At 48.1% G+C, this 115343-nt stretch carries 90 protein-coding genes (2 of these 90 running past the window's edge); 56 read left to right on the forward strand and 34 right to left on the reverse strand.

The features are described 5' to 3' along the window. Both ACR9Y8_RS18930 and ACR9Y8_RS18935 read right to left on the reverse strand, forming a co-directional pair. Positions 1 to 842, reverse strand: the 5' portion of a protein-coding gene (locus ACR9Y8_RS18930; protein ID WP_481214813.1) for a glycosyltransferase family 4 protein. The gene continues 208 nt to the left of window position 1, outside the view; only the first 842 of its 1050 coding nucleotides appear in the window; its start codon is at positions 840 to 842; its stop codon lies beyond the left edge, outside the window. Between the two features lie 36 nt (positions 843 to 878). Next, on the reverse strand, positions 879 to 1679 hold the full coding sequence (locus ACR9Y8_RS18935; protein WP_481214814.1) for an FkbM family methyltransferase: 801 nt from the start codon (positions 1677 to 1679) through the stop codon (positions 879 to 881). Positions 1680 to 1763: 84 nt separating this feature from the next. On the opposite strand from ACR9Y8_RS18935, the gene ACR9Y8_RS18940 reads away from it, so the two are divergent. The 4 genes from ACR9Y8_RS18940 to ACR9Y8_RS18955 all read left to right on the forward strand — a co-directional run bounded on the left by ACR9Y8_RS18940 (position 1764) and on the right by ACR9Y8_RS18955 (position 5709). Next, positions 1764 to 2399: an LON peptidase substrate-binding domain-containing protein gene (locus ACR9Y8_RS18940; RefSeq protein ID WP_481214815.1), complete on the forward strand. Its 636-nt coding sequence runs from the start codon at positions 1764 to 1766 to the stop codon at positions 2397 to 2399. 218 nt (positions 2400 to 2617) lie between these two features. Continuing rightward, positions 2618 to 3862 carry a BamG family beta-barrel-assembly machinery protein gene (gene bamG, locus ACR9Y8_RS18945; protein WP_481214816.1) on the forward strand — a complete coding sequence of 415 codons (1245 nt, stop codon included), beginning with the start codon at positions 2618 to 2620 and terminating at the stop codon, positions 3860 to 3862. 27 nt (positions 3863 to 3889) lie between these two features. Then, entirely contained in the window at positions 3890 to 4441 is a 552-nt protein-coding gene (lptC, locus tag ACR9Y8_RS18950) for an LPS export ABC transporter periplasmic protein LptC (RefSeq protein WP_481214817.1), read from the forward strand. Positions 4442 to 4719: 278 nt separating this feature from the next. Then, complete coding sequence (locus ACR9Y8_RS18955) at positions 4720 to 5709, forward strand: potassium channel beta subunit family protein (protein WP_481214818.1); 990 nt, start codon at positions 4720 to 4722, stop codon at positions 5707 to 5709. 889 nt (positions 5710 to 6598) lie between these two features. Here ACR9Y8_RS18955 and lysS read toward each other — a convergent pair. Continuing rightward, positions 6599 to 8110: a lysine--tRNA ligase gene (lysS, locus tag ACR9Y8_RS18960; protein WP_481214819.1), complete on the reverse strand. Its 1512-nt coding sequence runs from the start codon at positions 8108 to 8110 to the stop codon at positions 6599 to 6601. 235 nt (positions 8111 to 8345) lie between these two features. Between lysS and ACR9Y8_RS18965 the strand changes: the two genes are divergently transcribed. Beyond that, positions 8346 to 9179, forward strand: a complete 834-nt coding sequence (locus ACR9Y8_RS18965; RefSeq protein ID WP_481214820.1) for a universal stress protein — start codon at positions 8346 to 8348, stop codon at positions 9177 to 9179. A 34-nt stretch (positions 9180 to 9213) separates the two neighbouring features. Further along, positions 9214 to 9981, forward strand: coding sequence for a DUF4197 domain-containing protein (locus ACR9Y8_RS18970; protein ID WP_481214821.1), 768 nt, complete (start codon positions 9214 to 9216; stop codon positions 9979 to 9981). Positions 9982 to 10036: 55 nt separating this feature from the next. Here ACR9Y8_RS18970 and ACR9Y8_RS18975 read toward each other — a convergent pair whose 3' ends face one another. Next, positions 10037 to 10927 (reverse strand): flavin reductase family protein, encoded by an 891-nt coding sequence (locus ACR9Y8_RS18975; RefSeq protein ID WP_481214822.1) that lies wholly within the window; start codon positions 10925 to 10927, stop codon positions 10037 to 10039. A 15-nt stretch (positions 10928 to 10942) separates the two neighbouring features. After that, positions 10943 to 11962, reverse strand: coding sequence for a fumarylacetoacetate hydrolase family protein (locus tag ACR9Y8_RS18980; protein WP_481214823.1), 1020 nt, complete (start codon positions 11960 to 11962; stop codon positions 10943 to 10945). Positions 11963 to 12024: 62 nt separating this feature from the next. On the opposite strand from ACR9Y8_RS18980, the gene ACR9Y8_RS18985 reads away from it, so the two are divergent. The 3 genes from ACR9Y8_RS18985 (at position 12025) to ACR9Y8_RS18995 (ending at position 16538) form a co-directional block, all read left to right on the forward strand. Beyond that, entirely contained in the window at positions 12025 to 13266 is a 1242-nt protein-coding gene (locus tag ACR9Y8_RS18985) for a serine hydrolase (RefSeq protein WP_481214824.1), read from the forward strand. Positions 13267 to 13285: 19 nt separating this feature from the next. After that, entirely contained in the window at positions 13286 to 15769 is a 2484-nt protein-coding gene (locus tag ACR9Y8_RS18990; protein ID WP_481214825.1) for a bifunctional glycoside hydrolase family 9 protein/polysaccharide deacetylase, read from the forward strand. Between the two features lie 103 nt (positions 15770 to 15872). Beyond that, the gene (locus ACR9Y8_RS18995; RefSeq protein WP_481214826.1) at positions 15873 to 16538 is read left to right on the forward strand and encodes a sterol desaturase family protein; all 666 of its coding nucleotides are present in this window, start codon (positions 15873 to 15875) and stop codon (positions 16536 to 16538) included. Positions 16539 to 16540: 2 nt separating this feature from the next. Here ACR9Y8_RS18995 and ACR9Y8_RS19000 read toward each other — a convergent pair whose 3' ends face one another. The 6 genes from ACR9Y8_RS19000 to ACR9Y8_RS19025 form a co-directional block, all read right to left on the reverse strand. After that, positions 16541 to 16879 (reverse strand): hypothetical protein, encoded by a 339-nt coding sequence (locus ACR9Y8_RS19000; protein ID WP_481214827.1) that lies wholly within the window; start codon positions 16877 to 16879, stop codon positions 16541 to 16543. A gap of 5 nt (positions 16880 to 16884) precedes the next feature. Continuing rightward, positions 16885 to 17823, reverse strand: coding sequence for a DUF6263 family protein (locus ACR9Y8_RS19005; protein WP_481214828.1), 939 nt, complete (start codon positions 17821 to 17823; stop codon positions 16885 to 16887). Positions 17824 to 17923: 100 nt separating this feature from the next. Then, positions 17924 to 18697 (reverse strand): TIGR02757 family protein, encoded by a 774-nt coding sequence (locus tag ACR9Y8_RS19010; protein WP_481214829.1) that lies wholly within the window; start codon positions 18695 to 18697, stop codon positions 17924 to 17926. A gap of 18 nt (positions 18698 to 18715) precedes the next feature. Further along, positions 18716 to 19855, reverse strand: coding sequence for a cystathionine gamma-synthase (locus tag ACR9Y8_RS19015; protein ID WP_481214830.1), 1140 nt, complete (start codon positions 19853 to 19855; stop codon positions 18716 to 18718). A gap of 355 nt (positions 19856 to 20210) precedes the next feature. Next, positions 20211 to 20810: a DUF2911 domain-containing protein gene (locus ACR9Y8_RS19020; RefSeq protein WP_481214831.1), complete on the reverse strand. Its 600-nt coding sequence runs from the start codon at positions 20808 to 20810 to the stop codon at positions 20211 to 20213. 107 nt (positions 20811 to 20917) lie between these two features. Continuing rightward, entirely contained in the window at positions 20918 to 21580 is a 663-nt protein-coding gene (locus ACR9Y8_RS19025) for an acyl carrier protein phosphodiesterase (RefSeq protein ID WP_481214832.1), read from the reverse strand. Between the two features lie 396 nt (positions 21581 to 21976). Here ACR9Y8_RS19025 and ACR9Y8_RS19030 point away from each other — a divergent pair, with 396 nt between their 5' ends. Both ACR9Y8_RS19030 and ACR9Y8_RS19035 read left to right on the forward strand, forming a co-directional pair. Beyond that, positions 21977 to 22432 (forward strand): hypothetical protein, encoded by a 456-nt coding sequence (locus ACR9Y8_RS19030; protein WP_481214833.1) that lies wholly within the window; start codon positions 21977 to 21979, stop codon positions 22430 to 22432. Between the two features lie 103 nt (positions 22433 to 22535). Then, complete coding sequence (locus ACR9Y8_RS19035) at positions 22536 to 23510, forward strand: deoxyhypusine synthase family protein (protein WP_481214834.1); 975 nt, start codon at positions 22536 to 22538, stop codon at positions 23508 to 23510. A 141-nt stretch (positions 23511 to 23651) separates the two neighbouring features. Here ACR9Y8_RS19035 and ACR9Y8_RS19040 read toward each other — a convergent pair whose 3' ends face one another. Continuing rightward, on the reverse strand, positions 23652 to 24668 hold the full coding sequence (locus ACR9Y8_RS19040; protein WP_481214835.1) for a LacI family DNA-binding transcriptional regulator: 1017 nt from the start codon (positions 24666 to 24668) through the stop codon (positions 23652 to 23654). A gap of 434 nt (positions 24669 to 25102) precedes the next feature. On the opposite strand from ACR9Y8_RS19040, the gene ACR9Y8_RS19045 reads away from it, so the two are divergent. Both ACR9Y8_RS19045 and ACR9Y8_RS19050 read left to right on the forward strand, forming a co-directional pair. Further along, positions 25103 to 26290, forward strand: coding sequence for an aldose epimerase family protein (locus ACR9Y8_RS19045; protein WP_481214836.1), 1188 nt, complete (start codon positions 25103 to 25105; stop codon positions 26288 to 26290). Between the two features lie 103 nt (positions 26291 to 26393). Then, on the forward strand, positions 26394 to 27542 hold the full coding sequence (locus tag ACR9Y8_RS19050; RefSeq protein WP_481214837.1) for a glycoside hydrolase family 172 protein: 1149 nt from the start codon (positions 26394 to 26396) through the stop codon (positions 27540 to 27542). Positions 27543 to 27598: 56 nt separating this feature from the next. Here the strand turns inward: ACR9Y8_RS19050 and ACR9Y8_RS19055 are convergent, their stop codons facing one another. Then, complete coding sequence (locus ACR9Y8_RS19055; protein ID WP_481214838.1) at positions 27599 to 28111, reverse strand: DUF4136 domain-containing protein; 513 nt, start codon at positions 28109 to 28111, stop codon at positions 27599 to 27601. 985 nt (positions 28112 to 29096) lie between these two features. Here ACR9Y8_RS19055 and ACR9Y8_RS19060 point away from each other — a divergent pair. Further along, positions 29097 to 31463 (forward strand): ABC transporter permease, encoded by a 2367-nt coding sequence (locus ACR9Y8_RS19060; RefSeq protein WP_481214839.1) that lies wholly within the window; start codon positions 29097 to 29099, stop codon positions 31461 to 31463. A gap of 59 nt (positions 31464 to 31522) precedes the next feature. Then, entirely contained in the window at positions 31523 to 33877 is a 2355-nt protein-coding gene (locus ACR9Y8_RS19065; RefSeq protein ID WP_481214840.1) for an ABC transporter permease, read from the forward strand. Between the two features lie 12 nt (positions 33878 to 33889). On the opposite strand, the gene hemW is transcribed toward ACR9Y8_RS19065, so the two are convergent. Further along, a complete protein-coding gene (gene hemW, locus ACR9Y8_RS19070) occupies positions 33890 to 35038 on the reverse strand; it encodes a radical SAM family heme chaperone HemW (RefSeq protein ID WP_481214841.1) in 1149 nt (382 codons plus the stop codon). Positions 35039 to 35091: 53 nt separating this feature from the next. Here hemW and ACR9Y8_RS19075 point away from each other — a divergent pair, with 53 nt between their 5' ends. The 8 genes from ACR9Y8_RS19075 (at position 35092) to ACR9Y8_RS19110 (ending at position 45013) form a co-directional block, all read left to right on the forward strand. Then, complete coding sequence (locus ACR9Y8_RS19075; protein WP_481214842.1) at positions 35092 to 36159, forward strand: DUF4271 domain-containing protein; 1068 nt, start codon at positions 35092 to 35094, stop codon at positions 36157 to 36159. Between the two features lie 63 nt (positions 36160 to 36222). Next, the gene (locus ACR9Y8_RS19080; protein ID WP_481214843.1) at positions 36223 to 36987 is read left to right on the forward strand and encodes a uroporphyrinogen-III synthase; all 765 of its coding nucleotides are present in this window, start codon (positions 36223 to 36225) and stop codon (positions 36985 to 36987) included. Positions 36988 to 37137: 150 nt separating this feature from the next. After that, complete coding sequence (locus ACR9Y8_RS19085) at positions 37138 to 39186, forward strand: thioredoxin domain-containing protein (protein WP_481214844.1); 2049 nt, start codon at positions 37138 to 37140, stop codon at positions 39184 to 39186. Positions 39187 to 39481: 295 nt separating this feature from the next. Next, a complete protein-coding gene (porK, locus tag ACR9Y8_RS19090) occupies positions 39482 to 40765 on the forward strand; it encodes a T9SS ring complex lipoprotein PorK/GldK (RefSeq protein ID WP_481214845.1) in 1284 nt (427 codons plus the stop codon). Between the two features lie 133 nt (positions 40766 to 40898). After that, positions 40899 to 41633 carry a type IX secretion system motor protein PorL/GldL gene (porL, locus tag ACR9Y8_RS19095; protein ID WP_481214846.1) on the forward strand — a complete coding sequence of 245 codons (735 nt, stop codon included), beginning with the start codon at positions 40899 to 40901 and terminating at the stop codon, positions 41631 to 41633. Between the two features lie 56 nt (positions 41634 to 41689). After that, the gene (gene porM, locus ACR9Y8_RS19100; protein WP_481214847.1) at positions 41690 to 43231 is read left to right on the forward strand and encodes a type IX secretion system motor protein PorM/GldM; all 1542 of its coding nucleotides are present in this window, start codon (positions 41690 to 41692) and stop codon (positions 43229 to 43231) included. A gap of 22 nt (positions 43232 to 43253) precedes the next feature. Further along, a complete protein-coding gene (gene porN, locus ACR9Y8_RS19105) occupies positions 43254 to 44312 on the forward strand; it encodes a type IX secretion system ring subunit PorN/GldN (protein ID WP_481214848.1) in 1059 nt (352 codons plus the stop codon). Between the two features lie 116 nt (positions 44313 to 44428). Then, positions 44429 to 45013, forward strand: coding sequence for a DinB family protein (locus ACR9Y8_RS19110; protein ID WP_481214849.1), 585 nt, complete (start codon positions 44429 to 44431; stop codon positions 45011 to 45013). Between the two features lie 14 nt (positions 45014 to 45027). Here the strand turns inward: ACR9Y8_RS19110 and uvrC are convergent, their stop codons facing one another. From uvrC to gpmI, 5 genes are all read right to left on the reverse strand, one after another. Further along, positions 45028 to 46842, reverse strand: coding sequence for an excinuclease ABC subunit UvrC (gene uvrC, locus ACR9Y8_RS19115; RefSeq protein WP_481214850.1), 1815 nt, complete (start codon positions 46840 to 46842; stop codon positions 45028 to 45030). Between the two features lie 8 nt (positions 46843 to 46850). Then, positions 46851 to 47429, reverse strand: a complete 579-nt coding sequence (locus ACR9Y8_RS19120; protein ID WP_481214851.1) for a hypothetical protein — start codon at positions 47427 to 47429, stop codon at positions 46851 to 46853. Positions 47430 to 47578: 149 nt separating this feature from the next. Continuing rightward, a complete protein-coding gene (locus ACR9Y8_RS19125; protein WP_481214852.1) occupies positions 47579 to 48319 on the reverse strand; it encodes a hypothetical protein in 741 nt (246 codons plus the stop codon). A gap of 10 nt (positions 48320 to 48329) precedes the next feature. Continuing rightward, complete coding sequence (locus tag ACR9Y8_RS19130; RefSeq protein ID WP_481214853.1) at positions 48330 to 49610, reverse strand: LVIVD repeat-containing protein; 1281 nt, start codon at positions 49608 to 49610, stop codon at positions 48330 to 48332. Between the two features lie 153 nt (positions 49611 to 49763). Beyond that, positions 49764 to 51287, reverse strand: coding sequence for a 2,3-bisphosphoglycerate-independent phosphoglycerate mutase (gene gpmI, locus ACR9Y8_RS19135; protein WP_481214854.1), 1524 nt, complete (start codon positions 51285 to 51287; stop codon positions 49764 to 49766). A 353-nt stretch (positions 51288 to 51640) separates the two neighbouring features. Between gpmI and ACR9Y8_RS19140 the strand changes: the two genes are divergently transcribed. The 4 genes from ACR9Y8_RS19140 to ACR9Y8_RS19155 all read left to right on the forward strand — a co-directional run bounded on the left by ACR9Y8_RS19140 (position 51641) and on the right by ACR9Y8_RS19155 (position 54401). Further along, positions 51641 to 52171 carry a DUF4783 domain-containing protein gene (locus ACR9Y8_RS19140; protein ID WP_481214855.1) on the forward strand — a complete coding sequence of 177 codons (531 nt, stop codon included), beginning with the start codon at positions 51641 to 51643 and terminating at the stop codon, positions 52169 to 52171. 109 nt (positions 52172 to 52280) lie between these two features. Continuing rightward, positions 52281 to 53129: a carboxylating nicotinate-nucleotide diphosphorylase gene (nadC, locus tag ACR9Y8_RS19145; RefSeq protein ID WP_481214856.1), complete on the forward strand. Its 849-nt coding sequence runs from the start codon at positions 52281 to 52283 to the stop codon at positions 53127 to 53129. Positions 53130 to 53171: 42 nt separating this feature from the next. Then, entirely contained in the window at positions 53172 to 54056 is an 885-nt protein-coding gene (locus ACR9Y8_RS19150) for a diacylglycerol/lipid kinase family protein (protein ID WP_481214857.1), read from the forward strand. Between the two features lie 12 nt (positions 54057 to 54068). After that, on the forward strand, positions 54069 to 54401 hold the full coding sequence (locus ACR9Y8_RS19155; RefSeq protein WP_481214858.1) for a translation initiation factor: 333 nt from the start codon (positions 54069 to 54071) through the stop codon (positions 54399 to 54401). A gap of 104 nt (positions 54402 to 54505) precedes the next feature. Here ACR9Y8_RS19155 and ACR9Y8_RS19160 read toward each other — a convergent pair whose 3' ends face one another. Next, entirely contained in the window at positions 54506 to 55498 is a 993-nt protein-coding gene (locus ACR9Y8_RS19160) for an aldo/keto reductase (RefSeq protein ID WP_481214859.1), read from the reverse strand. 258 nt (positions 55499 to 55756) lie between these two features. Between ACR9Y8_RS19160 and ACR9Y8_RS19165 the strand changes: the two genes are divergently transcribed. Continuing rightward, positions 55757 to 57319, forward strand: coding sequence for an ArnT family glycosyltransferase (locus tag ACR9Y8_RS19165; RefSeq protein WP_481214860.1), 1563 nt, complete (start codon positions 55757 to 55759; stop codon positions 57317 to 57319). A gap of 116 nt (positions 57320 to 57435) precedes the next feature. Here the strand turns inward: ACR9Y8_RS19165 and ACR9Y8_RS19170 are convergent, their stop codons facing one another. Continuing rightward, positions 57436 to 58179: a biotin--[acetyl-CoA-carboxylase] ligase gene (locus ACR9Y8_RS19170; RefSeq protein ID WP_481214861.1), complete on the reverse strand. Its 744-nt coding sequence runs from the start codon at positions 58177 to 58179 to the stop codon at positions 57436 to 57438. Between the two features lie 181 nt (positions 58180 to 58360). On the opposite strand from ACR9Y8_RS19170, the gene rsfS reads away from it, so the two are divergent. The 5 genes from rsfS (at position 58361) to ACR9Y8_RS19195 (ending at position 62981) form a co-directional block, all read left to right on the forward strand. Further along, a complete protein-coding gene (rsfS, locus tag ACR9Y8_RS19175) occupies positions 58361 to 58762 on the forward strand; it encodes a ribosome silencing factor (RefSeq protein ID WP_481214862.1) in 402 nt (133 codons plus the stop codon). Between the two features lie 159 nt (positions 58763 to 58921). Continuing rightward, a complete protein-coding gene (ftsH, locus tag ACR9Y8_RS19180) occupies positions 58922 to 60946 on the forward strand; it encodes an ATP-dependent zinc metalloprotease FtsH (RefSeq protein WP_481214863.1) in 2025 nt (674 codons plus the stop codon). A gap of 9 nt (positions 60947 to 60955) precedes the next feature. Next, positions 60956 to 61591 (forward strand): LutC/YkgG family protein, encoded by a 636-nt coding sequence (locus tag ACR9Y8_RS19185; protein ID WP_481214864.1) that lies wholly within the window; start codon positions 60956 to 60958, stop codon positions 61589 to 61591. An 81-nt stretch (positions 61592 to 61672) separates the two neighbouring features. Next, positions 61673 to 62101 (forward strand): hypothetical protein, encoded by a 429-nt coding sequence (locus ACR9Y8_RS19190; protein WP_481214865.1) that lies wholly within the window; start codon positions 61673 to 61675, stop codon positions 62099 to 62101. Positions 62102 to 62210: 109 nt separating this feature from the next. Then, positions 62211 to 62981 (forward strand): UDP-2,3-diacylglucosamine diphosphatase, encoded by a 771-nt coding sequence (locus tag ACR9Y8_RS19195; protein WP_481214866.1) that lies wholly within the window; start codon positions 62211 to 62213, stop codon positions 62979 to 62981. 5 nt (positions 62982 to 62986) lie between these two features. Here ACR9Y8_RS19195 and recO read toward each other — a convergent pair whose 3' ends face one another. After that, entirely contained in the window at positions 62987 to 63724 is a 738-nt protein-coding gene (recO, locus tag ACR9Y8_RS19200; protein WP_481214867.1) for a DNA repair protein RecO, read from the reverse strand. Between the two features lie 12 nt (positions 63725 to 63736). Further along, complete coding sequence (porZ, locus tag ACR9Y8_RS19205) at positions 63737 to 66019, reverse strand: type IX secretion system anionic LPS delivery protein PorZ (RefSeq protein ID WP_481214868.1); 2283 nt, start codon at positions 66017 to 66019, stop codon at positions 63737 to 63739. A gap of 97 nt (positions 66020 to 66116) precedes the next feature. On the opposite strand from porZ, the gene ACR9Y8_RS19210 reads away from it, so the two are divergent. The 15 genes from ACR9Y8_RS19210 to ACR9Y8_RS19280 all read left to right on the forward strand — a co-directional run bounded on the left by ACR9Y8_RS19210 (position 66117) and on the right by ACR9Y8_RS19280 (position 95963). Beyond that, positions 66117 to 67475, forward strand: coding sequence for an efflux RND transporter permease subunit (locus tag ACR9Y8_RS19210; protein WP_481214869.1), 1359 nt, complete (start codon positions 66117 to 66119; stop codon positions 67473 to 67475). Further along, positions 67475 to 68521: an efflux RND transporter permease subunit gene (locus ACR9Y8_RS19215; RefSeq protein ID WP_481214870.1), complete on the forward strand. Its 1047-nt coding sequence runs from the start codon at positions 67475 to 67477 to the stop codon at positions 68519 to 68521. The genes ACR9Y8_RS19210 and ACR9Y8_RS19215 overlap by 1 nt, the downstream gene beginning before the upstream one ends. 240 nt (positions 68522 to 68761) lie before the next feature. Then, the gene (locus ACR9Y8_RS19220; protein ID WP_481214871.1) at positions 68762 to 69472 is read left to right on the forward strand and encodes an IS1595 family transposase; all 711 of its coding nucleotides are present in this window, start codon (positions 68762 to 68764) and stop codon (positions 69470 to 69472) included. Between the two features lie 633 nt (positions 69473 to 70105). Beyond that, complete coding sequence (locus tag ACR9Y8_RS19225) at positions 70106 to 73318, forward strand: SusC/RagA family TonB-linked outer membrane protein (protein ID WP_481214872.1); 3213 nt, start codon at positions 70106 to 70108, stop codon at positions 73316 to 73318. Between the two features lie 26 nt (positions 73319 to 73344). Next, positions 73345 to 74799, forward strand: coding sequence for a SusD/RagB family nutrient-binding outer membrane lipoprotein (locus ACR9Y8_RS19230; protein WP_481214873.1), 1455 nt, complete (start codon positions 73345 to 73347; stop codon positions 74797 to 74799). Between the two features lie 148 nt (positions 74800 to 74947). Next, positions 74948 to 78187: a SusC/RagA family TonB-linked outer membrane protein gene (locus ACR9Y8_RS19235; protein WP_481214874.1), complete on the forward strand. Its 3240-nt coding sequence runs from the start codon at positions 74948 to 74950 to the stop codon at positions 78185 to 78187. A gap of 17 nt (positions 78188 to 78204) precedes the next feature. After that, positions 78205 to 79545, forward strand: coding sequence for a SusD/RagB family nutrient-binding outer membrane lipoprotein (locus ACR9Y8_RS19240; protein ID WP_481214875.1), 1341 nt, complete (start codon positions 78205 to 78207; stop codon positions 79543 to 79545). 350 nt (positions 79546 to 79895) lie between these two features. Then, a complete protein-coding gene (locus ACR9Y8_RS19245) occupies positions 79896 to 83054 on the forward strand; it encodes a SusC/RagA family TonB-linked outer membrane protein (RefSeq protein ID WP_481216236.1) in 3159 nt (1052 codons plus the stop codon). 21 nt (positions 83055 to 83075) lie between these two features. Further along, a complete protein-coding gene (locus ACR9Y8_RS19250) occupies positions 83076 to 84608 on the forward strand; it encodes a SusD/RagB family nutrient-binding outer membrane lipoprotein (RefSeq protein WP_481214876.1) in 1533 nt (510 codons plus the stop codon). 17 nt (positions 84609 to 84625) lie between these two features. Beyond that, complete coding sequence (locus tag ACR9Y8_RS19255) at positions 84626 to 85288, forward strand: DUF5011 domain-containing protein (RefSeq protein ID WP_481214877.1); 663 nt, start codon at positions 84626 to 84628, stop codon at positions 85286 to 85288. A 33-nt stretch (positions 85289 to 85321) separates the two neighbouring features. Further along, the gene (locus ACR9Y8_RS19260; RefSeq protein ID WP_481214878.1) at positions 85322 to 85801 is read left to right on the forward strand and encodes a lipid-binding protein; all 480 of its coding nucleotides are present in this window, start codon (positions 85322 to 85324) and stop codon (positions 85799 to 85801) included. Positions 85802 to 86257: 456 nt separating this feature from the next. Next, entirely contained in the window at positions 86258 to 89398 is a 3141-nt protein-coding gene (locus ACR9Y8_RS19265) for a SusC/RagA family TonB-linked outer membrane protein (protein ID WP_481214879.1), read from the forward strand. Between the two features lie 18 nt (positions 89399 to 89416). Then, positions 89417 to 91036, forward strand: coding sequence for a RagB/SusD family nutrient uptake outer membrane protein (locus ACR9Y8_RS19270; RefSeq protein ID WP_481214880.1), 1620 nt, complete (start codon positions 89417 to 89419; stop codon positions 91034 to 91036). A 433-nt stretch (positions 91037 to 91469) separates the two neighbouring features. Further along, a complete protein-coding gene (locus tag ACR9Y8_RS19275; RefSeq protein ID WP_481214881.1) occupies positions 91470 to 94517 on the forward strand; it encodes a SusC/RagA family TonB-linked outer membrane protein in 3048 nt (1015 codons plus the stop codon). Positions 94518 to 94529: 12 nt separating this feature from the next. Next, positions 94530 to 95963 (forward strand): RagB/SusD family nutrient uptake outer membrane protein, encoded by a 1434-nt coding sequence (locus ACR9Y8_RS19280; RefSeq protein ID WP_481214882.1) that lies wholly within the window; start codon positions 94530 to 94532, stop codon positions 95961 to 95963. Between the two features lie 81 nt (positions 95964 to 96044). Here the strand turns inward: ACR9Y8_RS19280 and ACR9Y8_RS19285 are convergent, their stop codons facing one another. Continuing rightward, entirely contained in the window at positions 96045 to 97196 is a 1152-nt protein-coding gene (locus ACR9Y8_RS19285; RefSeq protein WP_481214883.1) for a redoxin domain-containing protein, read from the reverse strand. 83 nt (positions 97197 to 97279) lie between these two features. Beyond that, positions 97280 to 98725 (reverse strand): Asp-tRNA(Asn)/Glu-tRNA(Gln) amidotransferase subunit GatB, encoded by a 1446-nt coding sequence (gene gatB, locus ACR9Y8_RS19290; protein WP_481214884.1) that lies wholly within the window; start codon positions 98723 to 98725, stop codon positions 97280 to 97282. 92 nt (positions 98726 to 98817) lie between these two features. On the opposite strand from gatB, the gene ACR9Y8_RS19295 reads away from it, so the two are divergent. Continuing rightward, positions 98818 to 100200, forward strand: coding sequence for an aldehyde dehydrogenase (locus ACR9Y8_RS19295; protein WP_481214885.1), 1383 nt, complete (start codon positions 98818 to 98820; stop codon positions 100198 to 100200). Positions 100201 to 100318: 118 nt separating this feature from the next. Here the strand turns inward: ACR9Y8_RS19295 and ACR9Y8_RS19300 are convergent, their stop codons facing one another. Together ACR9Y8_RS19300 and alaS are read right to left on the reverse strand one after the other, a co-directional pair. Beyond that, positions 100319 to 101338, reverse strand: a complete 1020-nt coding sequence (locus tag ACR9Y8_RS19300) for a PDZ domain-containing protein (protein WP_481214886.1) — start codon at positions 101336 to 101338, stop codon at positions 100319 to 100321. A 175-nt stretch (positions 101339 to 101513) separates the two neighbouring features. Further along, positions 101514 to 104135, reverse strand: a complete 2622-nt coding sequence (gene alaS / locus ACR9Y8_RS19305) for an alanine--tRNA ligase (RefSeq protein ID WP_481214887.1) — start codon at positions 104133 to 104135, stop codon at positions 101514 to 101516. Positions 104136 to 104391: 256 nt separating this feature from the next. On the opposite strand from alaS, the gene ACR9Y8_RS19310 reads away from it, so the two are divergent. From ACR9Y8_RS19310 to ACR9Y8_RS19320, 3 genes are all read left to right on the forward strand, one after another. Beyond that, positions 104392 to 105363: a M23 family metallopeptidase gene (locus ACR9Y8_RS19310; protein WP_481214888.1), complete on the forward strand. Its 972-nt coding sequence runs from the start codon at positions 104392 to 104394 to the stop codon at positions 105361 to 105363. Between the two features lie 104 nt (positions 105364 to 105467). Next, positions 105468 to 106016, forward strand: a complete 549-nt coding sequence (locus ACR9Y8_RS19315) for a MerR family transcriptional regulator (protein ID WP_481214889.1) — start codon at positions 105468 to 105470, stop codon at positions 106014 to 106016. Between the two features lie 10 nt (positions 106017 to 106026). Further along, entirely contained in the window at positions 106027 to 106542 is a 516-nt protein-coding gene (locus tag ACR9Y8_RS19320; RefSeq protein WP_481214890.1) for a thioredoxin domain-containing protein, read from the forward strand. A 65-nt stretch (positions 106543 to 106607) separates the two neighbouring features. Here the strand turns inward: ACR9Y8_RS19320 and ACR9Y8_RS19325 are convergent, their stop codons facing one another. Next, entirely contained in the window at positions 106608 to 107699 is a 1092-nt protein-coding gene (locus ACR9Y8_RS19325; protein ID WP_481214891.1) for a mechanosensitive ion channel family protein, read from the reverse strand. 84 nt (positions 107700 to 107783) lie between these two features. Next, the gene (locus ACR9Y8_RS19330; protein WP_481214892.1) at positions 107784 to 108941 is read right to left on the reverse strand and encodes an amidohydrolase family protein; all 1158 of its coding nucleotides are present in this window, start codon (positions 108939 to 108941) and stop codon (positions 107784 to 107786) included. Positions 108942 to 109044: 103 nt separating this feature from the next. On the opposite strand from ACR9Y8_RS19330, the gene prfA reads away from it, so the two are divergent. The 3 genes from prfA (at position 109045) to ACR9Y8_RS19345 (ending at position 111708) form a co-directional block, all read left to right on the forward strand. Beyond that, a complete protein-coding gene (prfA, locus tag ACR9Y8_RS19335) occupies positions 109045 to 110109 on the forward strand; it encodes a peptide chain release factor 1 (RefSeq protein ID WP_481214893.1) in 1065 nt (354 codons plus the stop codon). 133 nt (positions 110110 to 110242) lie between these two features. After that, the gene (locus ACR9Y8_RS19340) at positions 110243 to 110839 is read left to right on the forward strand and encodes a hypothetical protein (protein ID WP_481214894.1); all 597 of its coding nucleotides are present in this window, start codon (positions 110243 to 110245) and stop codon (positions 110837 to 110839) included. A 185-nt stretch (positions 110840 to 111024) separates the two neighbouring features. Then, complete coding sequence (locus ACR9Y8_RS19345) at positions 111025 to 111708, forward strand: YiaD family glycine zipper/OmpA-like lipoprotein (RefSeq protein WP_481214895.1); 684 nt, start codon at positions 111025 to 111027, stop codon at positions 111706 to 111708. A 76-nt stretch (positions 111709 to 111784) separates the two neighbouring features. Here the strand turns inward: ACR9Y8_RS19345 and ACR9Y8_RS19350 are convergent, their stop codons facing one another. From ACR9Y8_RS19350 to ACR9Y8_RS19370, 5 genes are all read right to left on the reverse strand, one after another. Further along, positions 111785 to 112186 (reverse strand): VanZ family protein, encoded by a 402-nt coding sequence (locus ACR9Y8_RS19350; protein ID WP_481214896.1) that lies wholly within the window; start codon positions 112184 to 112186, stop codon positions 111785 to 111787. A gap of 107 nt (positions 112187 to 112293) precedes the next feature. Further along, a complete protein-coding gene (gene gcvH / locus ACR9Y8_RS19355; RefSeq protein WP_481214897.1) occupies positions 112294 to 112674 on the reverse strand; it encodes a glycine cleavage system protein GcvH in 381 nt (126 codons plus the stop codon). A gap of 83 nt (positions 112675 to 112757) precedes the next feature. Then, positions 112758 to 113417 (reverse strand): peptidylprolyl isomerase, encoded by a 660-nt coding sequence (locus ACR9Y8_RS19360; protein ID WP_481214898.1) that lies wholly within the window; start codon positions 113415 to 113417, stop codon positions 112758 to 112760. 61 nt (positions 113418 to 113478) lie between these two features. Beyond that, the gene (locus ACR9Y8_RS19365; RefSeq protein WP_481214899.1) at positions 113479 to 114018 is read right to left on the reverse strand and encodes a GNAT family N-acetyltransferase; all 540 of its coding nucleotides are present in this window, start codon (positions 114016 to 114018) and stop codon (positions 113479 to 113481) included. Between the two features lie 9 nt (positions 114019 to 114027). Further along, complete coding sequence (locus tag ACR9Y8_RS19370) at positions 114028 to 114363, reverse strand: hypothetical protein (RefSeq protein WP_481214900.1); 336 nt, start codon at positions 114361 to 114363, stop codon at positions 114028 to 114030. Positions 114364 to 114716: 353 nt separating this feature from the next. Here ACR9Y8_RS19370 and ACR9Y8_RS19375 point away from each other — a divergent pair, with 353 nt between their 5' ends. Continuing rightward, on the forward strand, positions 114717 to 115343 hold the 5' portion of the coding sequence (locus ACR9Y8_RS19375) for an AAA family ATPase (protein WP_481214901.1). 375 nt of this gene lie beyond the right edge of the window; only the first 627 of its 1002 coding nucleotides appear in the window; its start codon is at positions 114717 to 114719; its stop codon lies beyond the right edge, outside the window.

Below are 115343 nucleotides of genomic sequence, written 5' to 3' on the forward strand. Positions count from 1 at the left end.
GACAGGAATACCGGTTTGCCGAAGTGCATGGCCTCTATAGCGGGAATACCGAAGCCTTCTGCAATGGAAGGGAATACAAATGCCATACAGTTTTTCATGTACCAGTATTTGTCTTCTTCGCTGATGGGACCTAAGAGTTTTACCCTGTCGGCGGCGCCATAACGTTTGGCTTCGTCGAGTATGCGTTGCCTGTAGGCGTCATTGTAAACGGTGCCTGCAATGATCAGTTCTGCATCGCAATGTTTCAGCAGGCAGGGAATGGTATGAAAATTCTTTTTAGCGCTTACTACCCCCAGTGTAAATAAGAAGGGATGCTGCGGTCTGTAGCGCGGATGGTCAAAGCCAGGGAACTCCTGCACGGCAGCTCCGTTATACACCACCTTGTGTGGTTTGTTGCCGAGATCAAGGTAACGCATTACATCGTCTCCCACGAACTTTGAGATGAAGGTGATATAGTCTGCACGGTTCACATTACGTTGCGCGTGCGCCAGGTATATTTTTCTTTTGGAAGCGCTTTTGGCTTCATGCATGAAGTTAAGGTCATGGATTGTCAATACCCTCCTGGTGCCGGTTTTAGGGCTGCGGTAGTCAGACAGTTGATAGGTGGTATGCCAAACGTCGTACGCCTTTCTGTGAGGAAGGTAGAGTTTATGCAGCGAGTGCTGCCACAGGTAATCTGCGTCGTTCCCGAAATATTTTCCCAGTTTAGGCGGCAGGTAAAAGCATAGCTGTTCATCAGGGGCGGCCTGCTGTAACAGTGATCTGCCAAGTTCATTGCAATAGGTGAAAAGGCCGGTATTGGCGTTTTTCATTTTCTCGCAATCTATCAATAGTTGCTTCATCCACTTCTGCTTTATGGGACGGAACAAGTGTGCATGTTATCCGCGTTTGGCAAACAGCATATAGCATCCGTTGTCAAGTTCATAATTTTTCAATGTATAGCCCAGTGAGGCCAGGTATCCTTCCAGGCTGGACATATTGCGCTTTTCCTTGTCCAGGTTATGTACCTCAATGGCCATACGGTCAATCTTTTCCCATATATGTGGCGGTGTCTCGTAAATGATAGGATACTCGCTGCCCTCACAATCCACTTTTACCAGGTCTACTTTTGAGAGCTGGTTAGCGGCGAGTATTTCTGCAAGGGAAATACAGGGCACTTGTGCTATGTATGTATTGTCCTTCGTGAAATCATCATAAACAGAGGCGGTAACAGCGTTGCCTTCCGCGGTTTCCAGGTGCAGTGTAATGGTAGCGGCCGGAGTGCCGGTAACAGCTTTATGGTATACCTGAACCTTTTCTTTCAGCTGCGGGTTCATATCAAGGTGCTGCTGAAACAGCCTGCAGTTGGCAGGAACAGCCTCATAGGCATATACTTGCGCCTCAGTTTTTTTAGCCAGCAGGAAGAGTGTGAAATAACCTGCATTGCCGCCTATATCTATCACTACGGGTTTCCCGGGCAATGAGTCAGCCAGCTGATCCATGCTGTAAACATCATTAATAAAGATCTCCTTGAATACGAGGTAGAGCGACTTTGCAGGTGTGGTAAAAGATATGCCTTTAGCCCTTGTGCGAAACAGCAGTTTCTCATATGGTACTTTAAACTTCCTGCTGAAATACAAGTGCCAGTTGGAGATATTGCGTACCAGATTGGCATATTTAGCTAAAGCGCTATTTACCATTGGCCCAATTTAACTGTTTTCTTTCAAAGATAACTTTCCGTTTTTAGTAATTTTAGGGTTGACGCGTGAAAGAACAAGACACTTATGACTAATTTTATTCCAATATTTCCTTTAGGCATAGTTGTTTACCCGCAGGAACAGCTGAACCTCCATGTTTTTGAACCTCGTTATAAGCAGCTCATCAGTGAATGTATAGCAGACAATAAGCCGTTTGGTATTCCTGCCGTAATTAATAAAAAGATAGTTGAATACGGTACCCTGGTAGAAGTAGTAAGGGTAGAAAAGCAATATGACAATGGGGAGATGGATATTGTGACCCGGGGTGTGAGTGTGTTCCGTGTACTGGAGGTGATCCGCTCTATTCCCGACAAGCTGTATGACGGCGCCATTGTAAATTATCCTGAAAACAGTACAAAAACCAACGCCCGCCTGCGGCAGCAGGTATTGCACGCCATACGCGAACTACATCACATTCTGCAGGTGAACAAAAGCTTCGGTAAAAAAGACGAAGAGCTCAGCGCCTATGATCTGGCCCATCATGCGGGGCTTTCGCTGGAAGAGGAATATGAGCTGCTCCACCTGTTCCAGGAAATGCAGCGACTGGAGTACCTGAAACGTCATCTTCTCAAAGTAATTCCCCTCATGGCCGAAATGGAAAAGTTGAAAGAAAGAGTGAAACTCAACGGACATTTCCGGAATTTATCGGCAGAAGGCCTATAAAAATGGCTGAGCCGGCACTTTTAACGCCCTTTTAACAGGCGGATATTTGGTTTTTTTTGCTTCCAACCCTAAAAATTAGATATTTGCAGACTTATTTGGCGGGTTAGTCGATTATTTTCATGCTAATTCGCCTGTTAAACCAGTAAACTACTAATCAGATCAACTCAATGCATAGGACTACAGCTGGCATTTTTTGCTTACTGGCTTTTCTGCTTCTTTTGGCAAACAGCGTTGCTGCACAGGACAATTCTCCTTACTCCCGATATGGACTTGGCGACCAGGCTATCAACCAGAATGTGATCAACCGCGGCATGGGTGGTGTTTCCCAGGCATATAACGATCCACAGTCAATCAACTTCGTGAACCCCGCCAGTTATTCCAACCTGGTGCTGACCACCTTTGATATTGCCGTGGAGGCAGGCGCCCGGGTGATTGCCGATAAGGACCAGCGGTTCCGTTCCGGCATTGGTTCTCTTTCTTACCTGCAGTTGGGTATTCCCATTCGTAAAAGGCTGGGCATGGTGCTGGGACTTCGTCCTGTAACCAAGGTATCTTACAATGTGTTGCAGAATGCTGAAACAACTTTCTTTGATACCCTTAAAATTCCGGTGGCTTACCAGTATGAGGGCAATGGCGGGTTGTACCAGGTGTACACCGGCGCCGGTGTTGGATTCGGTAATTTCAGCATTGGATTCAACTTTGGTTACCTCTTCGGAAATATTGAGAACAGTACCAAGGCGATCTATCCAACCAGCCAGTTCATATTCCCTTCCCGCCATTCCACCCGGGTAAGCTATGGCAATATTTTCTACAATGTTGGCCTGCAGTACCGGATCAAGCTGTCGGAAGAGACAGATCTTACCCTGGGCGCAACAGGAGCCCTGAAGCAGCACCTCTCGGCCCGCCGGGAGCTGATGCGGGAGACCCTGGCGTTTGACGCCTCTTCAAATGACTATGTCACCCAGGATACCGTATTGTATGCAAAAGGCGAAAGAGGTAAGATCACCTATCCCCAGCAATATGGCGGCGGCATTATGCTGCGCAAGGCGGATAAGTTTTCGGTAGGACTGGATTTCAGTACCGAACAATGGGACGAGTTCCGCAATTATGGCGAAAAAGATTCTGTGCGCAATTCCTGGAAAGTGAACCTGGGCGGCCAGTTTGTGCCCAATGCCAGGGCCATGAACGGTTACTGGAACAAAGTAACTTACCGCGCAGGTGTTTACTACGGTACCGACTATCTTAAACTGAATGGCCAGGATATGACCATATACGGGTTTTCTGTGGGAGCCGGGCTGCCTATCCGCAGGCAGAACTATTCCAACCAGTACACCGTGCTGAATATTGCTTTCGAGATCGGGCACCGCGGCAATAATGAGACCATATTAAAGGAAAACTGGTACCGTGCAGTATTAGGCTTTACCCTGAATGACCGCTGGTTTATTAAACGGAAATATGATTAATTTGCGGCGTTGAAAAGCGTTTCAAATATGACTGTTTTCTGGAAGATGGCCTGCATTTCCTTATGCCTCGTTTCCCTGTTTGCCTGTGAGAATGATATGCAGGCGATCATGAGACTGGACCAGAAAGCTGCTGTTACTGAAGAAGGCAGCAAAATAGAAAGCTACTACAGCCAGATGGGCAGGGTAAGAGCCAAACTTACCGCCCCTACTATGAAACGATACCTGGAACGTCCCTCCTACGTTGAGTTCAATCATGGTTTAAAAGTATTGTCCTATAATGACAGCCTTACCGTAGAAAGTACTGTGACTGCCCGTTATGGCAAATACTTTGAGAATGACGACAATGTGTTCCTGCGGGATAGCGTGGTAGTGATCAACCGGGAAGGCAAACGGCTTGACTGTAATGAGCTGAACTGGGATTCCAAACGCGGGAAATTCTACTCCAACAAACATGTGCGCATCAGCACACCTACAGATACGATCTATGGTACAGGGCTTGAGTCCAACCAGGATTTCTCCAACTATAATATTATCAATCCCCAGGGCCAGGTAATGGTGCAGGATAGCACCCTGCAATAACAGTGGCCGGATTTAGTAAGAACATAAACGAAAAAAGCCCATCCGTCTCAGACGAATAGGCCTTTTTCGCTTTAACCTATTTTTTAACCTAAAATTTGTTCTTATATGTCAAGAACTGTGCCAAGCTGGGCTATGTACACTTTGGTATAGCGGAAATTTTTGGTCAAATTTGTAATCCTTCCCAAGATCATATAACGTCCAACGCTAAACGTATTTGTTTCTCAGTATTTTATGTTTCGCGCAGGGGCATCATCCGAAACAAAATAAAATTATAATTTATGGAATACAGGAAACTAGGAAAAACGGGTTTGCAGTTAAGCGTACTATCTTTTGGCAGCTGGGTCACTTTTCACAAGCAGATAGATGATAAGCTGTCAGACAGGCTGATGGGCATTGCCTATGATAACGGCATCAACTTTTTCGACAATGCAGAGGTGTACGCGCTGGGAGAATCAGAGAAAATGATGGGCCGTGTATTGAAGCAAAAGAACTGGGACCGCAGTTCTTACACCGTATCAAGCAAGGCTTATTTCGGTTCAAGAGGCAAAAACAACAAGCCTAACCAGACAGGGCTGAGCCGCAAACATTTGGTAGAAGCCTGCCACGAAGCGCTGCAACGCCTCCAGGTAGAATACCTCGACCTGTATTTTTGTCACCGGCCGGATAAAAATACGCCCATTGAGGAAGTGGTATGGACCATGAACCACCTCATTCAGCAGGGCAAGATCTTTTACTGGGGCACTTCTGAATGGAGCGCGCAGGAGATTATGGAAGCGAATATGATAGCGCGGCAGCACCACCTGATAGGGCCGGCTATGGAACAGCCGGAATACAACCTGTTTAACCGGACAAAGATGGAAAGGGAATACCTGCAGATATTTCGCAACGTAGGGTTAGGAACTACTATCTGGAGCCCGCTGGCTTCCGGTTTGCTGACCGGCAAATATAATAAAGGGATCCCTGCTGATTCCAGGCTGGGGATGCCCGGCTTTGAGTGGCTGAAGGACCGGCAATTTGTACAGGATAAGCTGGACCGGGTGGCAAAGCTGGAAAGGATCGCCAGGGACCTGAATACTTCGCTGGCCATATTTTCAATTGCCTGGTGTATCCGCAATCCAAATGTTACTACTGCTATATTGGGGGCTACCCGGGAAGAACAGTTGTCAGAGAACCTCGAGGCTCTCGATGTATACCCTCTATTGACACTGGACATTATGGAAGCCGTTGACCAAATAATGGCTACAAGACCTGAACAACCGGAGTACTGAAGAGGCTGTATCGTTCTCCTTAGTTTACAAGGGACTTAATATTAACAAATTATGAAATTAATAATGGAATTAATATAATGATTTTTATAATGCATCAGTATAATAGCGAATCTTACATTTTTACGAACTATTTTCTAGCGTTCACGGAAATCGAGGAAAAACCTATATATGCTGGTCTATCTTTGACTTAGGTTTTTCATAGGATATGGTTAAAATTATTACAAGGGCGGTATTCTTACCACCCTTTTTCTTTTTATAAAGGGGCTGAAAAGCTCCTTTTGCGTTTAATTGCTATTCCCCGTTGTTTACCGGAACATTCTCTTCATAGTATCCGGAAGTTCACGGGTTCCTATTTTATATAAATTATTGAATATCAATACATATTAATTTAAATGGTTGAATGCTTATCTAGTGGGCTCATCCAGTGAAACTGCGTTTATCTGCATATTTGATACGTTCCCCAAGTAAAATATAGCATTCACTAGAATGGGGGTGGTGATAATTAAATAAATATGATCTTTGTTACAGGTTTTTCAATAAAGATATGGTTAAAATTTTTCGGGGCTGTAGTCTTGCAGCCCTGTTTCTTTTTTAGGACTTTCAACATTTGTTCTCATATACTAAAAGGTCCCGTACGTCGACGATGTACGGGACCTTTTGTTTGTCGTTAAAAAAAGGCAGGAAAACCGGATTTATATCGGAGCCGTTTACCAGCTATGGGCAAAATGCTACCACCTGTTAAGAGAATAGCATCGATTAATAATTGTGATAAATGTACTTGCCGTGGAGTATTAAATTTGAAGTGGTTTTCATAGGATATGGTCAAAAAAAGTAAAAGGGGGTGTATTCTTACACCCCCTTTTGTATTCCGGTTATTTTCAGTTGCCTGTTATAATTTCTCCGGTTTCATTTGCGGAAAGAACAGCACGTCCTGGATGGATGGCTGGTTGGTCATCAGCATGGTAAGGCGGTCTATACCGATACCGATGCCTGAGGTAGGCGGCATGCCATATTCCAGGGCCCGGAGGAAGTCGTAATCGATGTACATTGCTTCATCGTCACCGCGTTCCATCAGTTTTACCTGCTCTTCAAAGCGCTGGCGCTGATCAATAGGATCATTCAGCTCGCTGTAGGCGTTAGCAATTTCCTTACCGTTTACCATCAGTTCAAAGCGTTCTACGAGGCCGGGCTTGCTGCGATGCTTTTTGGTAAGCGGGCTCATTTCTACCGGGTAGTCGATGATAAAGGTGGGCTGCACATAGTGCGCTTCACATTTCTCGCCGAAGATCTCATCCACCAGTTTACCCTTGCCCAGTTTGGGATCTACGTGAATACCCAGTTGTTTGCACACTTCGCGCAGCTGGTCTTCCTCCATGCCGCTGATGTCTACGCCGGTATGCTCTTTAATGGCATCGTACATGGTAACGCGGCGGAAAGGCGCTTTAAAATCAATGGTCCGGTCGCCAACGGTCACCTGGGTAGTGCCATGCAGGGCAATGGCGATCTTTTCCAGCAGGGTTTCAGTAGTGCGCATCATCCACTCGTAGTCTTTGTAGGCTACGTACATTTCCATTACGGTAAATTCCGGGTTATGGGTGCGGTCCATACCTTCGTTACGGAAGTCTTTGGCAAACTCGTATACCCCTTCAAAGCCGCCTACTATCAGGCGTTTGAGGTATAGCTCGTTAGCAATACGCAGGTATAAGGGCATATCCAGCGTATTGTGGTGCGTAACAAAGGGGCGGGCGGTGGCGCCGCCGGGAATGGGCTGCAGAATGGGAGTTTCCACTTCCAGGAAGCCCATATTATTATAGAAATCGCGGATGGTCTGTAATATCCGGGTGCGTTTTACGAAGACCTCTTTTACCTGCGGGTTGATCACCAGGTCAACATAACGCTGGCGGTACCTGAATTCAGGGTCGGTAACGGCGTCGAAGGTGGCGCCTTCCATTTCCTTCACCACCGGCAGCGGCCGAAGGGCCTTGGAAAGGATGTCCAGCTGCTGCACATGGACCGAGGTTTCGCCGGTTTTAGTAATAAAGGCATAGCCCTTTACCCCGATGATGTCACCTATATCTACCAGCTTTTTCCAAACGGTATCGTACAATGTTTTATCTTCTCCGGGGCAGATGTCGTCCCGGCGAATGTAGGCCTGTATGCGGCCCACGCTGTCCTGTATCACGGCAAAACAGGCCTTGCCCATATCGCGGATGCTCATGATACGGCCTGCCAGGCATACCTCCTGGAACTGATCTTTGGTGGCTTCCGAGTAATGCTCTTTGATATTAACGGAAGTGTTGTTAACGGGGTATTCTGCTGCCGGATAGGCGTCGATGCCCAGCTTTTGCAGCTCCTGCAGCTTATCCCGGCGTATGATCTCCTGCTCAGATAATTGTGTCATGTATTATTCAAATGGAGTGCAAAAATAAGGGTAATAAGCGAGAGTCCATAGCCGCCCTTTCCCGGAAAGCAGGCAACACTTGACTTTCTGGCATTAAATTTTCTTTACTGGCAGAAAGGGGGCTGTTATACCGTGGGAGAGGCCTAACTTTACAGTGAGAGTGATATAGGTATTTAAAAAATGACCATATGAAAGCAGCAGCAATTCTTTCATTCTTTGATAAATAACCTCCATTATGAAGACGATCATCGTTCCTACGGATTTCTCTGAGACGTCGTATAACGCCGCGCGTTATGCGCTGGGCCTGGCCCGCCAGATGAACACAGCGCGCATTGTGCTGTACCATGCCTATGAGCTGATTGTGCCCATCCCCGATGTGCCTTCCTCTGTGCCTATGGTGAACCCGGATGAATTACGGAGCGCCAGCATGGAAGGACTGGATAAAATGAAGCGTGAGCTGCTCCCGCTGCTGCCCGAAAATACCATACTGGCATCCCGGGCAGAAAACCACCTGCTGCCGGCCAATATAGACCAGGTGGCCAGGCAAGAGGAGGCAGACCTGATCGTAATGGGGATCACCGGTGGCAGTCAGCTGGAAGAGATCCTGGTAGGTTCTAATACGATCGATGTGGTGAAGCACACTACCTGTCCGGTGATCATTGTGCCTGGTAGCGCCCGGTTCAGGCCCATCCGCAAGATCGTTTTTGCCTGTGATTTCAGGAAAGTGGTGGAGACTACACCCGTGCAACCGCTGAAAAAGCTGCTGAATGTATTCAAGCCGGAGCTGCATGTGCTGAACATTGACCATGAAAGCAAACACTTCACGTCTGATACACCCTATGAAACGCTTATGCTGGATACCTTGCTGGAAGGGTACGACCCGCAGTTCCATTTCATAGATCATACCAATGTGGTGCAGGGAATTATGGATTTTGCGGAAAAACAGGAAGCTGACCTGATACTGATCATCCCTAAAAAGCATGGCCTGTTTGACCATATTTTTAAACGCAGCCGTACCACGCAGCTGGCCTTTCATACGCATGTACCACTGCTGGCCATACACGAATAATTATAAAGCGAATAAATTTGACTATTTTTAATATATGAACTGCAACATTATGAAGAAAGGGATGTTATTCCTGCTGCCGGCCATGCTTACCTTACAGGTGAGCCAGGCGCAACTACTGAAAAAACTGAAAGAGAAAGCGCTGAGTGGTACCAGCACCAGCAACAGCAACAGCAACAGCACAACCAACAGCAATGTTACCGAATCTGAAGCAGGCGCCGGTATAAAAGAGGCACTGTCAAAAGGCGTGAATGCGGGTATTGCCGCCCTTAGCAAAAAGGATGGCTTCTTTGGCAATGAGGCTTACAAGATGTTTCTGCCGGAAGACGCTGTGAAGATCGAAAGGACATTACGCAGCATAGGCCTGGGCAGCCAGGTGGATAAAGCTATCCTCCAGATAAACCGTGCGGCTGAAGGCGCCGTGAGCCATGCAGCGCCGATCTTTGTGGACGCGATCAAGCAGATGTCCATTACCGATGCACTGAAGCTGATCAGCGGCGGTAATAACTCCGTTACAAATTACTTCAAAGGGAAGACATCCGACCAGCTGAAAGCGGCTTTCTCGCCCTCCATCAAAGGTGCACTGGACAGCACCAGCGCAACCAAATATTACGGCGATATTGTAAATACCTACAATAAGCTGCCTACTACTATGAACAAAGTGAATCCCGATCTGCAGGATTATGTGACCACCAAAGCGGTGGCTGCCCTGTTTGACCAGATCAGCAAGGAAGAGACAAATATCCGCCAGAACCCTGCGGCACGTACAACGGACCTGTTGAAGAAAGTATTCGGAGGGAAATAAAAATAAGCAGTTAGTCGCTGGCTGTTAGCTTTTAGCATTTGCTAAAGGCTAACAGCTAGTCGCTGATCGCAGTTAACAATACCTGCCACGCTTCACTCACCTTTCCTGCTTCCAGCAGCTGCTGCGCATAACGGTGCAGCTCTTTTTCCATCTCATCAGGCGTAATACTATAATACTGGATAATATTTTTCAGCTGTTCATCCTCAAAAGACGGATCAATGACGGGCAGCTCATGTATGTTAGCGAGCATGCCCAGGCTGTTGCCCGTGAGTATACGGCTGTTGCGGATAGATAGCGGTAAGGTATCTACGCCAATGCCCAGCCGGGTATTGGGTTTAGGCACTTCGAACACGGCAGCGCCGGAGGCCCGGCAATAGTAGTCGGCGCCCATGCGGGCCACCAAATCTATTTTATGCGGGTTGATACGGTTGTGCTCATCCAGGATCTCTTCGTTAATATGGATCAGGACCGGTTCGCAGATAACAAGATTACCGGCGCCACCCTCCTGGCCGGTTGCAATCACCTGTTTTACTACACATTCCATTTGAACAGGGCTTTCCTTTACCCGCCAGGGTTTTACCTTTTCGGAAGGGAGGGGTGTAAAGCCTGCTTTTTCAAACTCATTCACACCATGCGGGTATTCGCAGCTGCTAAGGGAGGCCTGCTGTACCATGTGGTAAGTGACCACGTTGATCACTACTTCTTTGGTGGCGTATATATTATCCAGCGTATGTTTGGTAGTATTATCCCGCACCCGGCGTGAAGGCGAAAAGATGAGGGTAGCCGGGTTGCTGCCAAATACGTTAAAAAAACTGAAGGGCGAAAGGTTGGGACGGCCATCGGTATCAATAGTGCTGGCAAAGCAGATAGGCCTTGGCGCTACTGCCCCCAGCAAGTAAGCATGGAGCTCTCCTGTCTTAACCTGCCCCGGAACGATCTGCAACATTGGATCTGATTGGTTTTATTGTACGCTCATTTTCTTACGGCGAAGGATAGAGAAGTCGGTTTCTTCCTGTTCGATCGTGTTCCTGAGGGTACCCAGTCCTTCGATCTCCAGCTCTACTACATCGCCTGGCTGCAGCCATTGTTCCTGGTAATTGGGGTCCTGCAGTTTGCCGGTGCCGTTCAGCTCCAGGAAACAGCCTGTGCCAACGGTGCCGCTGCCAATCACATCGCCTGGCATCAGGGTTACGCCGTAGGCGCACCGCTCAATGATCTCGGCAAAGGTCCAGTCCATGTCTCCCATATTACCTTCACTCACCTGTATGCCATTGATCCTGCAGGTCATTTTAAGATTGTAATTATTGCCGGTATGCCCTGGCTTGGCCGGCGCCAGGAATTCTTCCAGCTCATCCGGTGTTACGAGCATAGGGCCTATCACGGTGCTGAAATCTTTTCCTTTGGCAGGGCCGAGGTTGAGCTTCATTTCTTCCATCTGCAGGGTGCGTGCGCTCAGGTCGTTCATGATCATGAAACCGCCGATGTATTCATCCGCCTCTTCGGCGGGAATGTTGCGGCCCTGTTTACAGATCACGATGGCTGCTTCCAGCTCAAAGTCCAGCTTATCAAAATGATCCGGCATGCAGTATACTTTGCCGGGGCCCTGTATGGCGTTGTGATTGGTAAAGTAAAAGATGGGATACTGATCAAATTCGGGGATCATTTCAATCTTACGGTTACGGCGGGCAGCTGCTACGTGCTGGCGGAAGGCATAGCCATCGCGGCAGGAGGTAGGGAAAGGCACAGGCGCCAGCACCTGTACGTTATCGTAAGGAATGCCGATGGCGCCGCCTACATGTTGCCCGCTTTTCAGCTGCTCATCTACATGACGGGCGATATCGATCACCTCTTCCCACATCAGCAGGAACATCTGCATGTTACCGGGAAGGTCGGGATGCAACTCCTGCGTGTTATACAGTAAGCCGTTCACTAAAATGGCCAGCTGATCGGCCTCATCTCTCAGGTAAGTTACAAGCTTCATTACAAGATAAATTTTTGCCTTAGGTGTATGATAGCCAAATATATATTTTTATTTTTGAAGATATGCCACGAATTCCACTCACGTTAATCGCCACATTCTTATATCTGTGGGCAGGAGGGCAAACACGTACGGATACCCTTCTGGAGAAACTGATCAGGCAGCATGCTTCAGCTGCTTTGCAGCATACCTTGCAATATCCTGACTCTTTCCGATACCAGCTGATGTACACTCAGATTGACCGGGATAAACACAACCGTCCGCATTTCCGGCATTATTATTTTAATGTGGACCGCAATACCTATTTCAACCCCGCCTCAATGGTAAAGATGCCGATAGCGGCGCTGGCGCTTGAAAAGCTGCGCGAGCTGCATAAGCGGGGCCTGGATATGAATACGCCTATGCTGACAGATAGCGCCTACCCGGGGCAGGTAAAAGTGTATAGCGACAGTACGGCACAGAACGGATTGCCTTCCGTAGCGCATTATGTCAAGAAGATCTTCCTGGTGAGTGACAATAACGCTTATAACCGCCTGTATGAATTTGTGGGCATGCGGTCCATCCATGAAAAGTTATGGGCACGTGGCTATAAGGATATACGTATTGTAAGACGTTTTATGCCGCTGGATGAAGATGGCAACCGTCATACCAACCCGGTGCGGTTTGTGAAGAACGGGAAGCAGGTGTTTGCTCAACCGGCAGACTATTGCAACCTGTCATTTGATTTCAGTAAACAGATACTGATCGGAAAGGCACACATGAACCGCCAGGATTCGCTGGTTAATACTCCGCTGGATTTTACCAAGCATAATAATTTTCCGATTGAAGATATACAGCATATGCTGCAGACGATATTATTCCCTGAATCAGTGCCCAAAGAACAGCGCTTCAGGCTGACCAGGGAGGACTACCGTTTCCTGTATCATTACATGTCTGCCAGGCCCAGGGAATCTGATTACCCGAAGTATGACACCATTCAATACTTTGACAGTTTTACCAAGTTCTTTATGTTTAAAGCGGGCCAGGGTAAGATACCGCCTTACATACGTGTATTCAATAAAACAGGCTGGGCTTTCGGGTTTTTAACTGATGCGGCTTATATTGTGGACTTTAAGAACAATGTAGAGTTCATGCTCACGGGCACTGTTTATGTGAACCGGGACGGCATATTGAATGATGACCGGTACGAATATGAAACGGAAGGTTATCCTTTCTTTAAAGAGATCGGGAACATCATCTATCAATACGAACTGGAACGTAAACGGTCGTATACCCCAGACCTTGAAAAGTTTGCGGCTGTGAGATAGCTCTCCCATCATTATTATCATGCGATTACTGTCTGTACTGCTCTTCCTGCTGCCATTTACCGCTGCCGGTAATGACAGCGCCACTGCATGGATAAGAATTAACCAGTTGGGATATACGCCTGCCGGTGTTAAAACGGCGGTGTGGTGCGCCAGGGCTAACCTGCCTGCGGCCGCTTTTACGCTGCACGATGCGGCCAGTGGGCGCGTAATGTGGAAGGGTAACAGCAGTCCTGATTTTGGCGCTTATGGGCCTTTTACCCATACCAGGCGCCTGGACTTCACCGCATACCGGCAGCCGGGCAATTATTATCTTGCCTGTGGTGACAGCCGCTCACCGGTGTTCCGGATAGGTGCGGATGTTTACAAAGGCGCTGCAGATTTCTGCCTGCAGTACATGCGGCAGCAGCGCAGCGGGTTTAACCCTTATCTCAAAGATTCCTGTCATACACACGATGGGTTCACCGTATACGGGCCTATGCCCGACGGTACACACATAGATGTAGCAGGCGGCTGGCACGACGCCAGTGATTACCTGCAATACGTTACTACCTCCGCTAATGCCGCCTATCACCTGCTGGCCGCCTGGCGGGATTTTGGGCCGGTATTCAGTGACCGCCATGCCGCCAATGGCCTGGATGGCAGTAACCAGGTAGCTGATGTACTGGATGAGGCCCGCTGGGGACTGGACTGGCTCCTGAAGATGCACCCCGCAGCCGACCAGTTATTCAACCAGATAGCAGACGACCGTGATCACCGGGGCATGCGCCTGCCCACAGCCGATACTGCCAGTTACGGCAAAGGCCTGGAGCGTCCGGTGTATTTTTGTACCGGTCTTCCGCAGGGACTAAAACAGTACAAGAACCGGAGCACCGGGCTTGCTTCTACTGCCGGCAAATTTGCCAGCGCCTTTGCGCTGGGCGCCTCCTTATACAAACATAGCGACAGCGCCTACAGTGCCCTGCTGGCCGGTAAGGCGGCATCTGCGTTTGCCTTGGGCGTGGCGCATCCGGGTGTATGCCAGACCGCGCCATGCGGTGCACCATACTTTTATGAAGAAGATAACTGGATGGATGATATGGAGCTGGGCGCCGTTATGCTGGGGCAGCTATCCGGCAAAAAGGAGCTGTTGCAGCAAGCGTTTAGCTGGGCCCGTACAGCGCCGCTTACTCCCTGGATGGGTGCGGATACCGCCCGCCATTACCAGTGGTATCCGTTCCATAATTTCGGTCATTATGAGCTGGCTAAAGCAGGCGCGGGGATGAAAGACAGCACCATGCGGTACTATCGTCAAGGAATCAACGCAGTCTGGGAGAAAGCCAGGCATAATGCTTTTTACAGGGGCATCCCTTTTATCTGGTGTTCCAATAACCTGACCGTTTCTTTTGCTATCCAGTGTAACCGTTACCGTCATATTACGAAAGACAAACGCTACCAGTCGCTGGAACAGGCCAATGTCGACTGGCTGTTTGGCTGCAATCCCTGGGGCACCACCATGGTGGCGGGCTTGCCGGCAGGCGGAGATTTTCCCGAAGACCCGCATAGTTCCTTTAGTCACCTGTACCAGTACCCTGTAAGCGGCGGACTGGTAGACGGACCGGTGTACACCAGCATCTACAAAAACCTTATTGGTATCACCCTGCATAACGGTGATGAATATGCGGCTTTTCAGTCAGACCTGGCCGTATACCATGATGATTTCGGTGATTACTCCACCAATGAGCCTACCATGGATGGCACCGCCAGCCTGGTATACCTGCTGGCTGCACAGGAATATGAGGCGCGGCCACAGCGCCCTGCTGCCTCAACGTATAGCCATGGCGCTATTATCCGGGGCGACAGTACACAACGTAAGCTGGCCCTGGTATTTACTGCTGATGAATTCAGGGATGGCGGCGCAGCTATTGCCAGGATATTGGAACAGCACAAGGTACCTGCTTCTTTTTTCTTTACCGGCAGGTTTTACCGCAATGCTGCCAACAAGGCGCTGATACAAGCGTTGCGGCGCAGGGGCCATTACCTGGGCCCGCATTCAGACCAGCACCTGTTATATAACGACTGGACAAAAAGGGACAGCCTGCTGGTAACACAGCAGCAGTTTACTGCAGACCTGCAGCAATGTTATCGCGCTATGGAACAACAGGGCATCAGTAAAGCGCATGCATCCTATTTTCTGCCGCCATATGAGTGGTATAATGATACCATCGCAGCCTGGACCAGTAAACTTGGCCTGCAGCTGGTGAACTTTACGCCCGGCACCCTGAGCAACGCAGATTATACCTGGCCGCAGCTGCGCCAGTATCGTAGCTGTGATGTTATTATGCAATCCATCCGCGGTTATGAAGAACAATATCCTGCAGGGCTAAACGGTTTTATGCTGCTCATGCACGCAGGTGTAGATCCGAGGCGTACCGACAAGTGCTGGGATGATCTCGATAAATTGCTGAACTTCCTCCACGAAAAAAAATACACTATGGTAACAGTGCCTGTATTACTGCGGGATTAGTGCTTAACATGCTGATAATCTGTACCTGAAATACTATAGGGGTACAAGGCTCCTGGTTCGTTTATTTAATTAATGACGTAATTTTGCTTAAAACCAGGGGTCTATGAAGTTTGACAAGATTAAGAATAAAGGACAGGCCAGATTGTTTGAGAGTAAATACCTGGAGATGCTCACCAAAACGCATCCATTGATCATTTGGGGCTTATATCTGCCCATCATCGGCTACATGCTGTATCATAGTTACCAGGTATTGAATTTTAGTATCGGTACTATTGCGCTTATCTTCTTTGGCGCCATTTTTTTCTGGTCTTTTTTTGAGTATGTGATGCACCGTTTTATGTTCCACTTTGCCAGTGACAACCCTAAAGTAAGGCGGGTGGTATATGTAATGCATGGTAACCATCACGAATATCCGCGGGATAGGCAGCGGCTGTTCATGCCGCCCGTACCCAGTCTTATACTGGCATCCATCATCTTTGCCGGCCAGTATCTTTTTTTAAGGGAATATGCTTTTTCTTTCTTTCCCGGTTTTATGCTTGGATATCTTATCTATGGCAGTATGCATTATGCTATACATGCCTGGAACCCTCCCTTCAGGTTCATGAAACCCGTATGGCGCAATCACCATCTGCATCATTACAAAAGTGATGACAAAGGGTTTGGCGTTAGTTCTTCCTTATGGGATGCCGTGTTCGGAACGGGGTTTGACCTGAAGCAGGAACGGGAAGATAAGACCAAGGTAAAAGAGCTGATGTTTGAGCGTTCTTAGGCTCACCATCTGTCTTCCTCATTTTCGGGGGGACTTGTTTTATACGTTTCGCGGGACTTTATTTTCTGTAGTTGTCTTTCTATGAGCAGCGCTGCTATTTTGCGGTAGGCGCCTGCACCGGCATCTTTTTCCAGTATGTCTCTTATCTGGTTTTCCGGCACATCTATACGGTACAATAAAAAAACGAATTGCTGGAAGTGGTGGCTGATCAATATTTCCAGCCGTTCTGCCAGCAATTCTTCCAGGCGTTCGTAGCTAATGGTATCCGGCAAACGCAGCTCCATGGTTTCGCCCAGTTCACGGGCGGTTGTTTCCAGGTATTTTTCCGGTACCCCGCTCATATGGTTTACTTCATTTGTTTGATCTTGTAAGAGGCATTGGTGATCACCTTTACCGGTACTTTCAGGTCATGTTTCAGGCGTTTTGCCTTATTGGCCTTGTAGGTATAATTACCGTTCATTTCCAGGTTCTGGATGCAGATGCCGGGGAGGCCACTGCTGCGCAGGATGAGGTAGTTGCTTTGCATGGTGCCTTCTATTTCGGCGGTAGCCTGGATACCTTCTTCCAGGGTAAGCAGTGTGAGCTTATCTGTCTTAACCTTGCCGGTGGCCCCTATTTTGGCGGTTTGGCTATCCCAGGTTTGCAGGTTCCAGTACAGGTCCATCCGTCCTACCAGGCCGGTGCGCAGGGGGACGCTTTCTTCCCATTGCGTGCCTGTTTTTACGCCGTGAGCAGGGTAGATCACCAGCAGCTGTTCCAGCCAGGCGCGGAAGGCCTCTGTACCAAACTGGTCTTTCATCAGCTTTTTATAGGCTTCCTGTTCATCTTTTTTGAGTGTTGTAAAGGCAGTGGCTGCGCTATCCAGCAGGTTATCCAGCCCGTTTATTTTGTTAATGGTGCCGGTGCCTTGCAGGTCTACCGTAAAAGGATGGTCCAGGATATTTTTAAGAGCGGCCTGGAAGGGCTCTTTATCATTGGGTGTGTTGGCGTCAACGTAAATATTCTGGTTCTTGCTGTTGAAGTTAAATTTCAGTTCTTTATAGCGGAAAGTAAGCAGGGTGCGGCCTGGGTTCACTTCAGTAACATCTATGGCGATGGTGTTGTTAAAATCCCTGGTAACGCGTTGCACTACTTCGTCTACAGTGGTATAGGTTTCGCTGCGGCTTTCCTGTTTCAGTTCAAATTGTTCGCCTGCCTTGAAATTATAGCCCAGTTCAACATACTCTTGTGCGGCAGCCGTCAGAGAAAGCGAAACACCGATGATCAGACTTGAAATAAACTTCATAAAATTTAAACGTTTGAATGTTTTGACGGTTTGAACGTTTGAAAGGGCCTGTAAATTAAGGAGCTCCTTCAAACTTTCAAACCCCTGAACTTTCAAACCTTTAAACGTATTTCTCTATCACTCCTAATCCAAACAATGCAAAATCATATTTGGCAGGGTCTTCCGGATCCATTTTGCGCAGCCGGGCGGTTAATTCCAGGGCAGTCTTCCAGTTGGATTTATCCTCGCTGATCAGGCCAAGGCGGGTGGCCACCCTGGCAACGTGAACATCTACCGGGCACACCAGTTGGGACGGAGAGATGTGATGCCATAGACCAAAATCCACGCCATTTTTATCTTTTCTGACCATCCAGCGTAAATACATATTGAGGCGTTTGCAGGCGGAGTTCTTTTCCGGGGTGGATACGTGTTTGCGGGTACGTTCGGGATGTTCCATCGCAAAAAAGATGCGGTGAAAGCCGATCAGGCCTTTTTCCACGGTTTCGTCTTCGGGGGAGAGGTGGCCGCTGAAGGCAAATTCCAGGGAAGTTACGTTGGTATAGTAATGCTGCAGGAATTCGACGAAATAGAGCAGATCTATCCCGTTAAAGGTACGATGGCAGAACTGCAGCAATTGCAGGCGTTCTTTGGGCTGGTGATGGCGGATATAGTCATAGGGAGCGTTATCCATCATCGCCATCAGCTCTTTACATTTGTTGATAATGGTGGTGCGGTTGCCCCACGCCAGCGTAGCGGCGAAAAGCCCTGCAATTTCAATATCCTGTAATCGCGTGAACCGGTGTGGAATGCAAACCGGGTCTCCTGCGATAAAGTCAGGATGGTCGTAGTGCGCCGCCTTTTGGTCGAGGTAGCGCTTTAATTCCTGGAGTTTCATAGAATCGGTTATAGAGATTCACTTTATGGCATTATCCAGGTCAGCCATCAGATCTTCCGCATCTTCAATGCCAACGCTCAGGCGAATGAGGGAATCTACCAGCCCGTTCTTCAGGCGTTCTTCCCGGGGAATGGAAGCATGGGTCATGCTGGCGGGATGCCCGATGAGGGATTCCACACCGCCCAGTGACTCTGCCAGGGAGAACAGGTGGGTGCCGCTGAGTACTTTCATGGCGGCTTCCATACTATCATTCTTCAGCGTAAAGGACATCATGCCGCCAAAACCGCGCATTTGCTGTTTGGCGATTGAGTGATTGGGGTGATCTTCAAAACCGCACCAGAACACTTTATCTACTTTAGGATGCTGGCGCAAAAAGCGGGCGATGGTTTCGCCATTCTCACAATGGCGTTGCATGCGCACATGCAGCGTTTTAAGCCCGCGCAGCACCAGGAAGCAGTCCTGGGGACCGGGCACTGCGCCGCAGCTGTTCTGTATAAAATACAGTTGCTGCGCCAGCGCTTCATCTTTTACAATAATGGCCCCGTGCACTACATCGCTGTGGCCGCCCAGGTATTTGGTAGCGGAGTGCACCACTATATGGGCGCCCAGGTCCAGCGGATTTTGCAGGTAGGGAGAAGCGAAGGTATTGTCTACGCTCAGTAACAGGTTATGCTCCTTTGCAATGGCTGCGCAGGCGGCAATATCTATTACCTTCATAAGCGGGTTGGTGGGCGTTTCTATCCATATCATCTTCGTTTGGCCATTCAGGTAGCTGCGGATCTGCTGCGCATCCTGCATGTCAATGAAATGGAATTTAATGCCGTAACGTTCAAATATTTTGGTAAAGATGCGGTAGGTACCGCCATAGAGATCGCTTGAAACAATCACTTCATCGCCCGGGTTCAGCAGTTTGATCACGGCATCTGTTGCAGCCAGGCCGCTGCCGAAGGAGATCCCGTATTTACCGTTCTCTATCGCTGCCAGCGCATCCTGGAGGGCGTCCCGGGTAGGGTTTTGGGTACGTGCATATTCATAGCCCTTGTGCTGCCCCGGTGCAGCCTGGACATAAGTGGAGGTTTGGTAAATAGGCGTCATGATGGCCCCGGTAGAGGGGTCGGGCACTACACCCGCGTGTATCAGCTTAGTTCCGAGCTTCATTTCTCTACTCTTTAATTTGAACGTTTGAGCATTAAAGGATTGAAAGTTAGCACGTTCGTGGAGTACGGACCATCCTTCAAACCTACCAAAGGTACTAAAACCCCTTGATAATGAATTATAAGGGGTTTCTACTCTGATGTGACTATACGTAGAAATACGGTAGGCTTTTGGCGTTTGCCTGCGAAAAAGGGTGTTTATGATGCCATTACCGGGAAAAATGATGCACTCACGAACATTTTTGCAGCGTTAACCAAAACCGGGAAAACCCGTGTGCGCATTCCGACTATTTTTGGTTCAGGTTTTTCATAGGATATGGTTAAAATTTTTACAAGGGCGGTATTCTTACCACCCTTTTTTATTTTCTTTTACCCGTGGTCTTTTCGCTGAACTTCACAGGCAGGCTAATCATCACTGTATCCCAGGCCATTACCAGGTTAGCGCCTCCATCGGCTTTCTCAAACAACATGGTAAATGCTTCTACGGGAGCGCCCTGGGCAAGGACAGGAACGGTGGTTCTCACCACATCTTTGGCCTGATCATATTTATAGGCGCCCCAGATATCGGTTTCACGGTTCAATATAATCGTCCATTTTGTTTCCTGCGGAATAGCGTAGAGAGTATAGCGGCCTTTGGGAACATGTTTTCCGCCAATGCTCACCGGGATAAAAAATTCGATCTCTGTTGCCTCGTTGGCTCCCAGTCTCCATACCTTACCATATTCTTCCAGTTCTCCGAAGATGGTTCTGCCTTTTTTCTGAGGGCGGCTGTAGATCACCCTGGCTACCAGGGCGCCGGGTTCGCCTTTTACTTTTACCAGGTAGGGATATACCGGGGGATAGTAAGCCATATCCATAGGGCTGGCGTCAATTGGCGGCAGTTTTTTGTCCTGTGCAGCCGCAGGCAGCATGGCGCCTAATAACATGATCATTGCAATAGAGAGAAATACTTTCTTCATTGGTGGCTTTAGTTTTTAAATCCGGATTCAAACTTAGAAAAAATGTTTGAGGTTTGACGTTTGAAAGCCCTGAGGGTTTAAGGCCAGTGAAGCCGTGAAGCCAGCGCTTATAATCCTTTTACAAAGGTTTCCAGATCAGGGAAAAAGCCCTCATAGCAGGTTTTCAGCTCGGCATAGTGGTTTTCGAACACCGCGAAGGGTACGGTGGCGGGCACGTCGAGGTGCTGTGCCCTGCGTGTGATGCCTGAGAAGGACTGGAAGATCCCTTCCCTGGAGCCGTAATTATACAGCCAGTCGTTTGTGCGCATAAAATGAAACACCTGCAGGAACACAGGAGGGAGGCTGCTGCTCCGTTCTTCCAGCAGGTTGTAAACAGATTGGGAGAATCGGGCCAGGCTGTCATTGGTGAAGCGTTGTGTGTCCCTGGCGAGGAAGTGATCATACACTACGTCTATGAACACGGCGCCATAAAGCCCGCAGGAGGGCCGGAACAGCTGCCGGGCCTCACGGGTAAGCGGGTGATGGTCTGTAAAGTGATCTATCTCACGATGCACCCTTATGCCATGCTGTACGTCTTCCTCATAAAGACGGATCTGTTTACCCTTTACAAAGTCTGCGATCATGTTGCCGATGGTCATCGCAGGATCGTTAAAGGAAAGATATGCATGGGCGAGGAAGTTCATGATAATATGCTGATCTGCCAGCTGATGGATGCTGATGGTTTGAAACGAATATCGGCAATTATTTTTTAACGATTGAATCGATTGCATAAGAAATGCACCTGATAAACGGAGTAAAGCAAGGATATACGGAGTTAGCTTGAGGCGATGAATATGCGCTACAGGAGAGGGTTTCGGGCATTAGCAGATAAGTGCATCCGCACATTCATGCAGCCGTTTATCCGTTCATCCTTCGTTCTTCCACTTTAACAAAAGCTTAACTTGAGCCGGTGCAACATTCGCGAATTGGCAGCAAACACTGTACTGCGGCGCGGTTTTTAGCCCAAAAAATAACATAATGGTTGTAGCTGTTGCAACAAGTATCAATTTGAACTGATCAAGCTATACCACTAGCAAATAATGGGTTGGCGGGGGTTAAGGACCACATTACCTTTGGTGTAGAAATTAAAACAAGCAAACAAATCAACCCTAAAAAAAACTTCCGCCATGAAAAAAATGTTCTTGATGCTGTGTGTTGTCGCCGCTTTGTTAAGCGGGACCACCGTGTGGGCTCACTCCACAGAAACAGAGGCTTCCAGCAAGCTGAAAGCTGCTTTAAGCCAGACTTTTTCCACTGCTACCCACGTAAGGTGGTATACAGAGGATAACAAGTTCTTCACCGCTAAATTTATGATGGGTGAAACAGTAGTATCTGCTTACTTTGACGCAGACGGTAACCTGCTCTCAACACGCCGTTATATTTCGGAAGAGCAGCTGCCGCTGGCCGTAGCTACTAAAGTGCAGAAACGCTACCCGAATCATAAGATCCGCTCTACCGTGGAATTCGATGCTTCCAACGTTACTACTTACTATGTAACACTGGAAGGTGAAGATACCTGGGTAGTGTTGAAGTCAGACAGCAATGGGCAGCTTAGCGTGTACCAGCGCCTGAAAAAAGCTTAATTTCCGTCTCAGCCATTCTATAAGCTGTTGATTTGTCCCCGGTCCATAGTGGTGTTGCTATGGGCCTTTTTTTTGTTAACTTTGCCGCCTTAAATTACTGACAATGAATAAAGGGCCCATTTCACAGTTTATCCAGCATCATTACCGGCATTTTAACGCGGCTGCCCTGGTAGACGCTGCCAAGGGATATGAGACACACCTGCTGGAAGGCGGGAAAATGATGGTAACGCTGGCAGGCGCCATGAGCACCGCCGAACTTGGTATCTCCTTCGCTGAAATGATCCGGCAGGGGAAAGTGGATATTATTTCGTGTACAGGCGCCAACCTGGAGGAAGATATCATGAACCTGGTTGCGCATACTCACTATAAAAGGGTTCCTAATTACCGCGATCTTAGTCCGCAGGAAGAGTGGGAACTGCTGGAAAAGGGCTTTAACCGGGTAACAGATACCTGTATCCCGGAAGAGGAGGCTTTCCGCCGTATTCAGAAGCATATTTACAAGATCTGGAAGGACGCTGAAGATAAAGGTGAACGTTATTTCCCCCACGAATATATGTACAAGCTGCTGTTGAGCGGAGCGATGAAAGAGCATTACGAGATAGACCCGAAGAACAGCTGGATGATCGCAGCAGCCGAAAAGAATATTCCCATTGTAGTGCCCGGATGGGAAGACAGCACCATGGGTAACATATTTGCCTCTTACTGCATCAAGGGTGAGCTGAAAGCTGCTACCATGAAGAGCGGTATTGAGTACATGGTATGGCTGTCTGACTGGTACCGCAAGAATTCTTCCGGTAAAGGCGTGGGCTTTTTCCAGATAGGCGGTGGTATTGCGGGCGATTTCCCCATCTGCGTAGTGCCTATGATGTACCAGGACCTGGAATGGCATGATGTACCGTTCTGGAGCTACTTCTGCCAGATCTCTGATTCTACTACCTCTTACGGGTCTTATTCAGGCGCAGTGCCTAATGAAAAGATCACCTGGGGCAAGTTGGACATCAACACGCCCAAGTTCATCGTGGAATCTGATGCTACGATAGTAGCGCCGTTGATATTTGCCTACCTGCTGGGATGGTAAACTATATTTAGCCAGGGCTGACCTGATAATGATACTATATTAACAAAAACGGCCGAAGCATACTGAAAGCATGGTGAAAGCATGGTGAAAGCATGTAGAAAGCATATAGAAGCCTGTTAAAATAGTATGATCACTGTTAGGTCAGCCTTTGATCTTTGAAGACCCCCTTATTACCAGTTTACCCTCGAGTACCATCTTTTCTGTTTCTGACGGTTTCTCTTCAATGTGCCGGATCAGCATTTTCAGGGCTTCTTTACCTACTTCATAACCAGGCTGCACAACAGTGCTAAGGGCCGGGTCCACCACTTCTGAGACGGGGTCGCCGTTAAAGCCTACGATGGCAATGTCTTGCGGCACCCGGTAGGAAGTATGGTTTTTCAGGTAGTTGATGGCGATCACCCCGGAAGGGTCGTTTACACAGAAGATGCCGTCGGGTTTCAGTTTGAGAAGCTTCTTAAGCCCGTCCAGTGAGTCGTACTGGAACTTTTCACAGTGCACAATATGTTTAGGCGTATAGGGAACGCCATGCTTTTGCATAGCATCTTCATAGCCCCGGAGGCGGTCGTCTGAAACCGAGAGCCCTTTGGGCCCTGCCAGGTGCACGATATTGCGGCGCCCCAGTTTGATCATATGTTCTACTGCTTTAAAGGCGCTTGCATACTGATCTACTATTACCCGGGAGGCGGGCACGTCGCGGAGGTCGCGGTCAAAAAACATGAAAGGAATGCCTTTTTCCTGCAACTTCAGGAAAGGCGTAGCGTCCTTAGTTTGTTTAGACACGGAGATCAATAAGCCGTCTATCCGGCAGGAAGCCAGCTGCCGTATGCCCTCTGCTTCCTGTTCGGCATTTTCGCCGCTCTGGCAAAACATGAGATGGTAGCCATGCTGGTTAGCCACTTCATTCATGCCGGCGAGGGCGTTGGAAAAGAAATGCGTGGCCACCAGGGGTACTATCACCCCGATGATGCGTGTTTGTTTGTTAATAAGGCTCTGGGCTATGTAATTTGGTTCATAGTTTAACCCTGTTGCTAGCTCCAGTACTTTCCTTCTTGTATCTTCATTAATATCCGGCAGGTTTCTTAAGGCTCGGGATACTGTGGATACGGACAGGCGCAGCTTTCTGGCCAAGTCTTTGATGGTTACCTGCTTATTCTTCATTCGTCCATTGATGATGCTGTGATTAATCCGGCTACTCTTATGTGAAAAGGCCCTTTTTCTTAACTACCTGACAAATAAAATAAATATCCCGTAAGGACACCTACTATATTTCATAAACGGTCATCCAGGATGATCAATTCAATTTTAGACGGATTTATTAAACAAAAGTTTAATGCAAACGTTACCGGAAACGTTATTTTGTTTGCGGCGATAAAATTACCGCCGGTAGCCTTTAATTTGCGGAGCTATACTACACAATGCATTACCACTCCAATGGCGTAATGCACTTTTAATGGATAAAGGCCAAAATATTATGCCGGGAAACTCATTTCCCGGCTTTTTTATGTTTGTAGGTTTGACAATTTATGTTTACCGTTGAAAGCGAGGGTTTTCAAACTTTAAACGTATATTGTACCCTTGTAAATTGCTACGATATGAAAAATCTTCTTTCACTGCTAACGGTGGCCACCGCACTCGGAATGAGCGCCTGTCAGTCATCCGGTACCAACACAAATAATAATTCTGTTGATAGTATGAGCACAAATCAAGACAGTATCCAGGCCAGCTCCGTTGAGGCCCTCATCCCGGCGGCCAATTTTGACAGCACTGTAGAAGGCAAGGCGGTAAAACTGTACTACCTGAAAAATGCCAACCTGCAGATGGCCGTTACCAATTACGGCGCAAAAGTGGTGTCCCTGCTGGCGCCTGATAAAAGCGGCAAGCTGGAAGATGTGGAACTGGGATACGATCACCTGAACAAGTATATCACCACCAAAGACCGTTACTATGGCGGTGTTGTTGGCCGCTACGGCAACCGCATTGCCAAAGGCAAATTCAAGTTAGACGGCAAGGAATATACCCTGGCAGTAAATAACGGGGAAAACCACCTGCATGGCGGTAAGGTAGGGTTTAACGATGTGGTTTGGGATGCCAAACAGCTCAATGATCACGCCGTGGAATTTCACTACCTGTCAAAAGACGGAGAAGAAGGCTATCCCGGCAATCTTGATGTTACGATGACCTACGAGCTGACAGACAGCAATGAATTCAAGATCTCTTACAAAGCTACTACGGACAAGGCTACTGTTGTGAACCTTACCCATCACTCCTTCTTTAACCTGAAGGGCGCTGGTAACGGCGATATCAACGATCACGTGGTGAGCATCAATGCAGATAAATTTACGCCTGTAGACGGTGGTCTGATTCCCACCGGTAAGCTGGAGCCTGTAAAAGGCACGCCGATGGATTTTACCACGCCTACGCCTGTTGGTGAAAGAGTGAATGCAGATTTTGAGCAGCTGAAATTGGGTAAGGGATACGATCACAACTGGGTGCTGAACAAGAAAGGCAATGAGCTGTCTCTCGCTGCTACCGTGCTGGAGCCGCAAAGCGGCCGCTATATGGAAGTGTGGACAACAGAGCCCGGTGTTCAGTTCTATGGCGGCAACTTCATGCAGGGTGATACCGGCAAACAAGGCAAGACCTACGTTTACCGCGGCGCATTGTGCCTGGAAACACAACATTTCCCGAACTCGCCCAACCAGGCCTCTTTCCCTTCAGTAGTACTGAAGCCCGGAGCCACTTATGAGCACACCTGCGTGTACAAATTCGGCGTGAAATAAAATAATTTTTTAGCGTATTTTGATGTCCTGGCCGTTCGTGTGCGGCCAGGACATTTTCATTTTTCCATATTTATTATCAATCCACGTTTCAAACCGATCACTCATGGTACGTAAATGCCTTACACTATGTTGTGCAGTACTGTTAGCAAACATTCTTCACGCACAGCAGCAACCTTTTAACGGGCTTAACATGAACATGGGCAACCTGTTCCAGCTTTCTGATGCAAAAACGCGCAGCATCAGCCCCGAAAACTTCAACGGCGAGAAGGGTAAAGGCGGCATGGCCACCCTGGAACAAGGCCTTGCCAAACAAGCCGCCAAAGACCTGGGGCAAGGATGGAAGGTAAGCCCCTACATTCACATTGAGCCCGGAAAAACGTATACGCTGGCAGAGATAGAAGGCCCCGGCGCTATACAGCACATCTGGATGACGCCCACCGGCAACTGGCGTTTTTCCATTCTGCGTATCTACTGGGACGACGAGAAAGAACCTTCTGTAGAAGCGCCCGTAGGCGATTTCTTCGGCATGGGCTGGGGACAGTATGCGCAGCTTAATTCCCTGGCCATTTGCGTGAACCCGGGCAGCGCTTTTAACTGCTACTGGGCAATGCCCTTCCGCAGAAAGTGCCGGATCACCATGGAGAACATCAATACAGAGCGTATGACGCTGTATTACCAGGTTGACTACACGCTAACCAAAGTGCCGGATGATGCAGGCTATTTTCATGCACAGTTTCGCCGCGATAACCCTACCAAAGGCGGCAGCTATACGCTGGTAGATGGTATTAAAGGCAAAGGCCAATACGTAGGCACTTATATGGCCTGGGGCGTGAATAATAACGGCTGGTGGGGTGAAGGCGAGATCAAGTTCTTTATGGACGGCGACAGCCAGTTCCCTACTATCTGCGGTACCGGCACGGAGGATTATTTCTGCGGCTCCTACAACTTTGAGAACCGCGTTACCCGGCAGTACCAGGAATTCAGCACGCCTTATACCGGTCTGCACCAGGTGATAAGGCCCAACGGCGTATATGACTCGCAACAGCGCTTTGGCCTGTACCGCTGGCATATTATGGATCCTGTCCGTTTTGACAAAGACCTGCGGGTAAGCATACAGGATCTTGGCTGGCGTAGCGGCGGGCGTTACCTGCAACAGCAATCAGACATCAGCTCTGTGGTGTTCTGGTACCAGGCGGAACCGCATAATCCTTTTCCGAAGCTGCCTTCAAAAGATGCGCTGGAAGTGAATTAGTGCATTACAACATATCATTCGCTTAACAGGTCTGTCTTGAGGGGCAGACCTGTTTTTCATATGCCCTTGAACAGCACCTCCATAGCATCGGCTACATTACGTTGCAGGCTTGCAGGTCTGTCGGGCACAACGCCTTCTACCACGCCGCGCCACACCAGTTTATTATTCACCCTATCTACCAGGTGCACAGATACTGTGCCTTCCGTGTATTTAGCCCCTTCTTCACTTTCCACCTGGTAGCGCTTTTGCACGATATAGCGGGGGGCATCTGCCTTGATCACGATACCGATATTGACCAGCAGATCGGGATCATGTTCGCCCAGTTGCAGCCCACGTTTTTGCAGCTGTTGCCGGATCTCTGTTTTCAGGGAGGCAATGCCGTTCCGGTATGCTTTACTGCTCAGGCTATCACCGCCGGCATCGATCTCGTAAAAATTAAACGTACGGTAATTGCTGAGAGAGAAGTTCTCTGCCGGCTGCTGGTCGAGCACCTGGATAGGGCTACACGCGTAAATAGCAAAGAGCAGTATGAGCAGCAAAGGCCGTTTTTGGGTTACCATCGAATTCATAAGGTGGTTTTTATAAAGCTAGTACTATTTTCCGGTTGAGGATCAGGGCTTTGATTGTTAAACGATGGTTAAATGCCTTGTTAAGTGATGGTTAAGAAGGGAGTATTTCTAACGGTTACCAAGGGAAATACCGGTTTTACCAAGTCCCGCGCAGACTGCGCCCATGTAAGGTGTATCTTCAATACGGGTTTTCATAGGATATGGTTAAATGAATCAGGCGGTATTCTTACCGCCTTTTTCGCGTTTATAGGGCGCTGTTATCCAGGCTATTGTTAAATAAGGGTTAAGAGGGGTTGAATCCTGACGCTTACCAAAGAAAATGGATGTTTTACCAATTCGGATAAGGACGGGCTTGTGTATAACGTAACTTCATTACGGGTTTTCATAGGATATGGTTAAATGAATCAGGCGGTATTCCTACCGCCTTTTTCGCGTTTATAGGATACCGTTGTTTACTTCTTTTAGTAAGGTGGAATGTTCGTATAGCCCTGATATAGAGCCTTTTATTGTTAAGCATTGGTTAAGGCGGGTTGGATCACAGCGTTAACCGGAAAAAATAGTGGTTTTACGAGATGGCAAAAATAAGCAGATGTGCAGCTTATATCTTTGTATCAGGTTTTTCATAGGATATGGTTATAAGAAATTGGGCGGTTTTTACCGCCTTTTCTCATTTAAGGAAGTCTGGAGCCGGCAGCATCAACAAAGACGACATCTTCCTCAAATCGTTTATCCGGCGTAGCTTCCGCAGCTATGCGCAATTGGAGACATAATTTAACAGCAGGTGTTACAATAAGGCTGCCAGAACCGGAGAATGGCCGCTACGGCGTGTGTCCGTGTTGTTTTTTTACATAAACTGTCCGGATGTGTACAGGCCTTGTCCGCTTGCGGACAATCATCCTTTCAATACCGGACAGGTTAAACAATAAGGTCACATGTAATCAGGTGATTAGTATTAAGCGTGAATCTGGCATTCCAATAGCAGTGAATGCATCACAATTTAACGCCTATGATCCGCAACTATCTAAAAATGGCCTGGAGGAGCCTGGCAAAAAATAAGATGTCGACGCTCATCAACATCTTCGGTCTTACCATTGGTCTGACCACCGGGATGCTGGGCATACTGTTGATTAAAGATGAAGCCGGCTATGATAAATTTCATAAAAATCTTTCTGATATACATGTGCTGATGGTCAACGCCCAACATGAGGGACAGATTGTTACCGGGCAGTCTGTGCCTGGTAAGCTGGAAGGGATACTACGTGAACAGGTGCCCGAGGTACAGTATATGTCTTATGTGGCGGATATAAACGATCACCTGCTTTCCTATAAAGGGAAGAGCATTTACGAACGCGGGTTCTATGCAGAGCCAGACCTTTTCAATATCATGCGGTTCCCAGCTATTAAAGGTAATCCTGTTGCAGCGCTGCGGGAAGCCGGATCGATCGTGATCTCTGAACAAACGGCCCGCAAGCTGTTTGGAGAGGAAGACCCGGTAGGGAAGATCATCCGGCACAATAACCAGCGTGACCTGAAAGTGGAAGCGGTGATCCGGGATGTGCCGCGCAACAGCTCTCTTTTCTTTAATGTAGCGCTGCCCTTCAGCATTTTCGAGCAGCAGAACAAAGGAATGCTTGATAACTGGGATGCTTTTGCCATTGCCGGCTATGTATCGCTGAAGCCCAATACTGACCTGGCTGCCTTCAATGAGAAAGTAAAAAAACTAACGCAGCCGTTCTTCGAGAACAAGCATACTACCGTGTTTGCCTATCCATATAAGCAGCTGCGCTTATACGGTAGGTTCAGAGATGGTAAGCCTGTGGGCGGCCATATAGAGATTTTGATCCTGTTGGGTTCCATGAGCCTGTTTGTGTTGCTGATTGCCTGCGTTAACTTCATGAACCTGGCTACTGCCCGATCTCTGCAGCGCTCACGTGAAGTAGGCGTACGAAAAACATTGGGCGCTTCCCGTAAACAGGTAATCGCCCAGTTCCTGGCAGAGGCGCTGTTACTTACAGGGCTTGCCCTTGTATTAAGCTCCGTATTGGTTCAGGTGCTGTTGCCGCAACTGAACCGGTTAATGGAGAAAGATCTTTCATTGGGATTTGCAGATTGGCATAGCTGGCTGCTTGCGCTGGGCCTTGCATTGCTGACAGGCCTGTTGGCAGGCAGTTACCCTGCCTTTTTCCTGAGTGCTTTTCAGCCGGTAAAGGTATTAAAGGGTGTGGTGATGGGTAAAGGAGGTTCCTTATTACGGAAGGGCCTAGTGACCTTCCAGTTTGTGCTTTCTATTTTCCTCATCATTGTGACCATCGTTTTTATCAAACAAAAAGAGCATGTGGAGGATCGCCCTATTGGCTATGAACAGGAAAACCTTCTTGATATTCCTGCCAGAGGTGAAATGGGCGCCAGGTACCAGGTGGTGAGAGATGAGCTGGTACGTATACCGGGCATTACCAGTGTATCAGCAGGTACAGATAATCTTGTAATGTACGGCGCCGCCACCAATGATATTCAATGGCCGGGAAAAACAGCAGACCAGGACTTCATGGTCAATGTCAGCTATGTACAATACGACTGGGTGAAGACTGCGGGCCTTACGCTGGCAGAAGGTCATGATTTCAGTCCGGAGCTGGGAGGCAACAACGGCGATTGTATCATTAATGAGACTGCGGTGAAAAGAATGGGCCTGAAGAGCCCTGTGGTGGGCACCAAACTCGGCAACAGCACAGTGATCGGTGTAGTAAAGGATTTTGTATTCAATGACGTTTTTGATGCGCCGCGTCCATTGATGGTCACCCTCAGCCAAGGCAGTATGAGCCATTTCTTTGTGCGTGTAATGAATAATGATCAATGGCGGAGAACCTTGAGGCAGGTAGAACAGGTAATAAAGAAGCATAATCCGGAATATCCTTTTGAGTTCAGCTTTGTTAAAGACAGTTACCAGAAAAAGTTTAATGGCATCCGTACCACCAGCCGTTTTCTGGGCGTTGTAAGCATTGTTGCGATATTCATTTCCTGCCTGGGGCTTTTCGGGCTGGCGGCATTTTCGGCAGAAAGGCGTTTGAAGGAGATCGGTATCCGGAAAGTTTTCGGGGCCAGTGTAGTGAAGCTGTGGGTGCTGCTTTCGCAGGACCTGTTAAAGCCGGTATGCCTTGCCTTCATACTAGCGGCGCCGTTAGCCGGATGGATGATGCGAACGGTGCTGTCTAAATTTGATTATCGTGTAGATATTTCCTGGTGGATCTTTGCGCTGGCAGGGCTAAGCACATTGCTGGTGGCTTTGGCGACAGTGAGCTTCCAGGGCATAAAGGCTGCGCTCAGCAACCCTGTAGAGAGTTTAAGATCTGAATGAGTATTCATTTACTGTTAGTGTAAGTATAAGAACATTACCGATCAATAAATTGCCCACCGATGTTCAAGAACTATCTGACAACCACCTTGCGTAATTTATGGAAGAATAAAACATACAGCTTCCTCAACATCTTTGGTCTTGCAACCGGGATTGCCTGTGCGTCGCTTATTTTTCTCTGGATGGAGGATGAGTTGCAGTTTGATGCAGTATATCCCAAGAAAGACCAGCTGTATTGGATCAAGACTTTCCAGACGTATGAAGGTAAGACCCGGGTGTTTAATTCCAGCCCTGCTCCGCTGGCGGGGGCTATTGTAACGGAGGTGCCCGGAATAGCGGATGCCTGCCGTATTAACCGTACTACATTCCTGTTCAATGCAGGCGAGCAGTCTATCTTTGAACAGGGCGGTTATGCAGATTCCACTTTTTTCCGTCTGTTCGATACACAGTTTGTGCAGGGTAAGGCCAAAGATGCGTTTGCGCAATTATATTCGGTGGTGATCTCGGAGAAAATGGCGGCCCGCTTCTTTGGGTCTTCAGCCAATGCATTTGGCAAAGTGTTTAAAGTGGATAATGACCAGAGCTATGTTGTGAGCGGGGTAATGAAAGACCTGCCTGAAAATTCGACGCTGCAGCTTGACTGGATAGCACCTTATACGATCTATGCAAAAACAAGGCCCTACCTTAGCCGCTGGGGTGCTTATGCTACCAACACCTATGTTGAGCTGACACCCAATGCAAACGTAGCGGCTATCAATAAACAATTATATGGTTTTATAGAACAGAAGCAGCAAGGCGCTACGGCAAGGCCCTTCCTGTTCAGCATGAACGACTGGCATTTGCGCGACAATTTTGAAGATGGCAAACAAACGGGCGGACGTATTACCTATGTACGGATGTTTGGCTGTATCGCGTGGATCATCCTGCTCATCGCCTGTATCAATTTCATGAACCTGGCCACAGCGCGCAGCGGAAAACGCGCCCGGGAAATAGGCGTACGCAAGGTTATGGGCGCCGGTAAGGGAATGCTCACCCTGCAGTTCATTGGCGAGGCTATTTGTCTGGCATTACTGGCGGTAGTGATTGCCGTGGTGATGGTTGCCCTGCTGCTGCCCATGTTCAACGTACTGGTAGAAAAGCAACTTAACCTGGGCCTGCGTAATCCCTGGCATATAGCCGTATTACTGGCTATTGCGCTGACATGCGGGCTGGTGGCCGGCAGCTATCCCTCCCTGTATATGTCATCCTTCCACCCGGTAACCGTATTGAAAGGATTGAAGCAGCAGGCAGGCAGCGCACCAGTTATCCGTAAAGGCCTGGTGGTGTTCCAGTTCGCAGCCTCTATTGTGCTTATTGTCTGTACGATCGTTATCTATCAACAGATACAGCATGTGAAACACCGGGATCTGGGCTACCGTAAAGATAACCTGGTAACAACGTCCCTGCAAGGCAGGCTGAAGGAGGATTTTACGGTTATTAAACAAGACCTTCTGCATACCGGCGTGGTGGATCATGTTGCCATGACCAGCGACGCCATGTTATATGTTGGCAATAATAGCTCCAATTACTCCTGGCAGGGTAAAGATCCACAGAGCGATATACTGATATCTTACCGGCCTGTATCGCCTGAGTTCCTGGACACCTGGGGCATGCAGCTGGAGGAAGGAAGAGGGTTTCATACCAATAGTGCGGCAGACAGTTCGAATGTGCTTATCTCCGCATCGCTGGCCAGGATGATGGGAAAAGGCAGTGCGCTTGGTAAGACCATACAGGACGGAGACCGCAGCCTGCAGGTGATAGGAGTGGTGAAGGACTATGTGTACGGAGACATGTACCGGCATGGCGACCCAGTAATATTTTTTCCTGATCCCATGGCGACAGATGAAATGGTGATACACCTCAAAGCCGGCACAGATCGCGAAGCAGCAATGGAAAAGATCACGCAGGTAATGAAAAAAGATAATCCTGTTTACCCTTTCAGTTACCAGTTTGTGGACGACCAGGTGAACGCCTTCTTTAAAAGTGAAACGCTGATCGGTAAGTTGTCCAATGTTTTTGCAGTACTGGCCATTGTGATCTCCTGCCTCGGCTTATTCGGACTGGCTGCTTATACGGCAGAAAGGCGCACAAAAGAGATAGGTATCCGTAAGGTGCTGGGCGCCAGTGTAAGCGGTATTACCCGCTTGTTATCAAAAGATTTTATGCAGCTGGTGCTGCTGGCCGCAATGCTGGCATTTCCTTTAGCCTGGTGGTTGATGGATCAATGGCTGAGCAATTATGCGTACCGGATCAATATCAGCATATGGGTGTTTGTTGCGGCCGGGCTGATGGCGGCATTTATTGCGCTGGTAACGATCAGTTTCCAGGCGGTGAGAGCGGCGATGACGGATCCGGTAAAAAGTCTGCGGGCAGAATAAAACGGCCACTATTTACACAAATAATTCCGCTGCTATTCCATCTGCAAATAACCTCCCCTCAGGGGTAAGCACCAGGGCATTTCCTGTTCTTACCATCTTTCCGGTGAGGATAAATTCCCGGCTGCCGGTTTCGAGCCGGCGGCGTTTCTCTTCTCCATATTGATCGGCCACCTGTTGCAGGTTGCAGCCCGCTGAAGTGCGCAGGGAGGTCATAATATATTCATTCAGCTGCATGTCCGGCGTGAGTATTTCCTCTTCAAAAGGCACTTTTCCTTCCCGTATGCCGTTTATATAAACGCTGTTATTTGACAGGTTCCATTGCCGGGAGCCGCCGTTGAAAGAATGGGCGGATGGGCCCAGCCCAAGGTAGTGCTCGCCTTTCCAATAGTTGCTGTTATGGCGGGAATGCCAGCCCGGCAGGGCGAAATTGGAAATTTCGTAATGTTCGTAACCGGCGGCGGTCAGCCATTGCATCAGTTGTTCAAAGTGGCGGGCGGCTTTATCGGGATCAACGGGCGGCACTTTATGTTTTTTGATAAAGCTATCCAGTGCGGTCCCTGGTTCTACTGTGAGGGCGTAGCAGGACAGATGTGGGATCTGTAGTGCAATGGCCTGTTGTACATTTTGTTCCCAGCCTTCATCGCTGAGCGTCGGGCCTCCGTATATAAGGTCTATACTCAGGTTATTAAAACCGGCGTCCCGGGCGTACAATATACAGTTCAGGGCCTGCTGGCTGTTATGCGCGCGGTTCATCCAGCGAAGGTCTGCTTCGTGAAAGGATTGTACGCCGATGCTCAGGCGGTTGATGCCGGCGGCTTTCAGGGAGCGGAGCTTTTCAGGATGGAGGTCGTCCGGGTTCGCTTCCAGGGTTATTTCTGCTTCCGGCGAGATGGTAAAGAGCTGGTGCAGGCGTTCCATCAGGCCTTGGAGGTCGGTATCAGATAAAAGACTGGGTGTACCGCCACCAAAGTATACGGTATTAACGGGCTGGCCCTGCAGGTAATGCTGCCGGAGCTTCATCTCCTCTAACAGGCTGTTTACCAGCGCATCTTTCTGCGCCAGGGAGGTGGAAAAATGGAAGTTGCAATAGTAACAAGCCTGTTTGCAGAACGGTATGTGTAAATAGATGCCAGCCATAATTGAGTAGAGCCTGCGGGCCATGGGCTATGACCCACAGACATTTATATTATATTTGCAAACATAAAAATAATCTGGTGCGAAACGGGCTATTATTACTCTTCATACTAATATTCAGCGGATTACAATTATATGGGCAGACGGACAGTGCAGGGAACAGCGCCAGTCAGGTGAATAGCACCGTGAGGGACACCGTGAAGCGTAAGGCGCCGGTGAAGAAAAAGCTGGCGGTTGACAGCGGGCAGCTGGGCGTAAAGCCCAAGCCGGCGGGTAGTCTAACTACTGCCACGAAGCCGGAGACCACGAAGAGCGCATTGCCGGCTTTGGACACTTCGAAAGCGGTGGCTGATACTACGCTGCAGCGGACGCCTGTAACTTTGCACCAGGATTCTCCTTACGATATTTTTTTACGTAGCCTGGCGGGTAAGAATATGTTCCTTCAAGCCAATAAACCACGTTATTACGATCTAAATGTCCTGCGCCCGTATAAGGACCTGGACTGGCTGGTGTACCTGGTAGCGGGTATTGTATTGCTGCTGGGCATTATCCGGATGGCTTATCTCAAATATTTTTCAGACCTGTTCCGTGCATTCCTGAACCCTACTCTGAGCCAGCGCCAGTTAAAGGACCAGCTTTCCCAGTCTCCTTTCCCGAACTTCCTGCTGAATGCCTTTTTTGTGGTGAGCGTGGGGGTATACCTGTACCTGCTGATGTATCGAAAGCAGTATATCTTTAATGCGGATGGCTGGCTGCTCATACCTGGTTTGATCATGCTGGTGGCGGTGATCTATGTAACCAAATACCTGGTACTGCGTTTTTGCGGATGGCTATTTGGCAATAACGAGCTGGCGGACGCCTATATTTTTATTCTTTATCTGATCAATAAGGTGTTAGGCATATTACTGGTGCCTTTCCTGGTGATCCTGGCTTTTTGCCAGCCAGAAATAGCCGGCGCCTTCCTATATATTTCGTTATTTTTTATAATCTTATTAATTGGGTATAGATACGTTAGATCTTATTCTGTAGTAAAGCAATATCTATCTTTCAGTAAATTGCATTTTTTTCTTTACCTTTGCGCATTCGAAGTAGCGCCCGTGTTGATTTTAACAAAGGTGTTGCTTATCTGGTTAACCGGTAATCCGTGATTACTGTCAATTGTTAACACAAGAGCAAATTTAAGTATGATAAAAGGCGGGTCAAAAGCAGATTTGCAAGTAAAACATCATGTTCAGTCGATCCTCATTTCCCAGCCAAAGCCTGAAACTGAGAAATCCCCTTATTACGATCTGGCTAAGAAGTTCAATGTAAAGTTGGATTTTTATCCTTTTATAAGGGTAGAAGGATTATCAGCAAAAGAATTCAGGAAGCAAAAGATTGATATCCTGAATTTTACAGCGGTTATCTTTACCAGTCGTAACTCGGTGGATCACTTTTTCAGGATCTGCGAGGAGATGAAGATCAAAGTGTCGCAGGATTGCAAATACTTCTGCATTACAGAAGCCGTGGCCTTATATCTCCAGAAGTTCATCCTTTACCGGAAACGGAAGGTGTTCTATGGAGCAGACGGTTCTACCAAAAGCCTGCTGGAAGTAATGAATAAGCACAGGGACAATGAAAAATTCCTGTTCCCCAGTTCCGACAGTCAGAAGAAAGACATTGAAGAGTGGCTGAAAGTAAATAAGTGCGAGTATGCTACTGCTACGCTTTATAAAACAGTATCCAACGATGTAAAGGAAGTACTGACCAGGGAATACGATATGATCGTTTTCTTCAGTCCTTCCGGCGTTAAATCACTGTTTGAAAACTTACCCGAGTTCCAGCAGAACGGCACCCGTATCGGGGCCTTTGGTCCTACAACTTCCGCAGCTGTGGAAGAGGCTGGTTTAAGGCTCGATGTAAAAGCTCCGGCCCCGCAGGCGCCCTCTATGGTGGCTGCCCTGGAACAATACCTGGCAGAGCTGAACAAAAAATAATCCGAAAAAGAACGAAAAAATAACTTACTTGCGAAGGACGGTGAAAGCCGTCCTTTTTTATGTTCCCGATTATAATTATATTGTAGCAACGAACACAAAGTCCAACTGTCCCATCACCAAATTGTTTTTTAATAACCATAGCCTGTAAACGTGAACAAATTATCAGGGGAGACAAGTCCGTACTTATTACAGCATGCACATAACCCGGTGGATTGGTATCCCTGGGGGGAGGAAGCTTTGCAGAAGGCCTTACAGGAAGATAAGCCTATATTGGTTAGCATTGGTTATGCGGCCTGCCATTGGTGTCACGTGATGGAGCGGGAGAGCTTCGAGGATGAAGCCACTGCCCGGGTCATGAATGAGCATTTCATCAATATTAAAATAGACAGGGAGGAGCGACCCGACCTGGACCACATTTATATGGACGCCCTTCAGGCTATGACAGGATCTGGAGGCTGGCCCCTGAATGTTTTTCTTACGCCAGACAAGCGGCCTTTTTACGGAGGGACCTACTTCCCGCCGGTAAAAGCTTACAACCGTCCCTCGTGGAAAGAAGTACTGCTGGCCCTTTCGCAGGCTTTTAAAGAGCGCCGCAATGATATAGAAGAACAGGCAGCTACACTTACCGGTCATCTTTCGCAATCTAATCAATTCGGTACCCAGAGCGGTTCTTTAGTGCACGTTCCCAAGGAGGAGCTGTTTACCCGGGAACAGTGTGATACAATCTATCAGAACATTTTATCGCAGGCAGACAAGGTATGGGGCGGTTTTGGCCGTGCCCCCAAATTTCCCGGCACTTTTTCCATACAATACCTCCTGCGTTACCATCACAGCTTTGATGCGCCCGAGGCCCTCAAGCAGGCCCTGTTATCGCTGGATAAAATGATCCAGGGCGGTATTTATGACCAGCTGGGCGGCGGCTTTGCCCGTTACAGCACAGATGAGCAATGGCTGGCCCCGCATTTTGAGAAGATGCTGTATGACAATGCCCTGCTTGTAGATGTGTTGAGTGAGGCCTACCAGCTTACACGCAATGAGATCTATTCACAAACCATTACAGATACCCTTGCTTTTATAGAACGGGAAATGATGCATGCGGACGGCGGGTTTTATTCCGCCCTGGACGCAGACTCCGAAGGGGTGGAAGGAAAGTTCTATACCTGGAGCTATGAGGAAGTGCAGCAGGTACTGGGCGACAAGGCTGCCCTCTTCTGTGAATGCTATGATGTAACGGAATACGGCAATTGGGAGGAAACGAATATTTTATGGCTGCGCCATCCGGTAAAGGAGTTTGCAGCTATGAAAAAAATAGACGCTGCTGCGTTGGAGCAATTGTTAGCAGGTTGCCGGCAGCAGTTAATGGAGGCCCGGGCTCCCCGTATCCGTCCGGGGCTGGACGATAAGATCCTGCTGGGCTGGAATGCCCTTATGATACATGCCTATTGCAAGGCGTATGCGGCGCTGGGTAATGAGCACTACCTGGCCCTGGCTACCCGCGCCATGGAATTTTGCTGGCAGCAGCTGCGTCAGCCGGAAAGTGATCAGGTCTTCTATCATACCTGGAAGAATGGCCAGGCAAAGTACCCGGCTTTCCTGGACGATTATGCTTTCCTGATCCGGGCGCTCATTGCCCTGCAGGAGGTATCGGGCAACCTGGATTGGCTGACCCGGGCGCAACGGCTGACGGAGTTTGTGGCAGAGCAGTTCTCAGACGAATCAGGCAGTTATTTTTATTATACGCAGCTGGGGCAGCGAGACGTGATTGTACGTAAGAAAGAGATCTACGATGGTGCGGTGCCCAGCGGTAATGCGGTAATGGCAGCCAACCTCCGTTACCTGGCCCTCGTATACGATAACAGGCAGTGGGCGGCGAGGGCCCAGGATATGCTGGCACGGCTGGCGCAAACGGCAGTACGCTATCCTACTTCTTTCGGGGTTTGGGCCGGTGAATTGCTGCAGATGGTGAAGGGCACCCATGAAATAGCGGTGGTTGGAAAAGACTACCTGGACCGGATGCGGCAGGTACATCATTACTATATTCCTTTTAAAGTATTGTTAGGCAATGAAAAAGACTGTCCGGGCCTGCCTTTACTGGAACAGAGAGCACAAGCAGAAAAAACGCTAATATATTTATGCCAGGATTACCATTGTATTAAGCCGGTTAATTATATACAAGAAATCATTAATTTATTAAAATAATTACTAACTTGCAGTACTATTGGAGGCATAAGGGTGAACAACTGAAACAAATGTTAATCGATTTATATAATAAAATGTTAAAAACAACGTTTAATGTAATTACCGAAGGTTACTGAAGCGGTTTGAAAAAGTTGGACGAAAAGTAACTACGGATTAAAAATAATTGTTACATTTGTTATCTTGCACCAGTTCAGATGTGGATAAGTTATATGTCAACACTTTTGTGGAAAACTTATAGTGAGTTCTGTCTGAATGTCCTTTGAAAGACTAATTTATAAGATTGAAAGCTACCCTTATGAAGCTTAATTATTCTAGTGGTCTGTTCGCTGTTTTGCTGGTAAGCCTGCTCGCCAGCTGTGGTGGTAATAAAACCTCCAAAAATGCGCAAGGGCAACTTATAGGAGTTAGCCCCAGACCTAAGTACTTCCCGCCTGTACCGTATGGAATGGTGTATGTGCCATCCGGGACCTTTCACATGGGCCCCAGTGATGAGGATGTGAACTATGCGTTTACAGCCCGTAACAAGTCCATCTCCATCTCTGGTTTCTACATGGATGCCACAGAGATCACCAATAATGAATACCGCCAGTTTGTATACTGGGTACGGGATTCTATTGCACATATCCTGATGGGACATGTGAAAAAAGACGGAGACCAGGACATTATAGACTGGAAACAGAAGATCAACTGGAAAGACAAGGCAACGTATGAAAAGATCGATGCCATGATCTATTCTCCGGAAGATCGTTTGTATAATAAGAAGGAGATCGACGTGTACAAGCTGTTGTACCACCAGGAGTCTTTCAACTGGGACCAGGCCAAGCTGCGTGAGAACAAGGGCAAGCCCCGTTCTTCCTTCATCGTAAAGAAGGATGTAGCGATCTATCCGGACACACTGTGCTGGATCAGGGACTTCTCTTATGCTTATAACGAGCCGATGACCCGTATGTACTTCTGGCACCCGGCCTTCGATAACTATCCGGTAGTAGGGGTAACCTGGCACCAGGCTTCTGCTTTCTGCGAATGGCGCAGTAAGTTCTGGGAAGACTACCGTAACTCAAAGAACCTATTTACTGAAGATAAATTCCAGCTGCCTTCTGAAGCGCAGTGGGAGTACGCAGCACGTGGTGGCAGGGAACAGACTCCTTATCCCTGGGGCGGTTATTATATCCGCAACAAGAAGGGCTGTTTGCTGGCTAACTTCAAACCCGGCCGCGGTAACTATCCTGAAGATGGTGGTTTCTATACTGTAAGGGCTGACGCTTACTGGCCTAACGATTACGGCCTGTATAATATGTCTGGCAACGTTGCAGAATGGACACAGGACATTTTTTACGAAAACTCTTACTCTTTCACTTCAGATATGAACCCATATCTGAGGATGGATGTACCGGATAACGCTCCGCCTAAAATGAAGCGTAAATCTGTGAGGGGTGGCTCCTGGAAAGATATCGGTTATTTCCTGCAATCAGGTACCCGTTCTTTCGAATACCAGGATAGCGCCAAATCATACATCGGTTTCAGGTGTACTATTGCGTTCCTGAGCCGCTCCAAGAATGATTTCAACAGTAGGAAGTAAAAAATTGATAGCCATGTATATAGAGAGAAACCTAACAATGTACTTGAAATGCAAATCTTTGAGCAATAACTATTCCGAAACAACAACTTTAACCTTAATTAACTTTAACCAGATTAAATTTTAACCTATGGCTATGAATCCTAACAAAGCGAAATGGTTGAACTTCTTCGTATGTATCGCTGCTTCAGTAGTAATTATCGGTGCCTTGTTTAAACTGCAGCACTGGCGGGGTGCGGATATCGCCCTGATCCTTGGTCTGAGTGTTGAAGCACTGATCTTCTTTGTGTACGCTTTTGTACCGGACAGCTCCGCTCAACACGCTCCTGCAGAAGTAGCCTATGCAGGTCATCCGGCAGTTTCAGGACTGGACAAAATGCTGCAGGAAGCAGAGATTACACCGGCCAACCTGCAACGCCTGAGTGAAAATTTCCAGAAATTAGGTACTACAGTCGATAAAATGAGGGATATCAGCGATGTGGTTGCTGCCACAGGTGATTATACTCAGAAAACAAGAGAAGCTGCCAGCGCTATCGGAAGCGTAGCTGTGGCTTACACCACTGCTGCTCAAGCGGTATCTTCTTTTAACAGCGCATCAGAATCCACCAGGCATTTCCATGAGCAAATGCAGGGCATGACCAAGAACCTGGCTTCCCTGAATGCTATTTATGAACTGGAGCTGCAGGATACCAACAACCACCTGAAAGCTATGAACACGTTCTACAAGAACCTGTTGAGCACTTCTCAGGCCATGAGTGGCAGCATCGACGATGCTAAGAAAACGCAAGAACAGATCACCCTGCTGGCTAAAAACCTGTCCAACCTGAATACCATCTATGGTAACATGTTGAGCGCAATGCACGGAAGATAAGGTACGCTTATAGTTTTGAGTTATTAACAGGCAATCATTAAATCTGAAAACAAACTATGGCACTACCTAAAGATCCACGGCAGAAGATGATCAACTTCATGTACCTGGTCTTGACGGCCATGCTTGCATTGAACGTTTCTGCTGAAATATTAAACGCATTCAATATCGTAAACAATTCTATCAATACTTCCAATACCTCCATTACTGATAAGAATAATCTTACCTATCTGCAGTTCGATGAGCAGATGAAGCAGAATGCAGAGAAGGTAGGCCCTCTGAGGATCAAAGCCCAGGAGGTAAAAAAGATCACCGGCGATATGTTTACGTATATCGAATCATTGAAAGAGAACATTATTACGGAAGCCGGTGGCCGTGATGAGCATGGGGAAATCAAATCAAAAGATAACCTCGACGCTCCTACCAGGGTAATGGAGAACCAGAAAAAAGGGCCCGACCTGGAGCAAAAACTAAAAGATCTGCGTGACAAACTGCTGTCTTACATAGATCCTAAAGACAAAGCAAGGTTTGAAAAAACCCTGCCGCTGAAAATACAGATCGGCAAATCCAGCGATGAACACGGTGGCGGTGTAAAACCGAAGACCTGGACCACTTATCACTTCAACATGGTGCCCACTATTGCTGCGGTAACCATCCTGGGTAAGTTCCAGAACGATATCAAGAACTCTGAGTCACTGATCATCGACGAGCTTTATCGTAAGATAGATGCGGACAACTTTAAGTTCGATAAAGTAAGGCCGTTCATTTCACTGAATTCCAAGAACCTGATGGAAGGTCAAACCTTGACTGCACAGATCGCCGTAGGCGCTTACAGCAGCACCGTGAACCCAACCATCGTAGTGAACGGGCAAACCATCCAGGCTACTGACGGTCTCGGTACCTTCTCTATGCCGGTGGGTGGTGTAGGCGATAAGACCATCTCCGGTACTATCACCCTGCCTAAGCCTGACGGTCAGATGGAATCTTATAACTTCAGCGAGACATATAGCGTAGGTGCTTCTACCACCTCTATCTCTGCTGATAAAATGAACGTACTGTATATAGGATTGCCTAATCCTATCTCAATATCTGCAGCTGGGGTACCCGCTGAGGCAGTGAATGCTTCCATTAGCGTAGGTAACATCCGCAAGCAGAGCGCAGGTAACTACATCGTAACGGTTGCCAACCCCGGCCGCGCTATCATCAATGTGGTGGCCAACGTGGATGGTAAAACCAAAAGCATGGGCAGCAAAGAGTTCCGCGTAAAGATGATACCTGACCCTGTATTAAAGGTAGGTATGAACAAAAGCGGTGTAATGAAGGCTGCTGACTTTAAAGTACAGGGCGGTTTAAGGGCTGACCTGGAAAACTTCGAGTTCGAAGGTGTTAAATATGATGTAGTAAGTTACCGCGTAGGTATCGAGGCACGCGGACGGGATTATGTGGAAGGCGACGCCAATTCCGCTTATTTCCCCAGCAACGTAGTGGCCGCGATCCGTTCATTACGCGCCGGCGACCAGGTTTACTTTGACAACGTTAAAGTAAAAGGCCCGGACGGTATTGTACGAAACATGGGTAATACTTCGTTTAAATTAAACTAAACAGTAATCAATTTACTGAATTATGCGAGCCGTAACATTTAAGAAAATAAGCTGGTGTGTAGTGCTGCTGCTGATAATAGCAGCAGATGCGCAGGCGCAGCGCAGAGGGGGATCCACCCGTCGCCGTACTGCGACTACAACAACCACTACTACGACAGAATCAACGGATTCCTCCGATGTGGTGAACCCTGCTACCGGTAATGCTGTACAAGCTCCTCCGGCAGTTCCCGGTACCGATCCGGCCGCTGCAGCTCCTTTACGCCAGGATGGTGTTGGTACCCCGGTATCTGATACTCCCCGTAAATCACTGCGTGTAGACGGCGTTACTTCCAAAAACTCTGTAAGGGACCGCGTACCTATCGCTTATGACAATATCCGTGAGGACGACAAGTTCTGGGAAAAACGTATATGGCAGGTGATAGACATCCGCGAGAAAATGAACCTTCCTTTCCAGTATAACGTGGAAGACGAGAACGGTATCAACCAGCTGTTTATTAACATATTACTGGCTTCCATAAAATCCGGTGAGATCACTGCTTTCAACCCGATCGATGACCGCTTCACCACGCCGATGACCTGGGCTGAAATCCAGACCAAAACCAGCGGTGAGGAAAGAACGGTACGCAGCATCGACCCTGTTACCGGCGAAGAGAAAATGGTAACCACCCGCGACGAATTTGATCCGCGTACTATCGTACAGTACAAGCTCAAAGAAGTTTGGGTGTTCGACAAAGAAGCCTCCGCACTGAAAGTACGTATCCTGGGTATTGCTCCCATGGTATCACGTATGAACGAGGACGGCAGCCTCCGCGCTTCCATACCGCTCTTCTGGGTATACTACCCTGATCTGCGCCCTGTACTGGCTAAATTTGATGTGTACAACCAGAACAACGACGCAGCTTCCATGAGTTGGGAAGACCTGTTCGAAATGCGCTTCTTCTCCAGCTTTGTTATCAAAGAAAACAATGCATACAACCGTGAGATCAAAGATTACATCAAAGACGGTACAATGCGTTTGCTGGAAGGCCAGGCCATCAAAGACAAGATCTTCAACAAGGAGCAGGATCTGTGGCAGTATTAATACCAGCCTAGACTAAACACAATTATATCTGCAAGGTCACACGGTTTGATAGAAACCATGTGACCTTGTTGCTTTTAAGAGGTACCTTTGTAACAATAACCCCCAAATACCTGACTATGTCCGCAACATTTAACAGCACAGCATTACTTGAACAGCTACAGCAAAAGGTGAAAGGACTGGCAACGACAGTGGAAGAAAAACTGCACCATCTCCCCGCCCCTGTACTGCTATTACCGCCCGCACAGGACAAATGGAGCGCTATACAGTGCCTGGAACACCTGAACACCTACAGCCGTTTTTACCTGCCACAGATCGCCGGCGCTATAGAACATGGTTACACCAGGCAGCAGTCTGCTGCTACTTCTTTCAGAAGCGGATGGCTGGGCAACTGGTTTACCAGGACCATGCAGCCAAAACCTGACGGAAGCCTGCCGATGAAGATGCAATCGCCTAAGAATGCGCGTCCGGTAACTGACCTGGATGCGGCTAAAGTAATGGCCGAATTCCTTGCCAGTCAACAAGAACTGCTATTATTATTGCAACGTGCAGAAGGCGTGAACCTGCAGCGGCTGAGGGTGCCCACCAGCCTGGGTAAGTGGCTGAAGCTATCTTTAGGGGATACTTTCCGTTTCTTTATTGCACACGAAGAGCGTCACGTATTGCAGGCGTTACGTGCAGTGGGCGCTTCGTTGAATCAATAGTGAATAATTGACGGCTAATTGGAGGAAGGCGGATGAAAATGGTCCCATACCAGTTTCGCCTTTGCCGTACCGATTTCCTTCTCCAGGTCTTCCAGCGGAAGCTGTTTGATCCGGCTTACGGAACGGAAGGTTTGCAGTAGCTGTGTGGCAGTTGAGCTACCTATTCCTTTGATGGTTTCCAGCTCATTCTTAAATGTACCCTTGCTGCGCTTCTGCCGGTGAAAGGTAATGCCGAAACGGTGCACCTCATCGCGTATGCGGCGTATCAGTTTCAGGCTTTCACTGTTAAAGGGTAGTTTTATACTGTCCTTATCTCCCGGGAAGAAGATCTCTTCTTCATTTTTGGCAAGGCCTACCACAGTCATGCTGCCAATGAGGTCCAGCTCGCGGATACTTTCCATGGCGGCGCCCAGCTGTCCTTTACCACCATCTATGATCACCAGCTGTGGCAAAGGCTCCTGCTCTGCCAGCAGGCGTTTGTAGCGGCGGAACACTACTTCTGTCATGGAAGCAAAGTCGTTAATGCCTTCTACGGTCTTGATATTGAAATGCCGGTAATCTTTTTTGGAAGCAATACCCTCTTTGAACACTACGCAGGCGCTTACCGGGAAGCTGCCCTGGAAATTGGAGTTATCGAAGCATTCTATATGGGTGGGCAGTACGGGTAGCTCTAGATCGGCCTGCAACTGGTACAGCACTTTTCGCTTCTCTTCGTCTGTTTTGCCTTCCAGGTGAAGGATCTTTTTCTTATACAGCTCGTCTTTAAAATAGTTCACATTCTTTTCAGACAAGTCGAGCAGTTTCTTTTTGTCGCCTCCTTTGGGCACGGTGAGCGTTACATGCTCTTCCGGGTATTCTACTGGTAGCGGAACAATGATCTCGTTAGTGAGGCTTTTAAATGCTTCACGCAGGTAGGCGATGGCATAGGCCAGTACTTCTTCATCTGTTTCTTCCAGCTTCTTTTCCAGCGTTACGGTCTTCGTATCGGCAATGGTGCCGTTCAGCACACGGAGAAAATTCACGTAGGCGTGGTTACCGTCACTGAGGATGGAGAACACATCCGCATCGCCCATACGGGCATTCACGATGGTAGAACGGGCCTGGTAGGCCTGCAGGCTTTCAATTTTCTTACGCAGTATCTCGGCCTGCTCAAATTCCATATTGGATGCACAGTTTTGCATTTGCGTGCGGAACATGTTCAATACGGGCGACAGGTTCCCCTTCAGGATATCTTTCACCTGCTGTAAGCCGGCCCGGTAGTCTTCCTCAGTTTGCAACCCTTCGCAGGGACCTTTACAGTTACCGAGGTGATATTCCAGGCACACCTTGAACTTACCTTTTCGTATATTTTGTTCCGTTAGGCTGAGATTACAGGTACGGAGCGGAATGTTGTACCGGATCACTTCCAGCAGTTCGCGCACCCTGCCTACTGAGGTGAAGGGGCCGAGGTATTCGGAACCATCACGAACCACGTTGCGGGTCAGGAACACCCTTGGGTAGGGCTCATGTTTGATCACGATGTAGGGATAGGTCTTATCGTCCTTGAGATTGATATTGTACCTGGGCTGAAACTGCTTGATCAGTGAGTTCTCCAGCAGAAAGGCATCCTGTTCGGAATTTACGATGGTGAACTCAATATGATGGATGCTTTGAACCAGCTTACGCGTTTTAAAGCTGTCATGGTTCTTTACAAAGTAAGAGCTGACCCTTTTACGCAGGCTTTTGGCCTTGCCCACATACAGCAGCTCTCCTTCTTCCCCGTAGTATTTATAGATACCCGCCTGAACGGGTATGGTATGTGATATTTGCTGAAACTCCTCTGCTGTCATATGCCGGTTTAATTTTTAGGGGCCAGTGATACCCTGACATCCAGTTCACGCGCCTGCACAAAGGCTATTTTCTGCCAGGTGGTGATACGAATGGTCTTCAGGTGCTGGTAGAACAGGTTTTGCTGGTATTGGTATACCAGGTTACTGGTACGTTTGTTAATGTTAACGGAAGAGATATGCCCCGTGCTGTCCATATTCAGAATGATCTGCTGCGGGCTCACGGAAGCATCGCGGGCAGCGTACATGATAGAACTATTGCCGCTGAACAGGTCTTTAACCGTATCCGTCCGGTAGGCGTCTCTCAGTGAGGGCTTGTTAATGTCAGCGTCCATGAACGGTTTCAGCAGGTGCTGCAGCGCAAGGGTATCGGTGAGTGGCTGGCTGAGGCTGTCGCGCTGGCCGTTGAGGGCCACTGTTTTCAGCATTTGCAGTCCGCTATGCGCCATTTGTGCCGCTTCTGCCGTAAAGTATGCTTTAAGATCGCTATGTGCAGGGCTATTGGCCTGTCGGCTGCCGCCGGGGTTACAGGCCAGCAATGTAACAGCCGCCAGCGCAGTGCAGAGGCGTCTGTATCTCTTTATCTCCATCCGGCAAAATTACTAAGAAACCCAGTACGAGCAATAGCTTAGCCGAGGCAAAGGGAGGTATGTATAAAGAAGGATCTGACAAAAAAATAATGCGCCGTAAAAACGGCGCATCTGATGCATGAGCAAATCTGTCGAGAGCACTAAAAAACTTAAAACGAATAACCCAGCAGAATAGTTACTCGATTATAAGAATAGTTATAAGAAGAATTTGTCTCCCTGGTTGCGCCGTATTTGAGCGACATCTGCGCATGTGCATAACCGGCGCTGATATGCATGGAATGGCTATGCTCCATTCTTATCTTGTAACCCAGCCCTGTATGCAGATAAAGACCGGAATTTTTTCCAGCGGGAGGGTACCATACCGGGGATTGGCTCTTTGTTGGCCAGGGGATGGAGACGCCGGCGCCCCCATAGGCAAACAGGGTTTTGTCTTTACGGCTGAAGTCGTAGCGAATATCTCCGAACACAGGCGCCGACCGTATGCTATAGTCATCCAGGCCTATCCCTATACCAGTTTGCCACTGCCAACCAAAGCGGTACCCGACTATGGCCCTCAGTACAGCGCCCTGTGAGTCGCCAAACTGGATACCTGCCTCCATCGTCCCATAAAAGCCGTGACGGCTTACTTTCAAAGGCTTAAGGGCCCTGCCTGTATTGGCTATTTCCTGCGTGGAAAAGACGAGTGTATCCTGTATGCGGTTCTCCAGCCTGATGCCCGTGGCGCTGCTGTCGATAATAATGCCTTTTATTACGCTGCCGTTCTTCAGGTATATTACGTCCCAGTAGGCCTGATGCTTTCCGGCCCGCGGCGTTTGCTGCTGGGCGTTTGCTGTGAATGTGACCAGGCTGAAAAGTGCTGCCGGCAGTAAGATCTGTAGATAATTGTTCATTCGCTGCGGCTTACTGTTTAACGGTGATGGGAAGCTTACTAAGCAGCCTGGGCGCTTGCATGTTGGAGTGATCATATTGGTAAAGACCATCTTTAGCCGTTACCAGCAAAGTATTATTATGCGGTATTACGTCGTAGCTATCGATGCCTTCCACCAATTTAAGGGTAGTGATATCAGCTGCGCTCTCTGCATCCATGAACCTGAGCCCGAACTCCCCTTCGCAAACAAATAGTTTTGAGCCTTGTATGCCCAGGCCATAGGGGCCTTTCAGCGGGTACGACCTGATAAGGCGGGGAGCCGTCAGGTCTTTCACATCCAGTACATCCAGCTGGTTGGAGTTTCCACCGCATTCGCCACTCCCGCGCAGGGTTACGTAGGCAATATCATCTTGCACTACTACCGGATCGCACTTCCTTGCATGTGTAAAGATGCCCTTTCTCACCGGTTGGGCCGGATTGCCGGCATCGTAGATGTACAGGCCGCTCCTGGCGCCGATGAAAAGATTGGTTTTATAAGGGAAGATGGTCTCGATGTCGGACCCTACAGCAACGCTGCCTTTCCTGGCTGGCTCCAGGGGCTTGCTTACATCATAGGTCTGCAGATTCCAGTTATCAATGAGATACAGGTAATTGCCCACCAATGTAAAACGGGCCATAGAGCCGCTCACCCCGAGCGCTATGGAGCTGGTAGATTTCGCTGAATTGGATTGTACCAGTGCTTTATTGTCGCTTGCATAGTACTCGTATGCCAGTGCAGTTGGCTGGTCACAGCTGCGCTTAACAACGGTGTCTTTTACCTGGAAGTCGACAATTACCCGGTTGCTATCAACTGCCCTTATACCATATTCATACTGCCTGTAAGGGAAGGCAAACTTAACGCGTTTGGTCTCCTTCACCTGCTGCAGGTTGCTGATGTCCAGGGCCACCAGGTCGATATAGCTGTCGGCATATAATATATTTTCTTTGATGGCTATATCCAGGTTGCCGGGAATATTGATAAAGGCAATCTTATTGGGGGCAGAAGGGTTACTGTTGTCAATAACATGCACGCCCTTATTCAGCTCGTTCAGAAAGATGTAATTGCCGTACAGGTATATTTTGCCCGGCGCTTCAATGTCCCTGGGGGCCTCTCTTTTCACGGCTCCCCTGAGTTCGTCCAGGCTCTTATATACCGGGATATACACCTTATAAGCATAGACGTTGTTACAGGAGTCTTTGAGGCAGCCCGCAATAGAAAGCAAACATGCAACAAGGGATGCTGCAATAATCAATTTGTAAAGAACTGATCTCATAGGGGTGGAATTTGTAGAGGTAGAACGGGACGCTTTCGGGGAAAGTTACAAGTGGTGCACTAATGCGGGGTAATAAAGGAATACCGGTAAATTTATGCGAAAATAATACGCATAGATCACCGGTATTTCCAAATATCGCTGATGTATATAAGGCTATACAAGCAGATCGCCTGTCATTTCCTTCGGAACAGGCAGATCCATAAATTTCAGTATGGTTGGAGCCAGATCGCCCAGTTTACCATCTTTTACCGGCCCTTTGAACTCATTGTTGATAATGAAGAGGGGCACGTAGTTGAGTGTATGGGCGGTATTAGGCGTACCGTCCGGGTTGATCATAAAATCGGCATTCCCGTGGTCGGCGGTCAGGAATACAGTGTAGCCGTTATTGAGCGAGGCGGTCACTACTCTTGATACGCAGGTATCAACAGTTTCGGCAGCCTTTACAGCCGCTTCCCAGACGCCTGTATGGCCTACCATGTCGGCATTGGCAAAGTTCAGCACGATGAAGTCTGCAGACTGCTTATTGATCTCCTGTACAATGGTGTCAGTTACCTGGAAGGCGCTCATTTCCGGCTGCAGGTCATAAGTGGCTACTTTGGGAGAAGCTACCATCAGGCGGCGTTCGCCGTTGAATTCTTTTTCGCGGCCACCGGAGAAGAAGAAGGACACGTGCGGATATTTCTCTGTTTCTGCAATGCGGATCTGGGTCTTGTTGTTTTGTTCCAGCACCTCACCCAATGTCATGTTCAGGTTGTCGTTCTCAAAGATCACGTACACACCTTTGTAGGTTTTGTCGTACTCCGTCATGGTGGTATAGTGCAGATGCAGGGCTTTCATTTCAAAGTCCGGAAAATCCTGCTGGCTCAGCACCTGTGTGATCTCGCGGCAGCGGTCTGTACGGAAGTTGAAGCACAGTACGGCGTCGCCTTCCTGTATAGTAGCCAGGGGAGCCAGCTGCGGGTTGGTAACGATGATCGGTTTGATGAACTCGTCGGTCACACCTTCTGCATAAGAAGCTTTTACAGCAATGATTGGATCCTGGGTGGGAGTTCCTTTACCGTGCACAAGCGCATCATAGGCCAGCTTAACGCGCTCCCAGCGTTTATCGCGGTCCATTGCATAGTAGCGGCCGGTGATGGAAGCCAGCTGCCCGGTGGTTTTGCTAAGGTGCACCATCAGGTCTTCCAGGAAGCCCAGACCGCTTTTAGGATCTGTATCGCGCCCGTCTGTAAAGGCATGTATGAATACCTTGTCCAGGCCTTTATCTTTGGCTATTTGCGTTAATGCTTTGACATGGTTGATATGAGAGTGTACGCCGCCATCACTTACCAGGCCAATGAGGTGCAGGGCCTTATTATTGGATTTAGCGTAGTCCAGCGTATCCTGCAGTATTTTGTTCTGAGCCAGTTCTCCGGTGCGCACCGCCACATTAATACGTTGCAGTTCCTGGTATACAATGCGTCCGGCGCCAATGTTCAGGTGGCCTACTTCAGAATTACCCATTTGTCCTTCGGGTAGTCCTACGGCCTCTCCGCAGGTGATCAGGCGGCTATGCGGATATTTTTTATACAGGCTGTCAACAAAAGGTGTGTTGGCATGTGCGATGGCGTCTGCCGCAGGCACCTGGCCGATGCCCCATCCATCCATGATGATCAGAATGGCTCTTTTCTTTTCCATGATCCTTTGATTAGTTTAATTCCTACAAGGGCGTGAAAATACTCATAATGACTTGAATACTTCAAAATTTCTGTAAAGTTAACAGGAACAAAAAATATCTTTAGCGACTTGAAGCGTTGAAAAACTAAAATGCATTAGATCTTACTAAAACATTATATATTAATATATTTGCAATAGTTATTGATTCTGTGTTACAACATTTATGGGATTTTAAAGGCATGTCTGTAATCTGGCATAGTTTTCGCAACAGCTGGGGTTGGCAATAAAGGTATAAAGAAGTCACACGATCAGACACTGTTTACACGATTTGAAAATAACCATGAAACCGGTCAGTTAAAAAGACATTTTTTCTTATGAAACCGAGCATGAATAAGTTTATGAAAGAGGGGGAGGAAAAGCGAGGTACCATCCTGCGAGGGCAACATGAACCAGCTGCGGGGCTTAATGCAGCAAGGAGAAATTGGATGAGAAAGTGCATGTACATATTGGGCGTTTTGTTGTTAGGAGGCATTGTTACTGTGTTCTCCCTGTCCGCACGGCCTTTGAAGGGCCTGGCAGGCGGCCCTTTTGAGGATGTGGTTGGCGCCATCAAACAAGGCGATGCCGGAAATCTTTCCCGTTATCTCGATAATACGGTTGAGATCAATATCGCCGGCAGGTCAAGCTCCTACAGTAAGGCCCAGGCAGAGATCATTCTTAAAGACTTTTTCTCTAAAAACCAGGTAAAATCTTTTGAGCTGCTGCACCAGGGTGAGGCTGGCGGCGGCTCCCGCTATGGTATCGGTAATATGGTCACCGGTGGCGGCAATTTCCGTACGTCCTTTTTCCTGCAGAAAAAGGGGAATTCGCTGGTGTTGAACGAGCTGCGCTTTGAAAGCAAGTGACCTTAAGACCCATACTTTTGTAAATATTGTTGGATTTACTTGAAAAACCACAGTGCCCCCGTTATAATTACGGGGGCACTCTTTATTTTTGGGCCGCCAAAGAGAACTTATGTTAGATGAAACAGCACTTACCCAACTGATAAGGAATGCCCTGGCAGAGGATATAGGCAACGGCGATCACAGCACCATGGCCTGTATACCGCCCACTGCGAAAGGCAAAGCACAGCTCAGGATAAAGGAACCGGGCCTGCTGGCAGGCATGGAAGTAGCGGAAAAGATCTTCCGTCTCCTGGATATGTTCACCGTTTTTACTCCTTTTAAGAAGGACGGAGACCTTATGCAACCCGGCGAAACCGCTTTTGAGGTGGAAGCAGCCGTACATACCCTGCTGATGGCCGAGCGCCTGGTGCTGAACTGCATGCAGCGCATGAGCGGCATTGCCACCCTTACCCATCAGTATGTAAGTAAATTACAGGGTTACCATACCCGCTTGCTGGATACCCGTAAAACCACTCCCAACTTTCGTTTGTTGGAGAAAGAGGCGGTACGCATCGGCGGCGGCGTAAACCACCGCATGGGCTTGTACGATATGGTCATGTTAAAGGACAACCACATTGATTTTGCGGGCGGGATCACGGCAGCCGTGAACAAAACGCTGGACTACCTGAAGCAGCGTAACCTGCACCTGCAGATAGAAGTGGAAACGCGCAACCTGGATGATGTACGTGAAGTGCTTGCCGTTGGCGGCATTCATCGCATTATGCTGGATAATTTCAGGCCGGAGCAGATAACACAGGCACTGGAGCTGATCAAGGGGCGTTATGAAACAGAAGCCTCCGGCGGTATTACGCTGGACAATATAGAAGCATATGCAAAAACCGGGGTGGACTTTATTTCCGCCGGTGCTGTTATTCATCACGCAGTAAGCCTGGACCTTAGCCTGAAAGCGATACAGTAAGCAACAACAGCAGCGATAGGAGAATGCGTAAAATATATCAGATTGAGAAAGATTCTATTTATCATTAACCGTAAGGCGGGTACAGACCGGGAAAAACGGCTGGAGAATGTGATACGGGAAGTACTGCCCGAGCATGCCTTTTCTGTACAGATCACGCACCTGGCCTACCTTGGGCACGGCGCAGACCTGGCCCGGGAAGCGGTTCAACAGGGGGTGGATACAGTAGTGGCTGTTGGCGGAGATGGCTCTATTAACGAAATTGCACAAGGCCTTACCGGCACCAGTACCGCGCTAGCGGTTATCCCGCTGGGCAGCGGCAACGGACTGGCAAGGGCGCTGAAGATACCGCTGGATGTGCGCAAAGCCCTGCAGCTGATCGTTGACAACAAACGTGACGCCATTGATGCGGGCTATGCCAATGAACATCTTTTCCTGAGCAATGCCGGTGTGGGCTTTGATGCACTGATAGCCGACAAGTTCCGGAATACAAAGAAACGGGGGCTCTGGGGCTACGCCAAACTGGTAGTCAAGAGCTTCCGCGAGTACAAGGGAAATAACTATAACATCGATATCGACGGCAACAAACTGGACCGTCCGGCTTTTCTGCTAAGTGTGGCCAATGGCAACCAGATGGGCTATGAGTTTAAGCTGGCTCCCCAGGCCAGCCTGTTCGATGGCCTGCTAGACGTGGTTATTGTGCGGCCGGTCAGCTTTTTAGGCCTGCTGCCGCTAAGCATTTACTCGCTGTTGGGCACTGTGCATAAAACCAGTTATATGCAGCATTTTAGGGGCAGGGATGTTACTATCCGCAGCCCGCAGCTGAATTACTTGCAGGTAGATGGAGACGCAGTGCCGCTGGGCACAAATGGCGAGGTGCATATTAAAGTGGTGAGGAGAGCCATCCAGATGATCGTTAACAATGTGTAACCAAACATCAGTATGTCTAAGAAAAAGCGCAATACAGGCGGGATCGTTTATTCCACGGATCCTCATTTTTCGCCGGAGCCGGATGAACCTTCAGAAGAAGCCACCCTGCCTCCTGCCCAGCAGCAGCTGAAAGTAAAGCTGGATACCAAGCAAAGGGCCGGTAAAGTGGTAACACTGGTAGATGGCTTTATAGGCACTGCGGCCGACCTGGAACAGCTGGGTAAAGACCTGAAAACCAAATGTGGTACCGGTGGCAGTGCAAAAGACGGCCAGATACTGATCCAGGGCGATTATAAAGATAAGGTGCTGAAGTGGCTGCAGGATTGGGGATACAAAGCGCGATAATTAATAATTTAAGAATGAATAATTAATAATCGTGAAGCCCGTGTCACGCGCGGATCACCTGTGCTGCAGCAACTATTAATTATTCATTATTCATTATTAATTTTTTACCGGTTCACCAGTTTCAACATGCCTTCTGCATACCTTTCACCGGCAATAGCGGTGGAAGATAGAATGTCCTGGATCTCCTTTAACTCATTTGCTGTGAGCTGAACGTCTGCCGCAGCAGCATTTTCCTGCAGGTATTTTCTGCGTTTGGTGCCCGGAATGGGAATAATATCATCTCCCTGGGCCAGTAGCCATGCCAGCGACAGCTGAGCCGTAGTACAATTCTTCTCTTTTGCCAGCGATTCGAGTTTTTGTACCAGTTGTACATTCTGCTGCAAGGCGGCTTCCTGGAAACGCGGCAGGTTGCGGCGGAAATCATCTGCCGGGAGCTGGCTGAGATCTACAGCGGTGGCAGCGCTCATACCTCTTCCTAAAGGGCTGTAAGCTACCAGTGAGATGCCGAGTTCACGGATAACAGGGAGGATCTCCTGTTCAATGTCACGCGTAAAAATGGAATATTCGCTTTGCAGGGCGGCAATAGGATGCACAGCATGGGCCCTGCGTATCGAAGCGGCTCCTGCTTCAGACAGGCCCAGGTAGCGCACTTTTCCTTCCTTTACCAGATCGGCCATAGCCCCGGCCATATCTTCTACCGGTACATTGGCGTCTATACGGTGCGCATAATAAAGATCTATTACGTCTACTTTCAAACGGCGCAGACTGGCCTCACAGGCTGCTTTTACATAAGCGGGAGAGCCGTCAAAATAATAGCTGCCATCTGCTGCATATTTAAAGCCGAATTTGGTAGCCAGGAACACCTGGTCGCGTTTAGTGGCCAGCACTTTGGATAAGAGCGCTTCGTTAGCGCCTTTTCCGTACATATCTGCCGTATCCCAGAAATTGATCCCAAGGTCAAGGGCGTATTCCAGTGTAGCCAGCGACTCCTGTTCATTGCGTTCTTCTGCAGTGCCGTAAGCATGTGACATCCCCATGCAACCCAGGCCTATAGCGGATACCTTTTCGCCGGTTTTTCCTAAAATTCTGTACTGCATATGGTGTTAAATTTTAGGTCACAATTTACAAAGAGTGTAAGGTCTTTGCGTCAGCCATCATGCTATGGTTTTAGATAGCGTTGGATTTGCAACATAAGTGCAATTTTATTTTTGATTATTTAACAAAGAATTCACAAATTGATAAACCTTTATCAACCAAAATCTTGTTTTAAACAAGGTTAAAGCTTTACCGCAGTAGCGTCCAGGGTCATACTCTCCCTGGACGTTTTCTTATATGGACTCCCTTATACTTCCGCTATGATCGCAACTGTTCTGAACCGCAACAAATCATACTACCTGCTGATCGCATTGATTGTGGTAAAAATGGTATTGCATTACTGCATCATTAACCCGGTATACGACCTGCATCGTGATGAGTACCTGCACCTGGACATGGGTGATCACTTATCAGCCGGGTACCTGTCTGTACCGCCTTTGATCGCTTTTGTTTCGCTGCTGATCAAATGGCTGGGGAGCTCCTTATTCTGGGTAAAATTCTTTCCGGCCCTGTTTGGGGTTATTACCATGGTACTGGTATGGCGCATGATCGAAGAGCTGCAGGGTGGATGGTACGCGCAGCTGCTGGCGGGCGTGGTGTTTATCTGTTCAGCCATGCTGCGCCTGAATATGTTATATCAGCCCAATTCTTTTGATGTGCTTAGCTGGACCTGGGTGTTCTACCTGCTCGTCCGCTTCATCCACTCCGGGCGCCGGCGCTGTTTGTTATGGCTGGGGGTGGCTATCGGGCTCGGTTTCCTGAACAAGTACAATATGCTGTTCCTGGTAGCGGGACTGATACCCGCCGTGCTGCTCTCGCCTCAAAGGAGGGTGTTCTTCAATAAATATCTCTATCTGGGTGTACTCGTAGCGCTGCTACTGGCATTGCCTAATCTTATATGGCAAATCAGGAACGGTATGCCGGTGCTCCACCACATGGCAGAATTAACGAAATATCAGCTGGTGAATGTAGACCGGGCGGGATTTCTGAAAACGCAGCTGATCTTTTTTATGGGAGGCGCTTTCCTGGTAGTGTCGGGTTTTCTTGCGCTACTGTTGTACCGTCCATTCAGCCTTTACCGTTTCCTGGGGCTTAGCTACCTGTTTGTGATCCTGCTGTTCCTTTACCTGCGGGCGAAGGACTACTATGCGCTGGGGCTTTATCCGATGCTGCTGGCTTTTGGAGCAGTATACTGGGAGCGGCTATGCAGCAGGGGATGGCTAAAGTATACGCAGGTGGCCTGGATACTGCTGGTGGTCATTCCCTTTGCTTATGCCTTCAATGTGATATTCCCGGTATTGGGACCTGTGGCTATAGAGCAAAAGGCAAAAAAATTCGAGAAGTTTGGCGTACTGCGCTGGGAAGATGGCAGGAACCACGTGCTGCCGCAGGACTTTGCCGATATGCTGGGCTGGCGTGAAATGGCTGCGCTTTCGCGCAAGGCATTTGCCCTGATACCCGAGAGTGAAAAGCCTTATACGCTCGTGATCTGCGCTAATTATGGCCAGGCAGGCGCCCTGAACTACTATAACAGGCGCCAGGGAGCTGGTTTACTGCCGTCGGCCGTATCTTTCAATGCGGATTATATTTTCTGGTTTCCCCGTTTGCAAGAGATCCGTTACCTGGTATTAATAGACGATGAGGCGCCGGATGAGCGTGCGCACGAAAATGCTTCGGTGTTCATTAAGATCGGGCAGGTAGAGAACCCGCTGGCCCGGGAGTATGGAACCAGTGTATACCTGCTGAAAGGCATCTCCAAAGCCTTGCCAGCCAGGCTGCTGGAGTGGCGGAAGGAAGAGATAGCGTCTTTCAGGAGGTACTAAAAGGAATGATACTATTTTAACCAAAAGTGCCTGGAGCAAGGATATTGCAAGGAGAAGCCTAGGAGAAGGCAAGGTGAAGCCTGGGAGAAGACAGGTAAAATAGTATCTGCCGGGCCTTATTTGGTTATCACAAACTCTACTTCTCCAAAGTCCAGCTGCATAATATCACCATTCTTTTCCAGGCACAATTTACCATCCGGCAGGACATCGCGGATAATGCCCTGGAAATATTCCCCCTGCATACGGTACAAGCCCGGTTCATTGAGGCGGAAAAGGCGGTTTTTATATTGATCCAGCAGCTCGTTATAATGGGCGGGATGTAACTGTTTCAGCCAAGGCTCGAGGCACTGGCACAGCTCTTTCGCCAGGGTGATGCTGTCCCATGTTTTACCGGTGATCTGCCGCAGGGATACCGGGTTGGGCAGATGGTCCGGGAATTGAGCCTGGTTGATGTTTATCCCGATGCCGGTTATGGCATATTGCCATATGTTGCCTCTTAGTACATTTTCTATCAGGATGCCCCCTGCCTTTCTGTCACGCCAGTAAATATCATTGCTCCACTTGATACAGGTTTCATCCCCGGCATACCTGGTAAAGAAGTCGCTGGCGCCAAGGGCCACGGCCACGCTGAGCATAAATTGCCTGGAAAGCGGCAGGCTATTGGGTTGCAGGGCTATAGTGAGTATAATATTTTCTCCGGGAGGCGATAACCATTGCTTGCCGCGTTGCCCTTTTCCGGCAGTTTGCTCCCTCGCAAACCAGGCAGTTCCATGGCTGATCAGCCCTGAATTTACCTGCTCCATGGCATAGTTATTGGTGCTGTCAATGGTATCTAAAACATGAAAAGGCTGTCCAATCACAGAAAAATGCTTATTTGAATATGTTTTTCGGCTCAAATGAATTTCAGGGCCGAAAAGTAGTTCATTTTATTGTTTTCTTAACATTTGCAGGCCTTCAGCGGCACATTAATACACGGGATATTTGCCGCTTCTTTAGTAATTTTGACAATTAAAGTTTATTTTTAACAAAAACAAGTTTTTATTGGCACCCTTAACCGTTCTGAACACGCGTAAGAAAGCGCAAACACGCTTAAGCAGAGACAGTGAGATTTTTACCACCATCGTAAAGGCCATTCAGGATAAAAAGGGGGAAAATATCGTATCCCTGGACTTGCGCCAGATCCCCGAAGCAGTGGCCGATTTCTTCATTATATGCGAAGCAAATTCCAACACACAAGTAAGGGCCATCGCAGACTTTGTGGAAGAGCAGGTACAGCTTCAAACGGGTGAAACACCCTATAAGCATGAAGGCTTTACCGCTCAGCAATGGATACTGGTGGACTATGTGAATGTGGTGGTGCATGTATTTCAGCCGGAAACCCGCAAATTCTATAACCTGGAAGAAATGTGGAGCGACGCTGAAAGAACCGAACATAACGATTGAACAAAAGCCTAATATAGTAGTTAGATATAATGGCTAACTATTAGCTATATATTGGGGTTATTCCCGGAAAGGTTATTAGCTGTGAATAAATAATAGTTAATAACAAAAAAAATATGAAATATTTGCAATAAACATCCGTCAAGGAGCGACTAGATTATTATGGAAAGAGGCAACAATTTTATTAAAGGTTCGGATAAATCGCCAAAGAAAGGACCGAAGTTCAATATATACTGGGTGTATGCCTTTATCGGTATCGCCCTGCTGGCTATGAACTTTCTTGATTTCCGTTCACAGCCGCAAGAAATCAGCTTCCAGCAATTTCAGCTGGATTATTTACAACCCGGAGATGTTGATAAGCTGGTAGTGGTGAATAAGAAGTACGTAGAAGTGTACATCAGGAAAGACAAGTTGAACGAGCCCAAGTACGACAAAGTAGCTAAAGGCCGTTTCGGAGCACCTAACCCCGGACCGCATTTTCAATTCAGTATTGGTAGCGAAGAAAGTTTTAAAGCCGACCTTGATAAGGCGCAAACAGGCGTAAAACCGGAAGATCGTGTAAACGTATATTATGTTGACAGGCAAAGCTGGTTTGAACCGGTATTCCAGCTGCTCTTACCGATCATACTTATTATTGGTCTGTGGATCCTGCTGATGCGTAAAATGGGCGGCCCTGCAGGTAGCAGCGGTGGTCCCGGCGGTATCTTCAATATCGGTAAATCCAAAGCCACCCTCTTTGATAAAGGCACCCGCGTAAATATCACCTTCAACGATGTTGCAGGATTGGACGAAGCCAAGGTGGAAGTGATGGAGATCGTAGACTTCCTTAAGAATCCAAAGAAATATACCGCACTGGGTGGTAAAATACCAAAAGGCGCTTTGCTGGTAGGCCCTCCGGGAACCGGTAAGACTCTGCTGGCGAAAGCGATGGCAGGAGAAGCCCAGGTACCGTTCTTCTCCATGTCTGGTTCCGATTTCGTGGAGCTGTTCGTGGGTGTGGGCGCCAGCCGTGTGCGCGACCTGTTTAAACAGGCCCGTGAAAAAGCGCCCTGTATCATCTTTATAGATGAGATAGACGCCATTGGCCGCGCCAGGGGTAAGAACGTGATGATGAGCAATGATGAGCGTGAAAACACCCTGAACCAGCTGCTGGTAGAAATGGACGGTTTCGGTACCGACAGTGGTATCATTATACTGGCAGCAACCAACCGCCCGGATGTACTGGACAGCGCCCTGTTGCGCCCCGGCCGTTTTGACCGCCAGATATCCATCGACAAACCGGATCTGGCAGGCCGCGAAGCCATCTTCGATGTGCACCTGAAACCCATCAAGAAATCACCCAACCTCGATATTAAGAAACTCGCCGCTATGACCCCCGGTTTTGCGGGCGCAGATATTGCCAACGTATGTAACGAGGCCGCACTGATAGCTGCCCGTAAAGGCAAGAATGAAGTAGAAATGGAGGATTTCAACGATGCGGTAGATCGTGTAATCGGAGGCCTGGAAAAGAAGAACAAGATCATTTCCCCGGAAGAGAAAGAAGTGATCGCCTATCACGAAGCCGGTCACGCCATCTGCGGCTGGTACCTGGAACATGCTAACCCGCTGGTAAAGGTAACCATTGTACCGCGCGGTGTGGCTGCCCTGGGATATGCGCAGTACCTGCCTAAAGAACAATACCTGTACAATACGGAACAGCTGATGGACGATATCTGTATGACCCTTGGCGGCCGTGCAGTAGAAGACATCGTATTCGGCAAAGTATCTACCGGCGCACAGAACGACCTGCAGGTGATCACCCGCATGGCCTACGCTATGGTAACCGTGTATGGTATGAACGATAAAGTAGGTAACGTATCTTTCTATGATCCGAACAGCGATCAGGCCTTCACCAAACCTTATTCTGAAGAAACAGCCAAGATGATCGACGAAGAAGTGCGTAACCTGATTGAAAAGGCTTACGTAAGGACCAAGGCGCTGTTGACAGAAAGACTGGAGAACGTGAAAGTACTGGCACAGGAGTTACTGAAAAAAGAGGTGTTATACCAGGCAGACCTGGAAAGGCTGATCGGTAAACGCCCTTACGATACACACAAGGAGCATCACCTGAATAAAGAAGGAATGACCACAGATGGCGTACATCCTACGGATATCATCAATCCTTCTCCTACACCAGTTAATGCGTAAAGGGGTATTATGAAGATATCTCCCGCCAAGGAAAATATTCTGAAAAGAGTACGGAATGCATTAAGCCAGTCGGTACAGTTGCCCTTCCCTAATTCGGAGGGCAACAACTCCGTTTTTAAAACAGAGAACGAAGGGCTGGAGCTGAAGTTTGCAGAAGAATTTGCCCGTTTGCAGGGGAAGTTCATTTACTGCACCGGCAAACAAGAGCTGACAGAAAACCTGCTGGCTTTGGCGGCGCACAAGGAATGGAACCATGTTTACTGCCAGACGCCTGCACTCTTAAACGCATTCAAGCTTGCACAGCTGCCCTTTATCAACAAAGGGGATATGCACGAGGCAGATGCCGCTATCACAGATTGCGAATACCTGGTGGCCCGCACAGGCACCATGGTGCTGAGCGCTGCACAGCCTTCGGGCAGAGCGCTGCCGGTGTATACGCCGGTACACCTGGTGATAGCCTATACACACCAGCTGGTATTTGATCTGAAAGATGCGATCAACCGCCTGAAGGACAGGTATAACGGGGAACTGCCGTCCGCTATATCTTTTGCCACCGGTCCAAGCCGTACGGCAGATATAGAGAAAACACTGGTGGTAGGTGTGCATGGTCCTAAAGAGGTGTATGTGTTCCTGGTAGATGAATAAACTACAACAAGCGATTAAAATAATGATAACAGCGTCCTGATTCACATCGGGGCGCTGTTCTGTTAAGCATATAATCGGTCTATGAAGCGATCTTTCCAATTAGCTATTGCATGTATTTTTTTAATATTGTCCTGTAACAACGCAGGGCACCAGCCTGGAGGTCCTTTGCAGGTAAAAGGCCGCTGCGCTATTTTTTACACACCGGGCGAGGATAAGATGCGTCAGTTAAAACGGGAGTTCGGTGAGCAGAGTTTTCCGGGCATTGCGGCTACCAATGAGCAGTACATGAACGAAGCCAGGCAGTTCCTCACAGAAAAAAAGGTGAAGATCATTAACACCAGCCAGTATGAGCTGCATTTTGAAAAGCCTAACGGCGAAGTGTACCCGGTGAACCTGAACCGTTCCAAATACGCGTGGGAAATATTTTTATTCAACGGCTTTGATGATCCTGTGAAGATCGATATTACCAACATCAGGGAAGAGTATGAGGCCGCACAGATGGAGAAATAATAATTAATAATTAAGAATTAAGAATGGCGGTACAAGTGGCCAGGCTGAATTCAAGTATATTTCGCAAACAATTATTAATTATTCATTTTTAATTATTAATTAAAATGGAATGCATCATATAGACGTGCCGGCTAATAAGCGTGTTTATTTCGCTTCAGATTTTCACCTGGGGGCGCCCAATGCAGCGGCCAGCAGGGAAAGGGAACGGCTGATCGTACGGTGGCTGGACGGCATTGCGCAGGATGCACATCATATTTTCCTGGTAGGCGATGTGTTTGATTTCTGGTTTGAATATAAGGAAGTGATCCCCAAAGGCTATATCCGCCTGCTGGGTAAACTGGCTGAACTGTCAGACCGCGGCATAGGCATCTCTGTTTTTATTGGCAATCATGATATGTGGATGGATGGTTATTTTGAAGAAGAGCTGAATATCCCCGTGTTCTTTGAACCGCAGACCTATACCATCAACGGTAAAAAATTCTACGTAGGACATGGCGATGGTTTAGGCCCCGGCGATCATGGATATAAGTTCCTGAAGAAGATCTTTCGTAACCCGGTATGCCGCTGGCTGTTCTCATTGCTGCATCCCTCCTGGGGCATTGCCCTGGCCAATTATTTCAGCCGTAAAAGCCGTGCTGCAACAGGGATGGAACTGGAAAAGTTCCTGGGCGAAGAGAACGAATGGCTGGCTATCTACAGTAAAGAGATCCTGCAAAAAGAGCATTTTGATTACTTCATTTTTGGTCACCGGCACTTGCCCCTGGATCTTCCTGTAGGGCCCAACAGCCGGTATATCAACCTGGGCGACTGGCTGAACTATTTTACCTACGCTGTATTTGATGGCCAGCGCACTAACTTAATAGAGCATAATAAATATTAGTGGATCTACGCGTCCAGTATCTCGTGTAATATAGAGGGAGACTGCAGTTCTGTAAAATCGGGCAGGTGCAGTTTCAGGAAGTCGAGGTAGGCATACAGCAGCTTTCTTCTCCTGTCTTTGCTCATGGAGATGCGGCCAAGAGCGGCCAGCTGCGGGCAATGGAACAGCATGTCTGTCAGCTCGCTGTTCACGTCATCCAGGTGATTGATGTGATGCGGCGGCAGGTCTACAAAAGTGCCTTCCTGCAGATCAAGGTACGGAGTGTATTCAGAATAACGGCCATTGAGCCGGAAGCCCAGCATTTCCGCCAGTCTTAATGTAAAATATAAGGGCAGGTTGGCTGCAACGGCGGGTTCGCTGCTGTCCAGCAGCTGCAGGGTGTGCTCTGCCAGGTAGTAAAGCTCCTCCTGTTGTTCCGGCTGTTTCAGACATCGCTGCAGTAGCTCTATCATATAGAGCGCTACCGTATTTTTTACTACACTAAAATGCAGCGCGGTATAAATATATCCCAGTTTGTATTCGGAGATCCGTTGCAGGTTTTTCTGTTCCTGGTGGTATACCACCATTTCGAGTATATTGCCGGGCTGTATCAGGTTGCCTTTTGCCGCTTTGGGTTTTGCGCTGCGGGCCCCGTTCACAATGTAGGATTGTATGCCGAATAGTTCTGTAAAAACACTTGCGATCACGCTGGTTTCACCATACTTCACCACTCTTAATACTATGCCGCGTGTTTTGTGTAACATAACACCGGCAAGTTAGTTAATAAAAGCAATTTTGGTAACCAGCTTTTCCGAGCCGTTATCGTCTGTAGCAAATATGAGATAAATACCGCTTTGCGGGCGGTGCCCGGAGTAGTCTTTTCCGCTCCATACTGCCTGTCCGCCCTGCGCGCGTGTCTCAAATACCAGTCGGCCGCTGATGTCTGTGATCTTTACCCGCGCATTTTGTACCAGTCCCCGGATGGCGATCGTGCCTCCATAACCGGGTGGCACGGGGTTTGGAAATACCAGGACGCTGTCTGCAGTCATATGGGGTGTCCCTTCTGTAGCGTTGGCCCTGAAGGACACCAGTCCCAGGCCGGTGGCAAAGAATACTTCGCCGTTAAGCGGGTTGACGGCGATCCGGCTCACGGCGTTGTCTGGCAGCGGGCTATTATCAGTATTGAAATGTGCAAGGATCTTTTCTCCGCTGCTGTTGATCAGCCATACGCCATTCTGTGTACCTATCCATTTCTGGTTGGCCCCGTCTACGGCAATGGTGTTCACCTGTTCATCCCGGAATAGGTATCCTGCGAAATTGTCCTGCTGCACGATGGGAAGATAAGCGCTGCAACCGGTAGTGAAGACATTTTGCGGACAGGAGAAGATGGCGATGCCGCGGCTGGTGCCCACCCATATCCATCCATCCTTATCCCTGGCCAGGGAGCGCACATCATCTGAAGGAAGGTTGCCCTGTGCAGCGCCGCTGCGGTACAGCATCCAGCGGTCATCCGCCGTATTCTCCAGGCTGTTGCCGTGATTGAACACGAACAGCCCGTTGCCCCGCGGGGATATGATCCATTTCTGATCACTATCATCGATCAGGATATCACTCAATGCATTGTAGGTATGCGCATAGGGGATGCGAAATGATTGCCAGGTGTTATCCGGCTTTTTTACCAACAGGTCTCTGTCTGCCCCGTAGGCGCTGAGCCACAGGTTGCCGCCTGCATCTACGGCCAGGCCGCTTACCCGGCTGGCTTTGGGGTTGTCAACGGGCGGGGGCAATGTAGGCTGCGCTACTACGTTATGATTGCCTGCTGCATCTACTATCAGTAATCCGTTGCTGAAAGAGCCGATGTAATGGGCGCCGGCGGCATCGGCAGCCAGCGGCAGGAGGTCTGTAATGGTATCGAGGTAGGGTTGCGAACTGACGTTGTAATTGCGCCATTCTTCCTGCTCAAAAACAAAGTAGCCGTTACGGTTACCTGTAGGCGCCCAGTTGGCGCTTACTGCACCGGCGGTGGCCCAGAGACTGTTATTCACAAACAGCATATTGCCTCCCACTACTCCTGCGGGGGCGTTGGGCGTAAGGCTGCTGAAGTTGTTATTCTCGTATAGTACAAGGCCCTGCCGGGCGTCTGCGATCCAGGTGGATCCATCCAGGGTAGCCGCCTGCATAGGCGCTTTTAACAGGGTGTGCTGCAGGGTATTGGCGATTGTGGCGTCGGGAAGCAGGTGAAGCACGCGGGCCTCAGCAGCGCCGTCAGCCTGTTGGCAAAGCAGTAACTGTTGCTGATTTGCGCTGATGGAATTGATATGCCGCCCATCCGCATACCAGGCTTGCCAGCCATCCTGTTCCAATGAGAACAGGCTGTCTTGCTGTTGGCAGATCAGCCGGTTCTGCAGGCGAACAATGCCCTGTACCGGAGCCGCTTGCAGGCCTTGCATAACAGGGGCCCAGTTCCGGTAATTGGCCAGGTTAACACCGCTCAGCGGGGCCCGTTTCACGCCTTCAGCCGTGGCCGCATAAAAATAGCTGTTGTCGGCGGTTACGGCGTAAACGGCTATGTACTGGCCGTTACTGCCGATGATATAAGTATCGGCTGTTTCCTGTTTATCTGTGTTCACCACCACAATACCGAAGCCAGTGGAGAGCCAGGCCATGTCCTTGTAGAAGAAGACATGTTGAATGATCTTATTGCCCTGGATGTTTTTGCGCAGAATGTCGGGCAGGTTGTGTACCTGTTCGTTCTGCAGAAGGTCGAGGTTGCCATTGCTGTAGCCGATCAGCACCTGGCCATCGTCGCTGGCGCCAATGGCGCTGATACCGGCGTCATGCAAGCCGTTCAGCTTGGTGTAACGCGTAATTTCATGGTCTCCGGCAGTTACAGCGAACATATTATAGCCGGTGGCGCAAAACACTTTCCCGTTTGCGCTCACCACCGCTTTCGCCTGCATATAGGGCAGGTGTTCCCGCCAATGCCCGATGGGAACTTGTTGCGCGCGGCATAGCTGCACCGGAAGCAATGAGATCAGGAGAAGATAAATAGGGCGCATAGCCGGGTGATGACCATTCATTAACATATTAGCACATCAGCAAATTAGTAAATTATTTATTTACCTTTACGCTATTTATAAAATTGAAAAAATCCTTATGTGGCAACGCTTAGCAGGTTGGGTGTTAAAGTTCCGATTACCTTTGTTAATACTATTACTGGCCGGTACGGTTGTCATGGGCTACTATGCCAGTAAAGTACAGTTATCTTACGAATACGGCAGCGCCATACCCAGGGATAATCCGGAGTTCCTGACCTATATGCAGTTCAGACAGCAGTTTGGCGAGGACGGTAATATGATGGTGCTGGGTGTACAGACCGACCAGTTTTTCAAGGCTGATTTCTTCAACGACTATGTAAAGCTTAATAAAGATATCAAGGCGGTATCTGCGGTAGAGAACATTTTGAGTGTGCCCCTGGCCGTTAACCTGGTAAAGAACGACAGCACCCGGAAATTGCAGGTAGTGCAGCTGTTCCCGGATCAGCCTTTGCAACAGGCCGCACTGGACAGCCTCTCCGGTACATTCCGTTCACTTCCTTTCTATAGCGGACTATTGTATAATCCTGGTACTAACGCATACCTGATGGCCATCCGCATCAACAAAGATGTGATGAACTCTGCAAAGCGTATAGGCGTGATAAAAAGTATCATGGACCTGGCAGATGCGTTTGGCAAAAAACACCAAACGCAGGTGCGCCTGAGCGGTTTACCCCTGATCCGTACTATTATGGCCACCAAAGTGGCCGATGAAATGAGGTTGTTCCTGAAACTGTCATTTATACTAACGGCCCTGATACTGCTGGTGTTTTTCCGTTCGTTTAGTGCCGTGCTCATGTCGATGATCGTTGTGGCGATAGGCGTGATATGGTCTGTGGCCACTATTGTACTGTGCGGTTATAAAATAACATTGCTGACGGCGTTGATTCCGCCGCTGATCGTGGTGATCGGCATTCCCAACTGCGTATACTTCCTGAACAAATATCATGTGGAATATGCCCGGGATGCCAATAAAACCAGGGCGCTGGTGCACATGATACAGCGTATGGGCATTGTGACGCTGTTTACCAATATCACCGCGGCGATTGGTTTCGGGGTATTTTACTTCACTAAAAGCCCGTTGTTGAAGGAGTTTGGCGTTGTGGCAGGTTCCAACATCATGTTCATCTTCCTGATCTCCTTCATTTTCCTGCCGGCGGTGCTCAGTTATCTGCCTCCGCCCAAGACCAAGCATACCAGTTACCTGGATAATCCTTTATTCAGGAAGGTGCTTGACCTGCTGACTAACCTGGTGTTTAAATACCGTCCCTGGGTGTACCTGCTCACCGTGATCATGGTAGTAGCAGCGGTGCTGGGTATGCTGCGCCTGCGCCCCGAAGCTTACATGCTGGATGATATTCCGAAAAGTGACCGCCTGTATACCGACCTGAAATTCTTTGAGCGCAATTTCCGGGGGTAATGCCGCTGGAAATTACCGTTGATACAAAAAAGAAAAATGGGGTGATAGGGCTGCAATCCCTTAGCAAACTGGATCAGCTGACACAGCTGGTGGCGTCTCAGCCCGATTTTGCACGGCCGCTCAGCGTAGCCGAAGGTATAAAGTTTGCCCGCCAGGCCTATTATAATGGAGACAGCACCAACTACAGCGTACCTAACCAGTTTGATATAGGCTTCCTGGCTCCGTACCTGCGTATGCGTGGCACAGGTGGTAGCAACTCCACTTTTACCAAGCTGGTAGCTTCTTTTATGGACAGCACCCGCCAGGTGGCCCGGTTGAGTGTGAACATGGCTGACGTAGGTTCCCGCCGCCTGCCTATCTTGCTGGATTCGCTGCGGCCTAAAGTGAGCGCCATATTCGACACTGCTGATTATAAAGTATCTTTTACCGGTACGAGTGTGATCTTCCTGGAAGGTAGCCGTTTTATCATTAACGGCCTTACTGAGAGCATTGTGCTGGCCTTTGTGCTGATCATCTTCTGTATGTTGTACCTGTTCCGCAGCTGGCGTATGCTCCTGATCTCGTTAATACCTAATATTATACCGCTGGCGGTTACAGCCGGCGTAATGGGATGGCTGGGCATCGCGCTGAAACCCTCTACCGTACTGGTATTCAGTATTGCCCTTGGGATAGCTATAGACGTGACCATCCGATTCCTGGTCAATTTTAAACAGGAGCTGCCTAACCATGAGCTGGACATATCGGCAACGGTAAAGCAGACCATTCACGAAACCGGTTTAAGCATTATCTATACCTCGCTGATCCTGTTTGCCGGGTTTATGATCTTCAGCTTTAGTGAATTTGGCGGCACCAAATCCCTGGGTTGGCTCACCTCGCTGACGTTAGTGATGGCGATGGTAACCAACCTTACGATATTGCCCGCGCTGTTGTTGTGGATGGAGAAAGCCCTGCTCAAAAAGGCACGAAAAAAGGACCTGTGGCCTAACTTAGATGATGAACCAGATGTAGAAATGTCTAAGCTTGGGTTGGACGATACCAAGGAATAGAAAAAACTGAAATATCTTGCTAAAACTGGAACGTTCCGGGATTCAGGTCTCCGGGACGTTCTCTTTTAGGACAATTAGCCGGATTTTGAAGGAAATCTGAAGGAATTCTGAAGCAGAAATTTGCCTCAAATAATCTAGTAAGCAGCATTCATCCCATCCATTTAGCCGTTTGTATAAAAGCGCTCTATATACCCATTAAAAAGTAGGAGGTTTAACATGCCATTCTAACCTTCTTGTTCAATGAAAAACAGGTACTTAAAGGGCGCTCACTTGTCTGAGCGAAAATTTAAGGAGATCCTAAAGCTCTTCTCTGAAGATCTCACGGCCACCCAGATCGCTAGTATTAGTGGGGTGAGCCGGGTAACGGTTAATAGTTACCTTAAAAAAATCCGTCAGCAAATTGCCAGGTACTGCGAGCTTCAGCAGCCCGCAGAAAGCATTGTAAAACCGGTCATCCATGAGCGGCATGAACATCATGAGCATCGTAATGGTCATGATACTGCTGTTTCGGTAAAGACCGAGGTAAACCGTGCTATCAAGCCAATTGTGTTCGGGATCTACCGGCATGCCGACAGGTTACACACGGAAATATTGCCCGATGTAAGCAGGGCAATGATCCATGCTATTGTACGGGGCCGTTCAGTGCTGGAAACATTAGGTGCAGCCGAGCGGATTCGACATTTCAGCAATATTGTGGACCTTGGGCATTACCGCTTGTATCGCCTGGAGCACGCTATGGCTGGTGAAACCAACGGTAGTATTGCCATGGCGGATGATATTGATGCTTTTTGGGGCCTTACCAAGCATCGTTTAGCAAAGTTCAAAGGGCTCAACAGGAACACAGTATACCTGCATTTGAAAGAATGCGAGTTCCGGTACAATCACCGGAACGAGGATCTGTATGAGGTGTTGCTGGCCCTGTTGAAAACGCACACGCTGAATCTTTCCTGACAAGCTTAGCTTTTTTTGAAGACAGGTCATGTACGATTGCTGAGAAACACCAGGTGGTGAACCCGGAATTGAAGCAACACGGGATTCCTGTCGAGAAACATATTAAATTTTCTATCATAAATCTGGATTATCTAGATTTAGATTTTGGTTGATGAGCGCAGGCGGTATTCCTACCGCTTGCTTGATTTTTTTCTGTGATTTTTAGAGCTAGATAAAATAACGTTGTTAAATTATCTTGTAGGTAAAATGTAATCTAATATTGTACTGTACCTATTTAAACATAATAAATCAAAATAATCTGTTAAAGCATTGTTAATTCTTATCTTGAACCCAGGTATTTAAATGTTATAACAAACGATCGTCTTCTTAATAGGCTTAATTTTGAAAGGTTAAAATATCGTTAAGATTAAGAAGACGGAAATTTGCTTAAGGAAATGATACACTCAACAGTATGCGAACTGATACACATGCATTAAGACACTGTACATCTCTCCGCTAAGCAGACTAAAAAGAAGATTATTGGACATTGATTGATGTAGGAAATGGCGCTTCCGGGCGTCCTGGGGACTCAATTTTATTTATCGGCTTTTTTATTCGCACAATAAAATCAACACAAAAAACTAAACAAAGCTTATGAGGAAAGTTCTATTTCTTCTGCTGGGTGTGTTGTTCCTTGCCGGTCAGGCTTTCGCACAAAGCCGCACCATCAAAGGCAGGGTCACATCAGCAGATGATGGTCAACCGGTAATAGGTGCCGCTGTAGTGGTAAAAGGCACCTCTACGGGAGCAGTCACTAACCCCGATGGTGAGTACACCCTACAAGTTCCGGACGGAGCGACCACGCTGGTGATTCGCTCAGTAGGAATGAAAGAACAAGAAGTAACCCTGAAAGGATCTAACTCAGTAAATGTAGTATTACAGCAGGATGTCAGGAGTCTTACAGAAACGGTGGTAACAGCGAACGCGATCCGCAGGGATAAAAGCTCGCTGGGTTATTCAGCACCAGTGATCAAAACCGAGGAATTAACCAAAGCACAGGTAACCAGCCCGCTGAACGCATTGGCCGGTAAGGTAGCGGGTGTGAACATTTCCAGCACCGCAGGTGCGCCGGGAAGTTCTTCCAGGGTGGTGATCCGTGGTGGTTCTTCTATCAGCGGCAACAACCAGGCGCTGATGGTGGTGGATGGTGTGCCCATTGATAACTCCAGTATCATAGGCGGTGATGACAGCCGCAGCAGTATTGACTTTGGTAACCGTGGTAACGATATCAACCCGGAAGACATCGAGTCAATTACCGTACTGAAAGGCCCGGCAGCAGCAGCGCTGTATGGTTCCCGTGCCTCTAACGGCGCCTTGATCATCACCACGAAGACCGGTAAGAAAGGGGCTGGTAAAAAGAATGAAGTTACTTTTAACAGTTCTGTTACTTTTTCCAATGTGCTGAAACTGCCAGACTTCCAGAATGACTACGGTCAGGGAGGTTACCAGGAGGCAGATCCTCGCGAAAACTTCAGCTGGGGCCCTAAATTTGACGGTACCGAAAAAGAGTGGGGACAGTCTATCAACGGCGTTCGTCAGAAAAAGGCTTATGTTGCGCAGAAAGATAACGTAAAGAATTTCTTCGGTACAGGCGCAGCCTTCAATAATAATGTATCACTGTCAGGCACAGGCGACAGAACGACGTACTACCTGTCATTGACGAGCCTGAACTCTGATGGAGTGATGCCCGGCAATTATGACAAGTATAACAAATATGGTGTGCGTTTTAACGGTAGCGCTCAGCTCACCAATAAGATTACTACCAGCATATCGATCAACTATAACAAGATCAATAGCGACCTGGTACAGGGCGGCCAGGGGGAAGGCTCCGTATATGACAACGTGATCCAGACCCCGAGGGATATTCCTCTTGATAAAATGAGCGACCTGAACAACCCCTATTATAGCATGGGCGGCATATTTGACGCTAATGGCGTTGAGCGGTACGGTTATTATGGAGCTTACACCATTAGCCCGTATTTTATCCTGAAGAACTACCGTAACCTGAACGACGTGGACCGCGTTACCGGTAACTTCACCGTTGGCTATAAGCCACTGGAATGGCTGGATGTAGTAGAAAGATTAGGTGCTGACGTTTATTCAGACCGCCGCAGATACAAGTATCCTAAGTTCTCAGTAATACCGGCTGATGATCTCGGCGACTTCTATTCTGAAGACAACGTGCATCAGAGCGTGGGTAAATATGGCGAAGAAGACTATACACTTAGTGAGATCACAAATGACGTGATGATAACTGCCAAGAAGCAGGTTAATCCTGACTTTGGTTTTTCAGTAATGGTGGGCCATAACGTGCGTCAGCGTGTATTCAATACGCTGGTGACACAAACCAATCGTTCAGCCGGTCTGGTGGTACCTGGATGGTACGCCCTGGATAACAGTAACGGCCCGGTGTACAGCTTTAATGAACGTGAAACCAGAAGACTGGTAGGCGTCTACGGTGAAGTGAACCTGGATTACAAGCACATGTTATACCTTGGTTTTACTGCCCGTAACGACTGGTCTTCGACATTACCTCCGGAAAGCAGATCTTTCTTCTATCCGAGCGTAAACGGATCGTTTGTATTCAGTGAATTACTGCAGGGAACCTCCCTCAGCAACATCTTAAGCTATGGTAAGTTACGCGCCAGCTGGGCGCAGGTAGGTAACGACGCGCCTGCGTATTTCCTGCGTACTTACTACGAGAAGACGGACATTGCAGGCGGCTTTGGCAATACTACCTTCCCGCTGAACGATATACCTGGCTTTACAAGAGGTAACCGGATTGGCAACCCCGACCTGAAGCCTGAGATCACTACGGCATTTGAAGTAGGTGCAGAGCTGAATTTCTTCGATAACCGCGGGTCTGTAGACTTCTCCTATTACAGGAACAAATCTAAAGACCAGATTCTGCCAGTGCCTATCGCACCTGGCACCGGTTATTCCTCCAAGGTGCTGAATACCGGTGTTGTAGAAAATAACGGTGTGGAACTAGGTCTGCGTGGTACACCCATCCGTACGGCTTCCGGGTTTACGCTGGAACTGTATGGCACTTACACAAAGAACAAAAATGAAGTGGTGGATATAGCCGGTGGTGTAGACCAGGTAACTGTTGGTGGGATCAGCGCTTTAACCATAGTAGCTGCCAAAGGTCAGCCTTACGGTACTTTCTTTGGCCAGACGATCAAACGTGACCCGCAGGGACGTGTAGTGGTGAGTGCAGCAGATGGTATGCCTGAGCTGACAGACCGGGCGCAATACCTGGGTTCTTATCTTCCCAAGTGGCAGGCGTCATGGGGTGCTAATATGAGCTACAAAGGTTTCAGTTTCGGCATTCTCTTCGATACTAAGCAGGGTAATAAATTCTACTCCCGTACCAAAGACCTGATGGACTTTGTGGGTATAGCTCCTGAAACTGTGGTGGGTGGCCGTGATCCCCGCGTATGGGCTAACTCTGTTATAGAAACTGAACCGGGTAAATATACAGAGAACACTTCTCTGACCTATGATCCGCAAGACTGGTTTACTAGCAAGATACCTTCTGGTATGCATGTAATTGATGGTTCTTATATCAGGCTGCGTGAACTGAGCCTGAGCTACCGTATACCGAAGTACCTGCTGAACAGAACTCCGTTCGGCGAAGCTTCCATCGGTATATTCGGTAACAACCTGGCCCTGTGGACTGCTAAAGAAAACGTGTATGCAGATCCTGAAGTAAACTCAGGCGGTGCTACTAACGAGCAGGGTTTTGATTTTACTGCACAACCCTCACTGAGGAACTATGGTGTGAACCTGAGAGTTACTTTCTAAGTTTTAAAAGTTAAAGATCATCTAACATGAAATTGACAAGTAAAAGATATATAGCAAAGTCCGTAGCCGCTACGCTGGCAGTGCTGGTATTGTCTACATCAGGATGTAAAAAGTTCCTGGATGTAAATGATAATCCCAACCTGCCGGAACAGGTGGACGTACCCTTGATCCTGCCGTCTGCACAAGCTGCCATCGGGCATGTACTGGGCAACCATTTCCAGATCTATGGCAGTATATGGGGCCAGTACTGGACACAATCTCCATACTCTTCCCAGTATAAGTCTATCGATCAGTACCAGCCTGCTTCTAACGATTTTGACAGGCCCTGGGGTATCCTGTACAATGACGCGTTTGAAGATCTGCAGATCATCATCGGCTACAAAGGGCAGGAAAAATACAAGCAATACGCTGCTATCGCTTATATCCTCAAAGCATACGATCTGCAGGTTATCACGGATGCATTCGGTGATGCGCCATTAACGGAAGCCGGGCTGGGAGACCAGAACCTGAGCCCCCATTACGATGCCCAGCAGAAAATATATGATAGTATCTTCAGCTACATAGACCAGGGCCAGGCGTTGATCGATAATGCTTCCGCTTTTCTTCCCGGCGCTGAAGATCTGATCTTCGGCGGTGATATGGATCAGTGGACAGCATTCGCCAACACGCTGAAACTGCGTGCCTACCTGCGTATCGCTTTAAAAGATCAGGCAAAGGCAAAAGCCGGTATCCAGGCATTGCAGGGTAAGCCTTTTCTGACAGAAGACGCGAAGATCTCTTACAGCCAGACAGGCGGCAACCAGAATCCCCTGAATGCTGAAATGATCGGCTTAGGTGGAACACAGAACCTCGTGGCCAGCGCTACCGCTGTAAATCAGATGAAAGCGCTGAATGACCCGCGTGTTAGCGTGTTTTACAGAAAAATACCTGCCAGCGGTCTTATAACGCCTATCCCGCAGGGTAGCTTTAATACAACGCCCTCTGTTACCATCTCTACTCCTTCTTATGTAGTAGGCGCAAGGGCCAGCGATCCGCTGTCTGCTTTAGCTCCGGTGAAATTTATCTCCGCTGCTGAAAGCTATTTCCTGCAGGCGGAAGCAGTTGTTCGCGGCTTTCTGACAGGTGATGCAAGAACATTATACCAGGAAGGTATCACTGCCAGCTTCACTTCCTATGACATTGAGCCAGGTACCTATATTACAAATATTGTGGCAGCATGGCCTGCAGGTGCTGAGCAACAGATCAACGCCATTATCACACAGAAGTACTTCGCTATGTGCGGTAACCAGGGCTTTGAAGCATGGACGGAATGGCGCCGCACCGGTTATCCTACTTTCTTTGTTAGGTCTGAAGCATCAGTACTGGGCAACGGATTATACCCGCAGCGTATGCTGTATCCCAATACGGAAATTACCAGGAATGGCAATTTCCCTGGCTTACAAACAGTAACAACGAAGATGTGGTGGGATGTGAAAGACTAATAAAATAGTTGTTTATATAAACACAAAGAGGGCGTTCTCAAAGCGAGGCGCCCTCTTCTTTTTTAAGCTGATTTTAATTCCCCATCTTCCGCTTTCAGCGTAATTTTCCCCTGTTAAACGGAAAAACAACTCAATCAAAACCATGCTTATGAGACGTCACGTACTGCTCATCGCTATTCTATTGGCGGTGACTTCCCTCGTGCGCGCGCAACAGCGCCAGATCACGGGTAAAATAACGGGGGGCGATGGCAAACCCGTACCCTTTGCCACCATCCAGGTAAAAGGCACTTCCACCGGTGCCGCTGCCGATGAAAACGGAAATTTCAAATTAAATATCCCCGGAAATGATGCGGTCCTGGTCATCCGCAGTGTAGGCTATGCCAGTAAAGAAATACCGGCAGGCAGTAATAGCTACGTGGAGATCACGCTTAAATCTGATGAAACCAACCTGCAGGAGGTGGTGGTCACAGGCTTAGGGATACAGCGGTCTAAAAAAGCGCTGGGCTACGCCGTGCAGGATGTAAAAGGGGATGAGCTTACAAAAGCTGGCCAGAGCGACGCCCTGAGGGGTTTATCGGGCAAGGTGGCTGGCGTGCAGATAACTGCTTCTTCAGGTACGCCGGGGGCAGCTACCTACATCAAATTGAGAGGCACCAATTCCCTCACTGGCAATAACCAACCCCTGTTTGTAATTGATGGTATCCCGGTGGATAACTCCCAGAACTACTCGGGCGATCCTTCAGATGCCACCAACAACCTGCTGCAAGGCGCTACCAATACTAACCGCGGAGCAGACATCAACCCGGAAGATATTGAAAGCATCTCTATCCTGAAAGGTCCTGCCGCAGCTGCTCTATACGGTATAGACGCTGCTAACGGCGCGGTGATCATTACCACGAAGAAAGGAAAGGCTGGCCGGATACAGGTAGATTTCAGCAGTGGTGTTGCTTTTGATGCAGTGAACCGCCTGCCCAAACTGCAGGATGAATATGTAAAGGGAAGCGGCGGTGAGATTGCTCCCTACAGTTCCACTAACCGCTATTCATGGGGTGCTAAAGCAGATACGCTTTTCTGGACAGGCGTTCCCAATGCTTACGATGTACACGGCGATATTGTAGGCAAGTCAGATCCGAGGGCTAAAATCCCCTTCAAGCCATACGATAACATGAAGAATTTCTTCCGTACCGGCTCTACCTTTAATAATTCACTTTCTTTCATGGGAGGCAATGATGCCGCTACTTACAGGATGTCTGTATCTCATTTGTATCAGAACTCCATCGTGCCGCTGCAAAGCTATCAGCGTACCACTGTCGCTTTCTCCGGCCAGCTGAAAGTTTCCGAGCATGTAAAAGTGTCCAGCAGTATTAATTATACTACAGACGGAGGCGATATGCCGCAGAACGGCAGTAACCTTTCCGGTATCATGCTCGGACTAACCCGAACGCCTATTTCTTTTGACAACTCAAACGGCGCTGCAAAAGCCGACGATCCTAAGGCATACCTGATGCCTGACGGCCTGCAAAGGTCCTACCGCACCACAGCATATGACAATCCCTATTGGACCATCAATAAGAATCCCTATACTACGAATGTGAACCGGTTGATCGGGAATGTACAGCTGGACTACAACTTCCTGAAAGACTTCACATTCACCTATCGCATAGGAACGGATGTTTACAGTGATAACCGCCATCAATATTACGAGATCCAATCCGGCGCATACCCGGGCGGCCGTATCTTCGATGACCGTTATACCTATAAAAGCGTAAACTCAGACGCTATCCTTACTTATGCGAAGCAGTTGTCAAAAGATTTCAGGCTGGATGCAAAAGTGGGTAATAACTATTATTCACGTAAGCTGGATGAATTGTATACCCAGGGCGACGGCTTAACATCACCGGGATTCAATAACATCTATAATGCTACTGCTTTAAAGTCGGCCAACTTTGTAACGCCTTACCGCAGGGTTTCCGGCTATTTTGATATTAACCTGGACTACAGGTCTATGTTGTTCCTGGAGCTGACCGGCCGTAATGACTGGTCCTCTACCCTGCCGAAGGATCATAACTCCTTCTTTTATCCTTCCGCAAGCCTGGGCTTTGTGTTCACAGAGCTGGACGGCCTGAAGAACGATGTGCTGACCTTTGGTAAGCTCAGGCTTTCTGCAGCGCAGGTAGGTAAAGATCCTGGTCCCTTTAATATCAGGTCTTACTACACCGCGACCACCTACAGCGGCGATGGGTTTACTTCCGGCATTTCCTTTCCTTATAACGGCACCGGGGGATTCAGCCTGAACAATGTATTGGGTAATCCCAATCTGAAACCTGAAAAAACCAATTCTTATGAAGTGGGCGCACAGCTGCAGTTCTTTAAAAACAGGATCGGGTTGGACGCTACCTACTATTACTCCAAAGGAACCAACCTGCTGGTGCAATCTCCCATTGCCGGTTCTACAGGTTACCAGTATGTAACGCTGAACGCAGGCTCCATCAGAAACCAGGGTGTGGAAGTGACTTTAACGGGACGGCCGATAGACACCAAGCAGTTCACCTGGGATGTGAATGTGAATTATAGCATGAACCGCAGCAAGGTATTGGCGCTGGCGCCGGGTATTAACCAGATAACGGTGAACGGCTTTACCGGATCAGTGATTGCGCATCTGCCTGGCCAACCTGCCGGTATTATCTACGGGTATCCGTTCCTGAGGGATAGCCAGGGCAGGATGGTGATCAGTGATGATCCCAATAGTAACTACGGTTACCCCATTGTATCGCCTGATCAGACCCGCATTGGTAATCCTAATCCAAAGTTCCTGCTGGGTGTAGGTAATACGTTTACCTACAAAGGCTTTTCACTGTATGCGCTGGTTGACTGGAAGCACGGCGGAGACATGTGGAATGGTACCCGCGGCTCGCTCATGGCGATAGGCACTTCCGCCGTAACGCTGAACAGGGGACAGCAAACGGTTTTCCCTGGTGTGCTGGGACACCTGGATGCACAGGGTAATATCGTGCATTATGAAGGAGGTGGCGAAAAAGCAGGCGCAGGCCCCACCAACAATGTGAAAGCTGCACTGGATGAAGCATGGTACCTGGGCAACGGCGGCGGCTTTGGCGGACAGACAGAAACATTTATAGATGACGCCTCTTTTGTAAAGCTGCGGGAGATCAGTTTATCATACGATCTCAGCTCTTCTATTTTTGCCAACTCACATTTTATCAAAGGCATCACGGTGGCTGCATTTGCGCGTAACATCATTTTGTGGACGCCCTATAACGGTATAGACCCGGAAACCAGTCTTACAGGCGCCACCAATGCACAGGGCATTGATTATTTCAACATGCCCGGCACCGCTAGCTATGGGCTGAATGTAAAAGCCAGGTTTTAATATTAAAAATCACGACCATGATACGGTATTCCAGATATATACTACCCGCGCTGCTAATGCTGCTCTGCTTCAGTGCGTGTAAGAAATCATACTTCTACACGGGGATCAACGATGATCCTTCACAGCTAAAGAATCCGGCGCCTTCTGCTATTCTGCCCGGCGCTATCTTAAAAAGCGCCTATATATGGGGCGGGGATGCATCCCGTTTTGCATCACTGTTCATGCAGCAGAGCACCGGTATTGCTAACCAGGCCTATAACCATTCCTTATACACCGTTACACCCGATGATGTAGACAACATGTGGTACGCAGGCTTTTACGGCGCTATCATGAACGATATAAAAGCCATGATAGATACGGCCACGGCTCAGCAACAACTGCACTATGCGGCAGTAGGAAAGATCCTGATGGCAAGCAACCTCGGAGAGGTAACAGATCTTTGGGGCGATGTGCCTTATACCCAGGCTTTCCAGGGGCTGGCAAACACCCAACCCAAATATGATTCACAGCAACAGGTATATGATACTTTGCAGAAACTGCTGGATGAGGCCATTACATCGCTGACAACTGATGATGGCAGCCCCTTCCAGCCCGGTACACAGGATGACCTGATGTTTGGCGGTAACCTTGATCTGTGGGTGCGCTTTGCACATGCATTAAAGGCCAAGTTCTATCTGCACCTGGTAAAAGTGAGCCCCGGCGTTATACAACCCGCATTGAACGAGATCCCCCAAGGATTTGAAGACGGCGACGGCGCCTTTGTGAAATTCGTAGGCACCAGTGCTACTACTACACAGGCGCCCTGGTATCAGTTCAATACGCAACGCGGGGATATTGCTTTTAACGGTTATCTCAACGATCTGCTGTATAAAGCCAAAGATCCACGCTACGCTGTATATTACGATCCTTCAGACAGCACATTGCTGGGCAACCTGTACGGCGCGTCAAATACTGCCGTCTACTTCATGTCATATGATGAATTGAAGTTCATAGAAGCAGAGCTGCAGTTCAGGAATAATAACAAGACTGCCGCTGCCGTAGCCTATAATGAAGCAGTAAGCGCCAATCTGTCAAGAACAGTTGGCAGCGATGCTTATTTGCAGGAGGTATCCAGAACTGCTGCCAACATTACTTTGAACGATATCATGACGCAGAAATATATAGCGCTCTTCTTGAGTCCTGAAACCTGGACGGATTGGCGGAGGACAGGCATCCCGGTATTAAAAGCACCGCAGGGAAATACTTTAGGAGGTCAGCTGCCGCGTTCATTATTATACCCGAGCAGTGAGCAGCGTTATAATACCAATGCTCCTAAAAATACTACTATGCTCAGGCGGGTATGGTGGGATGTACAGTGAGGTAATTTATTAAAATAACCCTACATGATAAGAATAAGACTGTCTGCCATACGGCAGCAGTCTTTTTTTTATGCTATTCTCAAATAAGCTCCGAAAAAAATATTATTCCCTAAAAGTTAATCTTATGTTAATGATTTACACCCGCATCAGTATTGCATTTTAGTTCTATAACACATACCCATTATCTGTTATATTATGACTTACTTGAAGTTATATGATACTATTTTATCTTTTTATAATACCGATCTGCTTTTTTTTACGTAAATTATTATTGTTAACAATTTTCATCAACCAAAATCTTCTTCTCGCTTATGAAACAAGCGCTACTCGTTTTTACCATGCTTATGGTAATGTTTAGCCTGGCGTACGCCCAAGAGCGTCAGGTTTCGGGGAGGATAACTGGACGTGACGGAGTCCCCATACCGTTTGCAACAGTCCAGGTAAAAGGCACATCAACAGGTACCACATCTGATCAGGGTGGAAATTTCAAATTACACGTTTCAGGAACTAACCCCGTACTCATTGTCAGGAACATCGGTTTTGCATCAAGAGAAGTTCCGGTGGGCCAGGAAAGCACACTGGATATTACTTTGGACCAGGACACAAAAAACCTCAGCGAGGTAGTGATCACAGGCGCCTTAGGTATCGCACGTCAGAAACGCTCTGTAGGTTATGCTGCCACCGCACTCAAGAATGACGAGATCACCCGGGTGTCTCCCACCGGTCCGCTGGACGGTTTGAAAGGCCGCGTAGCAGGTGCGGATATTTCCACGCTGAACTCACAGCCCGGTGCTTCTTCTAAAATTGTGCTGCGCGGTTATACTTCACTGAGCGGCAACGTACAGCCTTTATTTGTGGTAGATGGCGCACCTGTTACCAACCAGCAGCTGGCCAACAGAAACCCGGATGCAACCAGTAATGGTCTTGACTTTGGCAACGGTATCAGCGATCTCAATCCCAATGATATAGAAAGTGTAACGGTACTAAAAGGTGCTGGCGCTACTTCGCTCTATGGTTCCCGTGCAGCCAACGGTGTGGTGATGATTACCACCAAGAAAGGAAAATCCGGGAAAATAAAAGTGGAAGTAAACAGTGCCGCGACTTTCTCTAAAGTGGGCATACTGCCTGAGTTCCAGAATACCTTTGGTCAGGGTTGGAGTGGTCACTTCGCCTACGAAGAAAATGGCAGCTGGGGCCCGCGCATGGACGGCAAACCACGTTTATGGGGCGCCGTGGTGGATAACTCTCAGCTGCTGAAGCCCTTCTCTCCGGAAAAGAACAACATGAGGGACTTTTATGATATTGGTACAGAATTCAATAATACAGTAGCTATCAGCGGCGGTAACGAAACCAGTACTTTCCTGCTTTCCCTGGGTAATGTTACCAGCGATGGAGTAATACCCACAACCGCCGATTATCTGACCCGTAATAACATCGGTCTGAGAGCTTCTACCAAGTTTGGTAATTTCTCTCTTTCTGCTTCGCTGAACTATATTAAGAGAACATCCCGTTATGTAACAGACCTTGGTGATGAACGCGGTGCCACTCCCTTCCAGGAGATCATGCAGATTCCACGCGACCATGTGATCACCGACGGCCGCGATTATCATAACAAGTTCTATGATGTAGACAACTATTTTACCCCTTACGCCGAAAATCCCTACTTCCCCATTTACGAAAATGGGAACAGGTACTACAGCGATCGCGTTTTCGGTTACTTTGAAATGAGCTATAAGTTTACTCCATGGGCAAACCTCTTATGGCGTGTGGGTGGTGATGTTACAAACGCCCGTTTGAAAGACTGGAAGGCCATCAATGCCCCGAAGGTAGGCAGCTGGAACGCCGGTGCTAACCCCGCGGGTTCTATCCGGCAGGCCGACATAGGTTACGTAGGGGAAATCAGCCCTAATGCCAGGGAATATAACACCGACCTTATGTTGCTGCTGTCTCCTAAGATCAATGATGATTTATCTATTGATGGCACCATTGGTTTCAACTTCAATGAAAGAGGTACACGTACACATTTCTCCAGCATCGAAGGGCTCACTATTCCCGGTTACTACAATGTGAGCAATTCGTCTAACCCGCCAAAGACCAGCACCGATGAGACCTTGCGCAGGTTGTTCGGATTATACGGCCAGGCAACGCTGAATTATAGGAATTATCTGTTTCTTACCCTAAATGCAAGAAATGACTGGTCTTCTACATTGCCTATTAACGCAAACAATTTCTTCTATCCTGGTGTAAACGCATCCTTTGTATTAACGGATCTCCTGAAAACAGATCCCAAAGGGCTTTCTTTCGCGAAGATCAGGGCAGGTTATGGTAAAACAGGCAATGACGCCGGGGTATATCTGCTGAACAGCGTATTGGTGCCTGCTGATATCATCACCGGTTTCGGTAACCTGATCTTCCCGGTAGGCGGAGTCAGCGCATTTTCTGTAGGCAACCGCATCGGTAACAATAACCTGAAACCTGAGTTTACTAAGGAGCTTGAGCTGGGTACTGAATTGCGGTTCTGGGATAACCGGATCGGTCTTGATGTTGCATGGTACAACAGAAAATCCACTAGTCAGATCATCGCAATTGATATAGCGCCGTCTTCCGGTTATAAAACACGCACTATTAACTTTGGCGAAATACAGAATAAAGGCATTGAGCTGTCTCTGAACGTTGCCCCGTTCCGCGGAGATGGCTTTAACTGGGATTTTACCTACACCTTTGCGCGAAACAGGAACGAAGTGATCGACCTGCCGGAAGGAGTAGAAAGGTATCAGCTTACCTTCTTCCGTGATATGAAATTTGTAGCCATCAAAGGCCAGCCACTCGGCGTGATAGAAGGGATAGGTCCGAAGCTAAGCCCGGATGGAAGGCCCATTATTAACGCTACCAACGGCCTGTATGTAGATTCTGACAGTGATGTAAGATATGGAGATACCCAGCGCGATTTTGTAATGGGTTTGGTAAATACATTCAGCTATAAAGGCGTGTCGCTTGGATTTAATTTTGATTACCGTAAAGGCGGTGTTATGTATTCCAATACTTCGGAGCTGACAAACTTCGTGGGCAATGCATGGCGCACTACCTATAACGACCGCCGTCCTTTCATTGTGCCCAATTCAGTGAACGAAATAGTGGACGGCTCCGGAAAGGTCAGTTACGTAGAGAACACTACACCGATCGATTACGCTAACTATAACGCATACTGGTATATCTCTTCTAATAAGGCCTATGCTTACGGCCAGAACATTATCAAAAGAGACTTCTTAAAGCTGCGCGAGGTTACGCTCAGTTATGCCCTGCCATCAAAGTATGCACGTGCAATACGGGCAGATCAGGCGCAGATCACCTTCTTTGGCAGGAATCTCTGGATCTGGACGCCGGATGACAATCTCTTTATAGATCCCGAGATCGCCAACAGGGGTAATGCATTAACATCTGACTGGCTGGAGCTGGGAGCAGCGCCTGGTATAAGGAGCTTAGGCGTTGCATTAAAACTAACTTTTTAAACTTTAAAAGTTAAGAGCATTATGAAGAAGCTGATTATATATACCATGTTGTTATCGGCGGTAATGCTGACCGGTAGCTGCAAAAAGGAATTGGACATCAATACAGATCCAAATAATCCCCCACTTGCGAATGCCGAGCCTAATCTGCTGTTCCCTTCTGCAGTGGCCTATACAGCCGGCCGCATCGGTGGCGAGCTGGCAATCGCTGGCGGCATATGGTCGCAGCTGTGGACGCAGAGTGTTGCTTCCAACCAGTACAAAAATATAGATGCCTACCAGGTTACACGTGCAGATTTTAACGGTAGCTGGAACGAATTGTTCTCCGGTGCGTTAACTGATTATGCAACCTTGATAAAGATCGCTAAGGAAAGAGAGGACTGGAACTTTGTGCTGATGGGTACAGTAATGAGGGCATATACCTACACCGTGCTGGTAGACCTATATGACCAGGTGCCCTTCTCTGAAGCATCCCAGGGCGAGGCCAATCTCACACCTAAATTTGACCCGGGCGATGCCATCTATACCGCCCTGCTGGCTGAGATAGATGATGCGCTCTCTAAAGATTTTACAGCCAGGTCCAATACGCTGCCCGGTACAAGTGATGTCGTATTTCCCGTGGGGAAAGATGAACCTTTCCTGTTGGATAAATGGATCGCTTTTGCCAATACCCTGAAGCTGAAAATGTACCTGCGCATGGTCAATGCTAAACCAGCAGATGCCGCAGCAGGTGTCAGAAAGCTATACACAGAAGGCGCAACCTTCCTGGAAGAAGATGCCGCACTTGCCTTTTATATAGACCAGCCGGATAAAAGCAATCCTTTGTATGAAGAGAATTTCCGCCGCCTGAACACTACGACTAACATACGTTTGAGCATGACGTTCTATAGCTGGCTGGCAACGCATAATGACCCGCGCGTATATGAATATTTTACCATAGCCACAGGAGGTCCGCTTGCCATTAACCAGGGAGATTTTAATAATCCCGCGACAAATCCATGGGGAAGTGCTTCCAACCTGTTTATTGATCCTACTTCTCCAGTGCATTTCATTTCAAAGGCAGAATCGTACTTTATTCAGGCCGAAGCGGTGGAAAGATATTTTAATGGAACAGGTCCTAACGGCACTAATGGTAAGCAACTATATGACGCAGGTCTTACCGCTGCCTTTGCGCAAGTAGGTCTTCCTGCAGACAGTGTGCTGGACAGTTTGTTGATAAAAGACTATGCTTATCCAGTTAACGGCACTTTCCAACAAAAACTGGAAGCCATCATTGTACAGAAATGGGCGTCTCTTTCAAACTCCCACTCATTGGAGGCCTTCTTTGAAAAGAACCGTACCGGCTTTCCCAGAACCAGCGCCGTATATAGTAACTCTACAGATGGCAAAACCTGGGCAGCTAATTATACGCCGGGATATTGGGTATATCCCAAGAACGCTGTTACCAACGGCCAGTTCATCAAACGCCTGGTATTTCCCGACAGTGAAATACGTGCGAATCCTAATGTACCGGCGATTGTACCCCCTACAACCCCTGTTTGGTGGGCCATTAAATAACTTAAAACGGTATGATCATGAAACTATCTATCATAAAGTTCTGTTGCAGCTTCCTGGTTATATTGTTGCTGGGGGGATGCAAAAAAGACCCCGATGTCACCATCACAGATACCCAGATAGGCGAATCGAAGATCACCTTCTTCGTAGACCTTGCGCTTAATGGGAATGAATATATGGGCATTGTAAAAGGTCAGGCATTTACAGATCCCGGCGCAAAGGCCACAGAGAACGGTCAGCCGGTGGATGTTAAGGTCACTGGCGCCGTCAATACAAATGTTTCCGGTGTTTATAAGCTTACCTATACAGCTGTTAACAAAGATGGCTTCGCCAAGAGCGTAAACCGTTATGTGGGCGTATTGCCGGAAGCTCCCAATCCCGCGGTAGACCTCTCAGGCACTTACACCTCCAGCACCTCGCCGCAGGCCACCGTCACCAAAATATCTGACGGCCTCTTCTACACTTCCAATTGCTGGGGAGGCGGTAGCGTGGTAGTGATCGGCGCATTGTTCTTCTGCACAGACGGTACCACTTTGCACCTGCCGCTGCAGGATCTTGGCGGGCAGCGCGTGGTGGCTAATGATCCGGGCGTATATGCTGACGGCAAGATTACCTGGACCATTACACGCCTGGATTATCCCGGTACGCTTACGCTGGAAAAAGTTTGGACCAAAGTGCCATAGTAATCATAAGGGTTTTACTAAAAACATTAAAATATGAAAAGACTAACTATATATCTGCTGCTGCTATTGGGATTGATCGGCATATTCAGCTCCTGCTCCAAAGACCTGCCCGATCCCGGTGGTACGGGTGCTGAAAAGCTGTCTGGCGAGTGGTTCGTCAAAGTATCTTACGCTGGCAATACCACAGACTACATTAAGATAATGACCTATAACACGGCCGCCAATAACGACAGTCTCTGGGTAGACGACCTGGAAAATTTCTGGCAGTTCAAGGTAAAGACAAAGTTTGAAGCAGGAGGGCTGACTTTTGCTACCGTCAACGCACAGAACGGTTATTATGATTCCAAAGTAACGATCAGCAATGGTAAGGTGATCCAGAATGCATCTACTACTGAGTCCGGCGCTGTGGTAGACAGTATCTATTTTGAAGCAAAGTTTGATGATGATCCGGATAACCTGACTTACATATTCTCAGGGCATATGAGATCTGGTTTCCTGGAAGATGAACACTAAGTAACCGCAACCGTTATACGTTAAAAGGAAGCAGGGGTATTCCCTGCTTCCTTTTTTTATAACGTCGTATAATTGCAGTGTTGCATATGATATGTTTGATAATCAATGCCTAAAGAAATAACCCTGTCGTACCAACGCAGCATTTATAACATTTTAATTGTACGTGATGTTTTCCTGCTAATTTTATATATTGCATGTGCTATTGGGTAAAAATGACGAGAGTTAGCCAAAATCAAATCTATTTTGTGCCAAATCTAAACCGAAAAAAACGTTAAACCAGGTCTAAACATTAAATACAAGCATTAAAGACATGTATACACTTTGATGTACTGATAGCGGTTTCGTTATCCTATTATCCATTACTATTAGCTGCCACCATTCTTAAAGTAATCAAACGATTATTTTACGTGTAACTATGTTATTAACCAAAATCAAATTATCAACATTCATTTGCTTATGAAAACAAGTTTAATGCTATGTTTATTCATGGCTATGGGGCTGGTTCATGCATTTGCCCAAAACCGGACGATCTCCGGCAGGGTTACAGATGCAAAAGACGGATCGCCGCTTCCGGGTGTTACCGTGAGGATTGCTAAAACCTCTTTGGGAACACTGACAAATGCCAAAGGAGAATATACATTGACCGCCCCGGACAATGCTCCTGCACTCGAGTTCTCTTTTATAGGCTTTGATACCCGCCAGGTAGCTATCGAAGGAAGGAGCACTGTTAATATCCAGCTGAATGCCAACGAAAAATCGCTGAATGAAGTAGTGGTAGTAGGTTATGGAACAGTAGAACGCCGTGACCTTACGGGCTCCGTTTCCAGTATAAAAGGTAACGTGCTGAAAGACCTGGCCACCTCCAGTATGGACCGCCAGCTGGCCGGTCAGGTAACCGGTGTACAGGTGAACGTTTCCAGCGGTATACTGGGCCAGCCCGCGCGTATACGCATACGCGGTACGAACTCCATTAGTAGCGGCTCAGATCCGTTATATGTAGTAGATGGCGTGCCCTACATCACCGGCAGCCAGAGTAGTGTAACTGCCAACAACCCCCTGGGTGATATCAATCCTAACGATATAGAAAGCATGGAAGTGCTGAAAGACGGCTCTGCCACTGCTATTTATGGTTCAAGGGCATCCAACGGTGTGATCCTGATCACTACCAAAAAAGGTAAATTAGGTAAGCCAAAAGTTACTTACGATGCATGGTTCGCCTCGGCTGCTGCTTCAAAACGTTTTGACCTGTTGAACGCAAATGAGTTTATTGCTGTTGTAAATGAAAAATATACTAATGCAGGCAGAACTCCGCTGGCAGCCCCTACACTTGATCCTTCCGGTAAGCCATATGATACAGACTGGCAGGATATAGTGCTGAGAAGAGCTTTCCAGCACAATCATTCATTATCGTTCAGCGGCGCCACAGAGCAAACCAACTATTATTTCTCTGTTGGCTATGCTAACCTGCAGGGCACCACTGTTGGTAATGATCAGACCAAATACCAGTTTCGCGCAAAGCTGGAACAAAAGGCCTTAGACATACTTACCTTCGGTTTCAACAGCGGTATCTCCTATGTAACCAACAATGGCCTGAACACTGGTACCAACGCGCTGTCTGGCAACCTTACCAATGGCATCCGTGCGCTGCCTAACGTGCCTGCCCAGTTTGCAGATGGCAGCTACAATATCAACCTCAATGGTAATACATTAGGCCAGGGTGGTAACGGCAAAGTGATCGACGATAACTACACCAACATCAAGTATGTAGTGGATAAAAATATCTATCGTAACAGGAACCTGAATATTGTTGGCGATGCTTTTGTAGATGCGCAGATATTAAAAGGTTTGAATTTCCGCTCACAGATCGGTATCAACCTTTTGAATGGTGAAGATTATCAATACTGGAATCCTGTACACGGTGATGGTAGAAGCAGTAACGGTTATATCTATCAGCAGTCACTGCCTATCTTCCGTTATAACTGGTTCAATACCCTTAGCTATAACAAGACAATAGGAAGCAGCAAAATAAACGTTGTTGCAGGTATTGAATACCAAAAGACACAAAACAGGTCCTTTAACTCTCAAGGTACTAACCTGTCCGGTACTTACTTTGCCGGTGATAATATTATCAGCAGTACGCTGGCAAGCGACCAGGTGGGTGGCGGCTTTACAGAGCAGGCCTTCCGCTCTTATTTTGGAAGAGCTAATTACTCTTATAAAGATCGTTACCTGTTGGCAGGTACTTTCCGCCGTGACGCTATTTCAGCACTGCCCTGGGGTAAGCAGCATGCTAATCTGCCAGGTGTTTCCATTGGCTGGCGTATATCAGAAGAGCCTTTCTTCAAAAATGCCGCTGCCCTGGATTTTGTAAGCAACCTGAAATTACGTGGCGGCTGGGCTAAGGTAGGTAACGTAGAGATCGGGTCTTACCCGTATGCGGGTACTTTCAAACCGGTACCCTATGGCGCTAATAATGGTTTAGCTTTCGGGCAGATAGCCAATCCTGATCTTACGTTCGAGACCAGTAAGAAATACAATGTTGGCATAGATCTCGGTTTCCTGGATAACAGGTTCACCTTTACGGCAGACTACTTCCGGAATGATGTTGACAACCTGATCCTGGCAGCGCCTGTGCCGCCTTCGCTGGGCGTGCCTTCTACCGATCTGCCTAACATCCTTTTTGTGAACGCAGGTAAAATGAATAATAAGGGTTTTGAGTTTGCCATTACCAGTGTAAACATCAGCACGGCAGACCTTACCTGGACCAGCAGCCTGAACCTGACTTTGGTAAAGAATAATGTAACCCAGCTGTATAACAATGCTGATCTGATTGATGCCTACAATATTACAAAAGTAGGGTATTCAATAGGCTCCTTCTTTGGTTATGAATCTGCCGGTGTAAACTCCGCCAATGGTAATCCATTGTGGGTAAAAGGAGATGGCAGCATTGTTCAGGGAGATATCAAATCAGGTAAATATTATACCTACGATCCTTCCAAACCCGGTGATATCAGTACCGCTGCAGCTGCATTAACGCTGAGCGATAAAAAGGTCCTGGGCCAGTCCAACCCCACTTACTATGGTGGCCTGAACAACACGATTACTTATAAGGGCTTTGACCTGAACGTTTTTCTCTCTTTTGCAGGAGGCAATAAAGTATACAACGTAACACGCCAGGAAAGTCTTAATAACCAGAAATTCCAGAACAGCGGCAAAGAGCTGCTGAATAGCTGGAAAACTGCCGGTCAGGTTACAGATGTACCGATGTTATACTATGGCAGCGACAACTTCACCCTGCAGAACGGTAACCTCAACAGCCGTTTCCTGGAAGATGGTAAATTTATCCGTGCGCAGAATATCGGCCTTGGTTATACAGTGCCGGATGGTCTTGTACAACGGATGCACTTATCCCGTCTGAGAGTGTATGCACAGGTGCAGAATGCATTTGTGATCACTGGTTATTCCGGTCTTGACCCTGAGCTGAACAATATGACTCTTAACGCAACTAATGCAACGGTTAACCGCCAGGTGGGTATAGACTACAATACCAACCCGGTTCCCCGTACCATTACTTTTGGCATTAACGTAGGTTTTTAAATAAATCAAGCAAAGTATATGAGAAAGTTATTGCAATATAAATACAATGCGGGCAGGATGGTGTTAGCTGCTGTTGTACTGGCGGCCGCATTATCTTCCTGCGAAAAATTCACAGAACTACAACCCAACGCACAGATACCGGAAGACCAGGTGTTCGTTGATTCCGCAAATATTGATCTGGCGGTAAATGGTATGTATAACAATGCGGCTGTGGGCAGCTACGCAGACAGCTACACGGCGGGGCGCGGTTATCCTTTCGGTGCAGCTGCTATTGAACAGGATGAAATGCGCGGGGAAGACATGGTGAACCTCGCTACCTTTTATCAGTTCACTTACGAGTCTACTTACTCTACCACCTCTGCCAACAACGTAGCCATGTGGTTGAACCTGTACTCACTGATCAACCAGGCGAATGTGCTGATAGAAGGGGTGCAGGGAGCAGCGCAGAAAGGAGTGATCTCTGTTGCCAGGGCAGAGCGGTTTGAAGCAGAAGCAAGATTGCTGCGCGCGCTCGCACATCATGAGCTGCTGATCCACTTCAGTTTTCCCTATGCAGAGGGTAACGGCAGTAAACCTGGCGTTCCGTACAGGGGTGTGGCTATTAACACACCGCAGCGTATAGAAGAGGGCAAGAAAGTGGGCCGCGGTACGGTGGCAGAAGTTTATACTAAAATACTGGCTGACCTGGATTATGCAGAAGCCAAACTGCCTAATTCAACCTCCTCATCGCGGCTGATTTCCCGCGCCAGCAAAGGGGCTGCCATCGCGCTTAAAACACGTATTAAATTGCACAAGGGCGATTGGGCCGGTGTAATTACGGAAGGCGCCAAACTGGGTACTGATGGCGCTGGCCCCAGCTTTAGCAGCCCTATAGGCAGCTATGCGCTGACTGCCAGCCCGGATGAGCCTTTCACCAGTCAGGCAAACAACAATGAGTCTATTTTTTCAATAGCTAACGGTGCCGCTTCTACGGCCAACGGTGGCGTGAATGGTGCGCTGCCCAATATGTTTGGTCCTGCGGATAAAGGCGGTCGTGGTTTAGTGGCTACCAGCCCTAACCTGTACAATGCATCTTTCTGGGTGACCGGCGACAAACGCCGCGATCTTTTGCAAACGCAGCAACTGGTACCCGCTACTTCCAAGTTCTATTTTAACTACAAATACCGGGATTACATCAATAAAACCGACTGGGCGCCCATCGTTCGTTATGCAGAGGTACTGCTGAACGTAGCAGAAGCGTATGCCCGTCAGGGTAATACCGCACAGGCTTTCCTCCTGCTGAATGCAGTGCGTAACAGATCTGTTCCGGAAGGAAGTAAGTTTACAACTCCTCCGGCCGACCTGGTGCTGGCGATACTGCAGGAGCGTCGCATCGAATTTGCAGGTGAAGGGCGCCGCTGGCCGGATATTCACCGCTTGCAGAAAGACGCTAACCCAGCTTACGTGACCAGCGGTATACCTGCGAAGATACTGTCTATTAAAGGTGACGGTTCTGAGTATGACCTGGTGAACAGGCCCGTAGTAACGCCTACGAAAGCCGCAATTCCGTATACGGATTTCCGTTTCCTTTGGCCGATTCCGGCAACAGAGGTAGCTGCTAATCCAACCCTGGCGGCGCAGCAGAATGCCGGATATTAATATTGTCTAAACTGATTATAAAATGAAAAAAGCAGCCTGAATAAGGCTGCTTTTTTCATTTTAACATTTAAGTTGTAGATGTTAAATTGATGCTAATTTTATATATTGCAATGGTTTTTGACACGGAGTTAACAAAATCTTTACTATTGAACTGACCAAGATCGATGCCTAGTACCCAGGGAAATTGTAGCAATTTGAATATGAAAACTTGTCTTTAGTTCCCGGTTACCATTAGAGAGATAGCGCCTATGTAATAATGTAATACCTGTTGGTGAGAGTCCTTATGTACATCGTACTGCAAGACCCCGTCTAACCCTTTACTGACTTGCAGGCGCAAACATGTTTGGTGTAGCTCAAATGCATAAACGATGTTTTCCGTATTTGCTTTAGTAATCGCGTAATATTATAACAAACACTTAATCCAGAATCGCTTATGAAAAAAGCTCTACTGCTATGGCTTTTAATAGCCATGAGCGTTGTGCACGCTATCGCACAATCACGCACCATTTCCGGCAGGGTTGCTGACGAGAATGGGTCTCCACTGCCGAGTGCTTCGGTCGCAATAAAAGGTACCAGGATTGGTACTATGACTGACGCACAGGGGAACTACACATTAACAATACCGGAAAATGTTAAGGCCAGCCAGCTTACTGTCAGCATTGTTGGTTATGGAAGTACAACCGTAAGCTTAGCCAATGCTGCGCAGGTTGTACTGAAAGCTTCATCCGAAGACATCGCAGAAGTTGTTGTGGTAGGTTACCAGACTATCAAAAGATCAGATCTGACAAGTTCTGCCAGCTCAGTAGGAGGAAAGGAAGTTGCCAATAAGCCTATACCTTCCTTTACGCAGTTATTACAGGGTAAAAGCCCCGGCTTGCAGATTACAGGCGCCAGCGGCCGTCCCGGAAACAATGCCTATATCAGGATCAGGGGCCAGGGTTCTATCACAGCTTCATCGGAGCCTATCATTGTGTTGGACGGAAATATCGTACCATCTTCTGTGTATAGCTCCATTTCGCCTGATGATATTGCTGATGTAACCGTTTTAAAAGATGCTGCTGCAACAGCTATATATGGTTCCAGGGGTTCAAATGGTGTACTCGTGGTTACTACGAAAAAGGGTAAAGGCGGAGCGCCGGTTGTTACTTATGGTTTCCAGTATGGCATCAACGACGCCCTGAAGCTAAAGAACCTGACCTTAATGGACGCGATGCAGAAACTGCAATATGAATATGCTGGTGGATATTATTCAGCTAATGGCATATTGGATTCTATGATCGCCAATCGTATCGCTTCCGGTGAATTTCCTGAAAATAGTGAATTGAATACATTAACCGATGCCCAGAGGAATCAGCTTTGGACTTTGGCTGCAAGCAGAGGAGCGGGAGACTGGAGAAAATACATGTTGCCTACCGGGCATCTTAAGCGCCATGAGATTTCCGTATCCGGATCTTCTGACAAGTTTAACTATTACCTCTCAGCGATCAAGAGTAATACCGATGGTGTTGTATACGGCAACTACTTTGATCAGATAGGCGGACGTTTAAACGTAGAATACAGGCCACACGATTGGTTGAAGCTGGGAACAAATATGAACGTAATTGATACCCGCACCAATTCAATCAGGGAATTGTTCAACGGTCAGGCTGCCTCTGCATCCTCCTTACTGTTAAATCCGTATGAGCCACTGCTGGGTGATGATGGTAAATATAACCTTACCAGCTTAGGACAGAATGCAATGGAAACTACTGACCGCAACCCTAATACCTTAAACCCCACTGCCTATTTCGGTACTTTTTATGCGCAGGTAAACCCTATACCGCACCTGACCTTAAAAACCCAGCTCGGGTTAACGTATTATACGCTTTTCCAGGAATATTATCTGCAACCTGGTTCTTACCTGGCGGATGTGCTTGGGTATAACCAGAAACGCGATAACGGCGCAAGGAATTTCAGATATATTTATACGAACACTGCTAACTGGCAGCAAACAATTAATGAGAAACACTCCATCAATATCCTGGCAGGTATGGAGTTCAATAAGGACAAGGTTTATACCTTCTCACTGACCGCCAGAAATTTTCCTACTGCTAATGTAAATACATTGGAGAATGGCGCTACGCCTATTGCGGCCACCACTTCCAGGGCAGATTGGGCGGTAATATCCTATTTCGGTTCGGCTCAGTATGATTATGAGAAAAAATATTTCATAAGCGTTTCCGGCAGAACCGATGGTTCTTCAAGATTCGGTGCAAATAACAGGTTTGCGACTTTTGGCGCAGTAGGCCTTGCATGGGATGTCAAGAATGAAGAGTTCCTGAAAAACATCGAGGTCGTAAGTGCATTAAAATTAAGAGGATCTTATGGAACGAGCGGAAACGATAATATTGGCAACTATACTTCATTAGGTACTTCCGCCCTGAATGTTAACTATAATGCATTGCCCGCTTCAAGCCCCAACCAGTTGGCGAATCCAAATCTAACCTGGGAAAAGTCCAAACAGACAGACATCGGTCTTGACTTCGGTTTCATGGATAACAGGATAACAGGTACGGTTGATGTTTATAATAAAAAGACCTCATCGCTGCTGTATGGTATTAACGTATCTTCAACAACAGGTTTCTCCAGTTATACAGGAAACGTTGGCGGGCTGCAGAATAAAGGCGTTGAGCTTTCCTTAAGTGGCGATGTTATACGTAGCAAAGACCTGACCTGGACGGTAGGGGCCACTTACTCATATGTAAAGAACAAGGTGACTGATCTCTATTCAGACAATACCCCGGCCGCTAACAGTGGTAGTCTTTCCTTCCTGAAAGTAGGAGAGCCTGTTTTTGTTTATAAAATGGTGCGTTGGGCCGGTGTAAATCCTGAAACTGGTAAAGAAGAGTATTATACTGCGGACGGTCACACAACTGATGTTTTTAATGCCTCTAAGGATGCCGTAATCCTAAGCGGAAAATCTCCGTTACCCAAATACTACGGAAGTATCACTACAAATGTTAACTATAAAGGATTAGATCTCTCTGCGCAGTTGTACTACTCAGGTGGTAACTATATCATGAACTATGTTTATCAGACAGGCGCTTCAACTGGCGAAAGTATCAACAACGAGCAATTTACTGAAGCGCTAGACTACTGGAAAAAACCTGGAGATAAGGTAAGGTATCCTAATTTGAATGATCCTACACAGAATTCAACATACGACACCGATAAATGGTTAGAAAAGGGCAACTATGTTACATTGCGCGACGTTACCCTGGGCTACAACTTCAATGAAAAACTGCTTTCACGGACACGTTTTGTAAAAGGATTGCGCATTTACGCACAGGGAACCAACCTTTTATTGTTCACAAAGTATCATGGCTTGCCTGAGATCGGAGAGGCTAACGGAGAATCAACAACCATTAATCCGGGTACATATTCTCTCTATTCCTATCCGCAATTCAGATCATTTACTTTTGGACTTAATGTAAAATTCTAAAAAGAAGAACCAATGAAAGCAAAATATATTATTCTCATAGCTGCGCTGCTTCCTGTATTGGGAGGGTGTAGTAAGTCTGAACTTAACCTTTACCCCTACAATGCTGCAGAACAGGAGCAGGCATATGATACAGAGGAGGATATGAATCTGGCAGTTAACGGCATGTACTATGGTATCAGGGCTTCTGGCAGTTATTACAACGGCACCTGGAATATAGTAGCAGACGCCATGTCCGATAACCTTATCATTAACCAGGCTGGCAGAAGATCCTTAAATGACTATCAAAAGTGGAACCTGAAACCCGGTGCAACTGAGTATGGCTTGTTCTCTGGCGGATATACCATCGTTAGGAGAGCCAATGCCATCCTGGAGAACATTGATAAATTTCCGGCCGGCCCTTTTCATGATAATACAAAAGGACAGGCTTTAGCGCTTCGCGGGATGACCTATTTTGATATGGCAAGAGTATACAGTAAAACCTATACCAATGCTTCCAATGAAGATCTGGCTATTCCTTATGTAACAACAACAGATAAAGAAATTTTACCGGCTAAAGAACCGGTGAAAGGGTTTTATGATAAGGTACTTGCCGATCTGAACCAGGCTTTGACACTGATCAATGCAAGTAATGGCACAGGTAAATTGAATAAAGCAGCCGTGGCAGGGCTTTTATCCAGGGTAAACCTTTATAAAGGAGATTATGCCGCGGTTATTACAGCTGCAAATACTGCACTTGGGGCTAACCCGGATTTGCCCGGTATCGCAGATTTTCCTAAAATCTGGACAGACCAGACCGAAAAAGGTATTTTATTTAAAGTGATCAATAACCTTGTAGACAACGTAAATACACAGGGTGTCAATTACTATCAGCCTGTAAAAGGTGAGCTCAAGTCAGAGTATGTAGTGGAGTATAACTTCATGCAGCTGTTTACTGATACTGACATACGTAAATCAACTTATATCCAGACAAGCCCCTTTTCCGGAGGTATGTATAATAACGTAATAAAGTACAACGGCGGTGCAGGCAAAGCTCTTGGCGTTTGTGACGCAAAGGTGCTTAGAACTGCAGAAGTGTTATTGAACCGTGCAGAAGCTTATTACAAAACCGGGAATGAAGCAGCAGCCCTGGCTGATCTGAATCTGTTAAAAGCAAACAGGTACACCGGATTCACTAATATCAATCTGACCGGTCAGGCTTTATTAGACGAGATCTATAAAGAAAGAAGGTTAGAGCTTGCCTTTGAAGGCGACAGGTTCTGGGATCTGAAACGCAGGCACCTATCCATTCAAAGAGATGGAACAAAAGGTGACAAAGCAGATGGTTCAGGCGTTTCATACGTACCTACTGCAGTTACTTTGGATGCGAACGATTACCGTTTCCAGCTTCCGATCCCGATTGCGGAAACCAACTTTAACAAGAACCTGGCACAGAATCCTGGTTATTAGTTTAGGTTAATCTGATCAAATAACAAAACAAAAAAGGCAGGATCATCTCCTGCCTTTTTGTTTATAATAAGATTGAATTATTTATTTCACCACTTCCTTCAGCTTCTGCTCCAGCGCATCTCCTCTTAAATTAGCCGCTATTACCTTCCCTTGCGGATCCAAAAGAAAATTAGTAGGAATAGCATTAATACCAAACAAAGGCACTACCGCAGAATCCCAGAACTTCAGATCGCTCACATGGTTCCAGGCCAGGCCATCTGCCTGTATCGCTTCTACCCAGGCTTCTTTCTTTTTGTCCAGTGATACGCCCAGGATAGTAAAGTTCTTGTTTTTATACTGCTGATAAGCTTTCACCACGTTCGGATTTTCCATACGGCAGGGTTTACACCAGCTGGCCCAGAAATCTACCAATACATATTTACCACGGAAAGAGCTCAGGCTGATCTTTTTACCGGAAGGATCAGGCAGCGAGAAATCAGGCGCTACATCGCCTACTTTCACAGCTGTCATATTTTCTTCATCGCCGCCACCGGCAGCGCCTGCCTGTTGTTCTATTTCGGTGAGGCGTGCGCTCAGGCTGTGTACCAGGCTGTTCTCGGGAAAGCGTTTTTCTATGTTGCTGATCACCTGTTTTTGCTGGATCAATGCGCTGGGATCATTCACCATGCTCAGGGCAAATACAGCGTTGGCAGGGTAGGGTGTTTTCTCCGCATAGCTGATAAAGGATTGCTGCAGGTCAGCTTCCTTTTGCTGCAGCGCTTTCACTTTCTCCTGCAGCACGCTGTCAGGTAAATTGGCGTTATGCAGGCTGTCTACGGCGCGCATTTCCATCGTTAGCGACTGCCCTTTTTCATTTGCCTCAGCCAGCAGCTGTTGCAGTGCAGCAGAAGCTTCTGAGCCTTTGATGCTGATCTTGTCCAGCTGATCGTAATCACCTTCGATCTTCATGTCGCCTGCGTCCAGCGCCAGCAGGATATACTTACTGTTGCCAAAGCGTATCCGGTATAATCCCTGTTCGGGAACAGTACCCTTCAGGGTAAATTTACCGCTGGCATCTTTCAGGCTGGTAGTGTCTGCTACCTTTACTTCCTTCAGTGTCAGCTCTTCCAGGAACACGGGTCCCAGGGGCGCATTAGACAAATGCACGCTTATCTTGAAGCTTCCTTTCTCAGCCTGCGGCCCGCAACTTGCGAGCAGCCCGCCAAGCGTAAGCCATAATGCTACTTTTCTCATCTTGTATGTTATGCTCGGTCTCATAATAATGGCCAGTTTTATAGATATAATGACAGTTTCATTCAAATGTAACAAACAATGAGCTACTTTAAGCGCTCTGCCAGCAGCTGGTTGGTTAGTTTGGGATCTGCTTTCCCTTGCGACAGCTTCATCACCTCGCCTACAAACAGTCCGATCAGGCCCTTTTTACCGGCTTTATACTCTGCAACTTTGGCGGGATATTTAGCCAGCACTTCATCGATGATGGGCGTGATGTTATCGGCGTTGGTATCCTGTAGCAGGTTCAGCGCAGTGGCAATTTGCAGCGCCGTTTTACCAGGCTGCTGAATCATTTCCGGAAATATACGGGAAGAGGCGATGGAAAAATTCACTTTACCGCTTTCCACCAGCCCGATCAGGTCAGCCAGGGAGGCCGCAGAGAGCGGGAACTGCTCCATGCCTGTGGAGTGTTCGTTCAGGTATTGCTTTACAGGTCCTAACAGCCAGTTGGCAGTTGCTTTGTACTGTGGGGATACGGCTATTACCTCTGCAAAATAGTCTGCAGTGGCCTTATCGTCACACAGCACACGGGCGTCGTATTCCGGCAGCCCGTATTGACTGGTGTACAGCGCTACCAGCTCATCCGGCAGTGCAGGCAGCGATGCTTTCACCGCAGCCAGGAATTCCGTCGTTAGTCTGAAAGGCGCCAGGTCCGGTTCCGGGAAATAACGGTAATCATTGGCCTCCTCTTTCGAGCGCAGGGAGAATGAGCTGCCATTGGCCGCATCAAAACTGCGGGTCTCCTGTACAATGGTGCCACCGTTTTCCGTCAGCTCTATCTGTCTTTTTATTTCATTCTCAATGGCCCTTTTCACGTTCCGGATAGAGTTCATGTTCTTTACCTCTACCTTGGTGCCCAGGGTGCTAACCCCTTTGAGCCGTATGGAGATATTGGCGTCGCAGCGCATGCTGCCCTCTTCCATATTTCCGTCGCATACGCCCAGGTAGCGTACCAGCCTGCGAAGCGCGGTCAGGTAAGCATACGCCTCATCGCCGGTGTGCAGGTCTGGCTCTGTTACGATCTCTACCAGTGGTACGCCCGCCCGGTTATAATCTACCAGCGTATTATCCGGTTCCTGGTCGTGTAAAGACTTACCCGCATCTTCTTCCAGGTGTATACGGTTCAGCTGTATATTTCGCTCTCCCTCCGCTGTAGTAATCGCCACGTGGCCGCCCAGGCAGATAGGCGCTGTATGTTGGGATACCTGGTAACCTTTGGGCAGGTCCGGGTAAAAATAGTTCTTGCGTGCAAAGTAATTCTCTGCCGCTATCTCGCAATTACAAGCCAGGCCCAGTTTCACGGCATATTCTACCGCCTTTTGATTCATACGGGGCAGCGTACCCGGGTGGCCCAGTGTAATGGGGCTGACGTGGGTATTAGGCGCACCGCCGAATGCTGCACTGTCACTGCAGAATAACTTACTTTCCGTGAGCAGCTGCGCATGTACCTCCAGCCCGATCACTGCTTCATATTTGTTATAGTCTATCATGGGTAGGGGCGAAGATATAATATTTTTGAGCATCCCGCCAGGGGGCGGACATATCCGCCCATTATGTAGTAACTTAAATAAAAAAAATTCCTATGACAAACGCCCTCTCCATAGGTGATATTTACAAGGCTCAGCAGGCATTCTTCGATTCCGGCGCCACCCTGCCATATGCCTTCCGGAAAAAGCAGCTTAAGCAGCTGAAACAGGGCATTAAGAAGCATGAAAACGAGATCCTCGACGCTCTGCATAAGGATATGCGCAAACACCCGGTAGAGGCCTATGGAAGCGAGGTCGGATTTCTATATGCCGAGATCGACCATGTGCTGACCAACCTGGCCAGGTGGATGCGTCCCCATGAGGTAACCAGCCCCCTGGAACATTATCCCAGCCATAGTAAGATCTTACGGGCTCCCCTGGGGCTCACGCTGATCATAGCTCCCTGGAACTACCCCTTTCAGCTGTTGATGGGCCCCCTGGTTGGGGCTATCGCCGGTGGCAACTGTGCCATTCTGAAGCCTTCCGAGCTGGCTCCGGCAACGGCGGCGGTCATGGAACGGCTGGTCAGCGAAACCTTCGAACCAGCCTATATCACCCTGCTACAGGGGGAAGGCAGCCAGCTGATACCCGCCCTGATGGCCTACCGCTTTGATCATGTATTTTTCACCGGTAGTGCAGCCATCGGTAAAAAGATCATGGAAATGGCAGTGCCGCATCTGACGCCCGTGACCCTGGAGCTGGGAGGAAAATCTCCCTGCGTGGTAGACGATAAGGCCGATATAAAAGTGGCGGCCAGGCGTATTGTATGGGGCAAGTTCTGGAACGCCGGACAAACCTGTGTGGCGCCTGATTATGTGCTGGTGCACAGCCGCGTAAGGGCGGCCCTGATCGCAGCTATGGAACAGGCCATCGTACAGTTTTATGGTGAAGATCCGGCCCGGAGCCCTGATTATGCGCGTATCATCAATGCCCGGCGTTTCGATGTGCTGGAAGATTACCTGCAGCAAGGCAAAATAATACACGGCGGCATCGCCGACAAAAAATCACTGTATATAGCGCCTACCCTGGTGGAAGAGGTAACATGGTCGTCTCCCCTGATGCAGGAAGAGATCTTCGGGCCTATACTGCCTATAATTCCTTTTGATGATTTGCCGCAGGCTATACAATTGATCCGCAGCCATCCGTACCCCTTGTCGTTGTATATATTTTCTAACAGAGCTTCCACGCGCAGGAAGCTGGAGGAACAGCTGCGCTTTGGCGGCGGCTGTGTCAACAATACCCTGGTGCACCTTACCAATCCCGAGCTACCCTTCGGCGGCGTGGGGCATAGTGGCATGGGCCAGTACCATGGCCGCTTCAGCTTTGAAACGTTCACGCATCCCAAAGGCATTATGCGCACGGCTACCTGGCTGGATGTTCCGGTGAAATATGCCCCCTTTAAGAATAAGCTGAAATATGTGAAAATGCTGGTAAAATAAAAGCCCCCGCATCGCCAGACGACGAACGGGGGTCTTACACACTTAAAACCATATCAAATCATTCTGCGAGGGCGCAGATGTGCAAACAACGAATGAAAATTGTCAGCACATCCGGATATTAAAGATCAGCTTTGTTTAAATGCTTGGGAACGGTAATGGTCAGCTGCTGTTCTTTGTTGTTGCGTTTAACCTTTGCCGTTAATGTCCCTTTGTCTTTATTCTCCCTGTATGCATTCGCTACATCTTTGGCCGAATTCACGGCCGCGCCTGCCAATTCTGTAACAATATCATCTTCCTTAAAACCTGCTTTTTCAGCAGCAGAACCTTCCGTTACACCTAACACGCGCGCACCTTTACCGTCCTCAGTGTCCTGTACAGACAGCCCCAGGCGGGTATCGCTGTTGTCATTGCCAAACCAGTTGAAAGGACCGTCTCCGAAACCCTGCCCGTTGCGCGGGCCACGGAAGCGGAAAAAATTATTATTCCCCGGGTTGGGTGTAAAATTGAATGCGCCCAGGTCTTTACGTTCGTCCAATGTAACAGTGGCCTTATTTTCCTTTTTATCACGCAGGTACGTGATGGTCACCTTATCACCGGGATCATATTCACCGATCTTCTCAAACAGGTCCTGCGGCTCGGCTATCTTGTCTGCATCTACCGCTGTGATCACATCTCCTTTCTTCAAACCAGCCTTCTCTGCTGCACTGCCTTTGGATACTTCCCTGATCGTTACGCCTGCTGCTTCTTTTTTCTCCGTTATTACCCCCAGCAGCGCTTTGCCGCCGCGGATGGTACTGCCGCTTTCATCGTCGTCATTATTGAAGAATTGCAGGCCCCGGTGAGGGTTGTCAAAAGAAAAAGTATTGCCATCCATCGGCCTGATCTTACGGCGATACACAGAAATGTCGCCATCCTGGTAATCGTCCATCTTTTTTCCATCTACCCATACTTCTCCGTCTTTGATCTCGATAGTTACTTTTCCATCCTGGCTGTTTTTAGGTTTGATAACAATCTCATCATACTCGCCCAGTTTGTCGCTTTTCTGCTTGCCGGAATCTTGTGCCTTTACTGCAGGTGTGATGGCAAAAGAACCGCAGGTTAGTCCTGCGAGGGTTAGTACTTGGAGTAACTTTCTCATAAACAAAACAATATTTTTTGTACGCTTAATATAGCAAATTTAAAGGCTGGCTCAAATAAGGAAAAGTTAAAAGGGCTTAGCCGGGCTTAAGGGAATGTTAAAAATGACGCCTGAAAACACCAAGCCCGCATAGCACTTTCGTCCTATACGGGCCTTCATTATTAATTCTTAATTATTAATTACTACTTACCAGCGCTTTCACCTTTTCCACCACCTCCTGCAGCTTGTCAGTCTCCTGACCTCCTGCGGTAGCAAAGGATTTCTGTCCTCCTCCTCCGCCTTTTATCAGCGGGGCCACCTGTTCTTTAATGATCTTCGGCGCATCCCAGCCTCTTGCATTCACCAGGCTTTCTGCTATCATCAGTGCAACGCTGGCTTTACCATTTACATCCGCAGCCAGAACCACTACGTGATTATCAATATTTTTCAGGGCGGTGCCCAGTTGTTTTAATGAATCGGCATTGCCAACTTTCACCACCTGGCCAATGAAGTTCACCCCATTGATCGCCGCTACCTGTTTTTTCAGGTTGGCAGCCAGCTCATTTACTTTCTCCAGTTCCACGTGGGCCAGTTGTTTTTCCAGGTTGGTCTTTTCCTGCAGCAGGTTTTCAAAGGCCTTTACCGGTTCTTTGGGATTCTTCAGTACCGCCTTTATGTCTTTCAGCTGTTGCAGCTGCTCGTTCACATAAGCCAGGGCTTTAGCGCCGGTGACTGCTTCTACGCGGCGTACACCTGCGGCCACTGCGCCTTCGCTGAGAAATTTGAACAGGCCCAGTTCCCCGGTAAAACCAACGTGGGTACCGCCGCACAGTTCAATGGAATAGGCGGGGTCCATGATCACTACCCTTACCGTTTCTCCGTATTTCTCTCCAAACAGGGCCATAGCGCCTGATTTAAGCGCTTCTTCTCTCGGCATTTCCTGTATCACCACCGCAATATTTTCCCGGATCTTCTCATTCACAATATCTTCTATGGTGGCCAGTTCCTCGTCGCTCACCTTCGCGAAATGGGAAAAGTCAAAACGCAGGTAATCTGCATTCACCAGGGATCCTTTCTGGGCCACGTGCGTGCCCAGTACCTGGCGCAAGGCAGCGTGCAGCAGGTGGGTAGCAGAGTGGTGGCGCGCGGTATCCGTTCTTTTTTCGCGGGCCACTATCGCCTTAACGGGCACATTTACCCGGGCAGGCAGGGTATCGGTAAAGTGAACGGTCAGGTCGTTCTCTTTTTTGGTATCTGTAACGGCAATGGTTTCCCCCTCAAACAGCAGTACACCGGTGTCGCCTACCTGTCCGCCGCTTTCTGCATAAAAGGGGGTTTGTTCCAGTACCAGCTGGTATTGCTCCTTGCCTTTGGCTTTTATTTTACGGTATTTGGTAACCCGGGTGGTGTTCTCCAGCAGCTCATACCCAACAAAAGTAGTGGCAGGCACCTCGTCCAGCACTACCCAGTCGCCGGTGTCCAGCTCCGTGGCGGCACGGGAACGGTTTTTCTGCTGCTGCATTTCAACATTGAACCCTTTTTCATCCACGCTAAAGCCTTTTTCTGCAGCGATCAGGTTGGTCAGGTCCAGCGGGAATCCGTAGGTGTCATACAGCTCAAAAGCTGTTTTACCATCTATGTTCTTTGAGCTGGCATTACTGATCACGTCTTCTATACGGCGGATACCGCTTTCCAGCGTGCGTAAAAAGTTGTTCTCTTCCTCGTATACCACCTTCTTCACAAAATCAACCTGCTGTTGCAGTTCAGGGAATACCTTGGCAAATTGCTGTGCCAGTACCGGGACCAGCTCATGCAGCAAAGGTTTTTTAGCGTCCAGGAAAGAGTAATAATAACGTACGGCCCTGCGCAGGATCCGGCGTATCACATAACCGGCGCCCGTGTTGGAGGGCAGCTGTCCGTCTGCTATTGTAAAGGAAATAGCACGCAGGTGGTCTGCAATTACACGGAAAGCTACGTCCCGCCTTTCATCTGTGCCGTTATAAGTATGCCCCGTCAGTTTTTCGGTAGCATGAATGGTGCCCATGAACAGGTCAGTATCGTAGTTGGAAGTCTTACCCTGTAACACTCTCACCAGGCGTTCCAGGCCCATACCCGTATCCACGTGTTTAGCCGGTAGCAGTTCCAGCGTACCGTCTTTCAGGCGGTTGAACTGCATGAATACGTTGTTCCAGATCTCGATCACCTGGGGGTGATCTGCATTTACCAGCTCGCGGCCGTCCTTTTGCTGCCGCTCGGTATCAGGGCGGCAATCCACATGTATTTCAGAGCAGGGGCCACAGGGACCGGTATCGCCCATTTCCCAGAAATTGTCTTTCTTATTGCCCAGCAGGATCCGGTCTTCCGCTATATGCTGTTTCCAGAAATTATAGGCTTCCTCGTCCTTAGGCAGGTTTTCTTTCGCATCCCCTTCAAAAACAGTCACATATAGCCTGTCTTTGGGTATTTTATAGATCCCTGTCAGCAGTTCCCAGCTCCAGGCAATGGCCTCGGCTTTGAAATAATCGCCAAAGCTCCAGTTACCCAGCATCTCGAACATGGTATGGTGATAGGTGTCGATGCCTACTTCTTCCAGGTCGTTATGCTTGCCGCTTACCCGCAGGCATTTCTGGGTGTCCGCTACCCGGGTATGCGCCGGGGTCTTATTGCCCAGGAAATAGTCCTTGAACTGGTTCATCCCCGCATTGGTAAACAAAAGCGTAGGGTCATTCTTTACCACGATGGGGGCAGAAGGCACGATCTGATGCCCTTTGGAGGCAAAAAAGTCCAGGAATTGCTGTCGGATCTCGGATGCTGTCATAAAATATTATAGCCTATTAATATGTATTTTTACCTATATAAATTGCGTCTGGTGTAAAATTGCCGTTAATTTGTATTTTGCACGCCCCGCTGTTCCTGCAAATTTGGTTGTGTTTGCGGGAAGGAGTGCAAAAATATCGAAACCTATAAGATTATTCAAATAAGCTGTTAGCCATTAGCGTTTAGCTCTTAGCTGTTCGGAGTGTAAGAGCGGGCCCGTGGTGCTAACAGCTAAAAGCCAATAGCTAAGAGCTGCAATGAAGAAGGTCAAATATTTCTATAACACCCAGACCCTGAAATACGAGAAGCTCGTAGTTTCGGTACGGGTCAAGATATTACGGATCCTGGGGTTTTTATCGGCCGCCATCGTTACCGGCGTCCTTTTCCTTTCAGCATCCTACCGTTTCCTGGATTCTCCCAAGGAGAAGTTGCTGCGCCGTGAGATCGACAATATGAAGGAACAGTATGATGCCCTGCAGCACCGGATGAACGAAGCTAAAAGCCAGCTGTCGGAACTGCAGCGCCGCGACAACCAGATCTACCGGGTGATATTTGAAGCTTCCCCGATCCCGGACAGCACCCGTGCGGGCAAGATTGAAAAAGACGAAGAGCTGGCGCAGCTTCAGTCTTTCGCCAGCAGCGACATCATTGCCAGTACAGCCGTGCTGCTGAAAGAACTGATGAACCGCATCAAATCACAGGAAAAATCCTACGGAGAGATAGATGACCTGGTGAAGAACAAACAACAGATGCTGGCCTCCATACCCGCCATACAGCCGGTATCCAATAAAGATCTGAATCGTATTGCCTCCGGTTTCGGATACCGGATCGATCCTATTTATAAAACGGTGAAATTTCATGCCGGTCTTGATTTTACAGCTCCCAGCGGCACACCGATCTACGCTACCGGCGACGGAGTTGTGGAAGAGGCAAGCCTGAGCGACGTAGGCTATGGCAACCACGTGGTAGTAAGACATGGATATGGGTACAAAACCCTCTACGGCCACATGCTGCGCACCAAGGTAAAGAGCGGCCAGGCCGTAAAAAGAGGTGATGTGCTGGGCTGGGTAGGCAGCACCGGAAAATCTACAGGCCCTCACTGCCATTACGAAGTAATGAAGAACGGGGAGAAGGTGGACCCTGTATACTTTTTCTTTAATGATCTTTCCCCGGAAGAATTTGACAGGATGTTAAAGATTGCCAGGTCTGGTAATCAATCTTTTGATTAATTTGCCGCCAATATGCCCGGGGCTTCCGGAAATTGGCTTGGCTTTGAAGTTTGGGCTTTGCAATCTGGAACTTGGAATTTGGAATTTCCTAATTGATTTCTGCCATGATGCACCAATTGGACCTTTTCGGCTCCCTGGAACCAGCACCAACGCCGGTGCAAAGCGCAGTAGCAGTCATAGCGCCGCCTCAGTCCAGGGTTGCTGTAGCAGAAAAAACGGCCGCTGTTCCGGAAGATGTAACAGTACCTGCAGTTCCGCAAAAAAAGAAGCGGGGGCGTAAATCTTTGAAAGAAGTAAGTGAGGATACAGATGTGATTAAAGAACTTGACAAGATGACGCTGGATAAACAATACTACTCCATCAGTGAAGTAGCAGGCATGTTTCGCGTCAATACCTCCCTCATCCGCTATTGGGAAAATGAATTTGATATACTGCAACCCAAAAAGAACCGTAAGGGAGATCGCCTCTTCCGCCAGGAAGATATTCAACACCTGAAGCTGATCTATCATCTGCTGCGGGAAAGGAAGTACACCATAGAAGGCGCGAAACAGAAACTCAAGGAAGACAAAAAATTAGCCGCCCGTAATTTTGAAATGGTACAGGCTTTGCTTAAAGTAAGAGGGTTCCTGACAGAACTCAAAGATCAATTATAAAAAAATGGTTATGCGATTAAAAACTTTATTACTGGGTGGAACGCTATTATTTTTTGTTACCCTTGCATGGGCGCAGAATGGAGGAAGCAGCGGCAAGGTGCTGAAAGGTAAGCTGGATCTGAAAACCTTAACAAGCGACACCGCTTATGCCTGGTTCTATACCGGCGTAAATAAATATCAGCCGAACGACAATATGTTGAACTATATCAAGTCTAACCGCGAAAAGTTCAATGTAGTGGCCCTGATCGGTACCTGGGACGAACAAAGCCGCGTGCTGTTCCCCCAGCTGTATAAAGTAATGGTGCTGGCTGGCAGCCCTGAAACACAGATGCTGATCTTTGGTGCAGACGAAAAACTGGATACCGGTGCACCGGTTGAATATAAACTCAAGAGAGTGCCTACTTTCATCATATTAAAGGAAGGGAAAGAGCTGGGCCGCATCTCCGGTAATGTAGAAGAATCCATTGAAGCAGATATCGCAAAGATCCTTTTGAAAGCTGATAAGAAAGCGAAAGGAGACGATTGAGTGATCTGCTGATCCTCATATATCAATGTGCTGATGAATTTTTCATCAGCACATTTTTTTTATTATCAATTTGCCACCATTTCAATCTTGGTGCTGGGTAGTTTCACACCATGCTGTTCCATCAGGCGTATAATGCCCAGGTTAATGGTTTCGCGCAGTGCCGCGTATTGTACGCCTTCAATGATATAGGTGTTGTAGACGATCTGCACCCAGTAAGTATCTTTATTAAAATCATGCAGGTTCACAATGTACCCGGGCAGTATGTTATTATTATTGCCCAGCAGCTGCTTGATATCCCGCAATAAGTCGATAACGGTATTGGAAGGTGTTTCTGTTGGCAGCTCCAGCTTCAGCACCACCCGCTGCTGCGTGCGCAGCGTAAGGTTGTCGAGAATACTATCCACCATCTTCTTATTAGGTACGGTTACAAAGGTCTTTTCCAGTGTGCGGATCCGCGTGCTGCGTAAACCGATCTTTTCTACCGAGCCCTGGTAAGCATCCACCTTAACGCTGTCACCTACACGGAAGGGTTTGTCAAAGAAGATGATGAAAGAGCCGATCAGGTTCTCTATACTTTCCTTGGCAGCCAGTGCAAGGGCTGCTGCACCGATACCAAGACCCGCTATCAGCTTGTTCACCAGCTCTGAGCCAAACAACACCCGTATCAGCACAATGATGCCTAATATGGAAATAATGGCTTTGAAGAAATCCCTGAAGAAGACGATAAACTGGTTATCCGTCATATCCGGCGTCAGATCTGCCTGCTTTTCCAGTATCAGCGCTACAAAGTCAATAAGGCGCAGCAGGATCCATAACACACATACGCAGAATGCTATCTGCTGAAGGGTATCTGCCAGGTTCCTCAGGCTGTATTGATTATAGATCTTGAAGTTCAGTTCAGGAGGGAACCGGAAATGGTCTATTGTGAGCAGAAAAGCTACCAGCAGCAGGAAATACTCCAGGGGCCGTAACAGTAAATGTGTCAGTTCCGACCGCTCTATCTGTGGAGACAGATGTTTTACCAGGTTATAAACGCCGGAAGCAATACCTTTTGACAAATACCGCTTTACAGAAAACACCACTACCAATATGATTGCCATTATCAGGTAACTGCGTACAGGGTTGCCCAGTATCAGCTGGTCAAGAAACGTATTCATTTTTTTTATTATTTCAGAATGCAAATATAACCGTTCCCTTCAGGAAACCTATCTTCCATATACCTTCCACATACCCCCCGGGTTTTACACTAAGCGTTTACAATGGTCTTTTTCTATCAGTACCACCCCTGGTTTTTTGCCGGGGGCAAAACTGCCGTAACGGGCGTCTATACCTAATGCCTTTGCTCCGTTCAGCGTAGCCCATTGCAGTACTTCTGTTAAGGGAATGGAAGGAAAGTGCTGCCGGATGGTCTGTATCTCTTTCCAGATAGATAGCTGGTGATTGGAAGCGAGGCTGTCGGTACCCAGTGTCAGGGTACATTGCAGGTGGCGCAGCAGCATAATATCTGGCAGGCGGTCTTCAATATACAGGTTGGCCTGTGGGCAAAGGCACCAGTAAACAGGCAGCTTACGCTGCAGGGCCGCCTGTATATCGGCTTCCGTTGTGAAAGTGTTATGCACCAGTAAGAGCGGACTGCCTGCCAGATAAGAAAGGCAGGCTTGCAGGCTGCTGGTATGGCGGGGCGTAAAACTGCTGATATCCATACCAAAGCGCTGGTAGAAATCCAGGAAAGGCCCTGTTTTGTTAAGATACAGGTCATTTTCAGCCGGGCTTTCCTGGTTATGGATGGTAAGGGGGCTGTTGCCAGGCAAGGCCGCCAGCAGGCCAAACAAGGTGGCGCTTACTGAATAGGGCGCATGTGGAACAAGAGAACAGCTGTGAAAGGCGCTGTTGATGGCACTGAACTGGCGGTATACCTCCAGGCTTTGTTCAAATCTTTTCTCCGCCACGGCATCTATGAAGCCCATACATTCTATAAAGGAGTGATAATACAGCCGGCTTCCCTTTTTATGAGCCAGTGTAGTGGTGCCGTTACAGATATCGCCCACGGCGGAAATGCCTTCCTCCCACATCCGGGTGGCCGCAGCTTCCATCATTTCAGCTGCTGTCAGCGGTCCTGCATGTTCGCCCCGCTGCGTCATTACCGCTGTAAGGAATGCAGGTAACCCGGTTTTTTCAGGGATCACTCCCTGCATGTGTGACAGCTCCAGGTGGCAATGGGTATTGATGAAACCAGGGCACAACAGGCCGTCCATTTCCTGTACGTCCTCCCCGGCCGCCGTTTTATCCACAATATCCAGTACGGTGCCGTCTGTATCAAGTATCAGTACTTTATCTGCGCCCAATAAGCGCGTTCCGTCGAATAGCTCCCTGCCGTTAAGTTTTATAGGTTCGGACATGCCCTTATCGGATGGTTTATAATTAAAAATCAAATTTAATTCAGCGTAAATGATATTAATTTTGCACTCCCGGCTACCCCCGGGATGATTTTCAAAGATAATTATGATAGATAAACTAGAAGCGATAAAAGGCCGGTTTGATCAGGTAGCACTGGCGCTGACCAACCCGGAAATAGTAAGCGATAACAAGCAGTTTAGTAAGCTGAGTAAGGAATACAGGCAGCTTGAAAAGGTAGTGAAGGCCTACGATGCCTACCGTAAACTGCTCGACGCTATTGCTTTTAACAAGGAAGTCCTTGAAAGCGGTGATGAGGAAATGCGGGAACTGGCTAAAGAGGAAACAGAAGGGCTATACCAGCAAAAAGAAGAGCAGGAAGCGGAGATCCGCAACCTGCTGATCCCCAAAGATCCCCAGGACGAAAGAAATGCTATCCTCGAAATACGGGGTGGTACCGGGGGCGATGAAGCCGCCCTTTTTGCCGGTGACCTGTTGCGCATGTACCTGCGTTACTGCGAAACCAGGGGCTGGAGCACCAGTATTATGAGCGAGACCCCGGGCGCCGTGGGCGGTTATAAAGAAATAGCCGTTGAAGTGAACGGGGACGATGTATATGGGATCCTCAAGTTCGAGTCAGGCGTGCACCGCGTACAACGCGTACCCGCTACCGAAGCCTCCGGCAGGGTGCATACCTCTGCAGCCACGGTGGCTGTGCTTCCCGAGGCAGATGAAGTGGACGTGGAAATAAGGGACGCCGATATTAAAATGGACACCTTCCGGTCTTCCGGTGCAGGTGGTCAGCACGTGAACAAAACTGAATCCGCCGTACGCCTTACGCATATTCCCACAGGCACTGTTGTTGAGTGCCAGGAAGGCCGTAGCCAGCACTCCAACAGGGATATCGCCATGAAGATGTTACGCACCCGTATATACGAAGCGGCTGTACGCAAGCACGAAGAGGCTATCGCCTCCCAACGTAAAAGCCTTGTGTCCACCGGCGACCGCTCCGCCAAGATTCGTACCTATAACTACCCGCAGGGTCGTGTAACAGACCACCGTATCGGGATGACGATCTATAACCTTGATGCCTTTATGAACGGTGATATCCATGAAATGATCGAAGCCCTGCAGTTTGCGGAGAATGCAGAGAAGCTGAAGCAGGGAGCGTGAAATAGTTGATGTTTAAGGGTTTGAGATGGAGAGAGAAAGAAGATAGGAAGACTTAACCGGCTGGCGTAAACAATTTAGGTTTAAGATATGTTTAATACTTGGCCCGAATATGGGTCACTCAAACCGTATCATCATGCTGGAACAATTACTCAATCTCGTTAAAGAGCAGGCACAGGGCCCGGTAATAAACAACCCCGCAGTGCCCAATGAACAGAATGAAGCAGTGATCAATGCCGCCACTGCATCTATCGCTTCCGGCCTGCAGGAAGAAATTGCCAACGGTAATGCTACTCAGGTGGTCAGCCTCCTGGGCGGCGCCGGCTCGGCTCCTGATCCGCAAAACCCGGTGGTGAACAGAATATCCGGCAACTTCGTGGATACCCTCCTCCGGAAATTTAATTTGGACTCCGGCGCTGCCAGGCAGATAGCCGGTACCCTCATTCCTTCCGTATTGGGCTCCCTGGTACACAAGACCAATGACCCTAACGACAACAGTTTCAACCTGCAAAGCATCCTCAACTCACTCACCGGCGGCAAGGCCCAGGGATTGGACCTGTCCGGTATATTGGGACGGCTGGCCGGTGGCGGACTGGATAAGGACGGGGATGGTGATGTAGACCTCCAGGACCTGATGGGTGCACTTTCCTCAGGCGCCCGCCAACAGCAACAACAGCAGCAACAACCTGCCTCAGGCGGTTTGGGCGGTATGCTCAAGAACCTGTTGGGATGATGCCCGCTTATATGACCTTATTTATCCACATGCCCGACGTGTGAATAAATTCATATGTTCATACTTTGTTAAGATTCAATAAACTATAACCGTCAAGTGGATTTTGGCAAAGTATTTGAATTTCTCTGACAGGATCAGATTTTTCGCCTGATAATTAACCATTGATAAAATCAAAAAACATACGGATGAAACAAAAACTGAATGCAATAGTAGCCGTAGCATTATCTGCTACTGTACTTTTTGGCTGTAGCACCTGGCAAGGCATGGATAACACTAAAAAAGGCGCTGTAATAGGCGTTGGTGGCGGCGCCGCAACAGGTGCTGCTATAGGTAAAGCTGCCGGGAACACCGCACTTGGAGCTATCATCGGGGCTGCTGTAGGCGGCACTGCTGGTGTGCTCATCGGTAAAAAAATGGATAAGCAAGCGCAGGAGATCAAGAGTGAAGTGCCTAATGCACAGGTAGAGCGCGTAGGTGAGGGTATCAACGTAACCTTCGCTTCAGGAGTGCTCTTCGGCTTCGATAAGTCCGATCTTACATCTACTGCCCAAGGCAACATTCAGGAGCTGGCGCAGATCCTGAACAAGTATCCTGACACATATGTGCGGGTAGAAGGCCACACAGATGATAAAGGTACAGACGAGTATAACGATGGTCTTTCACAAAGGCGTGCGAATGCCGTGGCTGCATACCTGCGCACACAGGGTGTTGCTGCTAATCGTATACAGGCCTATTGGTATGGTGAGAAACAGCCTAAGTTCCCGAATGATACAGAAGAGAACAGGGCTAAGAACCGCCGTGTAGAGTTCTCCATCTTTGCGAATGAAAAGATGAAACAGGAGGCAAAGAACGAGGCTTCCAAACAATAAGAACAGAATCACTTATTTCTCATAAAACGATAGGTTATATTCCCTCCGGCTTTCCGGAGGGAATTTTTTTTGCCGCTTAATGAACAGTAGCAGTCTTCGGTTTCATAAACCACCTGCGGAAAAGCTTAAATGCCCACACGCCCGCAATGGCGCCCAGTGTATCCGCTGACGCATCTTTCATATCAAAGCTTCGATCAATGGCATAATATTTCTGAACAAATTCTATGGCAAGTCCGTAGCATGCCGCACACAATACAAATGTGAGCAACATAAGGGTGGACACATGCTTTTTTTGCCAGTATTGTCCCAGCGCAAGAAAGAAAACAATTCCGCCGAACATGCCAAAATGCACCAGCTTATCAAGGTGCGGCAGGCTGAACCAGCCGGTGTGCGGAATATCTTTGCCCGGTAAAGTACAAAGCACAAGAATGAGTATGATCCATAAAATAGCCGGTATGTAATATCGTATTGCCTTCATTCCTGGTCTTTCTTTTTTAAGGTGGCTATAAAAGTAAGAAGTATGCAGCTAGAAGCTAACAAAATACTTCCTACCGCATACTTCTCATGGCGTATCGCCGCCTGGTATTATTCAGCTACTAATGCCTGGTAAGCAGCTGCATCCAGCAGCGCTGCCACATCAGCAGGATTTTTAACGGTCATTTTAATCATCCAGCCTCCTTCATACGGCTCCTGGTTCACCAGTTCAGGCTCACTCTCCAGCTCAGCGTTGATCTCAGTAATGGTACCGGCTACAGGCAGGAACAGATCGGAAACAGTTTTTACTGCTTCTACAGTGCCAAAAACTTCTTCTGCCTCCAGTGTTTTACCCACGGTAGGAATATCAACAAATACGATATCGCCTAATTCACGTTGTGCAAATTCAGTAATACCAATGGTGGCTGTATTACCTTCTAACAATATCCATTCGTGGTCCTTTGTGTACCGCAGATTTGATGGAAAATTCATAGCTGTTTTGATTTTAGGGGTAAAAGTAATGAAATTACAAAACACTCCAAGCAATGCACTCCCGGAGGAGGATGATCAAATGGTTAAAACAGCAGCCACTTCTTTACCAAACGTATCTTCATGGGCACGTCGGTGAGCGGCCGGTCATTCCCGTCTGTTTTAACAGCGGCTATCTTATCTATCACATCCATTCCTTTTATCACCTGTCCGAAAACAGTATAGCGTTGGTCCAGCTGAGGCGTGCCACCTTTGGTTTTATACACCTCGCGCTGGTCTACCGGTATCTTACGTCCGCCTAACCTGGTTTGTTCAAGCTTGTCAAGCTCGGCGTCTGTCCATTGTTTTCCCTGTACAATGTAGAACTGGCAACCGGAAGAGGCCTTAGCCGGGTTTTCGTCACGTGCTGCTGCCAGCACACCTTTCCGGTGAAAGAGATCCAGCTGGAACTCGGCGGGTATGGTATAGCCATTCTCGCCATTGCCCAGTACAGCGCCCGGCTTTGCATGTCTTGATTCCGGATCTCCGCCCTGTATCATGAAGGTATTGATCACCCGGTGAAACAACAGGCTATCATAAAAATGTTGTTTCACCAGTTTAATGAAATTGTCGCGATGCTGAGGCGTTTGATCGTACAGCAGGATGATCATCATACCGTAAGGGGTGAGCACCTTCACTTTCCTGTGTTTGCACATGGCGCCTGTAGCTGCGCCCAATAGGAGAAGTAACAATAGGAGTTTTTTCATAGTTGCTGTCATTCATCGTAATATACACATTAAATCCACCCTCACTGGTAATTGCCAATAGCTAGCTGCTAACAGCTTTCTTATACAGCCAATCTGTATCCAGCTGGCTGCCCACCATAAAACTGTGTTCGCCAAATCTTTCAAAGCCTTCCCTTTCATAAAAGTCACGGGCCTTTGTATTATGTTCCCACACGCCCAGCCAGATATAATTTACCTGGTGTTCCCTGGCCACCGCATAGGCATGGTGGATAAGCGCTTTACCCAGCTTAAAGCCCTGGAAGGCCTGCAGTACATAGATCTTTTCCAGCTCCATCACAGGTGTAGGCAGGATGGTGCCTGCCTTATCATCGGGCTGTTTATTGATGTTCAGTTTCAGGAACCCGGCAGGGGCCTCGCCGTAATAACAGATATAATAACGGGCGCCTTCCTGCAGCAATTCGTGTTTTAACGCAGCAGGGCTTTTCTTATCGCTAAGAAAGGCTTCCAGGTCTTCCCTACTGTAAATGTGGCGAAAAGTTTCTGTAAAGGTTTGCTGCTCCAGTACTACCAGGGTATCCAGCATATCCGGTTGCACGGGGCGGATAGCAATTATGGGCGTCATGTGTTTGTTTTACTCGTCTTCTACCTCAAAATACGCAATGATATGCTCCTGCAGAAATCTTTCCTGTTCGGCCAGGCCCATTTTAGGTACCGGCTGCACTTCCTTAAAATGCGGCCATCCGTCGGCATCATATCCCTCCAATTCAAAATAACCGCTCTGGCTGAGCAAAGTGCAGGTGGCAACATGCATCAGGTCCTGCTTCTGCTCCTTGGTAAATTTCTTATTCAGTTTGCCCAGTTCCTGTATACCAATGAGAAAGAGGATAGCCTCCATATTAGGGGTTTTGCCAAACCTTTCGGTCAGCATCTGTTCGATATGTTTCCAGCGCAGCTCAAAATCGTTCATAGTATATATTGATTGTTAGATGATTGATTGTTAGCTGCAAAGGTACGTTATAAAAAAAGATGATATAAATATCCCGGGGCTTTATTAACTTGGGGGCCGCCTGCTGGAATTACGAATTTGGCAAATGCGTAGCATTCATGAACACCAATGAGAATGAATTCTTAAAGTGAATGATTACAAATTATGAATTTTACTTACAGATGAGTTAAATTCGCTATAATTCAATTCGTAATTCGTAATTGCCTAATTCGTAATTGATATTTAACGGCATTTTAACGGCCCGGAAGCCCTGTGGCAGCGTGTTTTGGGTATAATATGTTTATTTTAGCAATCCTGAAAAATAAATGCATAGCATGGAGAATACATCGCAAGACATCCGTCAATTGAATGAAAAGATCCACCAGGCCAGCGCATTCGTAGACCTGTTGAATATTGAGCTGGGAAAGGTGATCGTAGGCCAGCGCTACATGGTAGAACGCCTGCTGATAGGCCTGCTCGCCCAGGGCCACGTACTCCTGGAAGGGGTGCCCGGGCTTGCTAAAACACTGTCCATCAAATCTTTATCATCTGCTATCAATGCCAAATTCAGCCGTATACAGTTCACACCAGACCTGTTACCGGCCGACGTAATAGGCACCATGATATATAACCAGCAACGCAACGAGTTTGTGGTGCGCAGAGGCCCCATCTTCGCCAACTTCATATTGGCGGATGAGATCAACCGCGCCCCCGCTAAAGTACAGAGCGCCCTGCTGGAAGCCATGCAGGAAAAACAGATCACTATCGGCGACAGCACCTTCAAACTGGAAGAGCCCTTCCTGGTACTGGCTACCCAGAACCCGATCGAGCAGGAAGGTACTTACACCCTGCCCGAAGCACAGGTAGACCGTTTCATGCTGAAAGTGGTGATCGGTTATCCCACCAAGGAAGAAGAAAGACACATCATCCGTCAGAACCTGAATCCTGGAGGTATGGCTACT

The organism is Chitinophaga sp. SVR4-12A, assembly GCF_056754765.1.

What these genes read in the sequence shown, in the direction of transcription:
- ACR9Y8_RS19030 (WP_481214833.1), top strand. Translation starts at nt 21,977, where the DNA reads ATGAAAAAAATGTTCTTGATGCTGTGTGTTGTCGCCGCTTTGTTAAGC.
- ACR9Y8_RS19160 (WP_481214859.1), bottom strand. Translation starts at nt 55,498, where the DNA reads ATGCAGTACAGAATTTTAGGAAAAACCGGCGAAAAGGTATCCGCTATA.
- ACR9Y8_RS19185 (WP_481214864.1), top strand. Translation starts at nt 60,956, where the DNA reads ATGAAGATATCTCCCGCCAAGGAAAATATTCTGAAAAGAGTACGGAAT.
- ACR9Y8_RS19275 (WP_481214881.1), top strand. Translation starts at nt 91,470, where the DNA reads ATGAAAAAAGCTCTACTGCTATGGCTTTTAATAGCCATGAGCGTTGTG.
- ACR9Y8_RS19010 (WP_481214829.1), bottom strand. Translation starts at nt 18,697, where the DNA reads ATGAAACTCCAGGAATTAAAGCGCTACCTCGACCAAAAGGCGGCGCAC.
- ACR9Y8_RS19025 (WP_481214832.1), bottom strand. Translation starts at nt 21,580, where the DNA reads ATGCAATCGATTCAATCGTTAAAAAATAATTGCCGATATTCGTTTCAA.
- porN (WP_481214848.1), top strand. Translation starts at nt 43,254, where the DNA reads ATGCGAGCCGTAACATTTAAGAAAATAAGCTGGTGTGTAGTGCTGCTG.
- ACR9Y8_RS18985 (WP_481214824.1), top strand. Translation starts at nt 12,025, where the DNA reads ATGCCACGAATTCCACTCACGTTAATCGCCACATTCTTATATCTGTGG.
- gcvH (WP_481214897.1), bottom strand. Translation starts at nt 112,674, where the DNA reads ATGAATTTTCCATCAAATCTGCGGTACACAAAGGACCACGAATGGATA.
- recO (WP_481214867.1), bottom strand. Translation starts at nt 63,724, where the DNA reads ATGTTACACAAAACACGCGGCATAGTATTAAGAGTGGTGAAGTATGGT.
- porK (WP_481214845.1), top strand. Translation starts at nt 39,482, where the DNA reads ATGAAGCTTAATTATTCTAGTGGTCTGTTCGCTGTTTTGCTGGTAAGC.
- ACR9Y8_RS19270 (WP_481214880.1), top strand. Translation starts at nt 89,417, where the DNA reads ATGAGAAAGTTATTGCAATATAAATACAATGCGGGCAGGATGGTGTTA.
- ACR9Y8_RS19365 (WP_481214899.1), bottom strand. Translation starts at nt 114,018, where the DNA reads ATGACGCCCATAATTGCTATCCGCCCCGTGCAACCGGATATGCTGGAT.
- gpmI (WP_481214854.1), bottom strand. Translation starts at nt 51,287, where the DNA reads ATGGAAAAGAAAAGAGCCATTCTGATCATCATGGATGGATGGGGCATC.
- ACR9Y8_RS19215 (WP_481214870.1), top strand. Translation starts at nt 67,475, where the DNA reads ATGCCGCTGGAAATTACCGTTGATACAAAAAAGAAAAATGGGGTGATA.
- ACR9Y8_RS19220 (WP_481214871.1), top strand. Translation starts at nt 68,762, where the DNA reads ATGAAAAACAGGTACTTAAAGGGCGCTCACTTGTCTGAGCGAAAATTT.
- ACR9Y8_RS19140 (WP_481214855.1), top strand. Translation starts at nt 51,641, where the DNA reads ATGAAACCGAGCATGAATAAGTTTATGAAAGAGGGGGAGGAAAAGCGA.
- ACR9Y8_RS19225 (WP_481214872.1), top strand. Translation starts at nt 70,106, where the DNA reads ATGAGGAAAGTTCTATTTCTTCTGCTGGGTGTGTTGTTCCTTGCCGGT.
- ACR9Y8_RS19230 (WP_481214873.1), top strand. Translation starts at nt 73,345, where the DNA reads ATGAAATTGACAAGTAAAAGATATATAGCAAAGTCCGTAGCCGCTACG.
- ACR9Y8_RS19130 (WP_481214853.1), bottom strand. Translation starts at nt 49,610, where the DNA reads ATGAGATCAGTTCTTTACAAATTGATTATTGCAGCATCCCTTGTTGCA.
- ACR9Y8_RS19255 (WP_481214877.1), top strand. Translation starts at nt 84,626, where the DNA reads ATGAAACTATCTATCATAAAGTTCTGTTGCAGCTTCCTGGTTATATTG.
- ACR9Y8_RS19260 (WP_481214878.1), top strand. Translation starts at nt 85,322, where the DNA reads ATGAAAAGACTAACTATATATCTGCTGCTGCTATTGGGATTGATCGGC.
- ACR9Y8_RS19155 (WP_481214858.1), top strand. Translation starts at nt 54,069, where the DNA reads ATGTCTAAGAAAAAGCGCAATACAGGCGGGATCGTTTATTCCACGGAT.
- ACR9Y8_RS19315 (WP_481214889.1), top strand. Translation starts at nt 105,468, where the DNA reads ATGATGCACCAATTGGACCTTTTCGGCTCCCTGGAACCAGCACCAACG.
- ACR9Y8_RS19050 (WP_481214837.1), top strand. Translation starts at nt 26,394, where the DNA reads ATGGTACGTAAATGCCTTACACTATGTTGTGCAGTACTGTTAGCAAAC.
- ACR9Y8_RS19295 (WP_481214885.1), top strand. Translation starts at nt 98,818, where the DNA reads ATGACAAACGCCCTCTCCATAGGTGATATTTACAAGGCTCAGCAGGCA.
- ACR9Y8_RS19040 (WP_481214835.1), bottom strand. Translation starts at nt 24,668, where the DNA reads ATGAAGAATAAGCAGGTAACCATCAAAGACTTGGCCAGAAAGCTGCGC.
- porZ (WP_481214868.1), bottom strand. Translation starts at nt 66,019, where the DNA reads ATGCGCCCTATTTATCTTCTCCTGATCTCATTGCTTCCGGTGCAGCTA.
- ACR9Y8_RS19125 (WP_481214852.1), bottom strand. Translation starts at nt 48,319, where the DNA reads ATGAACAATTATCTACAGATCTTACTGCCGGCAGCACTTTTCAGCCTG.
- ACR9Y8_RS19065 (WP_481214840.1), top strand. Translation starts at nt 31,523, where the DNA reads ATGTTCAAGAACTATCTGACAACCACCTTGCGTAATTTATGGAAGAAT.
- ACR9Y8_RS19210 (WP_481214869.1), top strand. Translation starts at nt 66,117, where the DNA reads ATGTGGCAACGCTTAGCAGGTTGGGTGTTAAAGTTCCGATTACCTTTG.
- alaS (WP_481214887.1), bottom strand. Translation starts at nt 104,135, where the DNA reads ATGACAGCATCCGAGATCCGACAGCAATTCCTGGACTTTTTTGCCTCC.
- ACR9Y8_RS18965 (WP_481214820.1), top strand. Translation starts at nt 8,346, where the DNA reads ATGAAGACGATCATCGTTCCTACGGATTTCTCTGAGACGTCGTATAAC.
- ACR9Y8_RS19265 (WP_481214879.1), top strand. Translation starts at nt 86,258, where the DNA reads ATGAAAACAAGTTTAATGCTATGTTTATTCATGGCTATGGGGCTGGTT.
- ACR9Y8_RS19000 (WP_481214827.1), bottom strand. Translation starts at nt 16,879, where the DNA reads ATGAGCGGGGTACCGGAAAAATACCTGGAAACAACCGCCCGTGAACTG.
- porL (WP_481214846.1), top strand. Translation starts at nt 40,899, where the DNA reads ATGAATCCTAACAAAGCGAAATGGTTGAACTTCTTCGTATGTATCGCT.
- ACR9Y8_RS19165 (WP_481214860.1), top strand. Translation starts at nt 55,757, where the DNA reads ATGATCGCAACTGTTCTGAACCGCAACAAATCATACTACCTGCTGATC.
- ACR9Y8_RS18955 (WP_481214818.1), top strand. Translation starts at nt 4,720, where the DNA reads ATGGAATACAGGAAACTAGGAAAAACGGGTTTGCAGTTAAGCGTACTA.
- ACR9Y8_RS18980 (WP_481214823.1), bottom strand. Translation starts at nt 11,962, where the DNA reads ATGAAGCTTGTAACTTACCTGAGAGATGAGGCCGATCAGCTGGCCATT.
- ACR9Y8_RS18995 (WP_481214826.1), top strand. Translation starts at nt 15,873, where the DNA reads ATGAAGTTTGACAAGATTAAGAATAAAGGACAGGCCAGATTGTTTGAG.
- gatB (WP_481214884.1), bottom strand. Translation starts at nt 98,725, where the DNA reads ATGATAGACTATAACAAATATGAAGCAGTGATCGGGCTGGAGGTACAT.
- ACR9Y8_RS19190 (WP_481214865.1), top strand. Translation starts at nt 61,673, where the DNA reads ATGAAGCGATCTTTCCAATTAGCTATTGCATGTATTTTTTTAATATTG.
- ACR9Y8_RS19325 (WP_481214891.1), bottom strand. Translation starts at nt 107,699, where the DNA reads ATGAATACGTTTCTTGACCAGCTGATACTGGGCAACCCTGTACGCAGT.
- ACR9Y8_RS19110 (WP_481214849.1), top strand. Translation starts at nt 44,429, where the DNA reads ATGTCCGCAACATTTAACAGCACAGCATTACTTGAACAGCTACAGCAA.
- ACR9Y8_RS19005 (WP_481214828.1), bottom strand. Translation starts at nt 17,823, where the DNA reads ATGAAGTTTATTTCAAGTCTGATCATCGGTGTTTCGCTTTCTCTGACG.
- ACR9Y8_RS19015 (WP_481214830.1), bottom strand. Translation starts at nt 19,855, where the DNA reads ATGAAGCTCGGAACTAAGCTGATACACGCGGGTGTAGTGCCCGACCCC.
- ACR9Y8_RS19020 (WP_481214831.1), bottom strand. Translation starts at nt 20,810, where the DNA reads ATGAAGAAAGTATTTCTCTCTATTGCAATGATCATGTTATTAGGCGCC.
- prfA (WP_481214893.1), top strand. Translation starts at nt 109,045, where the DNA reads ATGATAGATAAACTAGAAGCGATAAAAGGCCGGTTTGATCAGGTAGCA.
- ACR9Y8_RS19320 (WP_481214890.1), top strand. Translation starts at nt 106,027, where the DNA reads ATGCGATTAAAAACTTTATTACTGGGTGGAACGCTATTATTTTTTGTT.
- ACR9Y8_RS19350 (WP_481214896.1), bottom strand. Translation starts at nt 112,186, where the DNA reads ATGAAGGCAATACGATATTACATACCGGCTATTTTATGGATCATACTC.
- ftsH (WP_481214863.1), top strand. Translation starts at nt 58,922, where the DNA reads ATGGAAAGAGGCAACAATTTTATTAAAGGTTCGGATAAATCGCCAAAG.
- ACR9Y8_RS18975 (WP_481214822.1), bottom strand. Translation starts at nt 10,927, where the DNA reads ATGTTGCAGATCGTTCCGGGGCAGGTTAAGACAGGAGAGCTCCATGCT.
- ACR9Y8_RS19310 (WP_481214888.1), top strand. Translation starts at nt 104,392, where the DNA reads ATGAAGAAGGTCAAATATTTCTATAACACCCAGACCCTGAAATACGAG.
- ACR9Y8_RS19330 (WP_481214892.1), bottom strand. Translation starts at nt 108,941, where the DNA reads ATGTCCGAACCTATAAAACTTAACGGCAGGGAGCTATTCGACGGAACG.
- ACR9Y8_RS18935 (WP_481214814.1), bottom strand. Translation starts at nt 1,679, where the DNA reads ATGGTAAATAGCGCTTTAGCTAAATATGCCAATCTGGTACGCAATATC.
- ACR9Y8_RS19370 (WP_481214900.1), bottom strand. Translation starts at nt 114,363, where the DNA reads ATGAACGATTTTGAGCTGCGCTGGAAACATATCGAACAGATGCTGACC.
- ACR9Y8_RS18940 (WP_481214815.1), top strand. Translation starts at nt 1,764, where the DNA reads ATGACTAATTTTATTCCAATATTTCCTTTAGGCATAGTTGTTTACCCG.
- ACR9Y8_RS19235 (WP_481214874.1), top strand. Translation starts at nt 74,948, where the DNA reads ATGAGACGTCACGTACTGCTCATCGCTATTCTATTGGCGGTGACTTCC.
- ACR9Y8_RS19280 (WP_481214882.1), top strand. Translation starts at nt 94,530, where the DNA reads ATGAAAGCAAAATATATTATTCTCATAGCTGCGCTGCTTCCTGTATTG.
- ACR9Y8_RS18970 (WP_481214821.1), top strand. Translation starts at nt 9,214, where the DNA reads ATGAACTGCAACATTATGAAGAAAGGGATGTTATTCCTGCTGCCGGCC.
- ACR9Y8_RS19360 (WP_481214898.1), bottom strand. Translation starts at nt 113,417, where the DNA reads ATGAAAAAACTCCTATTGTTACTTCTCCTATTGGGCGCAGCTACAGGC.
- ACR9Y8_RS19240 (WP_481214875.1), top strand. Translation starts at nt 78,205, where the DNA reads ATGATACGGTATTCCAGATATATACTACCCGCGCTGCTAATGCTGCTC.
- ACR9Y8_RS19300 (WP_481214886.1), bottom strand. Translation starts at nt 101,338, where the DNA reads ATGAGAAAGTTACTCCAAGTACTAACCCTCGCAGGACTAACCTGCGGT.
- lysS (WP_481214819.1), bottom strand. Translation starts at nt 8,110, where the DNA reads ATGACACAATTATCTGAGCAGGAGATCATACGCCGGGATAAGCTGCAG.
- ACR9Y8_RS19045 (WP_481214836.1), top strand. Translation starts at nt 25,103, where the DNA reads ATGAAAAATCTTCTTTCACTGCTAACGGTGGCCACCGCACTCGGAATG.
- ACR9Y8_RS19285 (WP_481214883.1), bottom strand. Translation starts at nt 97,196, where the DNA reads ATGAGAAAAGTAGCATTATGGCTTACGCTTGGCGGGCTGCTCGCAAGT.
- ACR9Y8_RS19250 (WP_481214876.1), top strand. Translation starts at nt 83,076, where the DNA reads ATGAAGAAGCTGATTATATATACCATGTTGTTATCGGCGGTAATGCTG.
- nadC (WP_481214856.1), top strand. Translation starts at nt 52,281, where the DNA reads ATGTTAGATGAAACAGCACTTACCCAACTGATAAGGAATGCCCTGGCA.
- uvrC (WP_481214850.1), bottom strand. Translation starts at nt 46,842, where the DNA reads ATGACAGCAGAGGAGTTTCAGCAAATATCACATACCATACCCGTTCAG.
- hemW (WP_481214841.1), bottom strand. Translation starts at nt 35,038, where the DNA reads ATGGCCCGCAGGCTCTACTCAATTATGGCTGGCATCTATTTACACATA.
- porM (WP_481214847.1), top strand. Translation starts at nt 41,690, where the DNA reads ATGGCACTACCTAAAGATCCACGGCAGAAGATGATCAACTTCATGTAC.
- ACR9Y8_RS19035 (WP_481214834.1), top strand. Translation starts at nt 22,536, where the DNA reads ATGAATAAAGGGCCCATTTCACAGTTTATCCAGCATCATTACCGGCAT.
- ACR9Y8_RS19055 (WP_481214838.1), bottom strand. Translation starts at nt 28,111, where the DNA reads ATGAATTCGATGGTAACCCAAAAACGGCCTTTGCTGCTCATACTGCTC.
- ACR9Y8_RS19060 (WP_481214839.1), top strand. Translation starts at nt 29,097, where the DNA reads ATGCATCACAATTTAACGCCTATGATCCGCAACTATCTAAAAATGGCC.
- ACR9Y8_RS19120 (WP_481214851.1), bottom strand. Translation starts at nt 47,429, where the DNA reads ATGGAGATAAAGAGATACAGACGCCTCTGCACTGCGCTGGCGGCTGTT.
- ACR9Y8_RS19345 (WP_481214895.1), top strand. Translation starts at nt 111,025, where the DNA reads ATGAAACAAAAACTGAATGCAATAGTAGCCGTAGCATTATCTGCTACT.
- lptC (WP_481214817.1), top strand. Translation starts at nt 3,890, where the DNA reads ATGACTGTTTTCTGGAAGATGGCCTGCATTTCCTTATGCCTCGTTTCC.
- ACR9Y8_RS19340 (WP_481214894.1), top strand. Translation starts at nt 110,243, where the DNA reads ATGCTGGAACAATTACTCAATCTCGTTAAAGAGCAGGCACAGGGCCCG.
- ACR9Y8_RS18990 (WP_481214825.1), top strand. Translation starts at nt 13,286, where the DNA reads ATGCGATTACTGTCTGTACTGCTCTTCCTGCTGCCATTTACCGCTGCC.
- ACR9Y8_RS19245 (WP_481216236.1), top strand. Translation starts at nt 79,896, where the DNA reads ATGTTTAGCCTGGCGTACGCCCAAGAGCGTCAGGTTTCGGGGAGGATA.
- ACR9Y8_RS19195 (WP_481214866.1), top strand. Translation starts at nt 62,211, where the DNA reads ATGCATCATATAGACGTGCCGGCTAATAAGCGTGTTTATTTCGCTTCA.